Origin of the sequence: Pseudomonas sp. 2024-210, assembly GCF_045062345.1 — a bacterium.
In the GTDB taxonomy this organism is placed as follows: domain Bacteria; phylum Pseudomonadota; class Gammaproteobacteria; order Pseudomonadales; family Pseudomonadaceae; genus Aquipseudomonas.
Map to the genome: position 1 here is coordinate 458,866 of NZ_JBJGEJ010000001.1, position 94,970 is coordinate 553,835.

Annotated in this window: 94 protein-coding genes, 2 tRNA genes, 1 rRNA gene and 1 pseudogene; 65 read left to right on the plus strand and 33 right to left on the minus strand. The window is 55.0% G+C overall.

Annotation, left to right across the window (positions count from 1 at the left end; all coding sequences use genetic code 11):
* Nucleotides 1-175 precede the first annotated feature (175 nt).
* Together hemH and ACI7MX_RS02150 are read right to left on the minus strand one after the other, a co-directional pair.
* The gene (gene hemH, locus ACI7MX_RS02145) at nucleotides 176-1,201 is read right to left on the minus strand and encodes a ferrochelatase (protein WP_314491196.1); all 1,026 of its coding nucleotides are present in this window, start codon (nucleotides 1,199-1,201) and stop codon (nucleotides 176-178) included.
* Between the two features lie 13 nt (nucleotides 1,202-1,214).
* Entirely contained in the window at nucleotides 1,215-2,117 is a 903-nt protein-coding gene (locus ACI7MX_RS02150) for a TIGR01777 family oxidoreductase (protein ID WP_314491193.1), read from the minus strand.
* A gap of 192 nt (nucleotides 2,118-2,309) precedes the next feature.
* Here ACI7MX_RS02150 and ACI7MX_RS02155 point away from each other — a divergent pair, with 192 nt between their 5' ends.
* The 13 genes from ACI7MX_RS02155 to ACI7MX_RS02215 all read left to right on the plus strand — a co-directional run bounded on the left by ACI7MX_RS02155 (nucleotide 2,310) and on the right by ACI7MX_RS02215 (nucleotide 14,624).
* Nucleotides 2,310-3,299 carry an NAD(P)/FAD-dependent oxidoreductase gene (locus tag ACI7MX_RS02155; protein WP_405588623.1) on the plus strand — a complete coding sequence of 330 codons (990 nt, stop codon included), beginning with the start codon at nucleotides 2,310-2,312 and terminating at the stop codon, nucleotides 3,297-3,299.
* Nucleotides 3,296-3,511, plus strand: a complete 216-nt coding sequence (locus tag ACI7MX_RS02160) for a TIGR02450 family Trp-rich protein (RefSeq protein WP_314491188.1) — start codon at nucleotides 3,296-3,298, stop codon at nucleotides 3,509-3,511. Before ACI7MX_RS02155 ends, ACI7MX_RS02160 begins: the two co-directional genes overlap by 4 nt.
* A 142-nt stretch (nucleotides 3,512-3,653) precedes the next feature.
* Complete coding sequence (locus tag ACI7MX_RS02165) at nucleotides 3,654-4,622, plus strand: DUF1722 domain-containing protein (RefSeq protein ID WP_405588620.1); 969 nt, start codon at nucleotides 3,654-3,656, stop codon at nucleotides 4,620-4,622.
* A gap of 20 nt (nucleotides 4,623-4,642) precedes the next feature.
* Nucleotides 4,643-5,560: a MerR family transcriptional regulator gene (locus tag ACI7MX_RS02170; protein ID WP_405588617.1), complete on the plus strand. Its 918-nt coding sequence runs from the start codon at nucleotides 4,643-4,645 to the stop codon at nucleotides 5,558-5,560.
* Nucleotides 5,561-5,573: 13 nt separating this feature from the next.
* On the plus strand, nucleotides 5,574-7,019 hold the full coding sequence (phrB, locus tag ACI7MX_RS02175; RefSeq protein WP_314491179.1) for a deoxyribodipyrimidine photo-lyase: 1,446 nt from the start codon (nucleotides 5,574-5,576) through the stop codon (nucleotides 7,017-7,019).
* Nucleotides 7,012-7,782, plus strand: coding sequence for an SDR family NAD(P)-dependent oxidoreductase (locus tag ACI7MX_RS02180; RefSeq protein WP_314491176.1), 771 nt, complete (start codon nucleotides 7,012-7,014; stop codon nucleotides 7,780-7,782). The genes phrB and ACI7MX_RS02180 overlap by 8 nt, the downstream gene beginning before the upstream one ends.
* Nucleotides 7,779-9,026 (plus strand): NAD(P)/FAD-dependent oxidoreductase, encoded by a 1,248-nt coding sequence (locus ACI7MX_RS02185; RefSeq protein ID WP_405588613.1) that lies wholly within the window; start codon nucleotides 7,779-7,781, stop codon nucleotides 9,024-9,026. The genes ACI7MX_RS02180 and ACI7MX_RS02185 overlap by 4 nt, the downstream gene beginning before the upstream one ends.
* Nucleotides 9,023-9,823, plus strand: a complete 801-nt coding sequence (locus ACI7MX_RS02190) for a DUF1365 domain-containing protein (RefSeq protein ID WP_405588610.1) — start codon at nucleotides 9,023-9,025, stop codon at nucleotides 9,821-9,823. The genes ACI7MX_RS02185 and ACI7MX_RS02190 overlap by 4 nt, the downstream gene beginning before the upstream one ends.
* Complete coding sequence (locus tag ACI7MX_RS02195; protein WP_405588607.1) at nucleotides 9,810-11,081, plus strand: class I SAM-dependent methyltransferase; 1,272 nt, start codon at nucleotides 9,810-9,812, stop codon at nucleotides 11,079-11,081. Before ACI7MX_RS02190 ends, ACI7MX_RS02195 begins: the two co-directional genes overlap by 14 nt.
* The gene (locus tag ACI7MX_RS02200; RefSeq protein ID WP_405588604.1) at nucleotides 11,074-11,568 is read left to right on the plus strand and encodes a DUF2878 domain-containing protein; all 495 of its coding nucleotides are present in this window, start codon (nucleotides 11,074-11,076) and stop codon (nucleotides 11,566-11,568) included. The genes ACI7MX_RS02195 and ACI7MX_RS02200 overlap by 8 nt, the downstream gene beginning before the upstream one ends.
* 219 nt (nucleotides 11,569-11,787) lie before the next feature.
* Nucleotides 11,788-13,023 carry an aminotransferase class I/II-fold pyridoxal phosphate-dependent enzyme gene (locus tag ACI7MX_RS02205; RefSeq protein ID WP_405588601.1) on the plus strand — a complete coding sequence of 412 codons (1,236 nt, stop codon included), beginning with the start codon at nucleotides 11,788-11,790 and terminating at the stop codon, nucleotides 13,021-13,023.
* Nucleotides 13,024-13,083: 60 nt separating this feature from the next.
* On the plus strand, nucleotides 13,084-14,247 hold the full coding sequence (locus ACI7MX_RS02210; RefSeq protein WP_314491157.1) for an MFS transporter: 1,164 nt from the start codon (nucleotides 13,084-13,086) through the stop codon (nucleotides 14,245-14,247).
* A 71-nt stretch (nucleotides 14,248-14,318) separates the two neighbouring features.
* A complete protein-coding gene (locus tag ACI7MX_RS02215) occupies nucleotides 14,319-14,624 on the plus strand; it encodes a YkgJ family cysteine cluster protein (protein ID WP_122786355.1) in 306 nt (101 codons plus the stop codon).
* Here the strand turns inward: ACI7MX_RS02215 and ACI7MX_RS02220 are convergent, their stop codons facing one another.
* The 6 genes from ACI7MX_RS02220 to hemA all read right to left on the minus strand — a co-directional run bounded on the left by ACI7MX_RS02220 (nucleotide 14,625) and on the right by hemA (nucleotide 19,985).
* Nucleotides 14,625-15,143, minus strand: a complete 519-nt coding sequence (locus ACI7MX_RS02220) for an acyloxyacyl hydrolase (RefSeq protein WP_314491152.1) — start codon at nucleotides 15,141-15,143, stop codon at nucleotides 14,625-14,627.
* A gap of 115 nt (nucleotides 15,144-15,258) precedes the next feature.
* On the minus strand, nucleotides 15,259-16,050 hold the full coding sequence (gene murI / locus ACI7MX_RS02225) for a glutamate racemase (RefSeq protein ID WP_314491150.1): 792 nt from the start codon (nucleotides 16,048-16,050) through the stop codon (nucleotides 15,259-15,261).
* Nucleotides 16,043-16,792 (minus strand): molybdopterin-synthase adenylyltransferase MoeB, encoded by a 750-nt coding sequence (locus ACI7MX_RS02230; RefSeq protein ID WP_405588595.1) that lies wholly within the window; start codon nucleotides 16,790-16,792, stop codon nucleotides 16,043-16,045. The genes murI and ACI7MX_RS02230 overlap by 8 nt, the downstream gene beginning before the upstream one ends.
* Nucleotides 16,786-17,616: a peptide chain release factor N(5)-glutamine methyltransferase gene (prmC, locus tag ACI7MX_RS02235; RefSeq protein WP_405588593.1), complete on the minus strand. Its 831-nt coding sequence runs from the start codon at nucleotides 17,614-17,616 to the stop codon at nucleotides 16,786-16,788. Before prmC ends, ACI7MX_RS02230 begins: the two co-directional genes overlap by 7 nt.
* A complete protein-coding gene (gene prfA / locus ACI7MX_RS02240) occupies nucleotides 17,617-18,699 on the minus strand; it encodes a peptide chain release factor 1 (RefSeq protein WP_314491143.1) in 1,083 nt (360 codons plus the stop codon).
* 2 nt (nucleotides 18,700-18,701) lie between these two features.
* Nucleotides 18,702-19,985, minus strand: a complete 1,284-nt coding sequence (gene hemA, locus ACI7MX_RS02245) for a glutamyl-tRNA reductase (RefSeq protein ID WP_314491140.1) — start codon at nucleotides 19,983-19,985, stop codon at nucleotides 18,702-18,704.
* A 213-nt stretch (nucleotides 19,986-20,198) separates the two neighbouring features.
* On the opposite strand from hemA, the gene ACI7MX_RS02250 reads away from it, so the two are divergent.
* From ACI7MX_RS02250 to ACI7MX_RS02290, 9 genes are all read left to right on the plus strand, one after another.
* Complete coding sequence (locus ACI7MX_RS02250; protein WP_405588589.1) at nucleotides 20,199-21,923, plus strand: tetratricopeptide repeat protein; 1,725 nt, start codon at nucleotides 20,199-20,201, stop codon at nucleotides 21,921-21,923.
* 3 nt (nucleotides 21,924-21,926) lie between these two features.
* Entirely contained in the window at nucleotides 21,927-22,553 is a 627-nt protein-coding gene (gene lolB / locus ACI7MX_RS02255; RefSeq protein WP_405588586.1) for a lipoprotein insertase outer membrane protein LolB, read from the plus strand.
* Between the two features lies 1 nt (nucleotide 22,554).
* A complete protein-coding gene (gene ispE / locus ACI7MX_RS02260) occupies nucleotides 22,555-23,430 on the plus strand; it encodes a 4-(cytidine 5'-diphospho)-2-C-methyl-D-erythritol kinase (protein ID WP_405588583.1) in 876 nt (291 codons plus the stop codon).
* Nucleotides 23,431-23,440: 10 nt separating this feature from the next.
* Nucleotides 23,441-23,515: transfer RNA gene (locus ACI7MX_RS02265), tRNA-Gln, on the plus strand.
* Between the two features lie 45 nt (nucleotides 23,516-23,560).
* Nucleotides 23,561-24,502, plus strand: a complete 942-nt coding sequence (locus tag ACI7MX_RS02270; RefSeq protein ID WP_003208392.1) for a ribose-phosphate pyrophosphokinase — start codon at nucleotides 23,561-23,563, stop codon at nucleotides 24,500-24,502.
* Between the two features lie 139 nt (nucleotides 24,503-24,641).
* The gene (locus ACI7MX_RS02275) at nucleotides 24,642-25,232 is read left to right on the plus strand and encodes a 50S ribosomal protein L25/general stress protein Ctc (protein ID WP_122786345.1); all 591 of its coding nucleotides are present in this window, start codon (nucleotides 24,642-24,644) and stop codon (nucleotides 25,230-25,232) included.
* A 166-nt stretch (nucleotides 25,233-25,398) separates the two neighbouring features.
* Complete coding sequence (gene pth, locus ACI7MX_RS02280) at nucleotides 25,399-25,983, plus strand: aminoacyl-tRNA hydrolase (protein ID WP_405588578.1); 585 nt, start codon at nucleotides 25,399-25,401, stop codon at nucleotides 25,981-25,983.
* Nucleotides 25,984-26,006: 23 nt separating this feature from the next.
* Complete coding sequence (gene ychF, locus ACI7MX_RS02285) at nucleotides 26,007-27,107, plus strand: redox-regulated ATPase YchF (RefSeq protein WP_405588575.1); 1,101 nt, start codon at nucleotides 26,007-26,009, stop codon at nucleotides 27,105-27,107.
* 137 nt (nucleotides 27,108-27,244) lie between these two features.
* Nucleotides 27,245-28,333 (plus strand): FUSC family protein, encoded by a 1,089-nt coding sequence (locus ACI7MX_RS02290; protein ID WP_314486420.1) that lies wholly within the window; start codon nucleotides 27,245-27,247, stop codon nucleotides 28,331-28,333.
* A gap of 136 nt (nucleotides 28,334-28,469) precedes the next feature.
* On the opposite strand, the gene ACI7MX_RS02295 is transcribed toward ACI7MX_RS02290, so the two are convergent.
* Entirely contained in the window at nucleotides 28,470-29,687 is a 1,218-nt protein-coding gene (locus tag ACI7MX_RS02295) for an MFS transporter (RefSeq protein ID WP_146427602.1), read from the minus strand.
* 173 nt (nucleotides 29,688-29,860) lie between these two features.
* Between ACI7MX_RS02295 and ACI7MX_RS02300 the strand changes: the two genes are divergently transcribed.
* The 22 genes and pseudogenes from ACI7MX_RS02300 to ACI7MX_RS02405 all read left to right on the plus strand — a co-directional run bounded on the left by ACI7MX_RS02300 (nucleotide 29,861) and on the right by ACI7MX_RS02405 (nucleotide 45,935).
* Nucleotides 29,861-29,937, plus strand: a tRNA-Met gene (locus ACI7MX_RS02300).
* A 167-nt stretch (nucleotides 29,938-30,104) separates the two neighbouring features.
* Nucleotides 30,105-31,367: a tyrosine-type recombinase/integrase gene (locus ACI7MX_RS02305; protein ID WP_405588571.1), complete on the plus strand. Its 1,263-nt coding sequence runs from the start codon at nucleotides 30,105-30,107 to the stop codon at nucleotides 31,365-31,367.
* Between the two features lie 152 nt (nucleotides 31,368-31,519).
* A complete protein-coding gene (locus ACI7MX_RS02310) occupies nucleotides 31,520-32,530 on the plus strand; it encodes a hypothetical protein (RefSeq protein WP_405588568.1) in 1,011 nt (336 codons plus the stop codon).
* A 91-nt stretch (nucleotides 32,531-32,621) separates the two neighbouring features.
* Nucleotides 32,622-32,879 carry a helix-turn-helix transcriptional regulator gene (locus ACI7MX_RS02315; protein WP_405588565.1) on the plus strand — a complete coding sequence of 86 codons (258 nt, stop codon included), beginning with the start codon at nucleotides 32,622-32,624 and terminating at the stop codon, nucleotides 32,877-32,879.
* 1 nt (nucleotide 32,880) lies between these two features.
* Nucleotides 32,881-33,180, plus strand: coding sequence for a helix-turn-helix domain-containing protein (locus ACI7MX_RS02320; RefSeq protein WP_405588562.1), 300 nt, complete (start codon nucleotides 32,881-32,883; stop codon nucleotides 33,178-33,180).
* The gene (locus ACI7MX_RS02325; RefSeq protein WP_405588559.1) at nucleotides 33,177-33,878 is read left to right on the plus strand and encodes a Rha family transcriptional regulator; all 702 of its coding nucleotides are present in this window, start codon (nucleotides 33,177-33,179) and stop codon (nucleotides 33,876-33,878) included. The genes ACI7MX_RS02320 and ACI7MX_RS02325 overlap by 4 nt, the downstream gene beginning before the upstream one ends.
* Complete coding sequence (locus ACI7MX_RS02330; protein ID WP_405588556.1) at nucleotides 33,875-34,387, plus strand: Rha family transcriptional regulator; 513 nt, start codon at nucleotides 33,875-33,877, stop codon at nucleotides 34,385-34,387. The genes ACI7MX_RS02325 and ACI7MX_RS02330 overlap by 4 nt, the downstream gene beginning before the upstream one ends.
* 478 nt (nucleotides 34,388-34,865) lie before the next feature.
* Nucleotides 34,866-35,288, plus strand: a complete 423-nt coding sequence (locus ACI7MX_RS02335; RefSeq protein WP_405588553.1) for a hypothetical protein — start codon at nucleotides 34,866-34,868, stop codon at nucleotides 35,286-35,288.
* Nucleotides 35,285-35,416, plus strand: a complete 132-nt coding sequence (locus ACI7MX_RS02340) for a hypothetical protein (protein WP_405588550.1) — start codon at nucleotides 35,285-35,287, stop codon at nucleotides 35,414-35,416. The genes ACI7MX_RS02335 and ACI7MX_RS02340 overlap by 4 nt, the downstream gene beginning before the upstream one ends.
* A 2-nt stretch (nucleotides 35,417-35,418) precedes the next feature.
* Entirely contained in the window at nucleotides 35,419-35,706 is a 288-nt protein-coding gene (locus ACI7MX_RS02345; protein ID WP_405588547.1) for a hypothetical protein, read from the plus strand.
* The gene (locus tag ACI7MX_RS02350; protein ID WP_405588545.1) at nucleotides 35,699-35,926 is read left to right on the plus strand and encodes a hypothetical protein; all 228 of its coding nucleotides are present in this window, start codon (nucleotides 35,699-35,701) and stop codon (nucleotides 35,924-35,926) included. The genes ACI7MX_RS02345 and ACI7MX_RS02350 overlap by 8 nt, the downstream gene beginning before the upstream one ends.
* Nucleotides 35,923-36,804: a toprim domain-containing protein gene (locus ACI7MX_RS02355; protein ID WP_405588542.1), complete on the plus strand. Its 882-nt coding sequence runs from the start codon at nucleotides 35,923-35,925 to the stop codon at nucleotides 36,802-36,804. Before ACI7MX_RS02350 ends, ACI7MX_RS02355 begins: the two co-directional genes overlap by 4 nt.
* Entirely contained in the window at nucleotides 36,791-38,584 is a 1,794-nt protein-coding gene (locus ACI7MX_RS02360; RefSeq protein WP_405588539.1) for a DUF927 domain-containing protein, read from the plus strand. Before ACI7MX_RS02355 ends, ACI7MX_RS02360 begins: the two co-directional genes overlap by 14 nt.
* Nucleotides 38,581-38,931, plus strand: coding sequence for a hypothetical protein (locus tag ACI7MX_RS02365; RefSeq protein ID WP_405588536.1), 351 nt, complete (start codon nucleotides 38,581-38,583; stop codon nucleotides 38,929-38,931). Before ACI7MX_RS02360 ends, ACI7MX_RS02365 begins: the two co-directional genes overlap by 4 nt.
* A 303-nt stretch (nucleotides 38,932-39,234) precedes the next feature.
* Nucleotides 39,235-39,840 (plus strand): hypothetical protein, encoded by a 606-nt coding sequence (locus ACI7MX_RS02370; protein WP_405588533.1) that lies wholly within the window; start codon nucleotides 39,235-39,237, stop codon nucleotides 39,838-39,840.
* Nucleotides 39,841-39,993: 153 nt separating this feature from the next.
* Nucleotides 39,994-40,071 (plus strand): annotated as a pseudogene (locus ACI7MX_RS02375) (tail assembly protein); the annotation flags it as partial.
* Between the two features lie 603 nt (nucleotides 40,072-40,674).
* A complete protein-coding gene (locus ACI7MX_RS02380) occupies nucleotides 40,675-41,103 on the plus strand; it encodes a hypothetical protein (RefSeq protein WP_405588530.1) in 429 nt (142 codons plus the stop codon).
* 106 nt (nucleotides 41,104-41,209) lie between these two features.
* Complete coding sequence (locus ACI7MX_RS02385; RefSeq protein ID WP_405588527.1) at nucleotides 41,210-41,572, plus strand: hypothetical protein; 363 nt, start codon at nucleotides 41,210-41,212, stop codon at nucleotides 41,570-41,572.
* A gap of 33 nt (nucleotides 41,573-41,605) precedes the next feature.
* The gene (locus tag ACI7MX_RS02390) at nucleotides 41,606-42,190 is read left to right on the plus strand and encodes a hypothetical protein (RefSeq protein ID WP_405588524.1); all 585 of its coding nucleotides are present in this window, start codon (nucleotides 41,606-41,608) and stop codon (nucleotides 42,188-42,190) included.
* 893 nt (nucleotides 42,191-43,083) lie between these two features.
* A complete protein-coding gene (locus ACI7MX_RS02395) occupies nucleotides 43,084-43,602 on the plus strand; it encodes a hypothetical protein (protein ID WP_405588521.1) in 519 nt (172 codons plus the stop codon).
* Nucleotides 43,603-43,611: 9 nt separating this feature from the next.
* A complete protein-coding gene (locus ACI7MX_RS02400) occupies nucleotides 43,612-44,508 on the plus strand; it encodes a hypothetical protein (RefSeq protein WP_405588518.1) in 897 nt (298 codons plus the stop codon).
* Between the two features lie 296 nt (nucleotides 44,509-44,804).
* Nucleotides 44,805-45,935, plus strand: coding sequence for a beta family protein (locus ACI7MX_RS02405; protein WP_405588515.1), 1,131 nt, complete (start codon nucleotides 44,805-44,807; stop codon nucleotides 45,933-45,935).
* On the opposite strand, the gene ACI7MX_RS02410 is transcribed toward ACI7MX_RS02405, so the two are convergent.
* Complete coding sequence (locus ACI7MX_RS02410; RefSeq protein WP_405588512.1) at nucleotides 45,927-46,505, minus strand: sce7726 family protein; 579 nt, start codon at nucleotides 46,503-46,505, stop codon at nucleotides 45,927-45,929. The two genes, ACI7MX_RS02405 and ACI7MX_RS02410, sit on opposite strands and share 9 nt — an antisense overlap.
* An 883-nt stretch (nucleotides 46,506-47,388) precedes the next feature.
* Between ACI7MX_RS02410 and ACI7MX_RS02415 the strand changes: the two genes are divergently transcribed.
* The 5 genes from ACI7MX_RS02415 to ACI7MX_RS02435 all read left to right on the plus strand — a co-directional run bounded on the left by ACI7MX_RS02415 (nucleotide 47,389) and on the right by ACI7MX_RS02435 (nucleotide 51,638).
* Nucleotides 47,389-47,637, plus strand: coding sequence for a hypothetical protein (locus ACI7MX_RS02415; protein WP_405588509.1), 249 nt, complete (start codon nucleotides 47,389-47,391; stop codon nucleotides 47,635-47,637).
* A gap of 990 nt (nucleotides 47,638-48,627) precedes the next feature.
* On the plus strand, nucleotides 48,628-49,293 hold the full coding sequence (locus ACI7MX_RS02420; RefSeq protein WP_405588506.1) for a DUF2491 family protein: 666 nt from the start codon (nucleotides 48,628-48,630) through the stop codon (nucleotides 49,291-49,293).
* Between the two features lie 13 nt (nucleotides 49,294-49,306).
* A complete protein-coding gene (locus tag ACI7MX_RS02425; protein WP_405588503.1) occupies nucleotides 49,307-49,732 on the plus strand; it encodes a DUF350 domain-containing protein in 426 nt (141 codons plus the stop codon).
* A 15-nt stretch (nucleotides 49,733-49,747) separates the two neighbouring features.
* Nucleotides 49,748-50,470 (plus strand): hypothetical protein, encoded by a 723-nt coding sequence (locus tag ACI7MX_RS02430; protein ID WP_405588500.1) that lies wholly within the window; start codon nucleotides 49,748-49,750, stop codon nucleotides 50,468-50,470.
* 10 nt (nucleotides 50,471-50,480) lie between these two features.
* A complete protein-coding gene (locus ACI7MX_RS02435; RefSeq protein WP_405588497.1) occupies nucleotides 50,481-51,638 on the plus strand; it encodes a glutathionylspermidine synthase family protein in 1,158 nt (385 codons plus the stop codon).
* 32 nt (nucleotides 51,639-51,670) lie between these two features.
* Here ACI7MX_RS02435 and ACI7MX_RS02440 read toward each other — a convergent pair whose 3' ends face one another.
* Entirely contained in the window at nucleotides 51,671-54,895 is a 3,225-nt protein-coding gene (locus tag ACI7MX_RS02440; RefSeq protein ID WP_405588494.1) for a response regulator, read from the minus strand.
* A gap of 181 nt (nucleotides 54,896-55,076) precedes the next feature.
* Here ACI7MX_RS02440 and ACI7MX_RS02445 point away from each other — a divergent pair, with 181 nt between their 5' ends.
* From ACI7MX_RS02445 to ACI7MX_RS02475, 7 genes are all read left to right on the plus strand, one after another.
* Nucleotides 55,077-55,652 (plus strand): fimbrial protein, encoded by a 576-nt coding sequence (locus tag ACI7MX_RS02445; RefSeq protein WP_314486435.1) that lies wholly within the window; start codon nucleotides 55,077-55,079, stop codon nucleotides 55,650-55,652.
* Between the two features lie 67 nt (nucleotides 55,653-55,719).
* Nucleotides 55,720-56,418 carry a molecular chaperone gene (locus ACI7MX_RS02450; protein ID WP_122786338.1) on the plus strand — a complete coding sequence of 233 codons (699 nt, stop codon included), beginning with the start codon at nucleotides 55,720-55,722 and terminating at the stop codon, nucleotides 56,416-56,418.
* A 35-nt stretch (nucleotides 56,419-56,453) separates the two neighbouring features.
* Entirely contained in the window at nucleotides 56,454-59,084 is a 2,631-nt protein-coding gene (locus ACI7MX_RS02455; RefSeq protein WP_405588491.1) for a fimbria/pilus outer membrane usher protein, read from the plus strand.
* The gene (locus tag ACI7MX_RS02460) at nucleotides 59,077-60,003 is read left to right on the plus strand and encodes a fimbrial protein (RefSeq protein WP_405588488.1); all 927 of its coding nucleotides are present in this window, start codon (nucleotides 59,077-59,079) and stop codon (nucleotides 60,001-60,003) included. Before ACI7MX_RS02455 ends, ACI7MX_RS02460 begins: the two co-directional genes overlap by 8 nt.
* 20 nt (nucleotides 60,004-60,023) lie before the next feature.
* Nucleotides 60,024-60,515 carry a fimbrial protein gene (locus tag ACI7MX_RS02465; RefSeq protein ID WP_405588485.1) on the plus strand — a complete coding sequence of 164 codons (492 nt, stop codon included), beginning with the start codon at nucleotides 60,024-60,026 and terminating at the stop codon, nucleotides 60,513-60,515.
* 49 nt (nucleotides 60,516-60,564) lie between these two features.
* Nucleotides 60,565-61,047 (plus strand): fimbrial protein, encoded by a 483-nt coding sequence (locus ACI7MX_RS02470; protein WP_146385491.1) that lies wholly within the window; start codon nucleotides 60,565-60,567, stop codon nucleotides 61,045-61,047.
* 19 nt (nucleotides 61,048-61,066) lie between these two features.
* On the plus strand, nucleotides 61,067-61,573 hold the full coding sequence (locus ACI7MX_RS02475; RefSeq protein ID WP_405588481.1) for a fimbrial protein: 507 nt from the start codon (nucleotides 61,067-61,069) through the stop codon (nucleotides 61,571-61,573).
* A 1-nt stretch (nucleotide 61,574) separates the two neighbouring features.
* Here ACI7MX_RS02475 and ACI7MX_RS02480 read toward each other — a convergent pair whose 3' ends face one another.
* From ACI7MX_RS02480 to ACI7MX_RS02500, 5 genes are all read right to left on the minus strand, one after another.
* Complete coding sequence (locus ACI7MX_RS02480) at nucleotides 61,575-62,219, minus strand: response regulator (RefSeq protein WP_405588478.1); 645 nt, start codon at nucleotides 62,217-62,219, stop codon at nucleotides 61,575-61,577.
* 72 nt (nucleotides 62,220-62,291) lie between these two features.
* Nucleotides 62,292-62,942 carry a response regulator gene (locus ACI7MX_RS02485; protein ID WP_314486450.1) on the minus strand — a complete coding sequence of 217 codons (651 nt, stop codon included), beginning with the start codon at nucleotides 62,940-62,942 and terminating at the stop codon, nucleotides 62,292-62,294.
* A gap of 94 nt (nucleotides 62,943-63,036) precedes the next feature.
* Nucleotides 63,037-64,236, minus strand: a complete 1,200-nt coding sequence (locus tag ACI7MX_RS02490) for an EAL domain-containing protein (protein WP_405588475.1) — start codon at nucleotides 64,234-64,236, stop codon at nucleotides 63,037-63,039.
* An 11-nt stretch (nucleotides 64,237-64,247) separates the two neighbouring features.
* Complete coding sequence (locus ACI7MX_RS02495) at nucleotides 64,248-67,016, minus strand: ATP-binding protein (protein WP_405588472.1); 2,769 nt, start codon at nucleotides 67,014-67,016, stop codon at nucleotides 64,248-64,250.
* A gap of 126 nt (nucleotides 67,017-67,142) precedes the next feature.
* Entirely contained in the window at nucleotides 67,143-68,027 is an 885-nt protein-coding gene (locus tag ACI7MX_RS02500) for a Dyp-type peroxidase (protein WP_405588469.1), read from the minus strand.
* A gap of 331 nt (nucleotides 68,028-68,358) precedes the next feature.
* Here ACI7MX_RS02500 and ACI7MX_RS02505 point away from each other — a divergent pair, with 331 nt between their 5' ends.
* Complete coding sequence (locus tag ACI7MX_RS02505) at nucleotides 68,359-68,589, plus strand: DUF6555 family protein (protein WP_314486458.1); 231 nt, start codon at nucleotides 68,359-68,361, stop codon at nucleotides 68,587-68,589.
* 52 nt (nucleotides 68,590-68,641) lie between these two features.
* Here the strand turns inward: ACI7MX_RS02505 and ACI7MX_RS02510 are convergent, their stop codons facing one another.
* Nucleotides 68,642-68,809, minus strand: a complete 168-nt coding sequence (locus ACI7MX_RS02510) for a metallothionein (protein WP_314486460.1) — start codon at nucleotides 68,807-68,809, stop codon at nucleotides 68,642-68,644.
* Between the two features lie 187 nt (nucleotides 68,810-68,996).
* Between ACI7MX_RS02510 and ACI7MX_RS02515 the strand changes: the two genes are divergently transcribed.
* Nucleotides 68,997-70,415, plus strand: a complete 1,419-nt coding sequence (locus tag ACI7MX_RS02515; protein ID WP_314486461.1) for a TIGR00366 family protein — start codon at nucleotides 68,997-68,999, stop codon at nucleotides 70,413-70,415.
* Nucleotides 70,416-70,523: 108 nt separating this feature from the next.
* Here ACI7MX_RS02515 and can read toward each other — a convergent pair whose 3' ends face one another.
* Entirely contained in the window at nucleotides 70,524-71,168 is a 645-nt protein-coding gene (gene can / locus ACI7MX_RS02520; protein WP_314486463.1) for a carbonate dehydratase, read from the minus strand.
* Nucleotides 71,169-71,321: 153 nt separating this feature from the next.
* Between can and ACI7MX_RS02525 the strand changes: the two genes are divergently transcribed.
* The gene (locus ACI7MX_RS02525) at nucleotides 71,322-71,732 is read left to right on the plus strand and encodes a serine kinase/phosphatase (protein ID WP_314486464.1); all 411 of its coding nucleotides are present in this window, start codon (nucleotides 71,322-71,324) and stop codon (nucleotides 71,730-71,732) included.
* A gap of 138 nt (nucleotides 71,733-71,870) precedes the next feature.
* Here ACI7MX_RS02525 and rimI read toward each other — a convergent pair whose 3' ends face one another.
* Entirely contained in the window at nucleotides 71,871-72,323 is a 453-nt protein-coding gene (rimI, locus tag ACI7MX_RS02530) for a ribosomal protein S18-alanine N-acetyltransferase (protein ID WP_314486466.1), read from the minus strand.
* The gene (locus ACI7MX_RS02535; protein ID WP_314486468.1) at nucleotides 72,316-73,092 is read right to left on the minus strand and encodes an energy transducer TonB; all 777 of its coding nucleotides are present in this window, start codon (nucleotides 73,090-73,092) and stop codon (nucleotides 72,316-72,318) included. The genes rimI and ACI7MX_RS02535 overlap by 8 nt, the downstream gene beginning before the upstream one ends.
* Before the next feature lie 178 nt (nucleotides 73,093-73,270).
* Here ACI7MX_RS02535 and mksB point away from each other — a divergent pair, with 178 nt between their 5' ends.
* The 6 genes from mksB to ACI7MX_RS02565 all read left to right on the plus strand — a co-directional run bounded on the left by mksB (nucleotide 73,271) and on the right by ACI7MX_RS02565 (nucleotide 82,798).
* The gene (mksB, locus tag ACI7MX_RS02540) at nucleotides 73,271-74,548 is read left to right on the plus strand and encodes an Mks condensin complex protein MksB (RefSeq protein WP_314486469.1); all 1,278 of its coding nucleotides are present in this window, start codon (nucleotides 73,271-73,273) and stop codon (nucleotides 74,546-74,548) included.
* The gene (gene mksE / locus ACI7MX_RS02545) at nucleotides 74,538-75,194 is read left to right on the plus strand and encodes an Mks condensin complex protein MksE (RefSeq protein WP_314486471.1); all 657 of its coding nucleotides are present in this window, start codon (nucleotides 74,538-74,540) and stop codon (nucleotides 75,192-75,194) included. The genes mksB and mksE overlap by 11 nt, the downstream gene beginning before the upstream one ends.
* A complete protein-coding gene (gene mksF, locus ACI7MX_RS02550) occupies nucleotides 75,191-78,031 on the plus strand; it encodes an Mks condensin complex protein MksF (RefSeq protein ID WP_405588461.1) in 2,841 nt (946 codons plus the stop codon). The genes mksE and mksF overlap by 4 nt, the downstream gene beginning before the upstream one ends.
* A gap of 3 nt (nucleotides 78,032-78,034) precedes the next feature.
* Nucleotides 78,035-78,271 (plus strand): hypothetical protein, encoded by a 237-nt coding sequence (locus tag ACI7MX_RS02555; RefSeq protein WP_405588458.1) that lies wholly within the window; start codon nucleotides 78,035-78,037, stop codon nucleotides 78,269-78,271.
* A gap of 280 nt (nucleotides 78,272-78,551) precedes the next feature.
* The gene (locus tag ACI7MX_RS02560) at nucleotides 78,552-79,181 is read left to right on the plus strand and encodes a response regulator (RefSeq protein WP_405588455.1); all 630 of its coding nucleotides are present in this window, start codon (nucleotides 78,552-78,554) and stop codon (nucleotides 79,179-79,181) included.
* 107 nt (nucleotides 79,182-79,288) lie between these two features.
* Nucleotides 79,289-82,798, plus strand: a complete 3,510-nt coding sequence (locus ACI7MX_RS02565) for a transporter substrate-binding domain-containing protein (protein ID WP_405588452.1) — start codon at nucleotides 79,289-79,291, stop codon at nucleotides 82,796-82,798.
* A gap of 118 nt (nucleotides 82,799-82,916) precedes the next feature.
* On the opposite strand, the gene ACI7MX_RS02570 is transcribed toward ACI7MX_RS02565, so the two are convergent.
* The 13 genes from ACI7MX_RS02570 to rrf all read right to left on the minus strand — a co-directional run bounded on the left by ACI7MX_RS02570 (nucleotide 82,917) and on the right by rrf (nucleotide 94,970).
* Nucleotides 82,917-83,843, minus strand: a complete 927-nt coding sequence (locus tag ACI7MX_RS02570) for a fimbrial protein (protein ID WP_314486478.1) — start codon at nucleotides 83,841-83,843, stop codon at nucleotides 82,917-82,919.
* A gap of 63 nt (nucleotides 83,844-83,906) precedes the next feature.
* A complete protein-coding gene (locus ACI7MX_RS02575) occupies nucleotides 83,907-84,461 on the minus strand; it encodes a fimbrial protein (RefSeq protein WP_405588448.1) in 555 nt (184 codons plus the stop codon).
* Nucleotides 84,462-84,472: 11 nt separating this feature from the next.
* Nucleotides 84,473-84,952, minus strand: a complete 480-nt coding sequence (locus ACI7MX_RS02580; protein ID WP_405588445.1) for a fimbrial protein — start codon at nucleotides 84,950-84,952, stop codon at nucleotides 84,473-84,475.
* Nucleotides 84,953-84,965: 13 nt separating this feature from the next.
* A complete protein-coding gene (locus tag ACI7MX_RS02585; RefSeq protein ID WP_314486483.1) occupies nucleotides 84,966-85,460 on the minus strand; it encodes a fimbrial protein in 495 nt (164 codons plus the stop codon).
* 10 nt (nucleotides 85,461-85,470) lie between these two features.
* Nucleotides 85,471-86,034: a fimbrial protein gene (locus ACI7MX_RS02590; RefSeq protein ID WP_314486484.1), complete on the minus strand. Its 564-nt coding sequence runs from the start codon at nucleotides 86,032-86,034 to the stop codon at nucleotides 85,471-85,473.
* 20 nt (nucleotides 86,035-86,054) lie between these two features.
* Nucleotides 86,055-86,771 carry a fimbria/pilus periplasmic chaperone gene (locus tag ACI7MX_RS02595; protein ID WP_405588441.1) on the minus strand — a complete coding sequence of 239 codons (717 nt, stop codon included), beginning with the start codon at nucleotides 86,769-86,771 and terminating at the stop codon, nucleotides 86,055-86,057.
* Between the two features lie 41 nt (nucleotides 86,772-86,812).
* Nucleotides 86,813-89,389 (minus strand): outer membrane usher protein, encoded by a 2,577-nt coding sequence (locus tag ACI7MX_RS02600; protein ID WP_405588438.1) that lies wholly within the window; start codon nucleotides 89,387-89,389, stop codon nucleotides 86,813-86,815.
* A complete protein-coding gene (locus ACI7MX_RS02605; RefSeq protein ID WP_405588435.1) occupies nucleotides 89,390-89,956 on the minus strand; it encodes a fimbrial protein in 567 nt (188 codons plus the stop codon). It lies immediately after the preceding gene.
* Nucleotides 89,957-90,014: 58 nt separating this feature from the next.
* Complete coding sequence (locus tag ACI7MX_RS02610) at nucleotides 90,015-90,548, minus strand: fimbrial protein (RefSeq protein WP_314486491.1); 534 nt, start codon at nucleotides 90,546-90,548, stop codon at nucleotides 90,015-90,017.
* Between the two features lie 442 nt (nucleotides 90,549-90,990).
* A complete protein-coding gene (locus ACI7MX_RS02615) occupies nucleotides 90,991-93,294 on the minus strand; it encodes an MlaD family protein (protein WP_314486493.1) in 2,304 nt (767 codons plus the stop codon).
* Complete coding sequence (locus ACI7MX_RS02620) at nucleotides 93,287-93,910, minus strand: paraquat-inducible protein A (protein WP_314486494.1); 624 nt, start codon at nucleotides 93,908-93,910, stop codon at nucleotides 93,287-93,289. The genes ACI7MX_RS02615 and ACI7MX_RS02620 overlap by 8 nt, the downstream gene beginning before the upstream one ends.
* Complete coding sequence (locus tag ACI7MX_RS02625; RefSeq protein ID WP_314486496.1) at nucleotides 93,897-94,556, minus strand: paraquat-inducible protein A; 660 nt, start codon at nucleotides 94,554-94,556, stop codon at nucleotides 93,897-93,899. The genes ACI7MX_RS02620 and ACI7MX_RS02625 overlap by 14 nt, the downstream gene beginning before the upstream one ends.
* Before the next feature lie 299 nt (nucleotides 94,557-94,855).
* Nucleotides 94,856-94,970 (minus strand): 5S ribosomal RNA (rrf, locus tag ACI7MX_RS02630).

A 94,970-nucleotide genomic window follows, 5' to 3' on the forward strand; every position in this document is an offset into this window, starting at 1 on the left:
AGAGGGGCTTGATCTCTAACAACTCTGACACTGTGCAAATTTGCTCTTGCTGTTAGTCCCTTCTCCCTCTGGGAGAGGGGCTTGATCTCTAACAACTCTGACACTGCGCAAATTTGCTCTTGCTGTTAGTACCCTCTCCCTCTGGGAGAGGGTTAGGGTGAGGGGCTTTTGACCTTTAAAGGGCCATCGGTGCCCGTTCACACAACGTATTCAGCGCCTTGGCCCACTCAGGATTGTCATTGAGACACGGCACCAGCACCAACTCCTCGCCCCCCGCCTCAATAAACTGCTCGCGCCCTCGATCGCCAATCTCTTCGAGGGTTTCAATGCAATCGGCCACAAACGCCGGGCACATCACCAATATCTTCTTCACGCCTTGCTTGGCCAACGCATCCAGACGCGCCTCGGTATAAGGTTCGATCCACTTCGCCCGCCCCAAACGCGACTGAAACGCGACTGACCATTGCCCCTCGGCCAACCCCATGCGCTGCGCAAAAGACTGCGCCGTTCGCAGGCACTGCGCCCTGTAACACGTAGCCATGACCGCAGGCGACGCATACTGGCAGCAGTCCTCACTTTTCAAACAGTGATTGCCAGTGGGATCGAGCTTATGCAAGTGCCGCTCGGGCAAGCCATGAAAACTCAGCAGCAGGTGATCGTAATCCTGCTCAAGGTGCGGCCTGGCACTTTCCACCAAGGCATCAAGGTATTCAGACTGGTCATAAAACGGCTGCAAAATTGAAAACTGCACCGCCAGCTTTTTGGTTTTGACCACCCGCTTGGCTTCTTCAATCACCGTCGTCACCGTACTGTCGGCGAACTGTGGATAAAGCGGCGCAAGCGTGACCTTTTTAATCCCTTGAGCCGCCAGGCGGGTCAAGACGGTTTCGATGGAAGGCTCGCCATAGCGCATGGCCAGTTCCACCGGCCCCTGTTTCCACTCCTTGGTCATCGCCTGCTGCAAACGGCGACTGAGGACGACCAGCGGTGATCCCTCGTCCCACCAGATGGACGCATAGGCATGGGCTGACTGCTCGGGACGCTTGATCAGGATCAGCGACACAATCAAACGCCTCAAGGGCCACGGCACGTCAATGACGTACGGGTCCATCAAAAACTGATTCAAGTAGCTGCGTACATCCGCTACCGAGGTAGAGGCCGGTGAACCCAGGTTAACCAGCAAAAGCGCGTGCTCGGTCATGCAACATCCTATTTCAAAGGCGGGCGGACAAATCATCCAGCGCCGCACGTAAATCAGTGAACTGAAAAGTGAACCCGGCGGCCAGCAATCGGGTCGGTGTCGCCCGCTGACCACCCAACAATAACAGGGACAACTCACCCAGCCCGACCCGCAGCACTAAAGCGGGCAACGGTAAAAATGCCGGGCGATGCAGCACTTGACCCAAGGTTTTTGCGAATTCGGCATTACGTACAGGGTGCGGCGCGCAGGCATTATATGGGCCAGTCGCGGCATTCTCATGCACAAGAAAATCAATCAAGGCGATTTGGTCGTTGATATGAATCCACGGCATCCATTGCCGTCCATTGCCTATCGGCCCGCCCAACGCCAGCTTGAAAGGCAGCAACAAACGCGACAAAAAACCGCCTTCGGCCGCCAATACCAGCCCCGTGCGCACCAGCACCACACGAATGCCCAATGCTTGAGCACGCTGCGCGGTCTCTTCCCAAGCGATACACAGATGGCTGGCGAAGTCGTCATTGACCGGAGGCGACTCCTCCGTCAATTCGCGCTCGCCACCATCGCCATACCAGCCCACCGCCGATCCGGAAACCAATACCGAAGGCTTTTGCTCGCGGCTTTCAAGCCAGGCCACAAGCGTTTCAGTCAGGGCAATTCGACTGCTCCACAGCACGGCCTTGCGCTTGCGGGTCCACGGCCGATCCGCTATCGGCGCACCGGCCAGATTGATCACCGCATCGAGCGGCTCCTGACCCAGCTCTTCAAGCACGGCAACGCCCCTGACCCCCTCACCACACAATTCCCTCACACGCTCAGGGCGCCGGCTCAACACACTCAGGCGATAGCCTTTGGCCAACCAGTGCCGGCATAGGTGGCGACCGATCAAGCCTGTACCGCCGGTCAGCAAAATGTGCATGAGGTGATCCTCGCTGTAAGTTTTATCGGATGCACTGGTCTATTTTTAAAGAAAGCCCATTTTTTCGGCTCTCTGCACTAAAAGAAGAATAGGCCAGACTGACCCGACAGGCGCACTAAAACCTATACTAATAAAATAATTTGTACAGGAATTAACGACGCAGTAGTCTGTGCAAACTGGATCGAGGCCACTATGACTGTAGCTATCGCAATTATCGGGGCCGGCATTGCCGGGCTTTCCGCAGCACGCAAACTTCACGACGCCGGGCACAAGGTGCATGTGTTCGATAAAAGTCGAGGCAGCGGCGGACGCATGTCCAGCAAGCGCAGCGACGCCGGTTCGCTGGACTTGGGGGCGCAATACTTCACTGCCCGCAACCCGCGCTTTGCCGCAGAAGTCCATCGCTGGGACACTGAAGGCTGGGCCAGCGAGTGGAAACCCCACCTCTACAATAACCACACAGATGGCCAGCTGACCCCTTCACCGGACGAGCAAACACGCTGGGTCGGCAACCCGCGCATGAGTGCTATCACTCGGGGCTTGCTCGGCCATTTACCAGCCAGTTTCATGTGCCGTATTACCGAATTGATTCGCGGTGAAAAGCACTGGCACCTGCAAGATGCCGAAGGCAATGAACATGGCCCATTCAGCCATGTGATCGTGGCCACTCCTGCACCGCAGGCATCCGCCCTGCTCGCCACCGCACCCAAGCTTGCCAGTGCGGCCGCCGGCGTAAAAATGGACCCGACCTGGGCCGTGGTGCTCGCCTTTGAAACGGCGCTGAACACGGCCATCGATGGTTGCTTTGTACAGGACAGTCCACTTGACTGGGTGGCCCGCAACAGCAGCAAACCCGGGCGTGACAGTCATCCGGACACCTGGGTTCTGCACGCCACCAGCGCGTGGAGCAAAGAACACATCGACATGCCCAAAGAAGCCGTCATCGAGCATTTGCATGGCGCATTTGCTGAACTGATGCACATCACCGTTCCCGCGCCCAGCTTCACCCTGGCGCACCGCTGGCTGTATGCGCGTCCTGCGAGCGCCCATGAGTGGGGTGTTCTGGCAGACTCCGACCTGGGCCTTTATGCCTGTGGTGACTGGTGCCTGTCCGGGCGGGTCGAAGGGGCATGGCTGAGTGGACAGGAAGCGGCCCGCCGGGTCATTGAGCGCTTAGAGTGAACCGCATTAACCCACGAAAATTGCTGCTGTCCAAATGGACAGCAGCCACGCCTGAACACCGTGAAAAGCACTTCCTGGTCACCCAGGTGTTTTGCGATGAGGAAGGCACCGTGCTCGATATCGAGTTACAAGCGGTGCTGACTCAGCGCACTCAGCGCATGCCCTGGCAACGCCTGAAGGACATGCACACGTGGGCAATTGGCTGGAAATAATACCCGGCTCCCCCCCTTTGGAAACGCTGCCCTCCAACAAATAGTTGTACAAGTAATTTGACTTGTACAACGCCAAGCCTATGATGAACTCAAGTTGTACATCTTACAAAAGATGTACAAGAAATTCTTGGAGGTTCATCACATGGCCCACGACACCTCAACTCGCAGCAAGCCCAAAATCGCCATCAGCGCCTGCTTGCTAGGCGCCGAAGTTCGCTTTAACGGCGGCCACAAAGAATCGCGGCTGTGCAGTCAGGCGCTGAGTGAACATTTCGATTTCGTGCCCCTGTGCCCTGAAGTCGCTATTGGCTTGGGCATTCCGCGCCAACCGATCCGTCTTGTCGGCGACCCGGCCATGCCCCAAGCGGTGGGCAGCGTCGACAGCACGCTTGAGGTGACCCAAGCACTGCATGACTATGGCGTCAGCATGGCAGCAACCCACACTGACATTTGTGGCTACATCTTTATGCAAAAGTCGCCTTCCTGCGGGCTTGAGCGGGTCAAGGTGTATCAGGATGGCGGCCGGCCAGCCGAGCTGAGCGGACGCGGCATTTATGCTCAGGCCTTTTGTGCCGCGCATCCCGATTTACCGGCCGAAGAAGACGGTCGCTTGAACGACCCCGTCCTGCGTGAAAACTTCCTTACCCGGGTCTACGCCTACAGCGCATGGCAAGACTTGCTTAAGGCGGGCCTCACCCGCCGCTCGCTGACCGAGTTTCATGCGCGCTACAAATACCTGCTTATGGCCCATCATCCCGTGCAATACAAAACACTGGGCAACCTGTTGGGCAGCATGGGGAAAAATCCCCCTCAAACCATTGCAGGCCAGTATTTCAGCGAGCTGATGAAGGCGCTGAAAAAATGCGCCACCCGGCGCACTCATACCAATGTGCTGCAACACATTAGCGGCTACCTCAAACAATCCATCAGCCGCGAAGACAAGCAGGAAATGCAGCAATTGATCGTGCAGTACCTGAACGGCATTGTGCCGCTGGTCGTCCCGCTTACGTTGCTCAAACATCACTTTCGCCTGCACCCGCACCCCTATATCGAGCGTCAGGTTTATCTGCAACCGCACCCTGAAAACCTCAGCCTGCGCAATGCGATCTGACCATGAGTGATGAGCGCCCCATGACCCATAACCCTGACACCGACTACAGCCAGGCACTCGCCGATGGCTGGCGGCCAATCCGCGAAGTGGCCCGCATTACCGGCGTGAATGCCGTAACACTGCGCGCATGGGAGCGCCGCTATGGCTTGATCGTTCCGCACCGCACGGCCAAAGGCCACCGCCTGTTTTCACCCGACCAGATTTTGCGCATAAAACACATCCTGACCTGGCTTAACCGCGGTGTGTCGGTGAGTCAGGTCAAACCGTTACTGGACGCTGCGCCCGATTTCCACGAACCCGCTGACAATGACTGGCAGACGTGGCGGCAGGCCCTGACGCGGGCAATCAGCGACCTGTCTGAGCGTAAGCTTGATGACAATGTGAATCAGGTGATGTCGCTTTACCCCGCCCGCACGCTCTGCAAACAGCTATTGATTCCGCTGCTCAGCGAGCTGGAACAACGCTGGCAGGGCCAGTTCGGCACGCAACTGGAGCGCACGTTCTTTAACTCCTGGTTACGCAGCAAACTGGGCGCGCGTATTTACCACAATAATCGCTCAGTAAGCGGCGCTCCCGTTCTGCTGATTAACCAGTCGTCTCAACCCTTCGAGGCCGCTCTATGGCTGAGCGCTCTGCTGGTCAGCAGTAGCCATTGCCCGGTTGAAGTCTTCGACACGCCAGTACCCGGCGGTGAACTTGGGTTGGCTGTAGAACGCCTGAAAGCCCGCGCGGTGGTGCTCTATTCAAGCCAGGCCCTGAATACCCAGCTATTGCCCAAACTATTGGCCGGGATCCATTGCCCGATTGTGATAGCCGGGACCTGTGTTCGTATCCACAGCTCGGAGCTCACCGACACGGCGACCCAAATTGCCGGATTGACGCTTGCCAATGACCCGCTTGAAGTCCACCAGCACCTCGACCAGCTCGGTCTTATATAAGCGAGGCATTGACATGCAACTTATCTGGCTACGCAATGACTTGCGCCAATCCGACAACACCGCGCTGAGTGCCGCCGCCACACGCGGTCCCACCGTGGCCGTTTACCTGATCAGCCCCCAACAATGGCTGGCCCACGACGATGCGCCGTGCAAAGTCGATTTTTGGCTACGCAATCTGGGCACTCTGAGCGACAGCTTGCATGCGTTGAACATCCCTTTGCTGGTTCGCACGGCGGATACGTGGGATCAAGCCCCTGCCGTGCTGCTTGAACTGTGCCAACAACACGGGATTGAAGCCGTACATGCCAACCAGGAATATGGCATCAATGAAACCCGTCGCGATGAAGACGTCACCCAGGCTCTGCAAGCCCACGGCATAGCGTTCCATAGCTACCTGGACCAACTCCTGTTTCAGCCTGGTACTGTGCTCACGCAGTCGGGTTCATATTTCCAAGTCTTCAGCCAGTTCCGGCGAATCTGCTACAACCACTTGCACCGCGCACTTCCACAAATAGTCGAGTCGCCCCAGGCACAAGCTGCCGTACCCATTGAGCGCGATGCCATTCCACAATCGGTCGACGGTTTTACTCCGGCAACCGAATCATTGCGCGCGCTGTGGCCCGCTGGCGAACGTCATGCCCAGCAACGGCTGGCGCATTTTGCCGATGAGCAAATCCATTACTACAAGGACGAACGCGACCTGCCCGCCAAACCCGGCACCAGCCAGATTTCGGCCTACCTTGCAGCCGGTGTTCTTTCCCCTCGGCAATGTCTGCACGCGGCCTTGCAAAGCAATCATGGCGAGTTCGAAAGCGGCAACCCGGGTGTGCTCACATGGATCACTGAACTGTTGTGGCGTGAGTTCTACAAACACATTCTGGTGGGCTACCCACGGGTTTCGCGTCATCGCGCTTTTCGACTTGAAACCGAATTCCTGCCGTGGCGTGACGCCCCCGAAGAGCTGGCGGCCTGGAAAGAAGGCCGTACCGGCATTCCGATCATCGACGCGGCCATTCGCCAACTGCTGGACACCGGCTGGATGCATAACCGTTTACGGATGGTCGTGGCCATGTTCCTCACCAAAAACCTGCTGATTGATTGGCGCGAAGGTGAGCGCTTTTTTATGCAGCATTTAATTGATGGCGATCTGGCGGCCAATAACGGCGGCTGGCAGTGGAGTTCATCGACCGGGACTGACTCAGTACCGTACTTCAGGATTTTCAACCCGCTGAGTCAGTCCGAGCGCTTCGACCCGGAAGGGCGCTTCATCAAACACTGGCTGCCGGAACTGGCCGATCTGAGCAAAAAGGAAATTCATAACCCTTCCATTGCCGGCGGATTGTTTGGCGTGGCCGATTACCCACGGCCAATGGTCGACCTGAAAAAAAGCCGCGAGCGCGCGCTCACAGCCTTTAAAAATCTGCCGTCGCGGGCACTGGCGGTAAGTGGCGATGAATAAGTCTCAGCGTATCTGGCTGACGGGCGCCAGCAGCGGTATGGGCGCGCAGATGGCCGAAGAGCTGCTGAAAAGCGGCGCACACTTGGCGTTAAGCGCCCGGACCCTTGAACCCTTGCATGCGTTGTCCGAGCGTTTTCCCGGCCAAGTCCTGGTGGTGCCGGGGGACTTGACCGACCCTGCACAGGTGCGTGAAATCGGTCAGCAAATAGCTCAAGCCTGGGGTGCGCTGGACACCGTGATCCTTAACGCCGGCACCTGTGAATATGTTGATGTTCGCCATTTTGATGCCGCGCTGATCGAACGGGTAGTACGCACTAATCTACTGGCCAACAGCTACTGCCTGGAAACCGCCCTGCCCTTGCTGCGCAAAGGCCTACGCCCGCATCTGGTCGGCGTCGTCAGTTCAGTGACCTTCTGGCCGCTACCGCGCGCCGAGGCCTATGGCGCATCAAAAGCCGGGCTGCGCTATCTGCTGGAGTCGCTGCGCATTGATCTGGCCCATGAAAACATCGACGTCACGCTGGTCAGCCCCGGCTTTGTCGACACACCGCTGACTGAAAAAAATGACTTCCCGATGCCCATGCGCTGGTCGGCGCCAAAAGCCGCACAACATATTTGCCAGCGTCTGGACAAGCGGCCGCTGGAAATCGCGTTTCCTACGCTGTTTATCGCCATTCTAAAACTGCTGTCGAGCCTGCCTAAATGCCTGCAACTGGCAATAGGCAAGCGCCTGGCCAGAAACTCTGACGAGAAGCCATCATGAAAATCGCCATCATTGGCAGCGGCATCTCAGGGTTGACCTGTGGCTATCTGCTGCATAAAGAACACGACATTTGCGTGTTTGAGGCCAGTGATTGGGTGGGCGGTCACACCCATACCGTGGACGTCAGCGTACAGGGGCAGCGTTTTGCCATCGACACGGGCTTTATCGTGTTCAACGACTGGACATACCCCAACTTCATCAAGTTGCTGGACCAACTGGGCGTGAGTTCCAAAGCCACTGAAATGAGCTTTTCAGTACGTGATCCCGGCAAAAACCTGGAATACAACGGCAACACCCTCAACAGTTTGTTTGCCCAGCGCAGCAACCTGATGTCGCCCGGTTTTTGGGGGATGCTGCGCGACATTCTGCGATTCAATCGTGAAGCGGTGCGCGACTTGCAAGAACAACGCATTGCCGTCGACACGCGGCTGGGCGACTACCTGCAACAACGCGGCTATGGCGAGCGGTTTATCGAGCACTACATAGTGCCCATGGGCGCGGCCATCTGGTCCATGTCACTGAACGATATGCTGGCCTTCCCTCTGCAATTCTTTGTGCGCTTTTTTAAAAACCACGGTTTATTAAGCGTCACCCATCGCCCGCAATGGCGGGTGATAGAAGGTGGCTCCAGCGCCTACGTAAAACCGCTGAGTGCAGGCTTTGCCGAAAAGATCCGCCTTAACTGTCCAGTCATCCGAGTCGAACGCGATGACCAAGGCGTTACGATCCACAGCACCACAGGCAGCGAACGCTATGACAAGGTGATATTTGCCTGCCACAGCGATCAGGCACTCAAGCTCCTGGCCGAACCCAGCACAGCGGAACAGCACATCCTTGGCGCCCTGCCTTACGCTGATAACGATGTTGTCCTGCACACCGACACGCGACTGTTGCCCGATAGAAAACTGGCATGGGCCAGCTGGAACTACCGGCTAGGCGATGCTGGACAGCGCCGCGCCGCCGTTACGTACGACATGAACATCCTGCAAGGGCTACAGAGTGATACCACGTTCTGCGTCAGCCTGAACCAGCGGGCAGACATTGACCCGAGCAAGGTGCTGGCCAGCTACACCTACGCCCACCCGCAATACAGCCTGGAAGCGGTGGCAGCTCAAGGTCGCTGGCAAGAACTGATGGGCCCGCAGCACAGCTATTACTGCGGAGCTTATTGGGCCAATGGCTTTCACGAAGATGGCGTGGTCAGCGCGTTGCGCGTCACCCAAGCCTTCGGCCAACGGCTATGAACAGCGCCCTTTACAGCGGCTGGATCGCCCATCGGCGCTTTGCGCCGACCACCCATGCGTTCCGTTATCAGATTGGCTTGCTGTACCTGGATCTGGATGAGCAAGACGCGGTATTCGGGTTATCACCGCTCGCGGGCAAAAGCCGTTTTTCGCCTTTTTCATTCCGCGAAACCGATTACCTCAAGACGTACACCCACGCAGGCATGCGCCTGATCGATGCGGTTCGCCAGCTCATCGGCGAAGCCCTTGGGCACACACCGCAAGGCGCCATTCGCCTGCTGACGCAAGCCCGCAGCTGGGGCCTATCGTTTAACCCGGTGAGCTTTTTTTATTGCTATGAAACTGACGGGCAACTGGCTGCCATCTTGTGCGAAGTGAGCAATACACCGTGGCGCGAGCGCTATCACTACGTACTTCCGGCAGTCGGCGACGGTCATCAGTACGTTGCCGTGGCCAAGGCCTTTCATGTGTCCCCTTTCTTGCCGCGCGACCTGCAATACCGCATGAGCTTCAGCCCGCCCGATACACGGCTCGGCGTGCACATGGCCGACTGGCAAGGCGAGCAGAAACTGTTTGATGCCACCTTGAACCTGCAACGCAGCACGCTTGACCGTGCCGGATTGCATCGCTACCTGCGCCAATTCCCGTGGATGACGGCCAAAACCTGTCTGGCCATTTACTGGCAAGCCTTACGCCTTTTTATCAAACGCACACCGATTTTCCCCCACCGGGCCGCCGACGGCGTATTACGCATTGCCGCCCAGCAACCAGAGAATAAACGTCATGAAAAGCCCTAGTCTGGTGAGCAAGATTTCTCGTTTGAGTACCTTTAACCTGACCAGTGGGCTGCTGCGCGAAGGCGTGATGCGCCAGCTCAGCCAACTGCACAAGGGGCTATTGGTGATCTTTGAAAACGGCGTGCGCCAGACTTTCGGCGACAACACCGCAAAACTGGTCGGCGAAGTACAGATTCATGACCCGAGCGTGTGGGGCATGATCGCCAGCAAAGGCTCCATTGGCGCTGGCGAGGCGTTTATTCACGGCTACTGGAGCTCACCCGATCTGACCCGAGTCATTCGTGTGTTAGTCAGCAATATGGACGTGCTCGATGCCATGGAAGGCGGACTGGCACGTTTGGGCCGACCTTTTATCGGGGCATTGCACTGGGTCAATCGCAATACCCGCAAAGGCTCGGAAAAAAATATTGCCGCACATTACGACCTTGGCAACGAGATGTTCGAGCAGTTCCTTGACCCGACCATGATGTATTCAGCGGCTCAATTCCTCAGCCCTGACGACACTCTGGAGCAGGCGCAGCTCAACAAACTGCAACGTATTTGCCAAAAGCTCGACCTCAAGCCTCAGGACCATTTGCTCGAAATCGGTACGGGCTGGGGCAGCATGGCGATCTATGCGGCGGAACATTACGGGTGCAAGGTCACGACGACCACGTTATCCAAGGAACAATTCGCTTACACCCAAGCACGGATCGTCGCTCAGGGATTACAGAATCAAGTGACACTGCTGCTGGAGGACTACCGCGATCTCACCGGGCAATACGACAAGCTGGTTTCCATTGAAATGATTGAAGCCGTTGGCCATCGTTTTTTACCCGTTTACTTCAAACAGTGCTCGCACCTGCTCAAAAGCAACGGATTAATGTTGCTGCAAGCCATCACCATTCGTGATCAGCGTTATGAACAGGCCAAAAACAGCGTGGACTTTATCCAGCGCTATATCTTCCCTGGCGGCGCCTTGCCCAGCCTGCATAAAATGCTCGAAATCGTCACCCGCGAAACCGACATGAATCTGATGCACATGGAAGACTTTGGGCTGCACTACGCCAAAACCTTGCGCTTGTGGCATGAAAACTTCCGTCATGCCCATGGTCACCTGATCGAGCTGGGCTACGACGAATACTTTCTGCGCTTGTGGGAGTTTTACCTGTGCTACTGCGAAGGCGGATTCCTGGAGCGCAGCATAGGCACCGCGCAGTTGTTACTGGCCAAACCGGCCGCCATGCCGCAACCCGTGCTTGGGCGCCTTGATGCTTAAAAACCTGATCAACGCCGGGCTGTTCCAGCTCGGCTGGTTTGCCTGTGTGCTGGGCGGCAACAGCCCGTGGCTATTGCTCGCCTTTGCGGCGTTAGCAGTACACGTTCTTTGGGTAAGCCGTTCTTGGAGCGAAATCCGTTTGATAGTGGCCGTCTGTGTGATCGGTATGCTGGTGGACAGTGCGTTGCTCAACGCCGGGGTATTTGAGTTCAAACATGCAGGCGTCTTGATTCCACTCTGGCTGATCGTGCTCTGGGCCTTATTGGCAACCACCTTGAGGCATTGCCTGGCATGGACAGCCCGACCAGTCTGGCGGGCAGCGGTATTGGGGGCCATTGGCGGGCCGTTGTCGTATTACGCGGGGCAACGGATGGGGGCCGTGGTGTTCGGATTTGGACTATGGCCTACGTTGGCAGTGTTATCCGCCATTTGGGCGGGGTTGTTTGTGGCGTTGCAATGGCTCGCGGGTAGAACCATATGTCCATAATCTGCATGCAACCTGCCGGGAGACTTCAGACATTCGATAAAACCAGTTTATACATCTGAAACCCCCCCTGATCCCCACCCCTCTTATTTGACAAAAAACTACCAAGATCAAAGAACGCACTCCTCTAAAACACAGAACAATCCTACATACATCAATAAGATAAAAATAAATTATTGCTCCTTTTCAAGTTCAACCCAAAACCTGCAGGGAGCACTGTGCATGACAACAAACAACGGACCAAAAAACACATTCAGCAATTACAAGAAAATGATCGCACTTGCAGATAAACATTGGAAAGAGTCCGACCATAAAAAGATATCAAGCCTCAATGTGACCATTGAAGGCATCAACACACTAAAAGATCAACATGATCGAACGTTCCACCATTTCTGTACAACATCCTATCTAGGACTTGATTATCATCCCGCCCTCCTTAATGGCGCTGTTAAAGCGCTGAAAGACACAGGATCGCTACGTGTACCAAATTCTAAAAATCGCTGCAAAATAAATGCCCTTGAACAGTATGAACAAGAACTGTCGACGCTATTTTCCGCGCACTGCCTCAGCACCCTTTCATGCAGCGCGGCCAGCGCAGGCATACTCCCTTTGTTAGCCTCCGGGACCTTTACCGGCGATATCCCTCCGACCATGTGTTTTGACAAGCATGCTCACTATTCGATGAACCATGTAAAGGCCGCGTGTGCCGATGAAACCGAGGTCATTACCTCGCCGCATAACGACATGAACTACCTCGAAGAGGTGTGCAAGAAAAACAAGCGTGTGGCCTACATTGCCGATGGCGTATACAGCATGGGCGGGGTCGCCGATATTGAAGCCATCAACTATTTAAAGGCCCGATACGGCATGTTTACTTACATGGATGATTCCCACTCATTATCCGCAACAGGCCCACTGGGAGTCGGCCACGTCAGATCAAACATGGCGTGCCTCGATGACAGTTCAATTATTGTAGCGTCGCTGGCCAAGTCCTTTGGTGCGAGCGGAGGTGTTGTCATGTTCGCAAGCCCTGAACATCAGAAGAAAACATCCCGCTACGGCGGCCCAAGCAATTGGTCGCAAAGCCTTAATACAGCGGCCATCGGTGCAGGACGAGCGTCTATCCTTCTTCACAACACCGAAGAACTCATCCTTCTACAAAACAAACTACAAGCCAATATTGCACTTTTCGATCAACTCATCACCACAAAGCAACAAGGAAGTTTCACCGCTATTCGTCTGATTCACTGTGGTGAAACAGAGATTGCCACTCACGCTGTCGAATACCTGTCTAATAATGGTTTTTTCACCGCTGCCGTATTTTTTCCGGTCGTGGCGCAACATCAATCAGCAATACGAATCACCCTTCGGGCCGATATGACATTTGAGCTGATAAGGCAGTTTTGTGATTTGGTCAATGCGTATTGGAAAGAGCATGGATTGAGCGCTCATGTTTAATTAATCTCGCTCAGTGGCCGCTATAACTAAACACCCTCTCATCGCCTCCGGACGATACTGATGCCCCCTTCAAACGCCACCTTCTTGATCAGTGTGTCCTGCCTGGCCGTATTCCTGTCGCAACTGGGCATGATGATGTACTTGCCTGCACTTCCCGCTATCACGCAGGCATTGAACACCACTCAAGACCTGACCTCATTGGCGCTGCCTGTGTATCTGGCGGGCATGGCGCTGCCCATGTTGCTGTGGGGCAAGTGGGGAGCAGCGCTGGGCATCAAGAGAATCATGATGGGTTCGCTTTTACTGTTCAGCGTCAGCAGCGCACTGTTGAGCCTTTGTACTCAGGTCGAAACCTTTATTTCACTGCGGTTTGCCCAGGGCTTGGGCGCCAGCGGAATCTCGGTCATGGCACGTTCATTAGTGGCCCGGCATTTTCAAGGCAATGGCTTGGCCAAGGCATTATCGTGGCTATCAATTGCCTTTGTGATCTCGCTGGGCATTGGCCAATATGCAGGAGCGGTACTCATGAGTGCCTTCGGCTGGCCTGTCATTTTTTGGGGGCTTGGCGCGGCAGCCCTCGTTCAGATGGTTGTGGTTTACGCCTATTTGCCTGACTCACCACAGGTCAGTCATACGCCCGTTTGCTGGAGCCATTATTTAACGCTTGTGCGGCACCGGCCTTTCTTGCGCCCGGTACTGATGGGGGGCTTGGGCTACGGAATCATTATTGGATTCAACACGGCGGCGCCTTCGATTTTTCAAAACACGTATCAGTGGTCAGCCTACGACTATGGGCAGTTGGGCTGGGCAATGAGCCTCGCGTATCTGCTGGGGTCGATAGGTGTTAACCGATATGTCACCGTCTGGGGCCAGACGTTGATGAGCCGCATGGCTATCCGAGTCATGTTGGCGGCAAGTGCCGGGATGATGGCCTGTTTGTGGATCAGTTCTGCACACGCAATCCTGTTGTGGTTGCCGTATTGTTTAATCATTTGCGGGCAAGCGATCAATTACCCCATCAGTTTGTCTCAAGCCAGTGAGCATTCGCCTGTGACCGGCCCTTATGCAATGGCGCTGTGCGGGTTTATTCACCAAGTGTTGGCGGCGGTGATTGGCGTGACAGTCAGTGTGCTGGATGTTCAACAGCCTGTAGAGCTGGCTGGAATCTGCTTGCTATTGGTCGTCATGGTGCTGGGGGTGAAGATCATGCAGCCAAAAGTATGATGCGTCTGCTGATCGCTCAGCCTGTCTGGCGATTCACACATAAACCCGACTCTGCCTTACACTGCACGCCTATGACCAACATCCCCCTGACTGAAATTACCGAACCCGCCGTCACCTGTTCGACGTGCGCGGCGTGTTGTTGCCAACTGGAAGTGATGCTCATCACCGACACGGGCGTGCCTGAGCGCTTTATCGACAACGATGACTGGGGTGGCGAGGTGATGCTGCGTCTGGATGATGGCTGGTGTGCAGCGCTGGATCGCAACACCATGATGTGCACTATCTATGAAGTGCGCCCGCTGATTTGCCGCGAGTTCGAGATGGGGGAAGTCGAATGCCTCAACGAACGTCAAGGCATTACGACCGCCTATCGCTAGTTACAGCGGCATCGTGTAATGCAAAGCGTAACTTTCTATGCCGTCGTTGTTGCTGGAGAGTCCGGCATTGGAATAGTGAGTGGCGCGAATACCCACTTCATGCCCACCGTTGAAACGCAGGCCAAAGCCAAGGCGGTCTTCAAACTGGAAGGCCGTGCCCAAGTCCTGGTCTTCAACTTCAGTCTTGGAGAACACCGATACACCGATGCCTGCCTCGACATACGGCTTAACTGTTTCGCCAGCAAACTCGTATACAAACACCGGAGAGAACGACAGGCTGCTGGCGCTCGAAGATTTGTCACCATCCCAGTAAGTGTAAGCACCATCCCAATAGCCGGTCAGGCGACCCACATCACTTTGTAGCCAACTTTTATCCCAGTTGGATTTCAACCCCAGTCGATAGGTCATGGTCGACTGGCTGGTGTGCCCAACACTGAATTCAACGCCCGCCGCTTGCGCAGTGTAGCTATACCCCAGAACAGAGGCCGCAAGCGCAGCCAGGCAAAACAATTGCTTCATATGAAAATCCTATTTTCGTATGCATAGGTCAGTAGTTGTGTGTCTCATCAGACAGCGGTTATGAATCCAATCAAACGCTGAAAGTTCATCCAATTTAACCGAAAAACACCTTTTTTTACTGCTCGAAGCTTTGCACACTTCCAGATTTATTCCATAGCATCGGTAGGATTTTTCCAAAATGCTCTACGCAAGCGCTGGTCCAGAACTGTGTGTCAGCCGCCGGGCCGGTTGCCAGCAAATCGCGCTCAGCCAGTAGGCGGTGCAATTGGCGAGCCACGGCGGCCCCCGTGTCGATCAAGATGATCGAAGAAGGGAGCATCTGAGCGAGCAGAGGCTTGAGGAAGGGATAGTGCGTGCAGCCCAGAATAAGCGTGTCACACCCGGCCGCCAGCAAAGGCTCAACATACCCTTGCAACAGCGTGCGTAGGGCCTCGCTGTGCAGGTCGCCGGTTTCTATCAACTCCACCAGGCCCGGACAAGGCTGAGTGATGACGCGCACGTCGTTGGCGAAGCGATCCAGCAAGGCGGCGAATTTGGCACTTTGCAAGGTGCCGGTCGTGGCAAGCACGCCGACGACGCCGCTGCGTGTCGCCGCGGCTGCTGGCTTGACCGCGGGTTCCATCCCCACAATTGGCCACGCCGGGTAACGTTGACGCAGGTCGGCAACGGCCGCCACGGTGGCGGTATTACAGGCCAGCACCAACGCTTTGGCACCTTGTTGTTGAAAAAATTCGGCCATCACGACGCAGCGCTGACGGATGAACTCCGGGCTTTTTTCGCCATAAGGGATGTGCCCGCAATCCGCCACGTACAGCAGCGACTCACTGGGCAGCCGTTGATTGATTTCGTTGAGCACCGACAAGCCGCCGACACCCGAGTCAAACACACCAATCGGTGCTTCACGCATGGCCGCACACGCTGCATGCCGGATCTCGCTTAACCCGCAACTCGCGAAAACGCGTGCTCAGGGCATCAATCAGCAACAGGCGGCCCACTAATGGCTCGCCAAAACCGGCCAGCACTTTAAGGGCTTCCAAGGCTTGCAAACTGCCTACGAGCCCCACCAACGGGCCAATCACCCCGGCTTCGCTACAGGTCAACTCGTCTTCGCTGCCATGCCCGTATAAACAGTGATAACAAGGGCTGGTCGCCTGGCGCGAGTCAAACACCGACAACTGCCCTTCCAGCCGGATCGCGGCACCGCTGACCAGCGGCTTGCGTGCAGCCACACAGGCGGCATTGACCGCTTCGCGGGTGCTGAAGTTGTCACAGCAATCAAGCACCAGATCGACAGCGGCCACTGCGTGCGCCAATGAATCAGCTTGCAGCGCCGAGCGATGGGCGACCAATTTGATTTCAGGGTTGATGGCGCTTAGACGGCGCAGCGCCGAGTCGACTTTGTGTTCACCCACACCGTCGGTGTCATGAATAATCTGGCGTTGCAGGTTGGTCAGGTCAACGCGGTCGAAGTCGGCCAAATGCAGCTCGCCCACGCCCGCCGCCGCAAGATAAAGAGCCACTGGCGAACCCAACCCGCCCACACCGACGATCAGCACGCGGCTGTTTTTCAGCTTGAGTTGACCGTCGATATCGACCTGTTGCAACAGGATCTGTCGGCTATAGCGCAACAGCTCCTGATCGCTCAGCACGGTAGGCGACCCAAGGTGATGCGTTCATGAGCGCCCAGGTCCTTGCGACTTTCAATCTGCTCGAAGCCTGCCGTGTGCAACAAATCACGCACGGCTGCCGCTTGATCGTAACCGTGCTCAAGCATTAGCCAGCCACCCGCATTGAGGTGGTGCGGGGCTTGCGCGACGATGTCTCGCAGGTCGTCAAGGCCATCGGCACCGGCCACCAGCGCGCTTTCAGGCTCGAAGCGCACATCGCCCTCAGCCAGATGAATGTCACCCGCGGCGATATAAGGGGGGTTGCTGATGATCAAGTCGAAGCGTTGATCGGCCAGCGCACTGAACCAGTGACTGTTCAACACGGTGACGTTTTCGAGCTGCAAGCGCTGACGATTACGTTCGGCAAGCGCCACGGCTTCGAGCACCCGGTCAACCGCCGTGACCTTCCATGCCGCACGCTCACTGGCCAGCGCCAAGGCGATGGCGCCGCTGCCAGTGCCCAGATCCAGCACGCGGGCCGGCGTCGCAGGCAATAACGCTAACGCCGTTTCGACCAGTAACTCAGTGTCCGGGCGCGGGATCAGCGTGTGCGGTGCCACTTCCAGATCGAGGTTCCAGAAGCCCTGCTGCCCCAGAATGTAGGCCACCGGCTCACCCGCACGCCGACGCTTCAGGTACTCGGCAAAGGTCAACGCCGCTTCGCTGCTGACGATTTTTTCAGGCCATGTGTGCAGATAACTGCGCGACTTGCCCAATGCGGCCGCCAGTAACAGCTCCGCATCAAGACGGGCTGTCGGCGAGTCCGGCAGTTCTGCGGCACGTAACAAACTGGCAATAATGGTCATTTATTCACCCAGCGCTGTCAGTTGGTCCGCCTGGAATTCCGCAAGTAACGGCTCAATAACGGCATCTACACCGCCAGCCAAAACGTCATCCAGGGAATACAAGGTCAGGTTGACTCGATGATCTGTCACGCGTCCTTGTGCAAAGTTGTACGTGCGGATGCGCTCGGAGCGGTCTCCAGAGCCCACCAGCAACTTACGCTCGCTGGCAATGGCACTGGCCGCGGCGCTGGTTTGTTGATCGTTCAATTTAGCCGAAAGCCAAGACATCGCCCGTGCCCGGTTTTTATGCTGGGAACGCTCTTCCTGACACTCAACCACAATGCCTGAAGGCAAGTGAGTGATCCGGATCGCCGAGTCGGTCTTGTTAACGTGCTGGCCGCCTGCACCCGACGAGCGATAGGTATCGACGCGCAGGTCCGACGGGTTGATCTCGATGACCTCTTGCTCGTCCGGCTCAGGCAGCACGGCCACGGTGCAGGCTGACGTGTGAATACGGCCCTGGGATTCGGTCGCGGGAACACGCTGCACGCGGTGCACGCCGGATTCAAATTTCAACTTGCCGTAAACATTCTCACCTTCGACCCGAGCAATGACTTCTTTATAGCCACCATGCTCGCCCGGGTTTTCCGACAGGATTTCGAGTCTCCAGCCACGACGCTCAGCGTAGCGCGAATACATGCGAAACAGATCACCGGCAAAGATCGCCGCCTCGTCACCGCCGGTGCCCGCGCGGATTTCGAGGAAGACGTTGCGACCGTCATTAGGGTCTTTAGGCAGCAACATACGCTGCAGGTCTTTTTCCAGCTCGGTCAGCCGTTCTTTGGCTTCGCGCACTTCCTCTACGGCCATTTCCCGCATGTCAGGGTCGTTGTCCTTGAGCAAGGCCTGCGCACCCTCAAGGTCTGCCTGCACCTTGAGCCACAACGCATAGGTTGCAGCAATAGGTTCAACTTCGGCGTATTCCTTGGAATAGGCGCGAAACTTGGTCTGATCCGAAATGACTTCGCCATCGCCAAGCAATGCGGTCAGTTCTTCAAAACGGTCCTGGAGGATGTCCAGTTTATTAAGCAGTGACGCTTTCATTACTATTTTTTATCCGCAGAGCTATCCGATGAGCCCTCACCGAGGGCAAAAAGTTCTTGGGCCATGGCCAGCGCATCGAGGCGGCCTTCGGCGGAAAGCTTTTTCAACTGCACGCTGGGTGCGTGCAGCAATTTATTAGTCAGGCCACGTGCCAGTTGTGCCAGTACGTCTTCCGGGTTGGCACCGTTGGCGAGCAGCCGCTGGGCCTTTTGCAGCTCTTCATCACGCAGGCGCTCGCTTTGCTGACGATAGGCCTTGAGTACATCCACCGCCGCCAGTTCACGCAAGCGCACCATAAAGTCGTCAGCGCCAATCCTGACCAGTTCTTCCGCCGCCTGGGCTGCACCCTGACGACTTTTGAGGTTTTCGGCGACAACCTCATGTAAATCATCGACGGTATAAAGGTAAACGTCGTCCAACTCGCCGACTTCGGGTTCGATATCACGTGGAACGGCAATATCGACCATAAAAATAGGTTTGTGCTTGCGCAACTTGAGGGCGCTTTCAACCGCGCCCTTACCCAGAATCGGCAGTTGGCTGGCAGTCGAGCTGATCACAATATCGCTGTGCACCAACTCTTGAGGAATATCGGACAGCAGCACCGCGTGGGCACCGAACTCTTCAGCCAGAATGCTCGCGCGCTCCAGCGTACGGTTAGCCACCACAATGCGTTTGACCCCCAGATCATGCAGATGGCGGGCGACCAGAGTGATGGTCTCGCCCGCACCGATCAGCAACGCCTGGCTGCGTTGCAAGTCGCTGAAAATCTGTTTGGCCAAGCTGACGGCTGCAAAAGCCACCGACACCGGGTTTTCACCAATGGCCGTGTCAGTGCGCACTTGCTTGGCCGAGTTGAAGGTGGCTTGAAACAAACGCCCCAACAAAGGCCCGACCGTGCCAGCTTCACGCGCCACGGCGTAAGCCGACTTCATTTGACCGAGAATTTGTGGCTCGCCCAACACCAGCGAATCCAGCCCCGCAGCCACCCGCATCATGTGACGAACGGCAGCGTCATCCTCATGGATGTAGGCGCAGGCCCTCAATTCTTCAAGGCTCAGGTTGTGATAGTCAGCCAGCCACTGGAGCACGGCATCGGCACTAGGGTGGTCCTGTTCGACGTAAAGTTCACTGCGATTGCAGGTGGAGAGGATCGCAGCTTCGCGACTGTCGGTGTGACGGCAGAGCTGCTGCAAGGCCTCAACCAACTGCTCTGGCGTAAAAGCCACGCGCTCGCGGACATCTACTGAAGCAGTCTTGTGGTTAATACCGAGTGCGAGGAAGGCCATTCAAGATCGCTGATGATGACGAGAAGCCGGCAATTGTCCTACTTCGCCCGAGTGAGAACAACCATTGCTGACTATTGTCTCTATAGTTAATGTCTGTTGAACCTCTCTGAACTAACATCGTCAGACCCCCATATCGATAGTCGCACACCCTAGGGTTTGCGCCATCGCATGTGTCATGATGCCCGGACCGCAGGTAAGTCGCCCATCTCTTATATGAATAGATCCTCCGCGTTGTTTCTCGCCCTCGTCCTTCTCAGTGGCTGCCAGGCTTTGGCCCCCACGTCCCCGGATGACTCGTCACCGGCAGAAGACGTTGCCTCCACCCCGGAAAAACCCGTGGTCTACGGCTCGTTCAGCGAAGATACGCTGTACAGCCTGCTGAGTGCAGAACTGGCCGGTCAACGTAATCGTCTGGACCTGGCACTGGACAACTACGTGACACAGGCGATTAACACCCAGGATCCGGGCGTGTCCGAGCGTGCATTCCGTATTGCCGAGTACCTGGGCGCGGATCAGGCCGCACTCGATACCTCGCTGATCTGGGCCAGAAACGCACCGGACGAACTTGAAGCACAGCGGGCCGCCGCTATTCAGTTGGCGCGCAATGGTCGTTATGACGACTCCATGGTGTACATGGAAAAAGTCCTGCAAGGCCAAGGCGACACCCACTTCGACTTCCTGGCCTTGTCAGCGGCAGAAACGGATGCGCAAACCCGAGCGGGCCTGCAAAAGAACTTTGATCGCCTGCTACTCAAGTACCCCGACAACAGTCAGTTGATTTTTGGCAAGGCCCTACTGATGCAGCAGGATGGCGACGCTGAAGGCGCATTGAAGCTGCTGGAGAAAAACCCTCCGCAGGACGGTGAAATCGCGCCGATTTTGCTGCGCGCACGCTTGCTGCAAAGCCTGAACCGAGGCGACGAAGCACTGCCCCTGCTGAAAAAAACCGTTAACCAATACCCTGATGACAAGCGACTGGGGCTGACCTATGCCCGCACGCTGATCGAACAGAATCAATTTGCCGAAGCAAAAGTGCAGTTTGCCAGCCTGTTACAGCAATACCCGGAAGATGACGAACTGCGTTTTTCGCTCGCGCTGCTCAGCCTTGAAGGAAAGAACTGGGACGAAGCCGAAGGCTATCTGGAAGACTTGATTGCACGCGACAGCCATGTCGATTCGGCCCACTTGAACCTTGGCCGCATTGCTGAAGAACGCAAGGATCCGCAAGGTGCATTGATCGAATATGCACAAGTTGGCCCCGGCAATGACTATTTACCTGCGCAATTACGCCAGGCCGACATCCTGATCAGTAACGGCCGTGGTGCCGAAGCCACTAAAAAGCTGGCAGCCGCCCGCGAGGCGCAGCCTGAATACGCCAGCCAGTTGTACCTGATCGAAGCAGAAACCCTGGCGGCGAATAATCAGACCGATCGCGCCTGGACGGTTCTGCAACAAGCCATCAAGCAAAATCCTGAAGACCTGAGCCTGCTCTACTCACGCGCCATGCTGGCCGAAAAACGCAATGATATTGCGCAAATGGAGCGCGATTTGCGCGCCATTCTTCAGCGCGAGCCAGACAACGCGATGGCATTAAACGCGCTGGGCTATACGCTTTCGGACCGAACCACCCGATACGACGAAGCCAAAGCGCTGATCCAGCAAGCTTATGATCTGAACCCGGACGACCCGGCCGTGCTCGACAGCCTCGGCTGGGTCAATTTCCGCCTGGGTAATTTGCCTGAAGCCGAGCGCCTGCTGCGCCAGGCCTTTGAGCGCTTCCCCGATCAAGAAGTAGCAGCGCACTTGGGTGAAGTGTTGTGGGCCAGCGGCAAACAACGCGAAGCCAAACAAATCTGGGGCACTTTTCTTAAAGAAAATCCTGACAGCCCTATTCTGCGCAAAACCGTTTTGCGCCTGACCGGATCAGAGACTCTTTAACTCATGTTTTTTCGTCATGTTCGTCACATTATCGCTTTGAGCCTCCTCGCTACACTTGCTGGCTGTATGAGCCTGGGTTCCCATGAGTCAGTTGAAGGCCACGGGAATCAAGCATTATGGTCACAGCATAAACAGCAGCTGACGCAGCTGGACGGCTGGCAAATCAATGGCAAGGTCGGCATTCGCGCCCCTAAAGACTCAGGCAGCGCCACCTTGTTCTGGCTTCAACGCCAGGAGTATTACGACATTCGCCTGTCCGGCCCGCTCGGCCGAGGGGCAGCACGTTTAACGGGTCGTCCGGGAAATGCCAGCCTTGAAGTCGCGGGCCAAGGTCGCTTTGTGGCCGCAAGCCCCGAAGAATTGCTCGGTGAGCAACTGGGCTGGAGCTTGCCGGTATCACATTTGGTCTGGTGGGTACGCGGCTTGCCGGCACCTGACAGCAAAAGCCGGGTCACACTCAACACCGACAGCCGCTTGGCCACTCTGGAACAGGACGGCTGGAAAGTTGAATATTTGAGCTATGTCGAGCAAAACGGTTACTGGCTGCCAGAGCGGGTCAAACTCCACGGCCCGGATCTGGACGTAACCCTCGTCGTAAAAAATTGGCAACCCCGTCAGTTGGGACAATGACATGCAAAAAGATGTACTGGTGCTGCCCTCCCCGGCAAAACTGAATTTGATGCTGCACATCCTGGGTCGTCGCGAAGATGGTTACCACCAGTTGGAAACCGTGTTTCAGTTTCTCGATTACGGTGATGAAATGACCTTTGCCGTGCGCGACGACGGCAAAATCTGTCTGAATACCCCGTTTGAGGGCGTGCCTCACGATCAAAACCTGATCGTCAAAGCCGCAAAAAAACTGCAAGAGCAGTCAAGTTGCTCTCTGGGTATCGATATCTGGATCAAAAAAGTGCTGCCTATGGGCGGCGGTATCGGCGGTGGCAGCTCCAATGCTGCGACAACATTGCTCGGCCTCAATCACTTGTGGCAATTGAATTGGGATGAAGACCGCCTCGCCGCACTGGGTTTAACGCTGGGGGCTGACGTACCGGTTTTCGTGAGGGGCCGCGCCGCCTTCGCTGAAGGCGTGGGTGACATCCTTTCGCCGGAATACCCCGAAGAGCCTTGGTACGTTGTGCTCAAGCCGCAAGTCTCTGTAAGCACAGCAGAAATTTTTTCACATCCGTTGTTGACACGTAACACTTTGCCCATTAAAGTGCGCCCCGTTCCCAAGGGAAACAGCCGAAACGACTGCGAAGCAGTGGTAACGGAGCTTTACCCAGATGTACGTAAGGCTTTGAATTTGCTAGGTAAATACACCGAAGCAAAATTAACTGGAACTGGAAGTTGTATATTTGGGGCCTTCCCAAACGAAGCAAGTGCTGATAAAGTGCTGCACCTTCTAACAGAGCCCCTTACAGGGTTTGTAGCTAAAGGCAGTAACATTTCGATGTTGCACCGAACACTACAGAATCTGTCAAAGGAAACGGGTACACGGTACTCGTAGCAACAGATACAGGGGCGTCGCCAAGCGGTAAGGCAGCAGGTTTTGATCCTGCCATGCGTTGGTTCGAATCCAGCCGCCCCTGCCATTTCTTATACTCATCCAGGTTACCCTCAGCCTTCAGGTACTGCGCGTGTCCAAGATGATGGTCTTTACGGGGAACGCTAACCCCGATCTAGCTCGGCGTGTCGTACGTCAGCTGCATATCCCACTCGGTGACATTTCTGTCGGTAAGTTTTCCGACGGCGAGATTACCGCTGAGATTAATGAAAATGTCCGCGGTAAAGACGTTTTCATCATTCAGCCGACTTGTGCTCCGACTAACGATAACCTGATGGAACTCGTCGTGATGGCTGATGCCTTCCGCCGCTCCTCAGCGACTCGTATTACTGCTGTTATTCCTTACTTTGGTTATGCCCGTCAGGATCGCCGTCCGCGTTCCGCACGTGTGGCTATCAGCGCAAAAGTTGTTGCTGACATGCTTACCGTAGTCGGCATCGACCGTGTTCTCACGGTTGATTTGCATGCTGACCAAATTCAGGGCTTCTTCGATATTCCTGTAGATAACATCTATGGCTCCCCAGTTTTGGTGGATGACATCGAAGATCAGCGCTTTGAGAACCTAATGATTGTGTCCCCGGATATCGGCGGCGTCGTGCGTGCACGTGCTGTTGCCAAGTCCTTGGGCGTTGATCTGGGTATCATCGACAAACGCCGTGAGAAAGCTAATCACTCTGAAGTGATGCATATCATCGGTGACGTCGAAGGGCGTACCTGCATTTTGGTTGATGACATGGTCGATACCGCCGGCACCCTGTGCCACGCGGCTAAAGCCTTGAAAGAGCATGGCGCTGCCAAAGTGTTCGCCTACTGCACACACCCTGTGCTGTCGGGTCGGGCAATCGAGAATATCGAAAATTCCATGCTGGACGAGCTGGTGGTGACTAACACCATTCCGCTGTCCGCAGCCGCACAAGCCTGTTCGCGTATCCGTCAACTGGATATCGCACCGGTTGTGGCTGAAGCGGTTCGCCGCATCAGCAACGAAGAATCGATCAGCGCGATGTTCCGATAAGGGCCCTGCCCTTCTCTGACTCACGTTGACGAAAAGTGCCCCGCCCCAACAGCCTGTTGGGGCGGGGCTTTTTTGCCCATGCCGTCCATAGCGCTGGTCGCAAACGCTAGGGCGGATGTGGATATTTTGGAGATACAACATGAACGATTTTACTCTGAATGCTGAAGTGCGTTCCGACCTGGGGAAAGGTGCGAGCCGCCGCCTGCGTCGTCTCGCAAGCCTGGTTCCAGCTGTAGTTTACGGTGGCGACAAAGCCCCTGAATCCATCAGCATGCTGGCTAAAGAAGTTGCCAAACTGCTCGAAAACGAAGCTGCTTACAGCCACGTTATCGAACTGACCGTTGGCGGCGTTAAGCAAAACGTGATCATCAAAGCTCTGCAACGTCACCCGGCTAAAGGCCACGTGATGCACGCTGACTTCGTACGCGTTGTTGCTGGTCAAAAACTGACTGCAATCGTACCGGTTCACTTCATCGGTGAAGCGGCTCCGATCAAGAAAGGCGGCGAGATCTCGCACGTTGTTGCGGAAATCGAAGTTTCTTGCCTGCCAAAAGACCTGCCTGAATTCATCGAAGTTGACCTGGCTAACGCCGAAGTCGGCTCGATCATTCACCTGTCGGACATCACCGCTCCTAAAGGCGTTGAGTTCGTAGCTCTGGCACACGGTAACGACCTGGCAGTAGCCAACGTTCACGCTCCACGTGTTGCACCAGAAGCAGAAGCTGAGTAATTCATTACTCTGTCTTTGGAGTCTTGAGAAACATCGCGAGCTAACACGCAGCGAGTAAAGCGGACAAGATCGCGAAGTTTACTCATGTAAACCCGTTTTTTTGTCCGTTTTCGCCGCTAACCGTTAGCGGTGATGTTATCCACAACTCCATAGAAGGGCCCTTGTCGTGACCGCCATAAAACTGATCGTTGGCCTGGGAAATCCAGGCACCGAATACGAACAGACCCGGCATAACGCAGGGGCCCTTTTTGTTGAGCGTCTCGCGGCAGCCAATGGGGTAAACCTCGTTGCCGACCGTAAATATTTTGGCCTGACCGGGCGTTTCAGTTACCAGGGTCAGGATGTTCGCCTGTTGATTCCCACCACCTATATGAACCGAAGCGGCCAAGCCGTTGCGGCGCTTGCCGGTTTCTACCGCATTGCGCCTGAATCCATATTGGTGGCCCACGACGAACTCGACCTGCCACCGGGTGTTGCCAAGCTCAAGCTGGGCGGCGGCCATGGCGGTCATAACGGGTTGCGCGACATCATCGCGCAACTGGGAAACAACAATAATTTCTACCGTCTGCGGCTTGGCATTGGCCACCCAGGCGTCGCCAGCATGGTGTCCAACTTTGTTCTGGGTCGCGCGCCTCGCGCCGAGCAGGAAAAACTGGACGCCAGCATCGATTTTGCCCTCGGCGTGCTGCCGGATATCCTCGCCGGGGAATGGAACCGTGCGATGAAAAACCTGCACAGCCAGAAGGCCTGACTCTACTCCTCGGGGAAAACACCATGGGATTCAATTGCGGCATCGTCGGCCTGCCTAACGTCGGCAAGTCCACCCTGTTCAACGCCCTGACCAAATCCGGTATTGCGGCTGAGAACTTCCCCTTCTGCACGATCGAACCGAACACCGGTATCGTGCCGATGCCCGATCCACGTCTGGATGCGCTGGCGGCCATTGTTAAGCCTCAGCGCGTGTTGCCGACCACCATGGAGTTCGTCGACATTGCAGGCCTGGTGGCCGGCGCGTCGAAAGGCGAAGGTCTGGGCAACAAGTTCCTGGCCAACATCCGCGAAACCGATGCCATCGCTCACGTGGTTCGCTGCTTTGAAGATGAAAACGTGATTCACGTTTCCAACAGCGTTGACCCAAAACGCGACATCGAAATTATCGACCTTGAGCTGATCTTCGCCGACCTCGACAGCTGCGAAAAGCAACTGCAAAAGGTTGCGCGTAACGCCAAAGGCGGTGACAAAGAAGCCATCGCGCAAAAAGCGCTGCTGGAACAGCTGATTGCCCACTTCACCTTGGGCAAGCCGGCACGCAGCCTGATCAAGAACATGGACGCCGATGAGAAACTCATCATCAAAGGCTTCCACTTGTTGACCACCAAGCCGGTGATGTACATCGCTAACGTGGCTGAAGACGGTTTCGAGAACAACCCGCTGCTCGATGTCGTGATGGCCATTGCCGAAGAAGAAGGTGCCATTGTGGTGCCGGTGTGCAACAAGATCGAAGCGGAAATCGCCGAGCTTGATGACGGCGAAGAAAAAGACATGTTCCTAGAGGCCCTGGGCCTTGAAGAGCCGGGTCTGAACCGTGTGATTCGTGCCGGTTACCAAATGCTGGACCTGCAAACCTACTTCACCGCTGGCGTACAAGAAGTTCGCGCCTGGACCGTAAAAGTAGGGGCGACAGCGCCACAAGCGGCCGGCGTGATCCACACCGACTTCGAAAAAGGCTTTATCCGCGCCGAAGTGATCGGCTACGACGACTTCATCAAGTACAACGGTGAAGCTGGCGCGAAAGAAGCCGGTAAATGGCGTCTGGAAGGCAAGGATTACATCGTTAAAGACGGTGACGTTCTGCATTTCCGTTTCAACGTGTAAACCATTACACGTCCAAAAAAACCGCGCTCAGGCGCGGTTTTTTTTGGTCTTTCATTTGATGCGCGTGCGCAAGCGCACTCTGATGCTTCAGCAAGGTCTATGGTTACTACCATCTCAACTTAAGATCGGGAGTTTGAATGATCCCCCGTGCCAATTTCCTGCGTCGTCATGTCGACTCCCTGACTGAAAAAATCTTGACCCGCTGGTCTTCAGGCTGGCGGGACGCGCTGGCCAGCGCCATCGCTGCGGCGCTGGCATGGATTCTCGCGTACCACTTCTTCGGGCACACACACCCGGTGTTTGCCGCCATCAGCGCCGTGGTGTGCCTGGCTCCGGGCCTGCCCAGTCATGGCAAACAAGCCGTAGGGTTGATGGTCGGTGTCGCCACCGGGATTCTCGTGGGTGAGGCGGCTTTATTGCTGCCCGATGGATACCCGTTGCTGCGAATCGGCTTTGCCACCTTTTCAGCGATCTCCATCGCTGCCCTCTATGGCTTGGGCGCGGTGGTACCCATTCAGGCCGGGGTTTCAGCGGTGTTGATGCTTGCCGTGGGCCCGGAGACGGCTGGCGTGGTGCGGATGCTCGACGTACTGGTCGGCGCAGGCGTTGGATTAGTGTTCAGCCAAGTGCTGCTCACGCCTAACCCTATCGGGATTATTGATACTTCGGCCAAGGAGCTGCTTGAAAAACTCGCGCGCGGTTTCAGCAAATGCCAGCAAGCCCTTGAAGAAAACGATGCCGAGAAAGCAAAAAATGCAGTGCTGTTGTTCTCTACCGCCCATGACAGCCTGATCACACTGGAAAACGGTATCAGCAACGCCCGCAATACCGCGCGCTGGACGCTGCGCGGCCGGTTTGTGTCCAGAGAAGTCAAAGACATCGCCAACCGTTATGAACGCCATGCGGTGCGCTTGTACGCCAGCTCCCTGCTCTTCTCTGAGGCGTTTGCCGATGCATTGCGCAAAGAGCAAGGCTCGCCCCCGGCGTCATTGCATGAGCGAATGGCCAATGTCGCCAAAGGGTGCGCCGCCATTGCCCATGACAACGAGAAACCGATGCTGCTGCCCGTGGAACCCACCCAGATAGAGGATGCCGTGTCCGCACCCTGGCAGCTGTGCCTGCAACATATGAGTACGGTTGAAAGCGCTTTGGTGACGTTCGGCTTTACCACCCATAACGACGCCAAGAAAACCGCAGATCCATCTACCGGGATAAAATCCGTGTAGGAGCTGACGAGCTCTGCGAGGCTGCGATCGGCGGCAAAGCCGTCGTAAAAACTCACGCTTGCGACGATTGCATCGTCGAACGCGGCCTCGCAGAACTCTGCAGCTGCTAAGAGATCTCACTCACCCTTTTGACCTGTCAAACCTTCTTGCTGCGCGGCAGAAGAATGGCCAGCACACCCAGCAACGGCAGGTACGAGCACAGGCGGTAGACGTATTCGATGCCATGAATATCAGCCAAATGGCCCAACAACGCAGCGCCAATACCGCCAAAGCCAAACATCAACCCGAAAAAGATTCCCGCAATCATCCCCACATTGCCCGGCACCAATTCTTGCGCATACACCACAATCGCCGAGAACGCCGAGGCCAGAATAAAGCCGATGATCACGCTGAGCACACTGGTCCAGAACAGATCAGCATAAGGCAGCAGCAGCGTGAACGGCGCCACACCCAGTATCGAGAACCAGATCACCGCTTTACGGCCGATACGGTCGCCTATAGGCCCGCCAAAGAAGGTACCGGCAGCCACAGCACCCAGAAACAGGAACAAGTACAACTGCGAGCTGGCAATCGACACATCGAATTTTTCAATCAGGAAGAAGGTGTAATAGCTGGTCAGGCTGGCCATGTAGAAATACTTGGAGAACACCAGCAACCCCAGTACCACCAGCGCACCGAGCACGCGCTGTTTTGACAGGCCGTGAGTCGCTTTCTGACCGGCCTTGAGTTTGAACAGGTTCAAATGATTGCGGTACCAGCGACTGATCACATACAGCAGTCCGATGGCGAACAATGCAAACAAGCCGAACCAGGCCACATTGCCCTGACCAAACGGAATGATGATCGCCGCCGCCAGCAAGGGGCCGAACGCCGAACCGGCGTTACCACCCACCTGAAAGGTCGATTGCGCCAATCCGTAGCGGCCGCCTGATGCCAAACGTGCCACCCGGGACGCTTCAGGGTGAAAGGTTGAAGAGCCAACCCCGACCAGCGCGGCGGCAAGCAAGATCAGCGGAAAGCTGCCCACAGCTGAAAGCATCAAGATCCCCACCAATGTGCAGACCATGCCCGCAGGCAACAGCAGCGGGTTGGGATGGCGATCCGTGTAATAACCCACCCACGGTTGCAACAGAGAGGCGGTTAACTGAAAGGTCAGGGTGATTAAACCGATCTGGGTAAAGGTCAGATCATATTTGGCTTTGAGCAAGGGATAGATCGACGGCAGTACCGCCTGAATCAAATCGTTGATCAAGTGCGCCAAGGCCACTGCGCCAATAATGCGCATGACCAGTGGGCTGGATTGAGGGGCTGGTGTGGCAGTTGTTGTTTTTGTATGTACGTTGCTAAGGGCCATGGGAGTTTCCGGACAGCGGTTGAATGCACGCATGCAGGTGCGTCCAATGTGCCATTTTTATACAAGGCTTTGCCATCCGCAGGCCTTAAAACCTTAAGCATTTGATAGAACAGAGAAAAGTTTCAGATATTTGCTTGACACATGTCCATTACGAGGGAATAATGCGCGCCATTGGCTACATAGCTCAGTTGGTTAGAGCATAGCATTCATAATGCTGGGGTCCGGGGTTCAAGTCCCTGTGTAGCCACCAAACGCTTGTTTATAGACGTCTACAGCAGTCTACAAACAGTACAAGAAGCCCGCCTAGTGCGGGCTTTCTTGTGTCTGGGCATCTATCCCTGTCTCCCCCTATACCTTCCCTCCGTGTATCCCCTCATGTACCTTGAGAAATAATTGAAACTGAGGGGTACAAGAAAAATGAAGCGCAGCGAGATTAAACGCCGCCCTTTAGCTGACACGGTGCTGGCCACCCTGGAACCAGAAGCAAAGGAATACCGGGAGTTGGACGGAAACGCCCTATACCTGCGCGTGCGCCCGGACGGTAGCAAGTCGTGGCAACTGCGCTACAAGAAGCCGGATGGCAAATGGTCATGGCTGGGGCTTGGCGGTTATGGCACTGGCGACCATCAGTTATCAGGAGCACAGGCCAGACAAAAAGCCGCCGAGCTGAGAGAGGACGCCGCGAAAGGTGGGAACCCTCTCGCTACCAAGCGAGCCAGAAAGGCTGCTGAGATTGAAGCCACCAACAACACTTTCGAACACCTGGCTCGGGAGTGGTACGCCGCCAAGCGCAAAAATTGGACGGATGGAACTGCTACCCGAACCATCGGCGCGTTAGAGCTTCACGTCTTTCCCGTGTTCGGCAAGCGCATCTATACCGAAATCCTGCCCATGGAGTGGATGGACTTTCTGCGCGGCATGGAGCAAATGGGCATCATCGAGCAGACGAGCCGAGTACGCGCCCGATGCCAAGAGATTTACGACCTTGCCCGCGTGACTGGCCGCGCCACCCATAACCCGCTGGAAGGGCTTCACAAGTTTCTCCAGACCAAGCCGTCTGAGAACTACGCCCACGTTTCCATAGATGAGCTGCCGCCATTGCTGCGAGCCATCCGCGCCTACCCCAGCGCCATAGATGTTCGGATCGGCCTACACCTGCTCTCCATGCTCGCTTGCCGACCATCAGAGATAAGAGAGGCCCAGTGGGACGAGTTCGACCTGGACAAAGCCCTGTGGACTATCCCTGCCGAACGAATGAAGCGCCGCCGTGAACATCTGGTGCCCCTCCCCCGTCAGGCCGTCGAACTGCTGCGCGACCTGAGCAATCTCACTGGAGGCTATCCGCTGCTGTTCCCTGGACGCAGCGACACCACCAAGCCCCGCAGCAACACCGTGTTTCTGATGGCCCTGCGCCGCCTGGGTTATGAAGGACGCCAGACCGGCCACGGTTTCCGCCACATCGCCTCAACGATCCTCAACGAACACGGCTTCGACGAAAACCACATCGAGGCACAGCTATCGCACATCAAAGAAGGCGTGGCCGGGATCTACAACAAGGCCCAGTACCTGACGCAGCGCGCGGCCATGATGCAATGGTACGCCGACCATCAGGACACCTTGGCCAAGGGCAATGTGGTTTCGATCAAGAGGGCTAATGCGGGCCTTACATTGCTCTCGTAGACAGATATAGACTGAACACTACTACTGTTCTGATAGACATTGCCCGAACAGGCAACGGTTTTGGCTGGCCCAGCTCGGCGGAGCGAAAGCGGACTTCCCATCCACCAGGTCAGCCGACCTATTTAATTCGGAATCGCCTGGGAGGGCAAAGCTTGAGCAAAATACTGAAGCTCAGAGAGTGGCTGACTGTCGAGGAAGCAGCGAGACGCTTATCAATCAGCACCCGCGAGGAAGTATCGGTGGCGGATATGCTGAGACTAGCCCTCGATGGCCATTTAACGCTGTCAGTGCACTTTGTTAACCACGCTAGAGGTCGACCGATAAAAATTAAGCCTTTAAACAGCGAGGCAAGCGACTCCAAAATTAATGAGCACGTGCAGGATTTTCTCAGAGATAACCCTCAATTCCAAAGTTCAGCGGAGGGACTGACTGAGTTCCATAATTTTGTCAAGCTGTACCGTGGTGATCTTCTACCTGACGGGGAGAGTGTGCTGATATATGAGGGCGATGGTCAGCATCCGATTACTTTGGAAGGTGTTTGGGACTTACTCATGCTAGGAGCCGAAACTCTTGACGTTGAGCATGCCTACCAACTTCTGACAGACGGTGTTCCCGTTGAGCTGGTTTGCTTAGGTGGCCCTTTGGTGGCAAGTCCTGACAGGAGCCAATACTTCCAACTTCTCGATAGCTATAAACGCGATGTCCCCCCCAGTAAAAAAGCAGTCACTGGCAACCCCCCTCTATCGAAGGAGGGCAGAGAAGCGATCAATCGAGTGAATCAGATTCTGGGGGCATCGTCAGATAAAACCAAACAGCCAGAACATGAATTCGATTGGGACTACGAGACAGTATGGTACCCAGCCGCCGGGCTACCGAATGGACATACACTTGTAGTTCGGAGCCTTGCATTGAGGGACCTTGAACTCAAGCTTCTTGAGCCAGAAACTGAGCACGAAAAGCCGATGCACCCGACCGAGCGAAGAAGCGTGGCTCAACTTATGGCGGCCCTTGCCGCAGCATCAGGCATCGACTTGTCTACGCCCTATGCTGCTGACGAAACTCTTAGGGCGGTGGCGGCGACACACGGTATTGAATTGCCGAGTAGCCCGGAAACTGTTGTCAAATACCTGAAGCTGGCTGCTCCTTACTTGCCTAAACGCTGACCCACTGGGGTTTTGCTCGACCCCAATAGGACAAAACCCACAGCGCAATTTGCATTCTATCTCCCGTCGCCACCAACAACGGGATACAGACATGAGCAAAATAAGCCAAATTCCAGCCACCGCAACTCCCCAGTTCGATCCTTCCAACACAATCATTCGCTTCCCAGAGGTCGAGGCTATCACCGGCCTCGCACGCGCCACCGTCTACAAGCGCCTAAAGGATGACCCGACCTTCCCCCGCCCGGTATCGCTGAGCAACAGTAAGTCGCGTGGCTCGCCAGTGGGCTTTGTACTGGCGGAGGTACAGGGCTGGGTGCGTCAACGCATTGCTCTGCGCGAGGCGGCCTGAAATGAAAAAGGCCACGATCCCCGAAGAGAAACGCAGCCTGTCGCAAGGCAATAGTAACACCAGTACCAACGCTCAAAATGCACGTCTTGTTCCGCACCTGCGCCTGGGGCAATCCGACACGTTCACCATCATGCGCGAGCTGAACATCTGCCGACCTGGTGCCCGTATCTGCGACCTGCGCAATGCCGGTTACAAGATCATCACCAATCGCAACGTGCTGACAGATGAATGGGGGGCTACACACAGCGGCGTTGCCCTGTACACCTTGATCGCCAAGCCTAGCGCGAAGGTGGCGGCATGAAGGCCAAGATCATCAAACCGATGAGTGAAAGTAATGTCGGGAAATCACACATTACCCTGACTCAATACAAGGGCGAGCCACGCGCCGATAGCCGTACTCTAGCTGAGCAACTGGACAACGATCACGACAACGTAATCCAGCTTTTGAAAAAGTACCCGACCGACTTTAAGCAATTCGGAATACTCCGTTTTGAAACAGGAGTAATCAAGGGGCGGGGTCAGCCTGAGCAGTTCGCTCACCTCAACGAGGATCAGTGCTACCTGCTGCTAGCTTACAGCCGCAACACTGCCAAGGTGCGGGCACTCAAGATCAACCTGGTTAAGGCATTCCGCGAAGCCCGCGATCGCGCCAGCGTCACCGATAACCAGTACCTGCCGTTCTACCACGCCATGCATGAAGAGGTAGCCATGCTGGCGCAGCGTGCAAAAGACTTAGGCAGCCACACGCCGGAACGGGTTTTCCATATCAACGCTAACAAGGCGCTGAACACCGCCATGGGGATTGCGAGCGGTCAGCGCGGCTCACTGGATATGGGACAGCGACTGATCCTGACCACATTGCAGGCCATCTATCGGCGGCATTTGCACCAGAGCATCGAGTCTGGCGCTGACCACCGTGAGGCAGGTCGCAAAGCTAAGGCCGCAGTATTTGCCTACATGGAAACGGCTGGCGCGCTGGTGCTGGGGGTGGCCGCATGACAAAGACAATCATGCCCGCAGCCGAAAATAATCCGGGAAAATCCCGCATTAACCTGACCGAGTACAAGGGGGAGCCGCGCGTGGACAGCCGCTTGCTGGCCGAGCAGTTGGACAACAAGCACAAGAACGCCATGGCACTGATAGAGCGCTACCTCGGCAGGTTCAAAGAGTTTGGGGTTGTTCCGTTTCAAACGGAGAAACCATTGGCCGGAACCGCTGGCGGTAGGCCGGAACGCCTCGCCCTGCTGAACGAAGATCAAGCGTTCTTCCTGCTGGCACTGTGTCGCAACAATGATCGCGTGGTCAACCTGAAAGCCGGCCTCATCATGGCATTCCGCGAAGCCCGTTACGGCACTGCCTGCCAGTCGCTGCTAGCTCACCAGAAGGAGGCTAGCAGCAGTGGTCGCCACCTCGCTCGCTGGCGCTATGACAAGCCCGGCATGTTTCTGCACGTCACTTACTTGAGGGAGCAATTGAAACTTCCGCTCGATCTGGAGAGCTTGCAGTGATGACCGCACCCACTACGACAATATCCGCACGCAATCTGAAACAGGGGGTTGCACACGAGTTTAGCGGTCTGTATGGTTTGCCCGTCGCTGCAAATTCAGCGACCGGGCTTGGTAACCCGATAAGCAAAAGGCGCAACAGCGCCCCCATTACGATTGCAGGCGCTTTTTTTGTGCCCGCAGTTACGTGTTATGGCGGCTGTGCGTGGGAGGCATTCGTGCCTGCCGGGTTCCTTTTGCCCCGGTTTACCAACCTGCGTACAGCTGCCACCCATTCGCTTGGTAACGAACGTGGCAGCTCCTCGGCAGAAGGAGCTACACCGATGAAGCACGCCCTCATTCCGTCCGCAATTCGCGCACTTGCTCACCGCCGTATGGCATTGAGCGCCCTCCGCGCAAACTCGCCCCTTTCCGTTCGTCTCACCCACTACAACAATCACATGGCTATCGCCCGTAATCTGGAGAAATCAGGCGGTGTCCAATGAACACACCAGCAAAAAAACACACCTTTTTCATCATCCAAGTGGCGGACGGTCGCGGCACGTTCGGGTTTCAGGTTTGTTTGACTGACGCTGACCTTGCGCATGAACTGCTGGACGTATTCGCTCGTGACCTACTCGGCCGGCAGATCAAAATGTACAGCCTGGAGCAGCCACCAACAGGCGTAAACGATCTACCGGCAGTTCACTCCATGACGCCCCGAATGAAACAGCTTATGGCGCGCTGCCGTGTTGAGCCCTCCCCTGGCCGGGCATTTCTGGTGGCCTATGTCGAATACTGGCGTCAGCAAATGCCGCTACGTGTAATCGCGGCCTTTCTTGAGCATGCCAAATACGAGCCCAACCTGGACGAGTACGCTTATATCCCATTGCATGAACAGGCTATCGGGAGGGCGTACCCATGAAGCGCACCCACGTTACCCAATCCAGCGCCACCGCTGCCAACACACCGGACTTTCTGGACTTTCTGTTTAGCCAGGCTCGCGGTGATCTCGCAGCAGTAATGGCAAGCATCTCCGCTACAAGGGGTTAACCATGAAAATTCAAAACGGCGCGTCTGCGCTGACGGGATCGGCTTGCCCGAATAAAGCCACCGAGTTGTTTTACGTCACCCACCCAAAAGCACCCAAGGCGCTGCTGGGGCCATTCCTGTCACAAGCCGACGCCGAGTGTGGGCGCGTAGTTATGCGTAGTGCTGGCGCCCAAGTGACGGCGTGCCTGGTCGACTCCATTGACGAGCTGGCGCGCTGGCACGCCATCAGTAACGGCCAGATCGTCCGGGCTTTTGCGGGAGCTGATCGCAAAGGGGTGAGCCATGAATAACGTCACTCCCATCAAGCGGAAGGGCAACGGCACCCCGCCTCCTGCTGGCGCGCATATCGACAGCGCCAGCTATGCGCTGTTGGTGGAAACCCTGATTGGCTTCCTTGAACTGCGAATCAAAGAAGGTGACGCAGTCCGCAACTGCGACGAACTGGAGCGACTCAACCGGCAGCTTGAGCGCCTTGCCGAGCGGTTCACCCCGCCAAAGGGGGCCGCATGACTGACGCCACGATTCTTTTCCGTGACGCGCTCCAGTCGGTCTATGGCCCGCTCGACTGGCTGCCCGTGCCCGATGGCGCCATTCACCGATTCTGCGTGCCCAGCGATAAGCCAAACACGATTAATGGCTGGTACGTGTTGTACCTGGACGGCATCGCCTCGGGCGCGTTCGGCAGTTGGAAATCCGGCGGAACCAGCACCTGGTGTAGTCGTGAGCCGGTAGACGCACGGGAAGCCGCGCAAATCCGTGAACGTGTTGAGCAAGCCCGGCGCCAGCGTGAGGCCGAGCAACATCAGCGCCAGCAGAAGGCCGCTGAGCGGGCCAATCGCTGGTGGCGAAATGCTCGCCGCGCCGATCCGAGACACGCTTATCTGGTGGACAAGGGTGTTCGCTCCTACGGCTTACGCCAGCGTGGCGCTGACCTGCTGATTCCGTTGTACCTGGATGGGCGCTTGGTCAACCTGCAAAGAATCGCCCCGGACGGCGGCAAGCGCTTCTTGCCCGGTGGTCGCGTGAAGGGCACTTACTCGCCGCTGGGCATCATCGAGCCAGGCTCAGTGCTTTGCATCTGCGAGGGATGGGCAACGGCCGCCAGCCTTCACCAGCACGGCGGCTACACCGTCGCCTCGGCCATGAACGCGGGCAACCTCAAACCGGTGGCGCTGGCGCTGCGTGCGCGCTATCCCGACATAGAAATCATCATCGCAGGCGACGACGACCGCCAGACCGATGGCAATCCCGGCCGCATCGCCGCCCATGCCGCCGCCGTCGCTACGGGGTGTCTGGTGACGTTCCCCGAATGGCCCGCCAATGCGCCCGAGCACCTGACCGACTTTAACGACCTCGCCAACTGGAGCGCCGCTCATGGCCTCGCCTGAAAACAATGTCATCAACCTGCGCCCCGAAGCACCAATGGTCGAGCCTGAGCGCCCGTGCTGGGCGGTATACGAGCATTGGGTATGCAATGAGAAAGGCCGCAAGCTGCGCCCCGGCGTGTACTGGCACAGCTTCAAGCGCGCTGCCGCCGAGCAAGACGACACCGAGGGTGATACCGGCGACCGGCCAATCACTGACGAGTGGATAGCCAGCCCCGTGACGGTCATTGCGCGCACCACCAACAGCGACGATGGCAGCGAAGGCCGCTTGCTGCGCCTTGTGACCGAAAGCGGCATTAAGGAATGGATCATTGCCATGGAGATGTTCGGCGGCAGCGGCGAGGACGCCCGGCGCGCATTGTTCGGGATGGGCGTCATTATTGCCCTCAAGAAGCGCGGCACCTTCATGGAGTACCTGCTCGACCAACGCCCCGCCGAAATGTTCGCCACCACCAGCCGACCGGGCTGGCATGAGTCGGGCGCTTTCGTACTGCCGGGCCGCACCATCGGCAGCGACAAGGTGCGGTATCAGGCCAGCAATAAGGCCCAAGTACTTTTCAGTCGGCGCGGCGAGCTGGCGCAGTGGCAAACCGAAGTCGCGGCCAAGTGCACCGGAAACCCGGTACTGACGTTAGCGATAGGTTGTTCATTGGCCGGGCCGTTGCTGAGTCTGGTGGGCGTGCTGGGTGGTGGCGTTCACCTGGTGGGCGACAGCTCCAGCGGCAAGTCACTGGCGCAACTGATTGGTTCGTCGGTCTGGGGCGATCCGGGCGTATTCGCGGCTTCGTGGGACATGACCAAAGGCGGGCTTGAGATTGAGGCATCGAGCCGCAACGACACCATTTTGCCGCTGGACGAAATCAAGCGCGCCGACCCCAAGCGTGTACAGGAAATGGCGTACTCACTCGCTAACGGCCAAGGCAAGGGCACCATGACCCGCGAGCGTGAAGGTCGGGCCAAATTGTCGTGGCGCCTGCTGACACTCTCCAGCGGCGAGCGGTCATTGTCCGAACACGCGGCCATATCCGGCAACCCGGCCCATGCTGGCGCTGAGCTACGCATGGTCGACGTGAACGCAGGCACCCGCACACACCGGGCCTTCGACGAACTACACGGCCTTGAGGGCGCAGACTTCCACCGCCAGCTCACCGTGGCCGTGGGTGCTCACCATGGGCACCTTGGCCCCGCCTTCGTCGAGAAGCTGCTCGAAAACGACGACCGCCCCGGACTACTGGAAGACTTTGCCGGGATACGCGCCAGCTTTGTCGAAGACAACGCCCAGGCCGGGCGTGTGGCCGACCGTTTCGCCGTCATTGCACTGGCGGGAGAAATGGCCATCGCTTACGGGTTGCTGCCGTGGGAGCCGGGAAGCGCCCTCACCGACTGCCGTTTGCTCTATGGCGAATGGCTCAGTCGAGTAGGCAGTGGCAATGCCGAAGACCGCCAGATCCTCGCGGGTATTCTCGACTTTATCGACCGTCACGGCAGTAGCCGCTTTTCCGATGTTGACGACACAACGCCCGACACCAAGGTATTCAACCGCGCCGGATACTGGGAACTGGTGGGCAGCAACCGCCTGTACCTGTTCAACAAACCGGCTCTGATCGAGGCCGCTCATGGCTATGGCCTGACTCGCATCATCAAAGCACTGGAAGGCGCCAGCGTAATTGCCCGACGCGACCACGAGCGCAAGACCAAAAACTATCGGCTGCCGGGTGGTGGCCAAGCTCGCCTGTACGTCATCGACCCTGACGCCATGGAACGTGAAGGGGGTGGTGTATGACCCACAAAACCCCAAGGAGTCATCATTGCCCAAATACACAGGAACCTAGAATCGCTGGCAACAGTGGCAACACCGGCAACGGCCTTGCGCACCGTGGCTTTCAGCCGTTGCCACCCTATAAAAAGAGTGGCAACAACTGGCAACGCACACCTGATTTTCACTATAAGAGCGCCTCCCTACCCCACGCCTTGCTCATAGCGGTTGCCAGTGGTTTTGCTGCTGGCAACAGTTGCCAGCGCTGGAAGCCCCGTAATACATGGCTGTTGCCGCCGTTGCCACTGTTGCCGGTGTTTTTGAAATCAGTGGAACATTGGATGACGAGTGATTCGGCGAAGGTGGCTTTATGAGCCTGCTTTCTGCCCTGTTCAATCACATGCCGCCGACCATTGCCGTAACGACTCCCCAAAAGTGAGGAGTCGTCCGACGCGTCCACACCTGGTACTGGCCGACCGCGCACAACATCCGAGTGCGTTCGTGCCGCCTCCTCACGCCAGCGCCGCCACGGCTACCCCGTAATGGCGAAACGCTCGTGACCACTACCTCAACCACATCATGGCTTGTCGTTCCTGCTACGCCCCCACCGGCCGCCACTGCGCGGCTGGCGCTGACCTGCGCGCCGCCTACGTCACCACACCTATGGAGGCTCACCCATGAGCACCAATCTATTTATCGCCCTGCTGAACATTGCCCAGAAGCCCGGCGCCAGCTTGAGCACCAGTCTCATCACCACTCGGCGTATCTGCCGTATCTTCGGGGAACGGGCTGACTCGATTCATTTAGAGCGCAGGGCCATGCGCCGCAAGGCCAACAAATTGCGCCAGTTCCTGCCATTCACCGCCAGCGCTATGGCCAACATTGAGCAAGTAGCCGCCAACCACCGCAGTTCTGAGTGGGACGACCTGCGCAAAGTGCTGGCCGGTTTCGGGCGCTCGCTGGTGCTAGACACCGAGGGGCTGGCCGCAGGGCTTGAATTCGACCGGCTGTGCGACCTGCTGGCGATCAACACCGTGGAGCGGGAAACAGCGCGCAAAGAGGGCTTGTCCACCCTGGCTGATTTGGTGTTCGCCTACGCGTTTGAGGAAAGCGCCGCCCGCCGTAGGCAGCAATGGAACGACGCACCGCTCTACAACGCCTGCCAACTCGCCACCGCGAATTTCATCAGGGAATGTCCTGAACATTTGCTACCCGACCCGTTCGCACCGGGTGCGCCGTTCGGCCCGAAGCTGCCACCTGCCTTAAGCATCGTTGGCAAATAACTTTTTTCCGCGCCGCGTTTTGCGAATCACGAAAACGTGGCGCGACAAAGAGCAACACCGCCGGGCGCCAGCCCATGACCAGCGCCAGTCGCGCACAGAGGAAAATATGACAGATCAGAACAGCAACACAGCGGGCCAAGCGCCCACGCATCGGTACCGCTCTGTTACGGCCGTCGACGTTGGGACGGGGCGATCATCAGCGCCGCGATTTATGCTGAAGACCAAATGTAGCCACGATGGTAGATTGCCTTTTTCAAAGGAGGGCAATTTATGCGCAGGATAGCCACAACAGCACTATTTGCCGCCATGGTTGCGGGTTGTGCAACATCCCAGTGCCCATGAAAAATGCTGTTGCGGTGCCGCCTGAAAGGGTTATTGCCTATCAGAAAGAGACGCCAGGTACAGGCACATTGTCGGTGACCAGAGACTCTGGCCATACGGGAAGCCTTTGATCAATTGGCCTTTTCGTAGATGGAAAAGTGGCGGCACTACTCAAGCCTGGAGAGAGGGTTGCCCTCCACGTCCCAGCGGGGTCTGTTGTTATCGGTGCGGCCTACCAAGGAAGCGGTATTTGCGGGATGGGTGCCGAGAGGCAAGAGCGAGAGACAATCGTCACCGGCGAAAAGGTGCAAAACTACCGAATATCAACGAGCAGGAACGGTGTTTTAGACATACTCCCAACAACGCTATAGCGAATAGACACAGCCGCCTTCGGGCACTTTGTCACGTTTCGAGACAGACGGTATGGTCTCACTCAGACCAAATCGTCGGTTTCGTCACCTCGCTGGTAACTACTCAGATAACCACCAAAAGCAACCATTCAAGGACGTTGATATGAGTGCGGATGAACGGAGCGTAAAACTCCACCAAAGCGCGAGTACTGAATCTGCAAACTTTGATCGCTTCGTCCTAGGAGCCTCAATGGCGGCTTGCGCCTATCTCGCGCAGACAATGCCCTTCGGCCCCCTTGGCCTTAACGTATCCACAATGTATCTGGCGACCCTGTTCATGATGGCGCTGAGCGCAGTATTCGGATTCCTCCGTATTGAGTCGACGATCTCAACCATGAACGCCAACTCTGGCTATTTGCACATGATTGAGATGGGCCAGCTAAATGACTTCTCAATGCGGCAAATTGCAAGAAATGCAGTCGACAAAGTGGCCGAGCGCACAAAGACGATGTATGTGCTGCGAAATTACACGATGCTATTTTCGTTTTTCGGTTACGTCGTAACAAAGGTGTATTCCACGTACCCCGTGTGACGCCTCGTGCTCCCATGCTGACCACTGTTTGCATGCCGTGAGCCTAATCTTCAGCACCCATAAGCTCCTGACGTAGCCCAACTTCAAGCCAACCAATGAGAACAGAATGAGTACAGGAACCCATACATCAATCCGCTTAACACTCTTCAAACATAGCTCAGGATCATTCCTGGCAGCATTAGATGCTGCTCAAATCCCGCATGAACCCGTCCATATGTTTTCGACTACCCCCCAAGGCTCGGGACTGGTTGAAGCGATCACTGCCCTATCAGAAGCAATGCCTTGGAATGCCGTAGCGAAGGTTGTGGTTGCATGGATTGAGGCAAGGAAAAGCCGTGAAGTAATCATCCATACAGAGACTGGGCAGTCGATCCTAGCAAAAGGCTATTCGGCTTCTGAAGTTCAAAAGCTGCTGCAAAAATCCACGAACATTATCGTTATTGATACGAAGCCCAACGATGAACCATAGGGCTTACTCGAAAAAAATAGGAAGGAACCGCATTTGAAAATCAAGCCAGCTTCAGTGCTTCATTTACTCGCAGAACACTATCACCACGACGCCTCTGATTTTCTAGATAGATTCGATGTCCTCTGGGAGAGCCAGACCCATAAAACGGGGCGTATAAAGACCTTTGTTGATCTATTGATGGGGTGCGAGTGCGAGTTAAAGGCGCATGCCATATTAAGCCACCTACAAGATGATGCAGTCGAAACCTACAAAACGGTGAAAGCTGCGGGCCATAGCATTGATCGAATCGCCGACATGGCCATGTTCATGTCAGATCGCACCAATTACGATTTCCTTAAAGACAACCTAAGTGGGCTGTCGGTTTTCATTCGGTATTCCTTTGACGCTTATGGGACTTTTTTTCCGTTTGATTACGATCACGCCGAGATAAATTACTCAAAGACTATAGGTAATAGCGTCTGGGCATTGCAGATTCGGGATCATCTAAGGCAGATGATTGACGCTTCAAACGACGAGTTTACAGGTATGGTTTCAGATGACATTTCCGAGATTTTCGCCCAAGAGGACCAAATGACGTCTTTCATGGAAAAAATACGAAACAAACCGTCCAAACGTTAATGTCGTTTCGAAAAACACCGGTATCCAAACATGCATCTAGAACCGGGGCCAATCTGGTTCGGTTACCCTGAGTGATAATTACTCCGCCTGGTTAACATCTATAACAGGCTTTCTGTTATAGAGTCGCTCGAGACCAGCAAACCTCGACAATTGTTACCAGAGTAGTGGGTTGGCCAACCTCTCATGAGTCTAATTTTTACTAACAGGCAGCGTACGTGTCCACCGGCTCCAGGTCGACCAGATGTCAACATCGCGCCAGGCCCCGCACTCGATCCGATGTCAGGTTGCCGACGCTGAGAAAGTCGACAGGTATCCAGCTTGGTATCCACGGTCTGAGGCCGATCCGGCGTGGATACCTCGGCAGCGTCCAGGTACTGAGCGTGCTTTCGCGCACACCTTTCACGCAACCTGAAGTGCGCGAAATCTGTCCCTGAGACAGAATTGATCCGCTTAGTACGCAGGCTGGTACGCACTCGTCCATGCATACCGGGCGCAAGTTCGCACCGAGGTTCGCACCCTATTACGCGATGCTGGCGCGAACCCGGCCAATGGTTACCAAGGAATTATCAATGCCAGCGGTTGCCAGACGTTGGTTTCCACTGAGGTTTCCAGGGTATTGCAGTGGTTTTCACTTAAAACTAGCTGTAACAACGAAACAAACTCACGATTAAGACGCATAATCTTAATACAAAACATGCCTCATACAGGCTGACTGGCGGGACTAGAATTAGAATAGTGTCAATTTGACATATGAAGGCACCTGAAGCCATTATCCATACGCAAGAACCAAGGATGAACACGACTGTATGGATAAACAGTGAAAAATCTCTACAATGCAAGCTCTAACCAATTGCATCGTGTGAGCATAAAGCTCCACGATGGGAGGGCTTCGCATGCTTAGCGTCCTAATGAAATTTGCGCTTGTACTTACCACCATTGCTCCTATTGGGATTACTCTTTCATTTTTGTTATACCAAAGTAACGGTGAGCCTATCTGGGCGTTATTTGTGCTGTTTTGCTCGTTATCGCTATGCGCAATATGCCACCAAATAATTTTATTCTCTGCAAAAAAACTTAATAAAACGACAATATCCGCCGCATCAATAAAGCCTGCCGACAAGGAAATATCTGGATATTTCGTAGCGTACATGCTGCCAGTGCTAGGTGGTGGGAAGTATTTTCTAGATATTCCAACCTTCTCTTTTTTCGCCTTTATGTTTTTTGTATTTATATGGGTTTCAAAATCGTTTTATGCAAATCCAGTGCTTGCTCTTTGCGGCTATAAATTTTATGAGGTGCAACTTACAAATGGCGCAAACCTGCTGCTTATAACCAAGCAAAATATTTCTAAACCAGCAGATATAGGAAAGATAAATTACATAACATCCCACACTGTTTTAGACGCCACATAGGAGATAAAGATGGACCTTTTTGTATTGTTGAACTCAACACCTCGAATCCTGAGAGTCGTTACAAGTGCTGACCTTCAAGATGATTTAGAGGCTGAGTTCCAACGCCAAATCTCGAATTTTCGCGAGGGAAAAGCCGACGTTGCTTTCGATGCCAGATACCGGCCTGACGACGATGAACTGCTGCTGATAGAAGACTTCGATGACATTGACGGCCTAATTTCTGCCGTTCGCGCACCACAAGAATTCAATACTTGGGAACCGTCGGAGGAAGGTCTGGGGGCTATAAAGGGGCTTTTTGGCGGTTTTACTGAGAATGGTACTACCACTGTGATGATCCAGGCATTTGATAGGCGCCAGGCGATCACGACTAAAAAGTTCGCGCTTTTTTACGACTCTGATACGTTTCGCCGCTTGGGTGGCATTGGGATTACTCTAGATAGCAAACCTACCGCAATACTTTCCCAAAGTATTGCGGAAAACGCTCTCACCGAACTACGCTTTGTAAGTCTTCATAATACTCGTCGCCTTTTTGAAATGGACGCTTACTACCATGAAAGTACAAAAGAAGAAGTGGAAAACTTTTTCAACCAAGAAAAATTTCATGGATTCGACCCAGACTGGCTAAGCACAAATATTGATAACTGGATCAGAAAAAAAATCACTTTTATTAATCAAGAGGGGATTCTTGACTCATGCACACCTATTGACCTCCGAGAAGCAGCCTCAGAGTTCGGCATAGACATAGGAGTTCATGAAGAAGCCGAGCAGTTAAAGTTAATTTTCCCTGACGACAAGAAAAAACTTAAGGAACTGCTGCGCTTTTTGGATGAAGACATATACCAATCTCCGATATCAGGAAATCGCTTCCAAACAAACTCTAAAAGAAAAATTCCTACCCAGGCATGAACAATGGAAAGACCCGCAGGAATTCATCGGGTCTACCTTGACGGAATATGAGATAGGCATTAGAGCAAGCCCTCGACGAGAACCCGGTATTCATTCGCCAGGGCATTGCTGAGCTGGCCGTCGCTGGGAGTCTTGGAAATGCTTTGCATGCGCCGAGCATGAGATAAGTTGACTCTCGCCATGCCCGCACGGAATATTAATACGTTGCTGTGGCTCACTGATCGTCTGCCTACAGGAGCGAGCTGTATTTTAAATGGCATCAAAAATGTAATGAAAATAACAACATGGAGCACGACATGGAAAGGTTGGAAAAAGTTGTTTATGCACCTAGCATCCGCTCAGGGAAGTATGATCTCTTAGCAATTTCAGAAATTGAGGATAATAGGCGTCCTTTTATCACTCCGATAATCAGCGCGCGTGGCGACAACCTGAAAATGATTCACGCTTTCGCAGAGAGCTGGCAAAAAAGTCATTTCTGGTTCGACTCTTCTCGATTTGCGCAAGACAGCCAGACGGAGTTAGCGGCAACGCTAAATGACGCTAGTAACAATTTTTCAAAAAAGCTATCTACATTTATTCAGTTAAAAAATATAAATGACAAGATGCTTCCTGTCGTCGGCTTTCGGTCTGGCGACAATCAACGGAGTGTAGTCCAGTTTGCTTTGAAACTTTATTCAGAATTCCCAATTGTCGGAATACGCATAGAGGGGACGGGAGTTGTTTTAGATAAAAACATAGCTATCGCCAGAGCGGTACTGAACTCAATAAGTGACGCTGATTTAACTAAAACCGTTCTGATTGTCGATGCATGGAGTATTAGTCAAATGCCCTCTCTACAAGAGGGTAGCAGCATACAAAAAATGCTTGAGTTGACTAACGACTACAGCATTGTGAAGGTCATAACCCTGAGCACGTCTTGGCCAGATGACCGTCCGGATAGAGGCGCAAACGCGGTAATTCCATGCATCGATCCATTTTGGCAGGCGATCGTTAAAAAGCAGCTGGAAGCTAAAGGTCTTAGCCATATCTATGGCGACTACGCCGCAACCAATCCGACGAAAGACCTGCTGGATGATTATGACCCCGCCAAAATGGCAGCACCGATCCCGTTTGCTGGCTACTATAACGTCTTAAGCTGGCATCAAGAGCGACGGGGGGCAGGCGGAGAAAATGAGAAATATCGTGAAATTGCAGAGGTCTTCCGCCGTCTCCCCAACTATCACGGAGACGAATTCTGTTGGGGAACTAAAGCAATCGCAGCAATCGGAAGCGGAAAGCGAGCAAAAAGCGGAAATATGGCTTTTTGGAACAAAATTCGAATCAACCAGCATGCTTGCGCCATGTTGAAAGATGTTTCAGATGGTCTACTTCAGAAACTAGCGAATCCTCATGAGCCGGAGTATGAGGACTTTGACGATTTAATTTAGATCGCCTTTACGCATCTTAAGCTGACGTAGAACAAACTCCCTCAGCACTTCGTGAGGCACCGTGTGAGAGACTAACTTCCGTATTTCAGACTTAGTCTCTCTACTTCTAAATTTAATATCATGCTCAACACACAGCTCTTCAAGCTCATTTCGCCACAGAAGACCACTCAGATCAAAAGGATTGGTTTTTTGGTTTAGCTGCGCATGGCGCAGAACCGCGAGCCCGCCCAAATCATCGGCAATTAGTATTCCGACCCCCTTCGGAGTAACTGATAGCGCTTTTTCTAAATGACGGCCATGGGTGCAAAGCCATATTTCGTCAAAAACGTTGGAGTAAGCCTGGCATTGGTCTGGCCACCTTTTTAAGCTGTCTGCACCAGATTTGATCTCAAAGGCTACTAGGCGACCATTCGCAAGAGCGAGGTCGGCGCGAAAGCTCAAATCGACTGTCTTTCCCTCGTGTCGATTTACAAATCCAAGCTCGTCGATTAGCACATCGTGGGCTCCGGTAGAGAGATGAGCGCAAACCCAGCCTCTTAAATTAACCCTAATGTCTATCGGAGAAAGCATGGTCGTTCCTTTACGTTGTTGAAGCGCGCGGAGTATAGGAAATCATGGGGATTGTAGCTAGCGCCGCATATCGAATGCCCGCAGAAGAACCATCTAAGCCCACGAAGCTCCATGGGGTGCCGTTGTCATGCGCCGTCCATTCACAGACGAGCGCCTATGGTTACCCAGCTCCTAGTTAACATCCCTTTAAGCCCGCCCTCCCCATCGCGGATTTCTTTGCCTGCGATTCACATAACAACCTGGGCCAGCGGTGGCTTCTCAGCGAGATTCTGGACAGGCTCTGGACGGCTGGAGAGGCCACAGTTTATCCAACTCGGCCCATGGGCCGAAGTCAGCAAAGGCTGGGGGCAGATCGGGCGTGCGTCCGGGTAGCTACCTCGTCCAGGAACAGTGGCTAGCCGAGACAGTTACTTGCGGGACAAGTGGCACTCGGTCGAACCGGGCAAACGCGACCGCTATCCTTGACCAGCCTTGACGAAATTTTTGACAGGTCTTGACGGATTTATAAGGAATCACCATCAGTTGAAACACTGAAAGCCACGCGCTATAAGGCTTCGCGGGTATTCGCTCAGTTTGTTCAGCGCCAGCCTTGTCAAAAATTCTAGAAGTGCCCGTCAAGGTAACTGCCCGATCAATATCAAGGCCCGTTGCCGGGATGGGGTGGTGATATACCGGGCCATACAAATCCTTAGCGCGCCAGGCAATACTAGACAGGCACTAGACGGATTTTCGTCGACCAATGACATGCAAATCGCTCGTAACCCAAGCGCTGTAAGGCTGCCAGCGTGAAAAGCAGTGCTACGGCATCTGATGCTCGTCAAGAATTTACAAGGGCTTCAATCGGCCTGATAGCAGGTCGGAACAGGCTCGCACGCTGATAACATTGACGGGGTATCGCCAGCACTCCCAATGCCGGCCCGAGGATTTAGCCGTATCCGTAATTGACTGTGATTATCTGCCGACCGACAAAGTGCTGTTTCCGCCTGAGCTAGCGCTGCTGATTGTCAGGAAGACCAGCGCAATGGCGGCGGCATTTGAGGAGCAAGCGCTCGACCAGCTCACCAAGGACGCCCGGCGTGCCCTTTCACGAGGTACGGAGCCGCCACGAGTCATCAGGGAAATGCGTCTGTAGGGGGTATTCCCCCAGCGGGGCAGATAATCTGGGTTTGGCTCATGCCGCTAATCGGCGCCAGCAGTTTGGTGAACCTGCCATACCAAAATGGGAACCCAGGCATCCACCAGCACCATGTAAAGACAGCCTTGATTTGGTTGCGAAATTAACCCCATGAATGACCCGCAATGGCCCGAACGATCATTTGTGAAAACAAACCCCATGAATGACCACTACCCTGATGCGGGGTGGTGCTGGCGCGAGAGAATGCCATGGTGTTGGAAGCACCTCATGCAAGTGGCAGAACCTCGCAAAATTGAGCAACCTCTCGAGGCTTGGAGTGTCGATCACACCCAATCACCGGGAAAAACCTTATACCGGTCGTCGGAGTAAAATCAGGGTATCTTTGGGCCTTCTCGAAATGGGCCAAAAACACTCCAGCAGAAAGCAGCGTGTATCCCCCGATGTATCCCTATAAAAACAATAAACAATTAAAACCAATAAAATCAGATAGTTATAGATCCAGTTCAAATGACTGTGTACCACCAAATACCGGTTTCACCCCATCGCAAGATGAAATGAAACCAACGAGAAAGCCCGCCTAGTGCGGGCTTTTTTGTGTCTGGTACATTCATACCGACTCACTACCTCCTCACGCCTCCCCTCTCTAAAGCCCTCACGCATTCTGAAAGGCCAGATCACATCGCTACGGCAAACCTTTCGCCAGTCTCTCCTCATGAATAGATCTCGATAACGACTTCTTTAAGCGAGCGACAAAACTCTACCCCCTCCGCTTCAAACCTTGCACACGCTGATCCAATACTTAAACACTCACGTTTCAGCCCTCTGTTCAGAGAGTGTTTTCCCAGCGCATTAAAAGAATTGGATTACAGACACAAATAAACAAGTCGTCCACAGTTCCGGCCCAAGATCGCCACGCCTCACGATGCCCTCACCCCAGGATTCAAACAAGCGTGGCACGTTGTTCATTCCGGCGCTCAGGGAGTTGCGATGGGTTGGCTCAAGCAAGTATTGGGGCGGAAGGCGCCCGAGCTTTGCGCGAAGATCGCAAGCCAACCAGGCGAACCTAAACTGCCGTTAGGACTGACCTTGGGCAGTCACGTAAGCCTCAATGCTGCTTTGAAAAGTCTGCTGGAAGGCGAATCAGACATCATCGTGCCGAGCGATGACAAGATCATGGCCATAGGCACCCTCGAAGCAGGGTCAGGTTACCGACTTATTCGCTGCTACCTCGACAATGAGCACTTCTATATCCAATTCCTGATGAGTGGGCCGCGAGAAGATGACATCGCCGCCCTCATCCTCTTCGGTTATCACGAGGTCAGAACGCTTTGCAGCCCAACCGAGCTTCTGCATTTGACAGGGCCCGGGGCAAAAATAGGCATGCCCTTCTATGAGTTGGAACGCACAGAATATGTCCGCCAATGGGGGACTGAGGATGGGCAAGCCGAAATGACCGCGCTGACTGAGCGGGTCATCAATACAGAAGGTTCATATACCGTTCACCACCGTTGCGCGCTTTACGCTCGAAACCTGAGGCTGGCCAACCGACGCGAATTCCTGCTCTTGTCGATGGAAACCGATGAGCTCACAAACCGGTTACTTACGACGGCGGTCGGCGTGACACTTCAATTATCTGACCTCTCCATTGTCTGAAAAGGAAACATCAATGTTTGACGCTCTCAGGCAGTCGCTTAATGCCACTGCGGTGTCCAGTTTTGCCCTCTATATCCTGGTTGCAGCAATAGTTTTTGCACTGTTCCAGTTCATTTACACCCGAATGACGCCTCACCGGGAGTTCGAGCTTATTCGTGCGAATAATCCGGCTGCCGCCATTGCGCTCGGGGGCGCTCTGATCGGTTTCGCGTTGCCCGCAGGCAATATCATTTCTCATAGCGTCAGCATCCTGGACTTTATTGTCTGGGTAACTATCGCCGCGGGGATTCAACTACTGGCATTTATTGCAACCAGCCTCGTGGTTAAAAACCTGTCCTCAAGAATTGTGAATGGCGAGCAGGCAGCGGCGATCTACACGGCCGCAATCGCGATCAGCGTCGGCTTTTTGAATGCTGCGTGCATGACTCCTTCAGCCTGAATAAGGAACAACCCCATGAGACCTCGAAGTTCACTCAAGCTCGTGCTGGGCGGAACTCTGCCGCTGGCGCTCACGGCGTGTAGCCAATCGGATGACTATGTGACGCCCCTTCCAACGGTCATGCCCATTACAAGTGCAAGCCACTCTATCAACCTTCTGGTTAAGCAAAACTTCAGCACTCTGCGCGAATGCGCCGAGTCACCCATACCCATGAATATCTGCTCAATTGCCTACAATAAAGCAATATCGGACAAGGCCATCAACGCTCTATCTCCCAGCACTCCAAATGCGAGCAATGCCGAGGCTATACAACAGGGCTGCCCCCCTTCCAACAAGCAAGAGCAACCTTCGCAGATGAGGGGGTTCCAGCTGACCGTTTCGGGAACTTTGCCTTGGTCGGAACACTACAAAATCCGTGAGCCACTCTTGAAGTTAGGGGCGATCAGGAACGAACGCACTATCAGCCTGGAAAACGACTTGATTTTAAAAGCCCTGCTTTCCAAGGGAAGTAGCACCCGCTACTTCAGCGAGCCGATTTATGAAGCGTGCAACGATCGCACGGCTTCTGTCGGCCCAACGGTATTGCGCAGCTTTGCCAGCGCCAAGAACACGACACAATCAAGCACCCGCTCTACGAGCACCAGTTCTTCAATCTCGCGAGGGGGATTTGGCGGGCAGGCACACGCGCGCGACGGCTGGAGCGGCAGAAGCTCAAGCGGATTCAGTTTCGGCGGCTAAGGGGCATACTGTGAAAAAAGTCAGCATCAAGGAGCGCGCCAACTGGCAACAGAAGGTGGAGAGCGGCGGATTTTTTTTCCACACCGTTGAGGGCGCGCGCTATTGGGATGAGCGAGGTTATTACCAGTTTACTGAGGCACAAATCACTCAAGACATTGAAAGGCCGACTCAAGAGCTTCATGAGATGAGCATGGACTTGGTCGCCCGGGTGGTCGATAGCGAAGCGTTGCTCTCGCGGCTGGCGATACCACCTCAGTTCCATGATCTGGTGTGGCGTTCATGGAAGGATCGACATCCTTATCTCTACAGTCGTTTCGATTTTATCTACGATGGGAAGGGCCCTGCCAAACTCATTGAAAGCAACGCAGATACGCCGACTTCATTGCTGGAAGCGGCCTCGGTTCAATTGCTATGGCTTGAAGATTTACTCCAGCAAGAGCAATTGCCTGTTAATGCCACGCAGTACAACACGCTCGCCCATGATTTAACGCGTGTTTTCGCATCGCTAAATAAGGACACACCGTTTTATTTCTCGTCAATCTCAGCCTCGCTCGAAGACCGCGGCACAACTGACTTTTTACGCAAGATGGCTGGCAATGCCGGTATAGACGCCAGGCATATCGACCTTGAGCACATAGGTCTCACGCAGGCCGGGCGCTTTGTGGATCTCGATGGAAACTGGATCCAGCGCTTGTTCAAACTGCACCCCTGGGAGCATATTTTCCATGAGCCTTATGGTTCGTCCATCCCGGATGCCGACACCAGATTCATAGAGCCTGCATGGAAAGCCATTCTGAGCAACAAAGGCATGCTGCCATTGTTGTGGGAATTCAACAAAGGGCACCCAAACCTGCTGCCTACTTTTTTCGATTCAACGCCAGACAAACCTTTGCCAAAGGGCTGGGTTCGAAAGCCATTTTTCTCTCGTGAAGGCGCAAATATAGAGCTTCGAACCACGAACGGAGAGCGCGTCTTTCAAGAAGGTCCTTATACCGAAGGCCCCTTTATTCTGCAGAAGTTTGAGCCTCTGCCCAAATTCGGCGACAGCTTTACGTTGATAGGTTCCTGGGTCATTGGAGATGTGCCGTCAGGCATTGGTATTCGCGAGGACGACACATTAATCACAAAGAATACAAGTCGGTTTGTACCCCATATAGTGCTCGACTGATTACAGTCTCATATCTCCTGAAAGGGCAATAATTACACCCTGTCTTCCATTCTCTGCACCACCTCACGCAAACGCTGCAACAACGCATTTAACTGTGCGATGGAGGCCGAACTCAAAGGTTCCTGCAATAAAGCCAGTTCGCATTCATTGCAGGCCGCCGCCAGACTAACCGCGCGCACTGAGGCCAATGCACCATTCATACGGTGTACATGATTGATCAACGTGGTGGTATTGCCCGCAATAAGGGCTTGCCCTGCGTGTTCTAAGTCTTCCTGCAGGGTGGAGATGAACAGTCTATGCATGGCAGGCGACAAGTTGATCCAGCCGTCCAGGTCATCCGCAGGAACCGCCACCGTCACTGGCTGCGGGGCCTCCTGCACAGAGGCCGAGCCGTAAACCGATAACGTATGACGCAATGTCATCAGGCTCAAAGGTTTAACCAGCCATGCGCTCATCCCTGCAGCCAGGCATTGCTCGCCCTCTTCACGCATGGCGTTGGCGGTCACACCAATTATCGCAATGGCCGGGTCGAACTGGCGGATGTGCCGGGCTAATTGGTAGCCATCGAGTTTGGGCATATTGACGTCAGTGATAATCAGGTCAAACGCCCCCTCCTGCCAGCGCAGCACGGCTTGCTCACCGTCTTCGGCCAACGTCACCTCTACGCCCAGCGCTTGGAGTTGTTCTTTGAGGATTTCCCGGTTAATAGGATTGTCCTCCACTACCAGCACCTTCAGCGCCAGATGAGAAGCAGGTTCTACCGTTCGCACGGCCATAGGGGGAGCACTGCCATGCGCGACGGCCATCAAGGCGTTAGCAATGCCGCGAATGTCAAAACCGTTGACCTCCCAACCCGTGGCCGTTCGTTGTGCCTGGCCCGGCCCCGATTCGGTGGCAATGACGCGCTCGCCCGCCCATTGCACGGGCTGCAAGGGGTCAGGTGCGACCTCCAGCAAAATAGCCTTGCTATCGCCCGTGTCGTCTGGCGCATACAGATGCGCACGTGCGCCCCACCCCGTTAACCAGTCAATCAGGCTCAGGGCAAGGTCTTTAAGCGGCGCACGCACAGACACACTGACGCCCTGAAGATCAATATCGGTCCTATGCGTCAGCGAACCCGCCACAATCGGCAAACGTATTTGCAAGGAGAAGCTACTGCCCAGCCCCGGCTCGCTGACCACGCGCAAGTTGGCCCCCATCATTTCACTCAGGCGCGCGCAAATGGATAAACCCAGACCCGCACCGCCTGTACGCTCGCTGCCACCTACCTGTGAAAAGGGTTTGAACAACTTCGCCAGCTGTTGCTCGCTGATACCGACACCGGTATCCGACACTTGCCACTGCAAAGACACCTGCCCCTGCTCCAACTCAGTGACTTTGAGGCGCAACACAACGCGTCCTGAATCGGTGAACTTGATCGCATTGCTTAGCAAATTGTTAATAATCTGCCGGATGCGCACCGCATCCCCCCGCACCAGAGCCGGCAGGGTGGCATCGGCACAGGCGAAAATACTCAGGCCTTTGTTGGTGGCCGACGCGGCATAGCTGCGTACAGCGTCTTCAAAAAGGTCGAGCGGGCAGAAGTCTTTGGTTTCGACCGCCATTTGTCCGGACTCGATCTTGGACACATCCAGCACATCGCTGATCAACTGAAACAACACCGAAGAGGAGCGTTGAATGGTGGACAGGTACTCACGTTGCCGTTGATCAAGCGCGGTGAGTTCCAGTAATTCGATATTGCCCAACACCCCATAGAGCGGCGTGCGGATCTCGTGGCTCATGGTGGCCAGAAACAGGGTCTTGGCCTTGCTCGCCTCATCGGCCGAGCGCCTCGCCTGTTCCATCAGGTTGGCGTCATCCACGTGCCGGGTAATGTCGTTGAAGCCGCACAGCACCACGTCTTTGCCCTTGTAACGGGTGAACGCGAAGCAGGCCTGCAAGTAGCGCCCCGCCACTTCCAGCTGAACTTCCCCTAACTCATGCTCACCATAATCACGCTTCAACAACGCAATCAGCTCAGCAGTGCCCTGCCATTGCTGCGCACGCTGGTTTTCCAGCAGCACCACACCGGTGCTTCGCTGTACGACACATAACCCGACCGGGGCACTGTCCAGCATGACGCGGTTGAACTCTTCACTCTCGGCCAGCGACTGGCTGGAGCGTTGAGCAGGCTCGATAATCCGCTCGCGATACCAGCGGTTAACGCGCCAGCCAATCAACGCAAACAGCAAAAGCAGACCCACTGCGGCCAACAATGGCCATTTCGCATAGCCAAAGAAGTTTTGATAGCTGATGGAATACAGGCCAGTCCACCGATCCGGACCTGCCGAGGTCAGTTTGAAACGCAACCCGTCGCGGGCAAAACTCAATCCTGGCGCCAGCTCTTCCACGTCCTTGACGTCACCGAGCAACACATCTCCGGTCGGCGAGATCAGGGTGAGGTGACTGTTGCTGGTCCTCATCAGCAACCGCTCAAGATCGCCAATGTCACTGACATCCAGCAATGCCGTCAGAACAACCCCACCTTGATCATCTTTGGACGGTAAAAAGTTGCGGGCCAAGTCGATGCCGATCGCCCCGACGATGTATTTACGTTTTTCCACAAGACCGGGCGGTGCTCTCATCCACAGCAATTGCTTATTCGCCAGCGCGGGCTGGCGCGGAATCAGGTCGTCATAGAGACGCTTGGTGACCTCGAAAAAGTTGGTTCTGCGCAACAGCGCAAATTGCCGGGTGCCATCAATGCCGGGCACGGCGATGGTGAACTGGTCCGAGGGTGAAAAAACAAAGACCTGGGGTGCCCAATAGTAAGAGTCAGACCAGTAGGCGGCGAACAGATCGGTCAATTGAACACCGAACGAGTAAACGCCCTGCATGTCCGCCGCACTGAATTGATCGCGTTGGCTCACGGTAAACGGCATCGACTTGGCGGTGTCGCGGTTCTGGAACAAGCGCTCATCGCCCTGACGCATCAACTCAACGTGGGAGTGCGGTTTGCTGTCCATCAACAGGTTACCGCTGTCCTGACCGTAGCTCTCGGCAGCGCTGCGCAAAAAAGTTTCGTGCTCATGAATGCTTTCCATCAAGCGCGCGAAATGAAAGTCGATCTTTTCGCCCTCCTCCTTCAACACCCGGTTAATTGCCCAATAACTCATGCTCACCAGCAACAGAGCCAGCCCGGTCAGCAACATCAACAGTTTGTTAAGTCTCAAAGAGCTCAGTGCCAGTGCACCAAGACGTACTTTTGCTTGCTTCATGAGAGAGAGCCTATCAGGGGCATTGCAGCCCAAAAAAGTTAAGCGTCCTAAAACAGGAATCGTCTTATGGGGGTTGCACCCGACACATTGCATCCTATGCAACACCTGCTGCGGCCAGCCGTGAACAGGGGGGACTGTTAAAAATGGATATGACACATAACTTTTGTAGAGGGTATCTCTCATGTTTCAAACAATCGGCAAATACACTGCTCTGTGCGGTTCAACCCTGCTGATCGCAATGGCTGCAACGACTGCACAAGCAGCTGACGGCCAGGTTGAGTTCACGGGCGTCATTAACGATAACGCCTGCACCATTAACAGTGAAAGCGTGAAGAAATCGGTTGATATGGGCCAGGTCCGTATCGCTGACTTCGCAAACACTGTTGGCGCCACTGCCGGTGACACTCCGTTCTCGATTTCGCTGGAAAACTGCAGCGGTTCGACGCTGAAGAACGCTTCGATCAAATTCAGCGGCCAACAAGCTGCAACAGATGCCACCGTACTGGGCATGGTCGGTGCTAACCAAGTCAAAGGCCTGGGTATCCAGATCGCCGACGCACGCACCGGTGACAAACTGCCTTTGAACACCGCCAGCACCGACTACGTGCTGCGCCCTCAATCCAACACCTTCGACTTCACAGCGTCCTACGTACGTCTGGTTGCTGACACCCCAGGTGCTGATGGTGCTCCTGATACCCGCGGTATCGGTACCGGTACCGTCAACGCGCTGGCTACCTTCGACGTTACCTACAAGTAACGCGTGTTTTTTAACGCAAGAGCTCGTGGCTTTACACGGGCTCTGGCGTTGAACAGAGGACATTTAAATGCGTTTAAAAGTTGCAGCCTTTTTGGCTTTAGCAGCAGGCTTTTGGCTGCCGCAAGTTCAGGCGGGCGTCAATGTGGGCGCTACCCGGGTCATTTACCAAAGCAAGGAAAAGGAAGCCAACCTTTCACTTTCCAACTCTGGTGAAGACGGCGTGCCGTACCTGGTGCAGTCATGGGTCAGCCCTTACGACAACCGTGACGACAGTGCGGATGAATTTATCATCACCCCGCCCCTGTTCCGTCTGGACGCTAAAGGCCAGAACATCCTGCGCATCATCGCGACCAATGCGCAAAACCTGCCTACCGATAAAGAAAGCTTGTTTTTGCTGAACGTCAAAGCGATCCCGGCCAAGAGCGCCGAGCAAAGCAATCAGAACGTTTTGCAGATTGCACTCAAAACCACCATCAAACTGTTTTACCGCCCTGCAGGCCTGCAAGGTTCTCTTGAAGAGGCGGTGAAAAATCTGCAATGGCGCGCTGAAGGCGGAAAATTGACCGTACAAAACCCATCGGGTTTTAACGTGGTTGTCAGTGATTTTCTGATTAACAACACCGCCAGCAAAGGCATGCCCGAGGTGATCAAGCCCGGCAGTACGGTGACCACGGCGATACCGCTGAAAAACAGCGACACGCTGGCGCTCACCTACATCAACGAATACGGCAGCACCGTCAAGGCAGCACCCATCACCCTTCATTGATCCCTGAATGACTAGTCGAATGGAAGGACCTTCTCATGCTGCGAGAGCGCATGTGCGCCTTCGCGCGCCGAGTAAAAAGCTGGAGCAGTGTTAGCTTGAGTGCTGTCGGTCTTACTGCAACCGCCGTAAATGCCGATTACAGCTTCGACTCCTCATTCCTGGAAATTGGCGGCGGCAACGCATCAGCCGAAGTGGCCGAACAAGTTAAAGCCATGAGCCAAGGCCAACTGCCCGGGATCTACCGCATCGATCTGTCAGTGGATGACCGCCTGATCGAACAGCGAGACATGAACTTCATTCGTGAAACAGCCAGCCAGGTATCAACCCCGAATGGCCTGTTCCCCTGCTTCAGCCTTCAGGCCCTGTCGGAGCTGGGTATTGACCCCGCGCGTTTGAAAGACGCCGACATCAGTAGCGATAACTGCGTTTACTTCAACCGCGAACTGACCGGCGTCACCTACGACTATGACTTCAATAAGCAGCAGTTAAATCTGCAAGTGCCGCAGGCATTCATTGGCGATGTGCCCTTCGAGACCCGTCGTAAAAACTGGAATGACGGCGAGCAGGTAGCGTTTGCCAATTACAGTTTTTCCGGGAGCAACTACAACAACCAGACCGGTAGCCGGCAGTCCCAATTCGGCAGCGTCCACAGTGGGATTAACAGTGGTGCCTGGCGCTTTCGCAATTTCTCGACATGGCAAAAAAGCACCAACGTCGACGGTAGCTGGAAGTCGGTGGACACCTATGTCCAGCGTGATCTGGGCAACATGATGGCCATTGCCACGCTCGGTGAGAGTTCTACCGACAGCGATCTGTTTGACACGATCTCCTACCGCGGTGCGAGCGTGGCGTCTGATCTGGATATGCTGCCCGATGATGCCCGTAATTTTGCGCCGGTTATCCGCGGTGTGGCCAACGGCCGCTCATTGGTCACGTTGCGCCAGCGCGGCTACGTCATCAGCGAACAGTGGGTGCCCTCTGGGCCCTTTGCACTTAAAGGGCTGTACTCGACCTCCAGCAACGGTGATATCGAAGTCACCGTCGAGGGCCCCAATGGCGAACGCCAGGTGTATATCCAGTCGTTCTCGTCGGTGCCGTACATGCTGCGCGAAGGCCAGCAAAGCTACAGCGTGACAGCTGGCCAGTTTCGCCCCGCCGACGGGACGTTACATTCGGAGAAACCGAGCTTTTTCCAAGGCACTTACCGCCGCGGTTTAACTGAGGGCACCACCCTGTTCGGCGGCAGCATCGTGAGTCAGCAGTACAAATCAGCGCTCATAGGCTTCGCTCATGACTTTGCTGGTTTCGGTGCCATCTCGCTGGACGTGACCCACGCCATCAGCGATGACATCGGTACGGATTCCAAAACGCTGTCGGGCCAGTCGTATCGCTTTCGCTATTCCAAGTCCATCGACCTCACAGACACCAGTTTCAGCCTGGTGGGCTACCGCTACTCCACCAGCGGTTACTACAGCTTTAATGAAGCCATCGATGCGCGCGCCAATAACACGCTGACGCCCTATGTCGATGAAACCTTGATCAACAGCGGGGCTTTTTCGCCTTATTTAGGTGGCCATATGAAAAGCAGCTTTACCGCTAACGTTTCGCAACAGCTGGGGACTTATGGCGGGATGTACGCCAACCTGACCAAAACCGATTATTGGAACCGCGCCCAAAGCAATACCTCCATTCAAGTGGGCTACAGCTTCAGTGTCGGCCGGGCTTCGTACAACGTAGGTCTGGCACAAAACAGCGGTACCGGCGATGACGTTCGCAGCCTGTCGGTGAGTGTCAGTATTCCGTTCGGCAATCCCGGCAGTACCAGCCGTGTGGGTCTGAGTACAAACCAGGACTCAGCCGGCAATGCCAGCCGTAACGCTACCTTCAGCGGCTCTCAATTCCAGGATGACTCGCTGTCTTACAACGTGGGGATCAATCAACAGATCTCTGACGACGATCGCGTGCTCGGCAGCTCGATTGCTGCCCGTTACAACGCGGCGAATGCCATTTGGCACGGCTCTTACAACAGGGATCAAAACACTCGTCAGTCGGACTATGGCGTGGAAGGCGCAGTCGTGGCCACTCGCGACACGGTGATGTTTACCCAGCCATTAGGCGAAACCAACATTATTGTCGCCACACCGGGTGCTGCAAACGTCGGCGTACTGACCAAAAGCGGGATCAAAACCAACAGCAGCGGCTACACGGTTATTCCATCCGCCCAGCCTTATCGTAAAAACAAGGTGTCACTGAATACCGACTCGTTATCGGACAACACCGACATCGCGAATCTGGTTCAGGAAGTCACGCCTAATCGCGGTGCGTTTGTGCTGGCTAATTTTGAAACCCATAACGGCCGTCGCCTGTTGATTAGCGTGAGTTCCAGCGATGGCAAGCCAGCCCCTTTTGCCGCCGAATCTCAGCTGTTTGACCTAAATGGCAGCTTGCTGAGCACGGCCATGGTGGCCGACAAAGGCCGGGTATTTATGACAGGTGTGCCAGACAAAGCGCGACTGTTAATCAACGTCAACGGTCAGCCGTGGTGCTCCAAGGCTTTGGATCTGAGTACCTATGACCTTTCAGAAACGGGCATCGGACAACTGCACATCCGTTGCGATGCCAAGCTGGTAACGCCAGCAGCCCCCCAAGGTAGCTCCGATGAATAACCCGATAGTCCAACCTCTTCGCCCACGCTGGGTAAAAGGGTTTTTGTTCCTGCTGACGATGCTCCTCATGTTTGCCAGCCAGCATGCGTTTGCCTTGATTGAAAACAACCTTAGCTGCACGGCAACGGGCACCACGGGCCTTATTGAGTTGGGCGATCTGACACCCGGACAAACGTATACCGCCAACATGACGGCCAATTGCCGAGTCACTCGCTGGTATCCCTATGGTTCGTCGCTGCAGCACACCCAGTTCTATAACGTGGGTAAAGGCAGCAAGATTCAGGTGTTTCATACCAACTCGGGCTTGATGGTTCCTGAACAGTCTATCGGCACCGCCAGCACCGTTTGCATGCCGTCAAGCTGTGTTCAGTTGTTCGTGGGCAACACCTTTTCTTACAACGTACTGCTGTATGGAACAGCCTCAACCACACCGGGCAATTACATGGTCAGCGTATCGCTGACGGACACCTCTATTCGGGGTTATGAGGCCTATGGCGACTACCTCCAGACCGTTATTCTCAGTTACCGGGTTGTCCAACCCGCCTGCGCCCTGGGTTCGGCTAAAACCATGAACCTGTCTTTCGGCACGCTCAACAGCAACGATTTTGCCACTACCCAGCAAGTGGCAAATGTCACGATGAACTGCACCAGAGGCACTCAAGTCACGGCCTCTCTGGTGCCAACCCAAGCGGCAATCAGTGGTAGCACGGGTGTTTCAGCGACCACGCTGGCCGGGCTGTCGATGGCCGCCACCTGGGCCGACACCGGCACAGCAGTCACCTTCAACAGCCCGCGTACGTTAACGCTGTCAACAGGCGCCAACACAATAGGTGTGGGCTTTCGGCCGCGATTGAATACCAGCGTATCGCCGACCGGCAACTTCACCAGTCAATACACCCTCAACATTACCTACCCCTGATCAGGCAAAGGCGTTCGACCATGAAATTATGCGTATCGCTGGCCGCAGCACTTATTGCCGGTATGGCCAGCACCTCAGCCATCGCCGCCACCGACACCGTGACCGTGAATGTCAGCGGCACACTCACACGGCCACCTTGCACATTGACCAGCAGCAAAACACTCACCGTTAACTTCGGCACGATGCGCTATGACCAAATTGCGGCGGCATCGATGATCGACATCCCCGTCACGCTGAACTGTCCGGCCAATTCGGCGCTGAGTATCAGCGTCATGGCCTCCAATGTCTTTCAGGGCTCAACCACTCAGGCTTATGCAGGGAAGGACAACTTGGCTTACTTGATGTACTGGAGCGACGATAACTCAGCCGTCAACGTCAGAGGCGCAAAACGCAATCTGACCAACCAGAGTGGCACTGTCGATTTGAGTATGAAGGCCAAACTGACTGCGCTGGGCGCAGTCTCCGAGGGGACATTCAGTGCTTCCTCAGTCATCAGCATTGAGTACTTGTGACCGCTTTCACTTGCCGATCCTGCTTTGCCCTCTGCCATAGGAACAGAACATGAATAAACAACTGATAGCGCTCTCATTGCTGGGCCTGCTTGCATCCGGTACCACGCTCGCGGCCAGCGACAGCAGCACACTCACCGTCAAAGGCACCCTGATTCGACCGCCCTGCACATTGACCAGCAATAAAGTGCTGACCGCGGACTTTGGCAGCCTTCGCTATGACCAGGTAGACACGGCTGCGCAGATCGATGTTCCGGTGACCCTGACCTGCCCAGCCAACTCGGTGCTCAATATCAGCGTCACAGCATCCTCTGCGCTGTCGGACACGGTGGCCTCTGCCGGCAGAGCAAACCTGGGGTATTCCCTGTTGTGGAAAAGTGACAGCTCGCTGATCAACATTAAGGGAACAAAGCGAAACCTGACCAACCTCAATGGAGCCGTTGACCTGAGTATGAAGGCAAAACTGGTGGCCCAAGGCGCATTGTCCGAAGGCGATTTCTCGGCCTCCGCCGTCATTAATATCGACTACTTGTGATATGAACATGATCGCCCGAATGAGCCTGTGGCTTTCACTGTTGGCTGCACTATTCCTGAGCTTTAGCTCCACAGGCTGCGCAGCAGACGCTCCTTCACTGGATATCAAGGGCACGCTGATAAAGCCGCCCTGCACGGCCAGTTTCCCGGCCTCACAGAGTGTGGAAATCCCCAAGGTGAACCTTAATTCTCTACGGTCTGACATGACCGAATGGACCGATGTGGCCCTTGATTTTCAGTGCATCAAAGGCAGCCAGGTGTTCCTGAAGTTCAGCGCGGGCAACGGCGCCTATGACAGCAGTACCTTGCGCACGACCCTCGACACGCTGGGCTTGAAAACACGCCTTACTGACATGACCAGCGTCGCCAAATTGCTGGACGTAAAATTCGGCGAGGCGTTGAGCTTCCCTGTTGAAGACACGCTGTTCAAACTTAAGCTGTCAGTCAGGCCAGTGAAGACGGCTGATGAACTGCCCGCTATCGGCAGTTACAGTTCAACGTTATTGATGGAAATCATTTACCTGTAAGTCAGGCAAATAAATTGGCCTTGATGCACAGAATCAACAGTGCCTGATCACTGTCGACGTCGAGTTTGCGCATCCCTGAAATTTTCAGGGTACTGATGGTTTTAACACTGCGGTTCAGTGACAGCGCAATATCACTCACGCTTCTGCCTGAAGCGAACAGGCGCAACACTTCAAACTCCTTGACCGTTAGCTGGCTCAACCGTTGGGTGAAGCCATGTGCGTCTGCACTCGGCATCTCATCCAGTGTGTGCTGCTGGTAATGCCCTTCACGGTACAAGGCATCCAGCGCCACCAGTATTTGTTCCAACCCGGCACTTTTTGAAATGACTGCACTGATTCCCAAATCGTACAACCAGGCCAGCACTTGGGGATTGGAGAGCGCCGTCAGAATCAACACCCGTGGCTCAGGAAAATGACGCCGCAGGTATTCCACCAGGCGCGTTCCGTCGCCGTACTGCTCGTCACCCGGCATGTTGTAGTCAGTGATGATGACGTCGGGACGCAGCTGCGCCACCTTACTGATGAGCTCGGAAGAGTTCAGCGCTTCGCCCACGACGTTAAATCGCGGGTCGCGCTCAATGATTTCGCGTACGCCCATCAACACAATCGGATGATCGTCGGCCAACAAAACATTCATTTGCACCATGGCGTACCTGACTCCAGCCCTGAAAACAGTGTGCGTGTTATGCCTCGTCAGCGACCACAGCCCCGGCGTCTTTCAGGACTCGAAAGGGTCAGCCTTGATGCAGTAAGTGAGTAAGGCATGGTCGGTCAGCACTTCCAGCTTGCGCATGGCCGACACTTTTTGCGTACTGACTGTTTTGACACTGCGATCCAATTGGCGGGCAATGTCCCCAATGCTACTGCCCGCCACAAACAGGCGCAGCACCTCAACTTCACGAGGTGAAAGCGTAGAGAAGCGCTCATCTATCACGGTGAGGTTGGTGATAACAGAGCTGGCCTGCTCGGCGGGCGCCAGATAAGGCCGATCATTGGCCAACGCCTTTAGGGCCTTACCGATTTCCTGGTGGATATGACTTTTAGCTATTACCCCCGCCACCCCCAGTTCCAACAGGCGTGAAATGATCAAATGGTTACTCACCATGGTCAGCACCAAAATTTTCACACCGGGAAACTGCGCAGTGATGTGTTCAATCAGTGGCAGGCCGTCGCCATAAGTATCGTCACCCGGCATGTTGAAATCGGTAATCACCAGATCAGGCTGATGCAACTGCATCTGCCCGATCAACTGCGATGAGCACACCGCCTCGCCCACCAGGACGAAGCACTCGTTGCGCTGAATGACTTCTCGAAGCCCCACCAAGACCACCGGATGATCATCGGCAATCACTACCTTTAATTCGCGCATTGCCTGGCTCCAGCAAGAAGGGCAAACGTGACCTTCTGTAAGCTCGCGCGTAGTCGCGCTTAAAGGAGGCCATGCCAATCAGTAATACTCGGGGCTATCCCCATGATGGCTTAGAGCTATCTTCGAGTAAAAGAGTTTCAAAATCTGAGCTGGAAACCGCGCCGCAAATCAAAAAGCCTTGGGCTTGGTCACACTCAATCCCGCGCAGGAACGCCAGCTCCTCCTGTGTTTCAACCCCTTCAGCGACGACCGTCAGCCCCAGTTTGCGGCTTAGTTCAACCAAGCTGCGCAGGGCCGAGGCCAGATTTTCATTCTCGACGCAGCCGTGCACCAGCGAACGATCAATCTTGAGTTCGCTAAAAGGAGTCGACACCAGGTTGAAATAAGAACTGAAGCCTTTGCCGAAGTCATCTTGCGCCAGCCCAAAGCCCATCATGCGCAAGCGACACGCCCCCGCGAAGTAATTACTCAGTTCCTCGGTGGTAGAGCTTTCCATCAGCTCAAACACAATGCTGCGCGGCTCCGCACCATCGGCGGTGACGTAGTCACGCAAACGGTCTGCCAAATCATGGTTATCCAACAAATGCGTGGGCAGATTGATCGACACGGGAATGTCCCACCCTTGCAGGCGCCACTTTCGCTGAGCTTGCAACGTCTGCTCCAGCATCAGCCACAGCAGCCGCTCTTCAAGGCCCATGCTGATCAAGGTGGGCAGAAAGTCTTTGGGCAACAACACACCGACCTCAGGATGGGTCCAGCGAACCAAGGCTTCAGCACTGAGAATGGTGCCGTTGCGCAACGACTTCTTGGGCTGGAACCACGCCTGAATCTGACCGTTTTTCATCGCCTGTTCGATGCTTTGCGGGTCAATCCGTATGGTCAGCGCCGGGTGCTGCATTTCGCCGCTGTTGCGAAATATCGCCATGCGCTCTTTCAAGCGCATAACGGCACTGGCTTCAACCGGCTTGGAGATCAAACCCACGACTGAAATACCGAGGTTTTTTGCCGCCAGCCCCGCACTGATCAACATGCGCCGTGACGAGGCGCTCATCAACGCCAATGCAGGCGGTTTTTTCAAGGCTGAAATTTTCTGAATCAACTGCACACCATCCATGACGGGCATCAGCAAGTCGCTCAGAATCAAGTCATAGTCATGACGCGACAGGCATTCCAACGCTCCGTCGCCATCCCATACGGTGTCAACCTTAAAGCCTCCTACCCCGTTGAAGACATTCAGCAAATATTCATGTTGAAAAGGATGATCCTCAACGACCAGTACACGATAGGGCTTCACTGGACCCTCCTTTAGAAGTGCTGAAGACAGTTGTACAAGGTGTGCAGCGTAAAAGGCTTGATCAGACACTGGTCCATGCCCGCACTCAGGCAGCGCTCTTCTTCGTCGCGCATTGCACTGGCGGTGGCACCAATGATCGGCTGTGTGACGTTCAAGGCTCGCAACTGGGCAGCCAACTCATAACCATTCATTTTCGGCATGTTGACGTCGGTGAGCACCAGATCGAACGGCTCCTCTTGCCAGCGCCTAAGGGCTTCCTGACCATTGCTGACCAGTGCCACCGTGCAGCCCAACTCTTCGAGCTGGTCACGCAAAATCAGTTGATTGATGACATTGTCTTCCGCCACCAGCACCCGCAGCTTGAGCTGGAACTCACGCTTTTCTGTGACCGTATCCAGCGGTGAATCGACACGGGTGCCCTGCGCCTTGCGCAACGCCCGATGCACGTCTTGCAGGCTGTTAAGGTCGGCTTGCCAACACGCCGACTGAGGATCAAGCGGTGTGGACAGGTCACTGGCTGCGACAACGGCAGGCCCCTGCCACTCAGGCTCCAGCCGTTGCCGGGCCGCACCGGGGTGCAACTCCAGCAACACGGCGCCATGGCCTCTATCACCCGCCTTGGGGGCGCCCAGTTGGGCACGCACGCCCCAGCGTCGCAGCCAGTCGCAATAACACTGCGCCAACTCGCGTAAAGGCGACACCACATACACCGCCGAGGGTGCCAACTCACAAAAGCGACTCAGGCGCTGTGGGTCTCGCACCTGCACCAAAGGCAGGTGCAGGGTGAAGCTGCTACCCAGCCCGGGCTCACTGACCAGGCGCATGGTTCCGTTCATCAAGTGCATCAGCCGCTTGCAAATGGACAGGCCCAGCCCCGTGCCCGCGACTACATTTTTCGCGGATTCCACTTGATAGAAAGGCTCGAACAGATGGACCTGATCTTCATCCGCGATCCCCTTACCGGTGTCTGAGACCTGCCAGTGCAACATGACGCACTCATCATCACGGCTGTCCATTTTCAGGCGCAGGACAATTTTGCCGTTGTCGGTAAATTTCACCGCGTTGTTGATCAGGTTGTTGAGAATCTGACGAATACGCGTGACATCGCCCAGCAACCACTCCGGCACGGATGCATCAATCAGCGCAAACAGCTGCAAGCCTTTGGCGTGTGCCGCGGCGCAATAGCCCTGAATCACTTCTTCGATGAGCTCCATTGGGCTGAAGGTATTGAGTTCCAGCTGCAACTGACCCGCTTCAATACGCGACACATCCAGCACATCGCAAATCAATTGCAGCAGGTTGCCGGAGGAACGCTCGATGGCTTTCAAGTAGTTATTCTGCTGCTCGTTCAGTTCAGTCCGCGCCAGCAGTTCAAGCGTACCCAGTACGCCATACAGCGGTGTTCTGATTTCATGGCTCATGGTCGCCAGAAAGAGGGTTTTGGCTTCATTGGCGCGATCAGCCAGTTGCCGGGCGCGCTCCAACGTGACTTCAATTTGTTTGCGCTCGCTGATGTCGCTAAAGGCACAAATCAATACGTCTTCACGTTTGTAGCGGGTGGGGGCGAAAGCAAGGTAGAGAAGGCGGCCATCCTCCATTTCAACTTCATCGCTCTTAGTGGCGTCGAGTTCCTCAAAAGCACGACGAATCCAGCCATGGCATAAGCTGCCGCGCTCTCCACTGCTGCCTAACCATTGCTGCGACAGCGAGTTTTCCAGCACCACCGTGCCGTCGCTACGGCGAATCACGCACAGCGCCACCGGCGCTACGTGCAACACCGCGCGGCTAAAGGCTTCGCTTTCAATCAGCGCCTGTATGCGATGTTCACCCGGGGTAATCAGGCGCCGTTCAATGCGCATGATCAACCAGCGCAGCCCGATGCACACCACCAGCAACAGCGTGATGCAGCCCCCCAGCGGCCAGGCCAAAACAGGCAGCAGGCTGTCAATATCAACGGCGTAGACAATCTGCCAGCCGGAAAACCCCAGCTGTTTTCTGATCGCCAACCGATCAGGTAACCAGCCGCCGCCGATAAACCCGAAGGCTTGTTGCGGATTAAAGGCGTGCAACGAGCTGACCAGCGAGGATTGCACCGCGTTGCTGAAGAGGGTGCGACCTTGATCGTCCAGCAACAAGAAATCACCGGCACTCTCACTGCTCAGCGCCTCAACCAGATCCGGCACTTCAACCTCAATGCCCAGCCAGCCAGAATCCAGCTGGCGCTTATCCAGACGTTTGAACAGATAGAACGGGGAGTCCAGCACCTGATCATCCGTCAGCCACAGCTCATCAACGGGGTTGTGTGAAGGCCTGCCCAGATCCGCCAGGCGCTGTAGCACGACTGCTGGAAGTTGCGGCAATTGCATTGAGGCATCGAAGAGACGGACCACCTTTGGCGCGGCGCTCTGCGGCACGTACAGCAAATTGATTTTGTGGCGGCGAAAATAATCCATCATGCGACCGGTCAACCAGAGGCTCCAGTGGCCCTCATTGCTGCCCAGGCTGATGTTCATCTCCTCTTCAGGGTTCACACTGGTAACGGCTTGCGCCCCGCGGGGATTGGGTACGCTGGCCAGTACCAGACTGGTCAGCAACGTCTGGCGACTGACGAAAAAGTCCTGCGCGTTAAACACCGCTTCGTTCATGTAGCTACGGCGAAGGGACACTTCTTCATTGAGGACCGCGCGCAAATAAACGAACGAACCCGCCAAGACCGCGACAATCAGGCCAATGGCAAATAAGTGGAGGATTTTTCGAGCCGCTTTTGGGGTGGATTTCATTGCACAAGCTTGAGGCCTGGGCGATGAAAATTTAATAAGACAATTCCTGAAACAACATTCGCACCTGGAACAGGAGCAGGCATTGCGCCCGACTCCCGTCTTCGCGATCAGGTCACAGGCGGGCCGTTAAGCCTGCTGTACCGCGCTGAAATCCAGACGACCTTCTTTGAGTGGCGGGCACCAGTAGTAACCACCATTGAGCGGACGGCTGTAGCGATACAAGCCATCAATAATGCCGTCTTCCATGCCGCTCATGCGGCGCAGTTGCACTTCAAACGCATTCAGGGTGCGGCCGAAGGCAACGAACATCAGCCCCGACTTACCGTTTTCAGTCCACGGCATGGAGCGGCGCACGATAAAAGCCTCAGGCGAGAAACTTTCTTGGGCTGTGCGCTTCACGTGTGCCGATTCAGGCGCATCGTCCAGTTCTTCGTTGTCACTCATGCGACGGCCCATGATGTTGTCCTGCTCCACGGACGGCAATGCGGCAAAACCATTCAAGTCATGCTGCCACTGCTGAATCGCAACAAAGCTGCCACCGTCCAGTCCCGCCCCGGCGTTAGTCACGATGGCGGCGTCGATAGCCGCCTGTTCGACCGGGTTCTCAGTGCCGTCTTCATAGCCGGTCAGGTCACGATCGCTGCCGTAGCGGAAGCCTTCAGTTACTTGCAACACATTGAAAGCCGGCGCCAGCGCCTTCTCTATGGCCTGACTGCGCAACAACAGCTCGCCGCGATCATCGCCCAGCAACCACAACCACATGGCGTGCTGAGTCGAGGGGTTCTCCACCATTGCGTTGAGCGCCGGGAATACCCGCAAGCCTTGAACCTTGGCCCCCAATGCCATTACCAGCGGCGCGCCCAGACCTGCCACAACGCGTTTGCCATCCACCCACTGCGACAAGGTGTCGAGTGCAGCGGGCAACGCCTCTACTGACTTGAGGGAGAAAAACATGTAACGCGCTTGCGAAGGGATCGGTTGGGCAAGAATGCTCGACTGGTAGGGACTCATAGAAACTCCTTTGGAAAGCGCAGAGTTTACTCCTACCCGTACTTTTTCAGTCACTGCCTGAGGATTTTTCTTAAGCCCGGTTGGGCATTTAGGGTCCGTACGAAATGACAGAAGAAAAAAAAGCGCGAGCCCCCATCGGCTAAACGGATGGATTGTTAAGCCGAATCAGACCCTTTTGCCTTAAAAAAACATTCATTTGAATAGAACCTTAATAACCACACTAAGATCAATGAAATAGTCATTGATTTTCCAGCAGCACTTTGCCAAATTTTTAGCGTCACTACTGAATAGCAGGAACACAACAAGGGCTCACAGGAGACAGGTCTGCATCATGAACACGGCAAAACTCTACGTTATTGACTACACGCTGCATGGCCAACCCAAGTCTTTCATCATTCGCTTGCCCCGCCTTGACACCGCCAGTGCGTGGCACTGGGCCGGGTGCGACGCTGGCTTAATACGAATCGGGCGCACGGATCGAGAACCGGCGAAACTGACCAGCCCGGCCGAGCTGGAAAAAAAGGCGATTGCCAACGTCACCTGGCGCCCAGCCGGAGCTTGAATGCCCGGGAGGGGAATCGCGCAGTCAATGACTGCGCGAGCCTGCATTCATATCACTGAGCTTTATCACCGCATTTGCAACTGCTGGACGTCGCGCAGCCCTGCCCCTTTGGGTGATGGTCGGCACAGGCCTGGCAGCAATAATGTTTGCCTTCGTGCTCCACGCCGTTCGTGCCCACGCTGCAGTTACAGTTCGGACAATCACACGTTTGCTCTTTCATGATGAACTCCTTGTTGTCAGGTCGTCACGTAGCGACAAGCGCGTCGCTTACAGGCAATGACTGTAGCTGCCTGGGGGAGGTTCAAAGGTCTGCCCATCGGAAATACCTGCGAATTGATTTAACGTGCTCGCCAGCCCGTGCGTTCGCTGACACGGGTCTACCCATAATCATAAAAAGAGGTTTCGTGATGGCCGCTGAAATTGCAGACAGCCGTTCTGCCCGATTTGCCCTGCGCTGCTCAAACTGGGCCGAGCGCTGGTTTCCCGATTCTTGGGTCTTCGCTGCCGTCGCCGTGATCACGGTGGCGCTGGCGACGCTGGCAATGGGCGCCAAACCGACCGATGCCGCCATGGCGTTCGGCGACGGTTTCTGGAGCCTGATCCCCTTCACCATGCAAATGGCCTTTGTGGTCATCGGCGGCTATGTCGTCGCCAGTTCGCCACCCGCTGTCAAACTGATCGACAGGCTGGCGCGCGTGCCGAAAAACGGACGGCAGGCGGTGTGTTGGGTGGCACTGATTTCAATGGTGGCCTCATTACTCAACTGGGGGCTTTCTCTGGTGTTTGGCGGTTTGCTGGTGCGGGCGCTGGCCCGGCGTACGAACTTGCGCATGGATTATCGCGCCGCCGGAGCCGCCGCTTATTTGGGACTGGGGGCGGTTTGGGCGTTGGGCTTATCGTCTTCCGCGGCGCAATTGCAAGCTAACCCGGCCAGCCTGCCGCCGTCGATTCTGGCGATTACCGGCGTGATCCCCTTCACTGAAACCATCTTTCTCTGGCAGTCCGGTGTATTACTGGCGGCCTTGGTTGTAGTTTCGCTGATCGTCGCCTATGCAACGGCGCCCGGCCCGGATTCGGCCCGTGATGCAGCGGCTTGCGGTATTGACCCCAGTTTCAGCCTGCCGAAATTGCCACCCCGCACGCGCCCCGGGGAGTGGCTGGAATACAGCCCCTTGTTGACCATTTTGCTGGTGTTACTGGCCGCCGGTTGGTTGTTTCATGAGTTTTCGACCAAGCCGGCCATTAGTGCCATTTCGGGTCTCAATACCTACAATTTTTTATTTTTGATGCTGGGCGCGCTGCTTCACTGGCGACCTCGCAGTTTTCTGAATGCCGTGGCCAGCGCCGTACCGACCACCACCGGGGTGATGATCCAGTTCCCGCTCTACGGTTCGATTGCAGCCTTGATGACCGTGGTCAAAGGCGCGGATGGGCAAACCCTGGCGCATCACATTTCGACATTTTTTGTACAGATTGCATCCCACGATACCTACGCGTTGTTGATGGGCGTGTATTCAGCGATCCTGGGGTTTTTTATCCCGTCGGGTGGCGGCAAATGGATTATTGAAGCGCCGTACGTCATGCAAGTGGCCAATGATCTGGAATACCACCTGGGCTGGGCGGTCCAGATTTACAACGCCGCCGAGGCGTTGCCAAACCTGATCAACCCGTTTTATATGCTGCCGCTGCTGGGCGTGCTGGGACTGAAGGCGCGAGACTTGATCGGATTTTCGTTTGTGCAATTGCTGGTGCACACGCCGCTGGTGCTGTTTTTGCTGTGGGCGTTGGGCACGACACTGGCTTATGTGCCGCCGGTGATGCCGTAAAAAGCCCCTCACCCTAGCCCTCTCCCAGAGGGAGAGGGGACTAAAAGCCAATGCAGATCTGCGCTACACCGTCATTAACACCCTCTCCCTCCGGGAGAGGGTGAGCTGCTAAACAGCCCCCACCGGACGCAAACGATACTGCGGTGGCAGCTGATCCAAACCGCTGATGGTCGTGTTCAGGCTTTTCCAGCGACCGTCCTTGATCCCGTAAATACAGCCATGTACCGACAGGCTCTGCCCACGATGCCAGGCGTTTTGCACAATGTTGGTATGACCGACATTAGCCACTTGCTGAATCACATTGAGTTCACACAAGCGATCGACACGCTCTTCTTCTGTCGGCAACAGCGCCAGCACTTCGCGGTTTTCGTAATACAGGTCGCGGATCGAGCGCAGCCAGCCGTCAATCAGGCCCATTTGCTGGTCTTTCATCGACGCCCGTACCCCGCCGCAGCCGTAGTGGCCGGTGACCAGAATATGTTTGACCTTCAATACATCCACCGCGTACTGGATCACTGACAGGCAGTTGAGGTCGGTGTGCAGCACCACGTTGGCGACATTGCGGTGCACGAACAGGTCGCCGGGCAGCATGCCCACGATCTCGTTGGCGGGTACACGGGCATCCGAGCAACCAATCCAGAGGTAGTCCGGCGTTTGCTGGCGCGCCAGTTTTGCGAAGAAATCGGGATCTTTCTGCTTGATCGCATCGGCCCAGCGCTCGTTGTTATCAATCAGATCTTGTAATTCATTCATCAGGTCAGGCCTCAAGAGTTGATGCGCAGTTAGGACAGCTTACCGGCAACAGAGGTCACGCAGTCACAGGGTAAATCGAGTCATGCACCGGGTGGAATTTTGTAGCGTAGCTATAGTCCACCCTAATGAGATTTCACTTCAGGAGCATTTGACATGACAGTTTCACGTCGCCCGTTCGGAGCACCGCAACCTGCACCCATTGATGATATCGAAGATGAAATGGGCCCGGTCGAGCCACTCGACTTTGATGATGACGAGACCCACGAGCCCATCAGCGACTTGTTTACCGATGAAGAGCGCAACCGTCATATGGCGGGCCAGCCCGCGCGCAGAGCCGGCCTGAGCGGTGCTGCCATGCCGGGTGAAGACGTCAACGACGATGACCTGGAGCCGGAGATGCTAATCCCCGAAGACGGCGCCCGTGATGCCAAAGAAGCCGCTGAAGGCGACGACGAAGCCGCTGACTGGGAGCTGAGCGTGGTGGATGAAAATGAAATAGGCGCCGGTAAAGGGCTGGATGAAGCGGAATTGGCGGAAGTTGATCCGGTGGGGCGCAAGCGCTAGAAACAAAAGCCCCTCACCCTAACCCTCTCCCGGAGGGAGAGGGGACTAAAAGCAAAAGCAAAAGCATATTTTCTATACGCCATCGATCAAGCGCCCTCTCCCTCTGGGAGAGGGCTGGGGTGAGGGCAGCGGCCAACATCAATCCACCAGCGTACACGCCATCACAACAGCATCCTCACGCCCACCCACCGCCGGGTAGTAATCGCGACGACGGCCAATTTCATTGAAACCATAACGCTCGTACAACTTGAACGCGGCGGTATTGCTGTCGCGCAGTTCAAGGAAGCACTCTCGGGCATTGTTGTCATAAGCAATCGACATCAAGTGCTCAAGCAACTTCAACCCCAGACCACGGCCCTGGCTTTCCGGCTTGACCGTGATGTTCAGCAAGTGAGCTTCATCCAGAATGATTTGCACCACACCATGACCCACTTGCTGTTCACCTTCAAACATCAACCAAATCTGATACTTGCCCAAACCGTCGAGAAAAATCCCGCGCGTCCACGGATGACTGAAAGCCGCGTATTCAATTTTCAAAACGGCATCGAGATCCGCTTCAGTCATCGGACGAAAAGTTACAGCATCACTCATTGCTAGGTTTCCAGCGCGCCATCAGCCGGCGCATGGCTTGCCACACATCGGCTTTGCGGTGTGGCTCTTCCATTAACAATTCCAGACCCGGCAGCGCCCATGCGCAGCCCAGCCCTTCGATTTCAAGCTCGCGATTGAAGGCCTCAGCATTCTCTTGGCCAGCAAAGCGCACAGCGGGCAAGCCGATCAACCAGACACAGGCGCATTCAGTCTCTTCGAGACGCGCCATTAAAAAGCCCTGCACAAACTCGCGTGCCGCGTCCGGCCCCTGATCAACATTGCCACGACGCAACAATGGCCAGCGTATCGGCTCGCCAATGATCTGCGGGCTGTCGGGCAAGCCCGCAGCGCGCAACATGTCTTTCAATAACAAATAGGCCGGATCACGGCTCTGGAAGCCGCTGCCTGTGGGTAACTCCACTAGGATCAAACAACGTCCGGCACGCAGGAGTTGCAAGGCAAAACGGGGCGGTGGCACTTGAACCACCTTGGCCACCTCTGGCACCGCCTGAGCTTCAGCCACCGGCTTGCTCGCCACTCGCGGCGTCACCGAAGGCCGTGGGACTTCGATTTTAGGGCGCTCGGCCGGTTTAGCCTGCGCAATCACCGGCCTGACCACAGGCGCAGCAACCACTGGCGCGGCAGGCAGTTCAGGGAGCTCCAGCAGTTCAGGCCGCGACGGCGCGGCGAACGGCAATTCAGTGCGCGGTAACCAACTGACCACTTGCATGGCAGTCAAGTAGGCGCGGCGGCGGGACTCATTCAACAAGGGTCGGCCATCTGTGGATAACTAAAGAGCCGCGATTCTACCGCCCTTCTGCCCTTCTCGCCCGCAGTTGATGGTCAAACGGTTAATTGACTGCTCAGGCCTCTGATCGCCAAGGGATGACTCAACCCTGCGTTGCAGTACAATCGCTGCCTTTCATTGCCAATCGACCGGCCTTCCCATGATCGAACCCAAGCGCGTTTTACGTGCCCTCGCCGAACACTGGGCCCTGCTAGAGCCTTTGTGCGAACACTTCGACCAAGGCACGCTGAGCCTCAGCGAGCTGCGCCTGCAACTGGCCGCCCATCAGCTGGACAGCACACCGCAGGACATCACCCATGTGCTCGACACCTGGATCCGCCTGGACATTCTGGTGCCGGTCGCGAAAAGCCCGAACCGCTTCGAGCTGAATGCGCAAATTCATGATTTTCTGGCCTACCTGCGCCGCGAACACCGTCTGGGCCTGTGTCTGGAGATTGAAGCCTACCTGCGTCATCTGGAGCGCTTGGCCGGTTATATCCAGGACGCGTTCGATATCCGTGACGGCAACGACCTGGCGCGCCAGCTGCGTTTGTTGGATATGCGCGTACGCGATGTTTTGAAGAAACTCGCAAACGATGAACAGGCGCTGGTCGCCGTGGCTGAACGGGCCAAGACCAGCGACCGGCAGATCCCTTTGCGCCAGCGCTATGCCGAAGTGCTAGCCACCTGGGATGAATACGTCGAACCGATGATCCAGTTGGTCAACGCCGACGGCGCCTTCGAACAAGGGGTGCGCAAGGTCGAAAACGTGCTGTTGCGCATGCTCAGCGAGCAGCAACGTCTGGGCCATCTGGTGGACGACGACATGCTGCTGCGCACCCACGCACGCATCCTCGAAATGCAAACCAGCGCCCAATTGACCTTGCGTCATGCCCGCGAACTGTTGCTGCCGTTGCGCGAAGAAGCCCGCCGACACAACGCCGTTACTCGCGGCGCAGCACTGGCACTGGCGGCGATCCGACGCAAAGGACTGGATGCCGTGCCCCAAGCCGCCATGCCCATGTTTACCCGCCCGCAAAGCACTTTTTTGGGCAGCGCCAGCCAGGTCGAAGCCTATGTGTACGCGCTGGCACGCTTCGAGCCCAAGCCAGCACGCTTCCCCAAGGCCCACAAAACCCAGAAAGGCGAAGCGCCCAAGGCCCCGCGCACGGTCAAGGAAATGCTCGACCGTTGCAGCGATGCCCTGCCCATGCCGGACTTGATGGGCTGGTTGCTGACTCAGGAACCCGACGGCGACACCGACGAATTGCTCTATTGGTTCTCGCGCCTGTCGCGAGAAAAACGCTTCGTGCGCGAACGCCTTGAGCGCCGCGACTATGACACCCACGAACATCGGGTCAGCCTGCGCTCCTTCGCCCTGCTTTCACGCCGCGAAGACGCGTCCGATCCTACTGCGAGCCCTGTCCATGCATCTTGATCTGTCTGAACTGTCCCACCTGGCGCCGATTTTTCGTGAATTGTTCAAGGGTTACCACGTCAGTCGTCGCGACCCGGAGCTGTACGCACAACTGTCGAATTTTCAGGATCAATACCGTGCCTTGTTCAAGGCGCTGGGTTTTGAATTGGTCTGTGATACCCGCGGCTTCTATTACTTCGTGCCTGACACCGCCACCGCACAGGTCAACAAGACCGCGCAACGTCTGGCGCTGTTCACCTTCATCATCGTTGAGCATCTGGCCGATCAGGGCCGCGACCCGATTGCCGTGCTCGATGGCGGCAGCCTGGGCCGTGACGAACTGCCCGCGCTGCTGGAAAAATACCGAGACCTGTTCGTGCAGGCTGAAGTCACCACTCAGGACGAGCTGGAAGAAAAAATCATGCGCCGCATGACCCAACTCGGCTTCGCCAGCGAAGAAAACGGCATCTACCGCTTTCTGCCGCCGATGCACCGCTTCCTCGATGTCTGCCTGTCGGTGCAGCAAGACCGTGATCTGGCCGCCAGCCTGCACAGCATTTTGCCGCTACCGACGCCGGTGTTGATCGACGATGACGCCGCAGATGAAGACGAAGAAGCCGCATTGGCCCGCGCCATCGCAGCCGAGCAAGAGGAGATGGACGCATGAGCCAGGAACGCTACGGTATTCGCCGCTTTGCCTTATTGAACACCGCCGGTTACAGCCTGGGTTTATTCCCGCTGGAACACCCGTTGTCGGTATACGGCGCCAATAACCTGGGTAAATCAGCCTCCATTAACGCCTTGCAGTTCCCGATTCTGGCGCGCATGTCAGACATGAGCTTCGGCAAATACACCCTGGAACAGTCACGGCGCTTTTACTTCGCCTCCGACACCAGTTACATCCTCGTCGAAGTATCCCTGCCCCACGGTCCCCATGTGATCGGCGTGGTCGGGCGTGGCCCTGGCGGCGGCTTTGGGCACCAGTTTTTCGCCTACGCGGGCAAACTTGATTTAGCCCATTACCAGAAAGATGACACGTGCCTGCGTCAGAAAGAGCTGTTCACCAACCTTGAGCGCAACGGCATTAAAGCTTACGAGCTCAAACCCGACGAGCTGCGGCGCTTGCTGGTCGGCGGGCACACCTCAATCCCGCTCGACCTGACCCTGATTCCTCTGCGCTCCACCAGCGAGCAAAGCTTGAAGACGTTCCGCGCGTTGTTTATCAACCTGCTGCACATGCGCGAAATCACCGCGGCTAAGCTCAAGCAATTGTTTCTGGATGCGTTTGAACACAGCTTGCGCTCTGGCAGCGTGGACTATATCGCCGCGTGTGAGGAAGCCTTCCGCGATGTGCGACGCATGGAGCAAGACTACAACGCGCTGGTGGGGGCTGGCCCGTTAGTTGAAGCCTTGGCCGCTGGCGTGCGCCAGCGTGATGTGCTGCGCGGCAAGCTGCATCGCCTGTCTCCCTTGTTGGATTCGTTGCTGGGCACTTGGCAGGATTACGCCGGCGCGCGAAAGGAAGAACTGCTGATTCAGTCCGAGCATTACCGCAATGAGCAAGATGCCCTGCAAAACGATCAGCGCAGCAGCACTCAAGAGCTGATGCGCCTTGAGCGGGAAATCGCGGGCATTCAACGCTGGCTGGGCGAGTTGTCGGTGCTTAAGCACCGTTTCGCGCTGGTCGACGATGTAAAAGTCCTGGAGCAGCAATTGCTCGCGGCCAAAGATGCCCACGACGAACTGGCTGGCGCCTTGGCACAGTCGCGTCAATTCAGCGCCGAAGACCTCGACGAGCGGGTGCGTGATCTGGAAAAACGCCTGAAGTCGGTGAAGCAACAACTTGATCACGCCGACAACAACAGCTACGCCCGCCTGCGCGAAGAGTTTTCGCAGCAGGATGTCGAGCGCCTGATGCGCCTGTTCAACAGCGCCCTGTTCAGCTTGCCGTTGGGTGAGCACGGAATTGCCCTGGACGACAGCGACGCATGGGTAAAGTCGCTGGAAATCATCCTCGACGGCTTCAAGGGCGAGCGCTTTGAGGCGCCGGGATTGTCTATCGATCTCAGCCACATCGAACCACCTGCCCTGCAAGCCCTCGCTGACCGCGCCGCGTTGCGCGAACAGAAAGAGCGTCTGGACAAAGAACTCAAGCAACTGAAAACCCAGCAGGCGGTGACGTCTGATCGTGTGGCCAGTAAAAGCGAAGCCGAGTCGTTGTATCAGCAGGTGCTAGACGCACAAAAAGCACTGGAAGACTTCCGCCGCAGCCAGACGTTAAGCGCTGAAGAAGGCGAAAAACTTGAGCAACTGGCTCAGGCCGAAGCGACGCAAGATGAACTGAAACGTTCCAGCGATGCCTTCACTGAGCGCGTTCAACAATTGTCGGCCAAATTGCAATTGGTCGGCCGTCAGATTGGCGACATGGAAGCCAAACAACGCACGCTGGATGACAGCTTGCGCCGTCGCCAACTGCTGCCCGCCGATCTGCCGTTCGGCACGCCGTTCATGGACCCAGTCGACGACTCCATGGACAACCTGCTGGCGCTGCTCAATGATTATCAGGACAGCTGGCAAGGCTTGCTGCGCAGCGACGGCCAGATTGAGGCCTTGTATGCGCAGGTGCGCTTGAAGGGCGTGGCCAAGTTCGACAGCGAAGACGACATGGAGCGCCGTCTGCAACTGCTGATCAACGCGTATGCCCACCGTACCGAAGAAGCACTGACGCTGGGCAAGGCCCGTCGCGCGGCCGTCACGGATATCGCCCGTACCCTGCGCAATATTCGCAGTGACTACGACAGCCTTGAGCACCAACTGGCGTTGTTCAACCGCGAAATCAACAAGCGGCAAGTGTCCAACCTGCAAAGTTTCCGCATCGTACTGGCGCCCAACAAAGAGGCGCTCAAGCACATCGATCAAATTATCCACAGTGCCGGCCAGTACGAAGAAGGCGAAACACTGTCAGTGTTTGACCTCAGCCAAAGCGCTGAACAGGACAACAAAAACGAAGAAGCCAAGGAGTATCTCGCACGACTGGTGGCCGCCAATCACAACCAGTTGGGCCTTAAGGACTTGTTTGAGCTGGCTTTCGAGATCACCAAGGTCAACGGCCAGCCCGTGATCCATACCGATATCGATGGCGCAGCGTCCAACGGCACCACCATGACCATCAAGGCGCTGACCAACATGTATTTGTTGCTGCACTTGATGGATCGCGAACAGGCGGGTCGTATCCGCTTACCCTACTACCTGGACGAAGCCGCCGACATTGACGAGAAAAACCAGACTGCTTTGCTCGAAACCAGTTTGCAGTTGGGCTTTGTGCCGATTCTGGCCAGCGTAAAACCACAGGTCTGCGCCCATGTTGCAATCGACCTTGAAGGTGGCAGTGGCCCCAACGGGATTTATATCGATGAAGATGACTGGAAGTACATTCGTCGTCATGACGAGCCGAAAGCCGTAACCCCTGAGACGCAGGAGCAGCCCCAGCTCGATCAAGCGTGACCCATGCATGCCATGAAAAAGCCGCGATTCTTGATCGCGGCTTTTTCATACGCTGAAACATTACAGGCTGCGCCCTATACCGCGTGCGGCTCGCTTTACTCCCCCATCAAGCTTCACGCTTGTGGCAATCCTGATGGGCGCATTCAAGAACTTTCAAAATATCAGAAAATTCTTACTTCAAAATGTCTAGGAACGCGGCATTCTTGCTACAAAGCGGGTGCTGAAATCCGTCCATTTTAAGAGCCATGGCACTTACCCTCCCGCTCAAGAGAGCGATATAGCTGCATACACCCCCTGCCCCCATGTCATATGCATTACGCAAGGGCGCTTATTCATGGACTTAAAAAAACTGCATCACTAGAAGGCAGTAAACCAAAGAAGTTAATGTGTTGACTTATTGCAAAACTAAGCACTTTATAGACAGATGAATTGACACAAGATGAAATAAAACAACACTCATACGCACTTATGGAACATTCGGCCGCCTGCAAAACACACGCAAAACGTTGTAGGAATAATCATGAGAAAAGCCCTTATTGTTGATGACCATCCTTTTATTCGTAGGATCGTCAGAACGGTACTGGAACAGTCAAACTTCCAAGTTGCCGCTGAAACCGACAATGGCGCTACCGCTCTGGACTTGGCGCGCTTCCATTTACCCCACCTGATTATTTTGGATCTCTCCATGCCAAAACTGGATGGTCTTGAGGTTCTCAAGCGGCTGCATATTCTCGGATTACCCATCAAAGTTCTGGTATTGACCTCCAAAGGCGCCCCCTACTTTGCAGATCGCTGCATGAGGGCTGGGGCCATTGGATTTATTGAAAAGACTGAAGACGTAGACGCCTTGAGCAAAGCCATCAGTCAGGTCATGAGTGGCCAGACGTATTTGAGCAACGTTGATGTAAACCTGCCACACCAAGAGAGCGAGAACTTGAATGACGTTGAGCTGCTTAAAACGCTGTCAGATCGCGAGTTACATACACTCCAGTATTTAGTGTCAGGCATGTCCAACAAGCAAATATCCCAAATCATGTTATTGAGCGAAAAGACCATCAGCACGTATAAGATTCGTGTCATGGCCAAGCTTAATATCAAGTCAGTGGTCTACTTGGCCGAGTTTGCCAAACGAAATAATTTAATCGCATGAGGCCGGTGTCACTGTCGGTCGTGGTGACAACTTTATTATTCTGCTCTGCGACGTGGGTATCAGCAAAACCGGTCAGTTTAAATCTGCTGGGGCGCTCGCAAGCAGGTTTGTACAACCTGATCCCAAGCCATATCGAAACACAATGGCTCAAAAACAAGGGGGCGTTGGTGCTGGGCACATCGGCCCCGGATTACGCCCCCTTTGATATTTCTACGGGCAGCGATTACTACGAAGGCATCAGCGCCGACTATGCGGGGTTGCTCAGCCAATTGCTGAAGATCGACATTCATGTGAACCGTTACCCCACACGCACAGAAGCAATAGAGGCACTCAAGAAGGGCGAGATCGATTTACTCGCTACCTCCAATGCCTATGAACAAGATGCGCCGCAATTAGCGTTCAGTAGCAGTTATGTGATTGATACCCCCCTGCTGGTCAGACGTATAGACAAACCCGATATCAGCGGCCCCGAGGGGGGACGCCTGGCCATGCTGTATCACTATCAACCCGTCGACCGGGTAAAAAAACTCTATCCCAACGCGCAGTTGCAATTGTATGAATCGACGTTAGGGGCGCTCAGCGCTGTGACATTTGGTCAGGCTGACGCGTACTTGGGGGACATGATCAGTACTCATCATCTGATCAATAAAAACTACCTCAATACCGTGTATTTCAAAGAGTTGGTCAATCTGGATACACAGGGTTTTCATTTTGCAGTGCTTAAGAGCAATAACCCGTTATTGGAGTTGATCAATTCGTCACTGGCGCTGATTCCAGAGAGTGAAGCCAATGCCATTCTCAGCCGCTGGGGCGTGAACGTCATCCCGGATACACAGGTGCAAACGCTGGAATTCACTGAAGCCGAGCAACGCTGGATCGAGAACAACCCTAAGTTGAAAGTTGCCGTTACCGATGACTTTCTGCCTTTTGCTTTTTTCGATGAGCAAGGGAGTTTCAATGGGTTAACGGCAGACCTGCTCGAACGCATCAGTATCAATACAGGTTTGAAATTTGAAGTCATTCCCGTGCCGTCAGTGAGCACGTTGGTCACCTCGGTGACCGAAGGTAAAGCTGATTTGATTGCGGCCATAACCCCCAGCATTGGCCGCCTCAATCATTTGCGCTTCACCAAACCCTACCTTTCAACCCCCCATGTGCTGGTTACACGACGACAGCGGCATGTGGGAGCCACACTGGATCAACTCAAAGGCAAGCGCGTCTCAGTGATTCCTGATGGCAGCATGGCAACATTCCTCGCAGAGCATCATCCCGAGGTGAAATTTGTATACGCTGAAAATTCTGCGCAATTGCTCGACCTGTTGGCCCAAGGAAAAGTCGAGGCGGCCATCACCACCCTGATCAGTGCTCGTTATCTGATTAAACAAAAATACGCGAACCAATTACAGATCAGCAGCACCGTGGGCACTATCCCCGCCCAATTTTCCATGGCTGTGGATAAAAACCTGAACAGCTTGTACTCCATTCTGAGCAAATCACTGGCTCGAATCTCTCCCGATGAAATGGACTCGATTACTCATCGTTGGCGCAGTGCTTTGGTGCTCGACAACTTCGCCTCTAAAACCCACTACGCCTCGATAATAAAGATTACCGCGACGGCAGCAGGGGTCATTCTGATCGCCATTGTGTGGATTGTGTATCTGCGCCGGCTAATCCGGACTCGTAGCCGTGCAGAGCGCGCGCTCAACGACCAACTGGCATTTATGCGTGCACTGATTGATGGCACCCCACACCCTATTTACGTGCGAGATAAAGACGGGCGCCTGTTAATTTGCAATGAGGGGTATTTGAATACCATGGGGTTGCGCCATGAAGAGTTGATCGGCAGGACATTACTTGAGCTGCCTTTCAATCCGGGCCAACAGCATGTGGAGTTTCACGCCGATTATCAGAAAGTGATGAGAGAGGGGAAACCCTTGATGCGTGACCAGATACTCAAGCTAAAAGACGGCGCAGCACTGACCATCTATCACTGGGTACTGCCCTACCACGCCAGTGACGACAGGGTGGTCGGCATTATTGGCGGCTGGATTGATATCAGCGAGCGCCAGCAATTAGTGGTGCAACTTCAGGATGCAAAGGAACAAGCCGATCAGGCCAATCGGGCAAAAAGCGATTTTTTGACCACGATGAGCCATGAAATCCGCACGCCCATGAACGCGGTTATCGGGATGCTGGAACTGGCCATGAAAAAGGCCGAGCAAGGGGTCGCCGACAGCGCGTCTATCGGCGTTGCGTCTCAAGCGGCCCACGGCCTGCTTGAACTGATAGGCGACATCCTGGATGTTGCTCAGATTGAGTCAGGGAATATGTCACTCAATCAACAGCGCACTCATTTGATGACGCTGGTGCAATCGACTGCCCGGGTATTCGAAGCCATGGCTCAACAAAAAGGGTTGCTCATGAGCTTTGAGCTGGACCCTAAAATAAATACAGATGTGCTGATTGACCCTTTGCGCTTCAGGCAAATCTTGTCCAACTTGTTGAGTAACGCCATCAAGTTTACTGACCGCGGGCAAGTTCGCCTGAGTGTTCGAACACAAGAGGGTGAGGATCGAGAGAGACTAAAGGTCTGTGTACAGGTTGAGGACTCAGGGGTAGGAATTGGCGCGGATGACCAGTTACGGCTTTTCCGCCCTTTCGCTCAGGTCAACCATCGGCATCAGCCCCCAGGAGGTTCTGGACTGGGATTGATGATCTCTCGTCAGCTCTGCGAAATGATGGGAGGCGAACTGACGCTGACGAGTACCTTGGGCAAAGGTACGCAAATAAAGCTCAGCCTGGAGATTGTCACCGTACTGTCAAAAACACCCGACCTGGAGGCCGCTGACGAACCTGTTCGCCACCTGCGCCCCTTGAGGATATTGGTGGTCGACGATTACCCACCCAACCGCAGATTGTTGGCACAACAGCTTCACTACCTGGGCCACTGCGCCGTTGAAGCAAAGGAAGGGGCCCAAGGTCTCAAAGCCTGGAGAACGCAGCCCTTTGATCTGATCATGACCGACTGCGCAATGCCCGTCATGGATGGCTACGAATTGACGCAATGCATTCGTGCCGAAGAGGCGGCTCACAACTTGCCCCCCATCTTGATCGTCGGCTTCACGGCCAATGCCCAAACCGGTGAAACAGAACGATGCCTGGCCGCCGGGATGAATGATTGTTTGTTTAAACCCATCAGCCTCCAAAATCTTGAAGCCCGGTTAGCCTGCGCTGACCTCATTCCGATTGATGTCAGTGACGATAAACCCGCCTGCACGGCAAATAAGCTGATCGACCTCGAAGCGCTTGAGCGCCTTGCCAATGGTGATGCGCATGCCCTTAAGCACTTGCTGGAGCCTTTGATCAGCAGCCTGGAGGAAGATATGTCGGCTCTGCTCAAGGCCTTTACCAAACATGATTTGCCGGGCATGAGCGATGTTGCCCACAAGGTTAAAAGTGGCGCACGGATGGTCAAGGCCAATCAATTGGTCATGTGCTGCGAGCAACTGGAGCAATCGTGTTTGGCTCCAGAATGGAGCCAGCTGGCGCAACGCGTAGATGAGCAGTACGAAGCAATGGCGCAGGTGCTGGAGCTGATAGAAGTGTATCGAGTATGAAGGCCGTTACAGACAAGCTGAAGGGCACACCAACAGCACACATGGCGTGGAGTCGCTGACGAGAAACGAAGGCTTCGAACGACCCGCTCTACTCGTCAACGGCTACGCATTCACTTGATCAGGGCACACCCATCACCAATGTGGCACTGCCCGAGAACGCCCCGGTGGCGGGAGTACTACCGGGCTTGCGAGTCAGTGCAAACGTCACCGTATCGCTGCCAGAACTGTTGTAGATATTGGTTCGAAATGATCCACCCGGCGCTACCTGAGCACCCGCTCGCACTAACCCCGTCCCCAGATTGGGATTGCTCATTCCCAGGACACTCGTGTTGAACGAAGCAGGCAGCCCTTTGAATGTAATGGTGATAGGCAGGGTGATGCCCGCGTCCGGGCATCGGTACTCAAGCCGTTTGTCCGCACGTATTGTGGTACTGCTGACACTTTCTCCGATTAGAGTGCGGTCTACATTATTAAAATTAACTTCGATGGGCTGATTGTTATTAATGGTGCAGGTGGAGGGTTCAATAATGAGGCTATTGGCCGCAATGAGATAAATATAGATGTTTCGATCACTGCCATAGTTACTGGTTTGTCTCACGGTGATGACAGCAAACTCATCGCCGGCGCGAATATTGATGGGGCTGCCGGGCGCACCTTGAGTGAGGATATACAAATAAGTTTCCAAATCGACGCCGACTCCGTTATTGGGCATCGTTGCTATATGAATTCCGCCCGGCACTGGACTCAGGTAATCCCTGTTGTGAATACGCAGTCCCATTTGGTACCTGCTGAGTTCAGGAGCGTACACGCCACCTGCGATTGTGTGCCAAGAGTCTTTTCTGGAAGAGGGCCCGCCATCAGGTGTGTATCGGCACTCTAAACGAAATCCGTCCAGATCGATTCGACCCGTACTCGGGTTAGCTATGACCGGGACTTCGACGGGCACCCAGTTTCCGCTTACCCAAGGCCCACCATTTACCCTGCATTCAGATGCAATGACGCTTTGCATTAACAACAGCAGCACTATGCCAGTCAGGTAGTTCATGTTGGTCTCTACAGTGAAAAAGCTATTTAGGCTAACGCTAGGCATCTGCATTCGCAGATATGATTACGGGTAATCCAACGTGAAGGTTGAAGTCGCCGTAAACAGCCCCGCCACAATTAACCGATCCGCAAGGGCTCTGGGTTCTCCTTTTATAAAAGCCTTGAACGCAATGGTATTTGGACCGTCATTTAAGGTTTGCTTGTCGCTGGTGATATTCAAAGGCAGCGGTGTGTTGTCGGGCGTTTCAAGCCCTATCGCGACACCTGATGCGGCGCTACCGCCATCCAGCCTTAACAATCCCGGCAGTTCTGCACTTTCTACGCCACTGAACGTGGTGGTGACTGAGTCCGCGATACGGGTATCGCAGCCCTCAAGATGAATTTCAAAGGGTCGTCCTGTCGTACGGTTGTTGAGATAAAGCTCTTGGGCAGAAACCTCTCTCAAATCAAGCTCAAGTGCCTCATCGCCAGGACGAATCGAGCACGGCTCTGCCACCAGCCGACCTTTGAAACTAAAATTATCTGCCGCGTAGACGCTGCCAGGCATCAGCCAAGGGCTCACTGATAAAAGCACCATCGAGCAGACTGCCCTGCCCTTGCGACTCATTTGTGTGTTCATGGGCTTACTCCTTACTGGTATTGAGCCAGTAGCGTCGCCGTGGCGTTAAACCCGCCGGGATTGAACGACACACCGGGCCGTTTGACCGGCACCGCTTCCAATATGGGTGGCGTTGTGGGGTTAATGACCAACAACGTATTAAGGTCGAAGGGGTTGCCATCTTGCAAAAGCCTGATGCCCAAATCGACAACACTTGATTGCACCGCCGCAGGATCGAATGCCGTGGCCACTCCCCTGACCGTCAGCACCATCTCCCAAGGCAACGTGCCCGCAGAGCAGGTGATGGAGAAATTCACGCGCTCGAGATAATTAAGGCCATCAATGTTATTAACGCCGACATCCTCGAAATCAATTTCGAGGGTGTTACCACTGCTGATGGTGCACGGTGGGGGTTCAATCAGCGTGCCGTTAAAGGCAAGATTGGCCATTGCTGCGTTGGCAAGACACACCGAGCACACAGCAAAAAGAACCGGCTGTTGCCAGAATTTCATCTGTCTTTCCTTCTCATTGCTGCGCAACCACCAACGTGGCCGACGCGGAAAACGCCCCGGCTTGCAGAGTGGAGCCAGACTTTTTGACGGGGACGGCTTCCATCGTTGGCAAGGTCGGGTAAGTGAAATTTTTCAGGCTATTGAGAGGCCATACGCTGCCGTTCATGAAAAGCCTGATGCCAAGATCAGTGTTATTTGTACTCAGGCTTGTACCGTCAAAAGCAGCTCCGGTGCCTTGCAGCTTCAAGGTCATGCCATTCGATGAATGGCCGGTACACGTCACGGTGTAGGGCACGCTGCGTTTGTAGTTCACACCGTCGATGCGGGTGGTCATCAGGTCACTGCCAAAAGGAACATTGAGCGTGCTCCCCCCATTAATGACGCAGGAAGGAGGTGCAACAATTACGCCCCGAATAGTCAGGCCGACCTCTGCATGAACGACTTGGCCCACACTCAACAACCCGCAACCACAGATGAAGACGGCCCCCAAATATGTAATCTTGGCCATTCGTTTTTCCTCACTCATAGTTCAGCCTGAAATCCACGGCTGCCCGAAAAGCACCATTGGTCAAGGCGGCCGATGTCCGTGTGGGCTGTACATGCCAGGTCAGCGTGTCGCTGCCATGGGCCAGAAACAAAGGTGCCCCCCGCGAGCCAAGACGCACATCGCGCCCTAGCGAATCAGTCAAACGCAAGCCCATCCCGCTAACGCCCTGCACTTTCACCAGACGCGGGTCATCCGCATCGGCCACCGCAACGAAAGACACGCTGACGACAGGTTGGTACGCACTCCAGACCAGCGTGCCTGTACGGTCATTGAGCACGCTGCCGGAAGCACGTCGGCAATCCAGAAAACGTAACTGAAACGCCTGGGGGGTGGCGCCGTCTCCAGGACGCATCAACACACTGCGCGGCACAGTTTTGAGGTCGACCGTCTGATAGGCTGAGGTCATTTCAAGGACACAGGGCGCATGGTTTAACGAGCCTGAAATATCCAGTAGACCCTCGCTATCAGCCAGGGCCGACAATGTCGACAGCCCCAGTAGCAGCCCGGTCAAACGTGACACAGAGTCAGGTTTCATAAATCACTCCTGCGCGTGCGTTACTCATCACCTGGCGACGCATCCACGTTTACTTTGCAGGTGTTGCCTGTACAGCTGAACGCCAGCACCGGGCGCCCACCGTAATCGTTTACGTAGGTCAAATAAGGGGTAGAACCGAGTGCAGAAGCACTCGGCCCGAGCGTCAATGAGCCCTTTGGCGGCACCATGAGTGGTTCAAACTGCGCGGCTGTTTTGGCAGCTTTACCGCTGCGCGCATCGACCAGCGTGACAAAGTAAGGCGTGGGATTGTTCACTTGGTAGTGATCCCCTTCACGGGTCAGCGTCAGTTTTTGCTGCCAGGGAGTGGACAGTTCTTGCTGACTTGGAATGATCGGGCCCGGTCGATAGAACAGCTTGATGCGTGTCTGCAGCGCGATCTGCAACGTGTTCGCTTTATCACTGCGCGGCGGAATTTCACGCAGGTTGAAGTAGTAAACCGACTCACGATCTTGCGCGAGCAGTTTGGCCGCGGGTAATGCCTGCACCTTGATCTGACTTTTTTTACCCGGTTCCAGACGCTGTACCGGTGGCAAAACCGTCAGCGGCGAGGTGATTTTGTTGCCCTGCTCATCTTCGATCCAGCCTTGAGCGAGGTAGGGTAATTGGGTGTTGTTGTTGGTGATATTCATACTGACAGCGTCTTTGCTGCCGTCAAAAATCACCCTCGTTCGATCCAGCCCAATCGCGGCCTTGGCGTTATTGAAAAGACTGAACATTAAGCACCCAAGCAAAAAGGGAACACAGCGGTGGGGGGTCATCATGAGGTTTTTTTCTCCGTTTCAATTCGCTTGTCAGTCAGCGACGTTGGCGCAGACAAGGTTTTTTCAGACGCCGGGACATGGCATACCAGGCTTAAGGTCGTGACCAGGCCATCCACGGGCAGGGTCTCAGGCATCACGAGGGTGCAACGTTCACGCCCTCCCCAACTGACCGTCATGGTTTCGCCAGGCTGGATGCCGCTCAGGTAAACACTGCCACCGTCATTGACGATGCCTGTGTTCTGTTGGTTTTCATTCTTGACCGTGGCCCCAAAGGGCGGAGCGCTGCCATCGGGCAGGCGTAGCTCAATCATCGCTTTTTCACCGGAGATGACTTCCAGTGTGCGATAACCGATGGCCCCTTCCGTCAATGTCAGCTGCGTGACTGACTGGGTGGCTTCGACATTGGCAGGCAGGTTTTCAAGGTCAACGCTGGCAGCCGTTCGGTTAAAGCTGTTGACGTCCGCAATCACGGCTTTACCGAATGCGTTGCTGCGAGTCGGGTTGCCATAGCCCCGTATGGGTACGTCGGGTACCCCGGTGGTATCGACCATCAACCGTGTTCCACCCGTGCTGCTGCTGCGATGCAACGCCCCACCATGCGCCGTCAATGTGCCGCCGCCTCGAGCAGACACGCTAACACTGGTGTATCCCTTCTCCTGCGCGCTGGCGCTCCAGTCCACATCCGCCAAGTCGCCGGTATGATTCAGATAGCCACTCACCGAGTTATCACTCGCCGACAGTTGATAGCTGTTGCGTTCGTTCAGACGATCACTGAAACGGGTTGAGTAGCTATATTTATCAAGCGCACGATTGACACTGGAGGTCAGCGTGCCACTTCTGCCCAGCGGAAAACTGACAGATAAGTACATGCCGGTACTGCTTTCATGGCCACTGCGCACATCTCGTTGCTGGTTACGGAACAGATTCAGGGAGAGGCTCATGTTCTTCACAGAGCCCAAGTTGAAATAACGGGCCAGCGAAAAAGACCAACGCTCACTGTCAGGACGGTCCCACCAGGATTGATTCGTGTAATTGAGATAGGCCGTCACGCCAGCATCACGGAACTGCTTGTTGAATGTGGCGGTATACAGCGCTTTACTGCCGCCCACCGGGCCGCCGTATTCATTGGCGTCCAGATACTCGCTCATGCTCATGTAGTTTTTTTCGGAAAAACGATAGCCCGCAAAAGTGACCTGGCTGTCGTACTCTTCAAATCGTTTGGAATAGCTCAAACGATAGGACGCCCCGGACAGCGTATCGTCATTCAAAACAGCTCTGGCACGTGTGACATCCAATGACACAGCTCCAAAACCCAGAAGGTCTCGTCCTGCCCCTAACGTCAGTGCTTTGTAGTTGTTGTCCGTGATAGCGCCGCCGTACAGCGACCAGCCATTACTGATACCCCAGGAAAACTCCCCCGTAGCAAACGCGCTGCCATGCCCGCCATTGTGCAAATCAGACGGACGCCCGCTGGCTAACTTGTAGCGCACCGTTCCGGGCCGCGTCAGGAAAGGAATACTCGCCGATTCAACTTTAAAGGTACTGACGCTGCCGTCCTGCTCCTCTACGCGAACATCCAGCGAGCCGCTAACCGCATCGTTGAGATCCTGAATGCGAAAAGGCCCTGCTGCGACCAGCGTTTCATAGATCACCCTGCCTTGTTGGCTGATGATGACTTTGGCATTGGTATTGGCCACGCCGACGACTTCAGGCGCATAACCGCGCAAGTTGGGCGGCAACTGGTTGTCGTCAGAGTTAAGCGAAACACCCGTAAAGCGGAAACTGTCGAACAGATCTGAATACAGGTAGTTTTCGCCCACCATGAGACGCGCCTGAAGCGAGGGCACTGCGCGGTAGGCATAAAACCGGGTCCACTCAAGTTTTTGTCCGCTGCGGGTATCGTCACTTTCGACACGGCCTTGCCAATCAGCGCGCAAGCGCCAGGGCCCGGCATTGGCGCCCACGGTGCCGTTACCCGTTAAGGTATTGCGTGTAGAGTCGTGCCGTTGATGAATGCTCTGCCCGGTGAGGTTGTAGTCAAGCAGCAGCCCTGGCACCCCTTCATCCCATCGGGAGGGCGGGTCCCAGTTGGGTGCGCTGTATTCCAGGTAGGCCTGAGGTAATGAGATACGCAGGGTTGAACTGCTCAAGTCACCCGTCACTTCCATGCCGGGCAAGCTGCTCGTCTCAAGACACCCGCCGTCTTTCCACCACGCAAGCTGGTCGACGAACTCTTTTTTCAAACCCAGTTGTTCTACTAAAAGATGCGTCAAACACGCCTGACTGCCTTTGGGATCATCTTCTGGCGGGTAAAAAGCCACCGTGTGCTCTGAGAATGTTTCGGTGTTTACCTGGATAGCCATCGGGTATGCGCCTGGCAAGATAAAGCCACTGCGCGAAAACTGGGACAAATCAAAATTACTGCGATCATTGAGGTCGAGGATGTCGGTATTGAACTGAACCTCCTCTGCGGCCTTTACCCCGTCGCACATCGATATCAGGCCACCCAACACACCGGGGCACACAATCGATTTGAATGCTGAACGGGTTAATAACGTAGACAACCCATACATTCAGAAATACTCCAGCCTGAAACGCACCGCAGCGCGGTGTGCTCCTACAGCCATGGGACGGTCATTGCCGATCAGTTGAATGACATAGTGAAGTGTCTGATCTCGTCCGCTCAGTGGTGCAAGATCCATAGGTACGCCCGGCGTGCTTTCGCGCCCATTCACGTCAGTGATGTGCAATGCCACACCCTGCGAGGAACCCAAGGCGGCAAACGAACGACCTTCACGATCAGTCTGCCCCTCGAAGGTCACACGCACATGCTCTGAGTCTGGCAAGTAATTACCGGGACGCTCCGGGTCGGGTCGGGTCAGCGAACAACTCACCAGACTTAACGAGAACGGATGAGGATCACTTTCGCCATCACGAACAAGTCGCCCTACTGGAACAGGGTCCATTTCAATAACTTGATAAGCACTGTTGGCATCCAGCGCACAAGCGGAATCAAGAATTTGTCCACTCAGCATGACTCGCCCTTCATCTTTATGTTCTTGAACAGCAAACACCGTATTAAAGAGGGTTGAACCCAAGACGAGCGAGGCGCTAACTACCAACGCCGATAACACATTCACATTGATCTCCCACTCAAGTGCTGCCCCGCCACTGAACTAACAGCGGCAGGGCAGATACTTATTGATAGGCCAGCGAGAAGTTAGTCACGGCGGTAAATTCACCCGGCGTGATATCGCCTGTGGCTTGGCCTTTCAAGTAGGCACCAAATGCCAGTGTGTTATTACCATCAGCCAAGAGTCGAGGCGTGGTGGCCGTACCCAGTACAACGGGTGCGCCACTGCCATCGACCATCATGATGCCGGCCCCCTGAGCGGTGCCCACAATGCCCAACGCCCCGGGTACGGCGGCCGACTCTGCACCGGTGAAGGTCGTCGTCACCGTTTTATCGGTAAGACTGGACACATCGCAGCCAGTCAGATTGATATAGAAGTCTTCGGGGCTGGCTACACCACCGCCCGCCAACTGCGACTTTGCTACCTGACCCAGGCCAACGGTTTGATCAACGCTATCAGGATCAATTGAACATGCAGCTTCGATAATGGCGCCTTTAAACGTCACAGTCCCTTCGCCTGCACCTGCTGCATATACAACAGACCCTGAACCCGCCAACAAGACCATAGATGCCAATGCTGTTTTAATTGCAACGTTCATACAGTTATTCCTACGTTTAGTTAATTAAAAAGATTGCTTGAACACGCGCCTACGGGAGAAAACAACAAGTTTTATGGAACGTTTAGTTGCGCGCCGACAAAACCTTTAGACGTCCTTATCCACCCTTGCGTCAAAGACGCAATAACCCTCCATAATCAATAGGCCGAGAAGAAGCATACTTAACAGTTATTGCTAAGTTACGTACCGTCGCACCGACACATGAAACAACACTGAAATGCATATTTGCACGTTGATGTCTCGATGACGCTTGCGATGGAACTGTGAAGAATTTAACTGCTATTTCTGTAAAAGCTTGTAGGAATTTCCTGAAGTTTCAAAAAAACTTCTAGGGCTCAAAGGTAAGTGAGGGGAAGAGATGACCTAAAAATTGAGCAAAAAAAAACCGCGATCAGTGATCGCGGTTTACATGGATAGCGGGATGTTATTTGGCGAGCGGAATTTTAGGTGCCCACTGAAGCCATTCGTCTTCGGACTTGTCGAACAACGGGAATGTTTGTTCAGGTCGCGCCTGATTACCCATCTTGTCTCCGTCCGGCGTCGCGAAGGCTATCCCCCCCTGAACCAAAGTCTCCAGGGACTCAGTCCGTATCGTCGCGCCTTTGAACAAACCGAAGTCCACACCAAAACCGCTGCTGTTCCAAAACCGGCTACCGCTACGCACCAATGGCGCGTAGCGCGGCTCGATCAGAATATGCACCAAAACTCGATCTGCGGTATTGCCCAGCTCATACCCTGTCACTTTGCCTACCGTCACTTCTCTATAAGTCACGGGAACCCCCTCTTTGAGCGAACCACGACGTGGTGCGCTCAGTACCAGACTGAGGCCAGCTTGAGAAATGGCGGCTTCAGGCGCCTGGTCGAGTGCGACAAAGTGAGTCTGCGGGCCAGATTGTTTCGCTGCGGGTTGAACCTCAAGGTATTGGCCGGTAACCAGGGTTTCGAGGTTGGCGGTTTTCATCAGGCCAAGTTCAGGTTTGACAACCCAGAACTGGCTACCCGCGCGAGCAATGCGCCCAGGCACCTCAGTAATGCGGGCCTGCAGCATGACTGATTGCAAATCATCACTCAAATCAACGCTTTCAATCTTGCCAACCTCAAGCCCTTTGAAGCGAATCGGCGTGCCACTGCGCAGTCCATCGGCGCGGGCTACTTTAATGGTGATGGGCACGCCCTGCTCCATGGCCGCATCCCGATCCGTGTACAAGCGGAAACGTGGAATACGCTTTTGCAGAGGCGCCTTGGCTTCAGGTGTTTCAAATGCAATCCCACCTGCCATCAGGCTTTGCAGGGACTCACTCTTGACCTGAATACCACCCGTCAACCCCCCCGTCAGTGTTATGCCGCTGGCATTCCAGAAACGTGTTGAGGCATTGACCAGATTCTCGTATTCCTTTTCGATGTGTACACCAATGACCAACTGTTTTTTGGTACGCGAAAACTGGTAGCTCTGAACCGAACCGACTTTGACCTGTTTGTAGAGTATCGGGCTACCCACTTCCAGCGAGCCCAGGTTATCGGTGAAGAGCACCATGTGCAGACCTGGCGATCTCAGATCTAGGGGCGGTGCTTTGGGGCGGGCAACAAACTCACGCTCGGGGGTATTGCCTTTATCACCTGGACGGATAGCGATGTAATTACCTTTAACCAAAGCCTCCAGCCCTGTGATACCGGCCAATGAGATGGACGGTTTGACAACCCAAAATTCAGTACCTTTAACCAGATAATCTTCAGCCAAAGGATCCAGGGCCAATTCAGCACTGGCGCTGGTCAGGTCTGGATCGACCTTGAGAGTCTTGAGGCTACCGACCTGTATGCCTTTATACATAACGGGCGTACGACCCGCCTGAAGGCCCTCAAAATCGCTGAGTTTGACTTTGACCTTGATGCCGGCTTGAGCGGCGTCGAAGTCTTCATACAAACGGAACGGTAAATTCGGGTCCGTTGGCGGGCTGTCTTGACGATTTTCAGGCGTGGCAAACGCAATACCGCCCGCCACGATGCTGGCCAGTGACTCGCTGCGCAGTTTCAATCCCGAGAGATTCGCGTCGATGCTAATCCCGCTGGCATTCCAGAAGCGCGTGTGTTTGCGCACAAGATTGGCGTAAGTCGGCTCGATGAAGACCTTGATCTCTACAGTGCTTTGATCTTCTGACAACACATAGCTTTTGACCTGACCGACCTGAATTTGTTTGTAGAACACCGGGCTGCCGCGATTGAGCGACCCCAGACGATCAGCCTTAAGGCTTAAATGCAGACCGGGCTTTGCATCAGACAGGGGCGGCTCTTGTGACAATGCCTTGAATTTACGTGTGGGCTCACCATCGGCAGGGCTGACGGCAATGTAATTGCCCGATACCAGGGTCTCAAGACCCGTAATCCCCGCTAAAGATACGCTGGGTTTGACCAACCAGAAGCGAGTGTTGGTTTTGAGGTACTGCTCAACGTCCTTGTCCATTTCGACGGTGGCAATCACGCCCTTGTTCGGGCCGTCCTCATCCAGAGCAAGGGTTTTGACCTTACCCACAGGCATGCCTTTATAGACAACTTCGGTCTTGTTGGCGACGATGCCTTCGCCACTCTCAAAACGCACCTGAATATCGATTCCCGTTTGGGTATAGGCACGCCATCCCAGCCAGCCACCGATGATCAAGGCAATAAGGGGAAGAATCCAGATAGCAGACCAATTGGAAGCCGGTCGGGTTTTAGCAGTAGGTAATTCACTCATGGTCGTCGTCCGACTCCGTGTTATCCCAAATCAGTCGGGGATCAAAAGTTACAGCTGCAAGCATCGTCAGCACCACTACGCTGGCGAAAGCAACAGCGCCGAGATTAGCCTCAACGCTGGCTATTCGCCCAAAATTCACCACCGCCACCAGAATGGCGATGACAAAAATATCCAGCATTGACCAGCGGCCAATGAATTCAATGAATCGGTACATGATGATGCGTTGACGTGCCGATAAGGGCTGGTGACGCTGCACTGAGAACAGCAGCAAGGCGATGCCGACCAGCTTAAACGTTGGCACCAGAATGCTCGCGATAAATACGACGGCCGCAATCGGAATCATGCCGTGCTGCACCAACTCGATAACGCCGGCCATAATCGTGCTGGGTGAACCTTGACCCAGCGAGTTGATGGTCATGATCGGCAGAAGATTGGCCGGAATGTAGAGAATGGCCGAAGTCAGCAGCAACGCCCATGTTCGTTTCAAGCTGTCAGGACGCCGAGCGTGCACTAGCGCACCACAACGGGTACAGGTTTGCTCGTCTGTTTCAGGGTCTTGTTTGTTGAGTTCGTGACACTCGGTGCAGGTCAAGATACCCGCATCAATCGCCCGCATGGGTATCCTCCCCTGATAATGCCTGCCAGATCTGGTGCGGTGACATCACCACTTCGAGCCAGACTTGAACCAGTAACAAACTGACAAAACAGATCAAACCCAAGCCAAAACTCAGTTCTGCCAAATCGGCCAGTTTCACGATCGCGACCAGCACCCCCATCAGATACACCTCCAGCATGCCCCAATCGCGTAAATGATGATAAATGCGGTAGATCAGCAGACCATAGCTACGGCCGATATCCCAACGGATGCTGAGTAAAACTGCCAATTGGCACAATAATTTCAGCAAAGGAATAGCCATGCTGCACAGGAACACCACTATAGCGATCCCTGGCATTCCGGTATTGAACAAGCCGAGCACACCACTCCAGACAGTGTCTTGCGACGACTGACCCAAAAGATTGAGTTGCATGATGGGAAGAAAATTTGCAGGCACGTAAAGCAGTAGAGCAGCAATCACCAATGCAAGGCTGCGTTCGACGACGTTATGCCGGTGCGCATATAGCTCATAGCCGCAACGAGGGCACTGAGCTTTCTCACCGAGGGCGAGTTGTGGTTTGCGCATCAGCAAATCACATTCATGGCAAGCCACTAACTCGTCCAGCGGTAAATCTGACACCCTGCGGGGGTCAACCGAATCTGGCATATATGAAGTCTCGGACACAAAAATGACTGCGCCTATTCTAGTGCGCAGGCTGCAAAATAACTGCGCTATTTGTAGGACTTTGACTGCAAGCTGCAAGCTGCAAGCGAACAGCTGCAAGCTGCAAGCTGCAAGCTGCAAGCGAACAGCTGCAAGCGAACAGCTGCAAGCGAACAGCTGCAAGCGAACAGCTTGGGGCATGCAGAGGATTTAAACCCTATTGCTTGTCGCTCGCTCGGGCTTTTTCGCGCACAAAAACAAACCCCCTGTCTGCGTGAGCAGACAGGGGGTTTGGAATTTAATCTTGACGATGACCTACTCTCACATGGGGAAACCCCACACTACCATCGGCGATGCATCGTTTCACTACTGAGTTCGGGATGGGATCAGGTGGTTCCAATGCTCTATGGTCGTCAA

What these genes read in the sequence shown, in the direction of transcription:
- hemH (WP_314491196.1), bottom strand. Translation starts at nt 1,201, where the DNA reads ATGACCGAGCACGCGCTTTTGCTGGTTAACCTGGGTTCACCGGCCTCT.
- ACI7MX_RS02150 (WP_314491193.1), bottom strand. Translation starts at nt 2,117, where the DNA reads ATGCACATTTTGCTGACCGGCGGTACAGGCTTGATCGGTCGCCACCTA.
- ACI7MX_RS02155 (WP_405588623.1), top strand. Translation starts at nt 2,310, where the DNA reads ATGACTGTAGCTATCGCAATTATCGGGGCCGGCATTGCCGGGCTTTCC.
- ACI7MX_RS02165 (WP_405588620.1), top strand. Translation starts at nt 3,654, where the DNA reads ATGGCCCACGACACCTCAACTCGCAGCAAGCCCAAAATCGCCATCAGC.
- ACI7MX_RS02170 (WP_405588617.1), top strand. Translation starts at nt 4,643, where the DNA reads ATGACCCATAACCCTGACACCGACTACAGCCAGGCACTCGCCGATGGC.
- phrB (WP_314491179.1), top strand. Translation starts at nt 5,574, where the DNA reads ATGCAACTTATCTGGCTACGCAATGACTTGCGCCAATCCGACAACACC.
- ACI7MX_RS02180 (WP_314491176.1), top strand. Translation starts at nt 7,012, where the DNA reads ATGAATAAGTCTCAGCGTATCTGGCTGACGGGCGCCAGCAGCGGTATG.
- ACI7MX_RS02185 (WP_405588613.1), top strand. Translation starts at nt 7,779, where the DNA reads ATGAAAATCGCCATCATTGGCAGCGGCATCTCAGGGTTGACCTGTGGC.
- ACI7MX_RS02190 (WP_405588610.1), top strand. Translation starts at nt 9,023, where the DNA reads ATGAACAGCGCCCTTTACAGCGGCTGGATCGCCCATCGGCGCTTTGCG.
- ACI7MX_RS02195 (WP_405588607.1), top strand. Translation starts at nt 9,810, where the DNA reads ATGAAAAGCCCTAGTCTGGTGAGCAAGATTTCTCGTTTGAGTACCTTT.
- ACI7MX_RS02200 (WP_405588604.1), top strand. Translation starts at nt 11,074, where the DNA reads ATGCTTAAAAACCTGATCAACGCCGGGCTGTTCCAGCTCGGCTGGTTT.
- ACI7MX_RS02205 (WP_405588601.1), top strand. Translation starts at nt 11,788, where the DNA reads ATGACAACAAACAACGGACCAAAAAACACATTCAGCAATTACAAGAAA.
- ACI7MX_RS02210 (WP_314491157.1), top strand. Translation starts at nt 13,084, where the DNA reads ATGCCCCCTTCAAACGCCACCTTCTTGATCAGTGTGTCCTGCCTGGCC.
- ACI7MX_RS02215 (WP_122786355.1), top strand. Translation starts at nt 14,319, where the DNA reads ATGACCAACATCCCCCTGACTGAAATTACCGAACCCGCCGTCACCTGT.
- ACI7MX_RS02220 (WP_314491152.1), bottom strand. Translation starts at nt 15,143, where the DNA reads ATGAAGCAATTGTTTTGCCTGGCTGCGCTTGCGGCCTCTGTTCTGGGG.
- murI (WP_314491150.1), bottom strand. Translation starts at nt 16,050, where the DNA reads ATGCGTGAAGCACCGATTGGTGTGTTTGACTCGGGTGTCGGCGGCTTG.
- prmC (WP_405588593.1), bottom strand. Translation starts at nt 17,616, where the DNA reads ATGACCATTATTGCCAGTTTGTTACGTGCCGCAGAACTGCCGGACTCG.
- prfA (WP_314491143.1), bottom strand. Translation starts at nt 18,699, where the DNA reads ATGAAAGCGTCACTGCTTAATAAACTGGACATCCTCCAGGACCGTTTT.
- hemA (WP_314491140.1), bottom strand. Translation starts at nt 19,985, where the DNA reads ATGGCCTTCCTCGCACTCGGTATTAACCACAAGACTGCTTCAGTAGAT.
- ACI7MX_RS02250 (WP_405588589.1), top strand. Translation starts at nt 20,199, where the DNA reads ATGAATAGATCCTCCGCGTTGTTTCTCGCCCTCGTCCTTCTCAGTGGC.
- lolB (WP_405588586.1), top strand. Translation starts at nt 21,927, where the DNA reads ATGTTTTTTCGTCATGTTCGTCACATTATCGCTTTGAGCCTCCTCGCT.
- ispE (WP_405588583.1), top strand. Translation starts at nt 22,555, where the DNA reads ATGCAAAAAGATGTACTGGTGCTGCCCTCCCCGGCAAAACTGAATTTG.
- ACI7MX_RS02275 (WP_122786345.1), top strand. Translation starts at nt 24,642, where the DNA reads ATGAACGATTTTACTCTGAATGCTGAAGTGCGTTCCGACCTGGGGAAA.
- ychF (WP_405588575.1), top strand. Translation starts at nt 26,007, where the DNA reads ATGGGATTCAATTGCGGCATCGTCGGCCTGCCTAACGTCGGCAAGTCC.
- ACI7MX_RS02290 (WP_314486420.1), top strand. Translation starts at nt 27,245, where the DNA reads ATGATCCCCCGTGCCAATTTCCTGCGTCGTCATGTCGACTCCCTGACT.
- ACI7MX_RS02295 (WP_146427602.1), bottom strand. Translation starts at nt 29,687, where the DNA reads ATGGCCCTTAGCAACGTACATACAAAAACAACAACTGCCACACCAGCC.
- ACI7MX_RS02305 (WP_405588571.1), top strand. Translation starts at nt 30,105, where the DNA reads ATGAAGCGCAGCGAGATTAAACGCCGCCCTTTAGCTGACACGGTGCTG.
- ACI7MX_RS02315 (WP_405588565.1), top strand. Translation starts at nt 32,622, where the DNA reads ATGAGCAAAATAAGCCAAATTCCAGCCACCGCAACTCCCCAGTTCGAT.
- ACI7MX_RS02320 (WP_405588562.1), top strand. Translation starts at nt 32,881, where the DNA reads ATGAAAAAGGCCACGATCCCCGAAGAGAAACGCAGCCTGTCGCAAGGC.
- ACI7MX_RS02325 (WP_405588559.1), top strand. Translation starts at nt 33,177, where the DNA reads ATGAAGGCCAAGATCATCAAACCGATGAGTGAAAGTAATGTCGGGAAA.
- ACI7MX_RS02330 (WP_405588556.1), top strand. Translation starts at nt 33,875, where the DNA reads ATGACAAAGACAATCATGCCCGCAGCCGAAAATAATCCGGGAAAATCC.
- ACI7MX_RS02335 (WP_405588553.1), top strand. Translation starts at nt 34,866, where the DNA reads ATGAACACACCAGCAAAAAAACACACCTTTTTCATCATCCAAGTGGCG.
- ACI7MX_RS02340 (WP_405588550.1), top strand. Translation starts at nt 35,285, where the DNA reads ATGAAGCGCACCCACGTTACCCAATCCAGCGCCACCGCTGCCAACACA.
- ACI7MX_RS02345 (WP_405588547.1), top strand. Translation starts at nt 35,419, where the DNA reads ATGAAAATTCAAAACGGCGCGTCTGCGCTGACGGGATCGGCTTGCCCG.
- ACI7MX_RS02350 (WP_405588545.1), top strand. Translation starts at nt 35,699, where the DNA reads ATGAATAACGTCACTCCCATCAAGCGGAAGGGCAACGGCACCCCGCCT.
- ACI7MX_RS02355 (WP_405588542.1), top strand. Translation starts at nt 35,923, where the DNA reads ATGACTGACGCCACGATTCTTTTCCGTGACGCGCTCCAGTCGGTCTAT.
- ACI7MX_RS02360 (WP_405588539.1), top strand. Translation starts at nt 36,791, where the DNA reads ATGGCCTCGCCTGAAAACAATGTCATCAACCTGCGCCCCGAAGCACCA.
- ACI7MX_RS02365 (WP_405588536.1), top strand. Translation starts at nt 38,581, where the DNA reads ATGACCCACAAAACCCCAAGGAGTCATCATTGCCCAAATACACAGGAA.
- ACI7MX_RS02370 (WP_405588533.1), top strand. Translation starts at nt 39,235, where the DNA reads ATGAGCACCAATCTATTTATCGCCCTGCTGAACATTGCCCAGAAGCCC.
- ACI7MX_RS02380 (WP_405588530.1), top strand. Translation starts at nt 40,675, where the DNA reads ATGAGTGCGGATGAACGGAGCGTAAAACTCCACCAAAGCGCGAGTACT.
- ACI7MX_RS02385 (WP_405588527.1), top strand. Translation starts at nt 41,210, where the DNA reads ATGAGTACAGGAACCCATACATCAATCCGCTTAACACTCTTCAAACAT.
- ACI7MX_RS02395 (WP_405588521.1), top strand. Translation starts at nt 43,084, where the DNA reads ATGCTTAGCGTCCTAATGAAATTTGCGCTTGTACTTACCACCATTGCT.
- ACI7MX_RS02400 (WP_405588518.1), top strand. Translation starts at nt 43,612, where the DNA reads ATGGACCTTTTTGTATTGTTGAACTCAACACCTCGAATCCTGAGAGTC.
- ACI7MX_RS02405 (WP_405588515.1), top strand. Translation starts at nt 44,805, where the DNA reads ATGGAAAGGTTGGAAAAAGTTGTTTATGCACCTAGCATCCGCTCAGGG.
- ACI7MX_RS02410 (WP_405588512.1), bottom strand. Translation starts at nt 46,505, where the DNA reads ATGCTTTCTCCGATAGACATTAGGGTTAATTTAAGAGGCTGGGTTTGC.
- ACI7MX_RS02420 (WP_405588506.1), top strand. Translation starts at nt 48,628, where the DNA reads ATGGGTTGGCTCAAGCAAGTATTGGGGCGGAAGGCGCCCGAGCTTTGC.
- ACI7MX_RS02425 (WP_405588503.1), top strand. Translation starts at nt 49,307, where the DNA reads ATGTTTGACGCTCTCAGGCAGTCGCTTAATGCCACTGCGGTGTCCAGT.
- ACI7MX_RS02430 (WP_405588500.1), top strand. Translation starts at nt 49,748, where the DNA reads ATGAGACCTCGAAGTTCACTCAAGCTCGTGCTGGGCGGAACTCTGCCG.
- ACI7MX_RS02440 (WP_405588494.1), bottom strand. Translation starts at nt 54,895, where the DNA reads ATGAAGCAAGCAAAAGTACGTCTTGGTGCACTGGCACTGAGCTCTTTG.
- ACI7MX_RS02445 (WP_314486435.1), top strand. Translation starts at nt 55,077, where the DNA reads ATGTTTCAAACAATCGGCAAATACACTGCTCTGTGCGGTTCAACCCTG.
- ACI7MX_RS02450 (WP_122786338.1), top strand. Translation starts at nt 55,720, where the DNA reads ATGCGTTTAAAAGTTGCAGCCTTTTTGGCTTTAGCAGCAGGCTTTTGG.
- ACI7MX_RS02455 (WP_405588491.1), top strand. Translation starts at nt 56,454, where the DNA reads ATGCTGCGAGAGCGCATGTGCGCCTTCGCGCGCCGAGTAAAAAGCTGG.
- ACI7MX_RS02460 (WP_405588488.1), top strand. Translation starts at nt 59,077, where the DNA reads ATGAATAACCCGATAGTCCAACCTCTTCGCCCACGCTGGGTAAAAGGG.
- ACI7MX_RS02465 (WP_405588485.1), top strand. Translation starts at nt 60,024, where the DNA reads ATGAAATTATGCGTATCGCTGGCCGCAGCACTTATTGCCGGTATGGCC.
- ACI7MX_RS02470 (WP_146385491.1), top strand. Translation starts at nt 60,565, where the DNA reads ATGAATAAACAACTGATAGCGCTCTCATTGCTGGGCCTGCTTGCATCC.
- ACI7MX_RS02475 (WP_405588481.1), top strand. Translation starts at nt 61,067, where the DNA reads ATGAGCCTGTGGCTTTCACTGTTGGCTGCACTATTCCTGAGCTTTAGC.
- ACI7MX_RS02480 (WP_405588478.1), bottom strand. Translation starts at nt 62,219, where the DNA reads ATGGTGCAAATGAATGTTTTGTTGGCCGACGATCATCCGATTGTGTTG.
- ACI7MX_RS02485 (WP_314486450.1), bottom strand. Translation starts at nt 62,942, where the DNA reads ATGCGCGAATTAAAGGTAGTGATTGCCGATGATCATCCGGTGGTCTTG.
- ACI7MX_RS02495 (WP_405588472.1), bottom strand. Translation starts at nt 67,016, where the DNA reads ATGAAATCCACCCCAAAAGCGGCTCGAAAAATCCTCCACTTATTTGCC.
- ACI7MX_RS02500 (WP_405588469.1), bottom strand. Translation starts at nt 68,027, where the DNA reads ATGAGTCCCTACCAGTCGAGCATTCTTGCCCAACCGATCCCTTCGCAA.
- ACI7MX_RS02505 (WP_314486458.1), top strand. Translation starts at nt 68,359, where the DNA reads ATGAACACGGCAAAACTCTACGTTATTGACTACACGCTGCATGGCCAA.
- ACI7MX_RS02510 (WP_314486460.1), bottom strand. Translation starts at nt 68,809, where the DNA reads ATGAAAGAGCAAACGTGTGATTGTCCGAACTGTAACTGCAGCGTGGGC.
- ACI7MX_RS02515 (WP_314486461.1), top strand. Translation starts at nt 68,997, where the DNA reads ATGGCCGCTGAAATTGCAGACAGCCGTTCTGCCCGATTTGCCCTGCGC.
- can (WP_314486463.1), bottom strand. Translation starts at nt 71,168, where the DNA reads ATGAATGAATTACAAGATCTGATTGATAACAACGAGCGCTGGGCCGAT.
- ACI7MX_RS02525 (WP_314486464.1), top strand. Translation starts at nt 71,322, where the DNA reads ATGACAGTTTCACGTCGCCCGTTCGGAGCACCGCAACCTGCACCCATT.
- rimI (WP_314486466.1), bottom strand. Translation starts at nt 72,323, where the DNA reads ATGAGTGATGCTGTAACTTTTCGTCCGATGACTGAAGCGGATCTCGAT.
- mksB (WP_314486469.1), top strand. Translation starts at nt 73,271, where the DNA reads ATGATCGAACCCAAGCGCGTTTTACGTGCCCTCGCCGAACACTGGGCC.
- mksE (WP_314486471.1), top strand. Translation starts at nt 74,538, where the DNA reads ATGCATCTTGATCTGTCTGAACTGTCCCACCTGGCGCCGATTTTTCGT.
- mksF (WP_405588461.1), top strand. Translation starts at nt 75,191, where the DNA reads ATGAGCCAGGAACGCTACGGTATTCGCCGCTTTGCCTTATTGAACACC.
- ACI7MX_RS02555 (WP_405588458.1), top strand. Translation starts at nt 78,035, where the DNA reads ATGCATGCCATGAAAAAGCCGCGATTCTTGATCGCGGCTTTTTCATAC.
- ACI7MX_RS02560 (WP_405588455.1), top strand. Translation starts at nt 78,552, where the DNA reads ATGAGAAAAGCCCTTATTGTTGATGACCATCCTTTTATTCGTAGGATC.
- ACI7MX_RS02570 (WP_314486478.1), bottom strand. Translation starts at nt 83,843, where the DNA reads ATGAACTACCTGACTGGCATAGTGCTGCTGTTGTTAATGCAAAGCGTC.
- ACI7MX_RS02575 (WP_405588448.1), bottom strand. Translation starts at nt 84,461, where the DNA reads ATGAACACACAAATGAGTCGCAAGGGCAGGGCAGTCTGCTCGATGGTG.
- ACI7MX_RS02580 (WP_405588445.1), bottom strand. Translation starts at nt 84,952, where the DNA reads ATGAAATTCTGGCAACAGCCGGTTCTTTTTGCTGTGTGCTCGGTGTGT.
- ACI7MX_RS02585 (WP_314486483.1), bottom strand. Translation starts at nt 85,460, where the DNA reads ATGGCCAAGATTACATATTTGGGGGCCGTCTTCATCTGTGGTTGCGGG.
- ACI7MX_RS02590 (WP_314486484.1), bottom strand. Translation starts at nt 86,034, where the DNA reads ATGAAACCTGACTCTGTGTCACGTTTGACCGGGCTGCTACTGGGGCTG.
- ACI7MX_RS02595 (WP_405588441.1), bottom strand. Translation starts at nt 86,771, where the DNA reads ATGTTCAGTCTTTTCAATAACGCCAAGGCCGCGATTGGGCTGGATCGA.
- ACI7MX_RS02600 (WP_405588438.1), bottom strand. Translation starts at nt 89,389, where the DNA reads ATGTATGGGTTGTCTACGTTATTAACCCGTTCAGCATTCAAATCGATT.
- ACI7MX_RS02610 (WP_314486491.1), bottom strand. Translation starts at nt 90,548, where the DNA reads ATGAACGTTGCAATTAAAACAGCATTGGCATCTATGGTCTTGTTGGCG.
- ACI7MX_RS02615 (WP_314486493.1), bottom strand. Translation starts at nt 93,294, where the DNA reads ATGAGTGAATTACCTACTGCTAAAACCCGACCGGCTTCCAATTGGTCT.
- ACI7MX_RS02620 (WP_314486494.1), bottom strand. Translation starts at nt 93,910, where the DNA reads ATGCGGGCGATTGATGCGGGTATCTTGACCTGCACCGAGTGTCACGAA.
- ACI7MX_RS02625 (WP_314486496.1), bottom strand. Translation starts at nt 94,556, where the DNA reads ATGCCAGATTCGGTTGACCCCCGCAGGGTGTCAGATTTACCGCTGGAC.